At 74.0% G+C, this 90,286-nt stretch carries 76 protein-coding genes and 1 pseudogene; 38 read left to right on the forward strand and 39 right to left on the reverse strand.

All coding sequences use genetic code 11. The annotated features are described in order from the left end of the window. The coding region (locus VKZ81_RS27785) for a sodium:solute symporter family transporter (RefSeq protein ID WP_414709490.1) at nt 1-300 on the reverse strand (300 nt) is incomplete at its 3' end. Beyond that, nucleotides 300-614: a DUF485 domain-containing protein gene (locus VKZ81_RS27790; RefSeq protein WP_324244667.1), complete on the reverse strand. Its 315-nt coding sequence runs from the start codon at nt 612-614 to the stop codon at nt 300-302. The genes VKZ81_RS27790 and VKZ81_RS27785, both read right to left, overlap by 1 nt. A gap of 324 nt (nt 615-938) precedes the next feature. Between VKZ81_RS27790 and VKZ81_RS27795 the strand changes: the two genes are divergently transcribed. The 6 genes and pseudogenes from VKZ81_RS27795 (at nt 939) to VKZ81_RS27820 (ending at nt 8,195) form a co-directional block, all read left to right on the forward strand. Beyond that, nucleotides 939-1,706 (forward strand): GAF domain-containing protein, encoded by a 768-nt coding sequence (locus tag VKZ81_RS27795; RefSeq protein WP_324244668.1) that lies wholly within the window; start codon nt 939-941, stop codon nt 1,704-1,706. Nucleotides 1,707-1,725: 19 nt separating this feature from the next. After that, entirely contained in the window at nt 1,726-1,893 is a 168-nt protein-coding gene (locus VKZ81_RS27800) for a hypothetical protein (protein WP_324244669.1), read from the forward strand. 108 nt (nt 1,894-2,001) lie between these two features. Further along, a complete protein-coding gene (locus VKZ81_RS27805) occupies nt 2,002-2,679 on the forward strand; it encodes a response regulator transcription factor (protein WP_324244740.1) in 678 nt (225 codons plus the stop codon). A gap of 51 nt (nt 2,680-2,730) precedes the next feature. Beyond that, nucleotides 2,731-3,324 (forward strand): annotated as a pseudogene (locus VKZ81_RS27810) (DUF4153 domain-containing protein); the annotation flags it as partial. A 717-nt stretch (nt 3,325-4,041) separates the two neighbouring features. Beyond that, on the forward strand, nt 4,042-6,960 hold the full coding sequence (gene fdhF, locus VKZ81_RS27815; RefSeq protein WP_324244670.1) for a formate dehydrogenase subunit alpha: 2,919 nt from the start codon (nt 4,042-4,044) through the stop codon (nt 6,958-6,960). Further along, nucleotides 6,957-8,195, forward strand: coding sequence for a molybdenum cofactor synthesis domain-containing protein (locus VKZ81_RS27820; RefSeq protein WP_324244671.1), 1,239 nt, complete (start codon nt 6,957-6,959; stop codon nt 8,193-8,195). The genes fdhF and VKZ81_RS27820 overlap by 4 nt, the downstream gene beginning before the upstream one ends. A 42-nt stretch (nt 8,196-8,237) precedes the next feature. Here VKZ81_RS27820 and VKZ81_RS27825 read toward each other — a convergent pair whose 3' ends face one another. The 5 genes from VKZ81_RS27825 to VKZ81_RS27845 all read right to left on the reverse strand — a co-directional run bounded on the left by VKZ81_RS27825 (nt 8,238) and on the right by VKZ81_RS27845 (nt 15,893). Then, complete coding sequence (locus tag VKZ81_RS27825; protein WP_324244672.1) at nt 8,238-9,542, reverse strand: FAD-binding oxidoreductase; 1,305 nt, start codon at nt 9,540-9,542, stop codon at nt 8,238-8,240. Nucleotides 9,543-9,589: 47 nt separating this feature from the next. Beyond that, nucleotides 9,590-13,054 (reverse strand): ATP-binding protein, encoded by a 3,465-nt coding sequence (locus VKZ81_RS27830; RefSeq protein ID WP_324244673.1) that lies wholly within the window; start codon nt 13,052-13,054, stop codon nt 9,590-9,592. Continuing rightward, nucleotides 13,051-14,424, reverse strand: a complete 1,374-nt coding sequence (locus VKZ81_RS27835) for a sensor histidine kinase (protein ID WP_324244674.1) — start codon at nt 14,422-14,424, stop codon at nt 13,051-13,053. The genes VKZ81_RS27830 and VKZ81_RS27835 overlap by 4 nt, the downstream gene beginning before the upstream one ends. Before the next feature lie 114 nt (nt 14,425-14,538). Continuing rightward, entirely contained in the window at nt 14,539-15,204 is a 666-nt protein-coding gene (locus tag VKZ81_RS27840; protein ID WP_324244675.1) for a response regulator transcription factor, read from the reverse strand. Beyond that, entirely contained in the window at nt 15,195-15,893 is a 699-nt protein-coding gene (locus tag VKZ81_RS27845) for a sensor histidine kinase (protein ID WP_324244676.1), read from the reverse strand. Before VKZ81_RS27845 ends, VKZ81_RS27840 begins: the two co-directional genes overlap by 10 nt. Nucleotides 15,894-16,050: 157 nt before the next feature. On the opposite strand from VKZ81_RS27845, the gene VKZ81_RS27850 reads away from it, so the two are divergent. From VKZ81_RS27850 to VKZ81_RS27870, 5 genes are all read left to right on the forward strand, one after another. Continuing rightward, a complete protein-coding gene (locus VKZ81_RS27850; protein WP_324244677.1) occupies nt 16,051-18,570 on the forward strand; it encodes an Hsp70 family protein in 2,520 nt (839 codons plus the stop codon). A 136-nt stretch (nt 18,571-18,706) separates the two neighbouring features. Next, nucleotides 18,707-18,943 (forward strand): hypothetical protein, encoded by a 237-nt coding sequence (locus VKZ81_RS27855; RefSeq protein ID WP_324244678.1) that lies wholly within the window; start codon nt 18,707-18,709, stop codon nt 18,941-18,943. Then, on the forward strand, nt 18,940-19,116 hold the full coding sequence (locus tag VKZ81_RS27860) for a DUF7455 domain-containing protein (RefSeq protein WP_324244679.1): 177 nt from the start codon (nt 18,940-18,942) through the stop codon (nt 19,114-19,116). The genes VKZ81_RS27855 and VKZ81_RS27860 overlap by 4 nt, the downstream gene beginning before the upstream one ends. Before the next feature lie 220 nt (nt 19,117-19,336). Then, the gene (locus tag VKZ81_RS27865; RefSeq protein WP_324244680.1) at nt 19,337-19,480 is read left to right on the forward strand and encodes a hypothetical protein; all 144 of its coding nucleotides are present in this window, start codon (nt 19,337-19,339) and stop codon (nt 19,478-19,480) included. Between the two features lie 26 nt (nt 19,481-19,506). Further along, nucleotides 19,507-20,796 (forward strand): hypothetical protein, encoded by a 1,290-nt coding sequence (locus VKZ81_RS27870; protein WP_324244681.1) that lies wholly within the window; start codon nt 19,507-19,509, stop codon nt 20,794-20,796. Between the two features lie 16 nt (nt 20,797-20,812). On the opposite strand, the gene VKZ81_RS27875 is transcribed toward VKZ81_RS27870, so the two are convergent. Genes VKZ81_RS27875 through sbnA form a run of 6 tightly spaced genes read right to left on the reverse strand, consistent with a single transcriptional unit; the run spans nt 20,813 to nt 31,775 of the window. Next, complete coding sequence (locus tag VKZ81_RS27875) at nt 20,813-21,544, reverse strand: DUF1775 domain-containing protein (RefSeq protein ID WP_324244682.1); 732 nt, start codon at nt 21,542-21,544, stop codon at nt 20,813-20,815. After that, nucleotides 21,541-22,566, reverse strand: coding sequence for a 2,3-diaminopropionate biosynthesis protein SbnB (gene sbnB, locus VKZ81_RS27880; protein ID WP_324244683.1), 1,026 nt, complete (start codon nt 22,564-22,566; stop codon nt 21,541-21,543). Before sbnB ends, VKZ81_RS27875 begins: the two co-directional genes overlap by 4 nt. Beyond that, nucleotides 22,563-23,552: a TauD/TfdA family dioxygenase gene (locus VKZ81_RS27885; RefSeq protein WP_324244684.1), complete on the reverse strand. Its 990-nt coding sequence runs from the start codon at nt 23,550-23,552 to the stop codon at nt 22,563-22,565. The genes sbnB and VKZ81_RS27885 overlap by 4 nt, the downstream gene beginning before the upstream one ends. A gap of 53 nt (nt 23,553-23,605) precedes the next feature. After that, nucleotides 23,606-26,143 (reverse strand): non-ribosomal peptide synthetase, encoded by a 2,538-nt coding sequence (locus VKZ81_RS27890; protein WP_324244685.1) that lies wholly within the window; start codon nt 26,141-26,143, stop codon nt 23,606-23,608. Nucleotides 26,144-26,172: 29 nt separating this feature from the next. Beyond that, nucleotides 26,173-30,777, reverse strand: a complete 4,605-nt coding sequence (locus VKZ81_RS27895) for a Pls/PosA family non-ribosomal peptide synthetase (protein WP_324244686.1) — start codon at nt 30,775-30,777, stop codon at nt 26,173-26,175. Nucleotides 30,778-30,788: 11 nt separating this feature from the next. Continuing rightward, complete coding sequence (gene sbnA, locus VKZ81_RS27900; protein WP_324244687.1) at nt 30,789-31,775, reverse strand: 2,3-diaminopropionate biosynthesis protein SbnA; 987 nt, start codon at nt 31,773-31,775, stop codon at nt 30,789-30,791. Between the two features lie 201 nt (nt 31,776-31,976). Between sbnA and VKZ81_RS27905 the strand changes: the two genes are divergently transcribed. Beyond that, nucleotides 31,977-33,878: a molybdopterin biosynthesis protein gene (locus tag VKZ81_RS27905; protein WP_324244688.1), complete on the forward strand. Its 1,902-nt coding sequence runs from the start codon at nt 31,977-31,979 to the stop codon at nt 33,876-33,878. On the opposite strand, the gene VKZ81_RS27910 is transcribed toward VKZ81_RS27905, so the two are convergent. Both VKZ81_RS27910 and VKZ81_RS27915 read right to left on the reverse strand, forming a co-directional pair. Continuing rightward, nucleotides 33,842-35,071 (reverse strand): DUF418 domain-containing protein, encoded by a 1,230-nt coding sequence (locus tag VKZ81_RS27910; protein WP_324244689.1) that lies wholly within the window; start codon nt 35,069-35,071, stop codon nt 33,842-33,844. The two genes, VKZ81_RS27905 and VKZ81_RS27910, sit on opposite strands and share 37 nt — an antisense overlap. 71 nt (nt 35,072-35,142) lie before the next feature. Continuing rightward, nucleotides 35,143-36,066 carry a TIGR03854 family LLM class F420-dependent oxidoreductase gene (locus VKZ81_RS27915; protein ID WP_324244690.1) on the reverse strand — a complete coding sequence of 308 codons (924 nt, stop codon included), beginning with the start codon at nt 36,064-36,066 and terminating at the stop codon, nt 35,143-35,145. A gap of 78 nt (nt 36,067-36,144) precedes the next feature. Here VKZ81_RS27915 and VKZ81_RS27920 point away from each other — a divergent pair, with 78 nt between their 5' ends. The 3 genes from VKZ81_RS27920 to VKZ81_RS27930 are packed head-to-tail and all read left to right on the forward strand — an operon-like array spanning nt 36,145 to nt 38,290. Beyond that, entirely contained in the window at nt 36,145-36,864 is a 720-nt protein-coding gene (locus VKZ81_RS27920) for a 2-phosphosulfolactate phosphatase (RefSeq protein WP_324244691.1), read from the forward strand. Continuing rightward, a complete protein-coding gene (locus VKZ81_RS27925) occupies nt 36,864-37,634 on the forward strand; it encodes an MBL fold metallo-hydrolase (RefSeq protein WP_324244692.1) in 771 nt (256 codons plus the stop codon). The genes VKZ81_RS27920 and VKZ81_RS27925 overlap by 1 nt, the downstream gene beginning before the upstream one ends. Nucleotides 37,635-37,645: 11 nt before the next feature. Further along, nucleotides 37,646-38,290: a TenA family protein gene (locus tag VKZ81_RS27930; RefSeq protein WP_324244693.1), complete on the forward strand. Its 645-nt coding sequence runs from the start codon at nt 37,646-37,648 to the stop codon at nt 38,288-38,290. Nucleotides 38,291-38,294: 4 nt separating this feature from the next. Here VKZ81_RS27930 and VKZ81_RS27935 read toward each other — a convergent pair whose 3' ends face one another. Beyond that, on the reverse strand, nt 38,295-39,080 hold the full coding sequence (locus VKZ81_RS27935; protein ID WP_324244694.1) for a FadR/GntR family transcriptional regulator: 786 nt from the start codon (nt 39,078-39,080) through the stop codon (nt 38,295-38,297). 82 nt (nt 39,081-39,162) lie between these two features. On the opposite strand from VKZ81_RS27935, the gene VKZ81_RS27940 reads away from it, so the two are divergent. The 3 genes from VKZ81_RS27940 (at nt 39,163) to VKZ81_RS27950 (ending at nt 44,056) form a co-directional block, all read left to right on the forward strand. Beyond that, entirely contained in the window at nt 39,163-40,050 is an 888-nt protein-coding gene (locus VKZ81_RS27940) for a carbon-nitrogen hydrolase family protein (protein ID WP_324244695.1), read from the forward strand. 17 nt (nt 40,051-40,067) lie between these two features. Next, on the forward strand, nt 40,068-41,414 hold the full coding sequence (locus VKZ81_RS27945; protein WP_324244696.1) for an APC family permease: 1,347 nt from the start codon (nt 40,068-40,070) through the stop codon (nt 41,412-41,414). A 65-nt stretch (nt 41,415-41,479) separates the two neighbouring features. Beyond that, a complete protein-coding gene (locus VKZ81_RS27950; RefSeq protein WP_324244697.1) occupies nt 41,480-44,056 on the forward strand; it encodes a carboxylate--amine ligase/circularly permuted type 2 ATP-grasp protein in 2,577 nt (858 codons plus the stop codon). Between the two features lie 12 nt (nt 44,057-44,068). Here the strand turns inward: VKZ81_RS27950 and VKZ81_RS27955 are convergent, their stop codons facing one another. After that, nucleotides 44,069-44,866, reverse strand: coding sequence for an LLM class flavin-dependent oxidoreductase (locus VKZ81_RS27955; RefSeq protein WP_324244698.1), 798 nt, complete (start codon nt 44,864-44,866; stop codon nt 44,069-44,071). Nucleotides 44,867-44,971: 105 nt separating this feature from the next. On the opposite strand from VKZ81_RS27955, the gene VKZ81_RS27960 reads away from it, so the two are divergent. Beyond that, the gene (locus VKZ81_RS27960; RefSeq protein WP_324244699.1) at nt 44,972-46,753 is read left to right on the forward strand and encodes an N-acetylglutaminylglutamine amidotransferase; all 1,782 of its coding nucleotides are present in this window, start codon (nt 44,972-44,974) and stop codon (nt 46,751-46,753) included. Nucleotides 46,754-46,756: 3 nt separating this feature from the next. Further along, a complete protein-coding gene (locus VKZ81_RS27965) occupies nt 46,757-48,616 on the forward strand; it encodes a S9 family peptidase (RefSeq protein ID WP_324244700.1) in 1,860 nt (619 codons plus the stop codon). 9 nt (nt 48,617-48,625) lie between these two features. Here VKZ81_RS27965 and VKZ81_RS27970 read toward each other — a convergent pair whose 3' ends face one another. Beyond that, complete coding sequence (locus tag VKZ81_RS27970) at nt 48,626-50,170, reverse strand: serine/threonine-protein kinase (protein ID WP_324244701.1); 1,545 nt, start codon at nt 50,168-50,170, stop codon at nt 48,626-48,628. A gap of 86 nt (nt 50,171-50,256) precedes the next feature. Further along, the gene (locus VKZ81_RS27975; RefSeq protein ID WP_324244702.1) at nt 50,257-50,556 is read right to left on the reverse strand and encodes a hypothetical protein; all 300 of its coding nucleotides are present in this window, start codon (nt 50,554-50,556) and stop codon (nt 50,257-50,259) included. On the opposite strand from VKZ81_RS27975, the gene VKZ81_RS27980 reads away from it, so the two are divergent. The 4 genes from VKZ81_RS27980 to VKZ81_RS27995 all read left to right on the forward strand — a co-directional run bounded on the left by VKZ81_RS27980 (nt 50,549) and on the right by VKZ81_RS27995 (nt 52,809). Further along, nucleotides 50,549-50,710 (forward strand): hypothetical protein, encoded by a 162-nt coding sequence (locus tag VKZ81_RS27980; protein ID WP_324244703.1) that lies wholly within the window; start codon nt 50,549-50,551, stop codon nt 50,708-50,710. The genes VKZ81_RS27975 and VKZ81_RS27980 overlap by 8 nt on opposite strands. Nucleotides 50,711-50,901: 191 nt before the next feature. Then, nucleotides 50,902-51,336 (forward strand): CBS domain-containing protein, encoded by a 435-nt coding sequence (locus VKZ81_RS27985; protein ID WP_324244704.1) that lies wholly within the window; start codon nt 50,902-50,904, stop codon nt 51,334-51,336. A 454-nt stretch (nt 51,337-51,790) separates the two neighbouring features. Then, a complete protein-coding gene (locus VKZ81_RS27990; protein ID WP_324244705.1) occupies nt 51,791-52,234 on the forward strand; it encodes a hypothetical protein in 444 nt (147 codons plus the stop codon). A gap of 65 nt (nt 52,235-52,299) precedes the next feature. Continuing rightward, the gene (locus tag VKZ81_RS27995; RefSeq protein ID WP_324244706.1) at nt 52,300-52,809 is read left to right on the forward strand and encodes a hypothetical protein; all 510 of its coding nucleotides are present in this window, start codon (nt 52,300-52,302) and stop codon (nt 52,807-52,809) included. Nucleotides 52,810-52,933: 124 nt separating this feature from the next. Here VKZ81_RS27995 and pepN read toward each other — a convergent pair whose 3' ends face one another. After that, nucleotides 52,934-55,471, reverse strand: coding sequence for an aminopeptidase N (gene pepN, locus VKZ81_RS28000; protein WP_324244707.1), 2,538 nt, complete (start codon nt 55,469-55,471; stop codon nt 52,934-52,936). A gap of 161 nt (nt 55,472-55,632) precedes the next feature. On the opposite strand from pepN, the gene VKZ81_RS28005 reads away from it, so the two are divergent. Further along, a complete protein-coding gene (locus VKZ81_RS28005; protein WP_324244708.1) occupies nt 55,633-56,265 on the forward strand; it encodes a mycothiol-dependent nitroreductase Rv2466c family protein in 633 nt (210 codons plus the stop codon). 6 nt (nt 56,266-56,271) lie between these two features. Here the strand turns inward: VKZ81_RS28005 and lipB are convergent, their stop codons facing one another. The 9 genes from lipB to VKZ81_RS28050 all read right to left on the reverse strand — a co-directional run bounded on the left by lipB (nt 56,272) and on the right by VKZ81_RS28050 (nt 64,347). Further along, nucleotides 56,272-56,919, reverse strand: coding sequence for a lipoyl(octanoyl) transferase LipB (gene lipB, locus VKZ81_RS28010; protein WP_324244709.1), 648 nt, complete (start codon nt 56,917-56,919; stop codon nt 56,272-56,274). Next, nucleotides 56,920-57,177, reverse strand: a complete 258-nt coding sequence (locus tag VKZ81_RS28015; RefSeq protein WP_324244710.1) for a hypothetical protein — start codon at nt 57,175-57,177, stop codon at nt 56,920-56,922. Between the two features lie 294 nt (nt 57,178-57,471). After that, nucleotides 57,472-57,999 carry a DUF5130 family protein gene (locus tag VKZ81_RS28020; protein ID WP_414709492.1) on the reverse strand — a complete coding sequence of 176 codons (528 nt, stop codon included), beginning with the start codon at nt 57,997-57,999 and terminating at the stop codon, nt 57,472-57,474. Then, entirely contained in the window at nt 57,986-58,261 is a 276-nt protein-coding gene (ctaJ, locus tag VKZ81_RS28025) for an aa3-type cytochrome oxidase subunit CtaJ (RefSeq protein WP_324244711.1), read from the reverse strand. The genes VKZ81_RS28020 and ctaJ overlap by 14 nt, the downstream gene beginning before the upstream one ends. A 58-nt stretch (nt 58,262-58,319) precedes the next feature. Beyond that, a complete protein-coding gene (locus VKZ81_RS28030) occupies nt 58,320-59,576 on the reverse strand; it encodes a nucleotide sugar dehydrogenase (RefSeq protein WP_324244712.1) in 1,257 nt (418 codons plus the stop codon). Nucleotides 59,577-59,602: 26 nt separating this feature from the next. Next, nucleotides 59,603-60,547 carry an NAD-dependent epimerase/dehydratase family protein gene (locus VKZ81_RS28035; RefSeq protein ID WP_324244713.1) on the reverse strand — a complete coding sequence of 315 codons (945 nt, stop codon included), beginning with the start codon at nt 60,545-60,547 and terminating at the stop codon, nt 59,603-59,605. After that, nucleotides 60,544-61,911, reverse strand: coding sequence for a nucleotide sugar dehydrogenase (locus tag VKZ81_RS28040; RefSeq protein ID WP_324244714.1), 1,368 nt, complete (start codon nt 61,909-61,911; stop codon nt 60,544-60,546). Before VKZ81_RS28040 ends, VKZ81_RS28035 begins: the two co-directional genes overlap by 4 nt. Next, the gene (locus tag VKZ81_RS28045; protein WP_324244715.1) at nt 61,908-62,651 is read right to left on the reverse strand and encodes a nucleotidyltransferase family protein; all 744 of its coding nucleotides are present in this window, start codon (nt 62,649-62,651) and stop codon (nt 61,908-61,910) included. Before VKZ81_RS28045 ends, VKZ81_RS28040 begins: the two co-directional genes overlap by 4 nt. 556 nt (nt 62,652-63,207) lie before the next feature. Continuing rightward, the gene (locus tag VKZ81_RS28050) at nt 63,208-64,347 is read right to left on the reverse strand and encodes a DegT/DnrJ/EryC1/StrS family aminotransferase (RefSeq protein ID WP_324244716.1); all 1,140 of its coding nucleotides are present in this window, start codon (nt 64,345-64,347) and stop codon (nt 63,208-63,210) included. A 107-nt stretch (nt 64,348-64,454) separates the two neighbouring features. On the opposite strand from VKZ81_RS28050, the gene VKZ81_RS28055 reads away from it, so the two are divergent. Continuing rightward, on the forward strand, nt 64,455-65,216 hold the full coding sequence (locus VKZ81_RS28055) for a polysaccharide deacetylase family protein (RefSeq protein WP_324244717.1): 762 nt from the start codon (nt 64,455-64,457) through the stop codon (nt 65,214-65,216). Next, complete coding sequence (locus VKZ81_RS28060) at nt 65,213-66,259, forward strand: glycosyltransferase family 2 protein (protein ID WP_324244718.1); 1,047 nt, start codon at nt 65,213-65,215, stop codon at nt 66,257-66,259. Before VKZ81_RS28055 ends, VKZ81_RS28060 begins: the two co-directional genes overlap by 4 nt. Here the strand turns inward: VKZ81_RS28060 and VKZ81_RS28065 are convergent. Beyond that, nucleotides 66,216-67,589: a hypothetical protein gene (locus tag VKZ81_RS28065; RefSeq protein ID WP_324244719.1), complete on the reverse strand. Its 1,374-nt coding sequence runs from the start codon at nt 67,587-67,589 to the stop codon at nt 66,216-66,218. The two genes, VKZ81_RS28060 and VKZ81_RS28065, sit on opposite strands and share 44 nt — an antisense overlap. 119 nt (nt 67,590-67,708) lie before the next feature. On the opposite strand from VKZ81_RS28065, the gene VKZ81_RS28070 reads away from it, so the two are divergent. The 3 genes from VKZ81_RS28070 (at nt 67,709) to VKZ81_RS28080 (ending at nt 72,073) form a co-directional block, all read left to right on the forward strand. Next, complete coding sequence (locus tag VKZ81_RS28070) at nt 67,709-68,851, forward strand: glycosyltransferase family 4 protein (RefSeq protein ID WP_324244720.1); 1,143 nt, start codon at nt 67,709-67,711, stop codon at nt 68,849-68,851. Between the two features lie 146 nt (nt 68,852-68,997). Beyond that, nucleotides 68,998-70,578, forward strand: a complete 1,581-nt coding sequence (locus tag VKZ81_RS28075) for a tyrosine-protein kinase domain-containing protein (RefSeq protein WP_324244721.1) — start codon at nt 68,998-69,000, stop codon at nt 70,576-70,578. Then, nucleotides 70,568-72,073, forward strand: coding sequence for a PIG-L family deacetylase (locus tag VKZ81_RS28080; RefSeq protein ID WP_324244722.1), 1,506 nt, complete (start codon nt 70,568-70,570; stop codon nt 72,071-72,073). The genes VKZ81_RS28075 and VKZ81_RS28080 overlap by 11 nt, the downstream gene beginning before the upstream one ends. Here VKZ81_RS28080 and VKZ81_RS28085 read toward each other — a convergent pair. Beyond that, nucleotides 72,041-73,066, reverse strand: coding sequence for a GNAT family N-acetyltransferase (locus VKZ81_RS28085; protein WP_324244723.1), 1,026 nt, complete (start codon nt 73,064-73,066; stop codon nt 72,041-72,043). The genes VKZ81_RS28080 and VKZ81_RS28085 overlap by 33 nt on opposite strands. A gap of 140 nt (nt 73,067-73,206) precedes the next feature. Between VKZ81_RS28085 and VKZ81_RS28090 the strand changes: the two genes are divergently transcribed. From VKZ81_RS28090 to VKZ81_RS28100, 3 genes are all read left to right on the forward strand, one after another. Continuing rightward, nucleotides 73,207-74,478: a lipopolysaccharide biosynthesis protein gene (locus VKZ81_RS28090; RefSeq protein WP_324244724.1), complete on the forward strand. Its 1,272-nt coding sequence runs from the start codon at nt 73,207-73,209 to the stop codon at nt 74,476-74,478. Nucleotides 74,479-74,581: 103 nt separating this feature from the next. Then, nucleotides 74,582-75,712, forward strand: a complete 1,131-nt coding sequence (locus tag VKZ81_RS28095; RefSeq protein ID WP_324244725.1) for a right-handed parallel beta-helix repeat-containing protein — start codon at nt 74,582-74,584, stop codon at nt 75,710-75,712. A 7-nt stretch (nt 75,713-75,719) separates the two neighbouring features. Beyond that, nucleotides 75,720-77,138, forward strand: coding sequence for a polysaccharide deacetylase family protein (locus tag VKZ81_RS28100; RefSeq protein ID WP_324244726.1), 1,419 nt, complete (start codon nt 75,720-75,722; stop codon nt 77,136-77,138). Here the strand turns inward: VKZ81_RS28100 and VKZ81_RS28105 are convergent. The 8 genes from VKZ81_RS28105 to VKZ81_RS28140 form a co-directional block, all read right to left on the reverse strand. Further along, nucleotides 77,125-77,829, reverse strand: a complete 705-nt coding sequence (locus tag VKZ81_RS28105; RefSeq protein ID WP_324244727.1) for a WbqC family protein — start codon at nt 77,827-77,829, stop codon at nt 77,125-77,127. The genes VKZ81_RS28100 and VKZ81_RS28105 overlap by 14 nt on opposite strands. Beyond that, complete coding sequence (locus tag VKZ81_RS28110; protein WP_324244728.1) at nt 77,826-78,464, reverse strand: PIG-L deacetylase family protein; 639 nt, start codon at nt 78,462-78,464, stop codon at nt 77,826-77,828. Before VKZ81_RS28110 ends, VKZ81_RS28105 begins: the two co-directional genes overlap by 4 nt. A gap of 25 nt (nt 78,465-78,489) precedes the next feature. After that, nucleotides 78,490-79,326: a hypothetical protein gene (locus VKZ81_RS28115; protein ID WP_324244729.1), complete on the reverse strand. Its 837-nt coding sequence runs from the start codon at nt 79,324-79,326 to the stop codon at nt 78,490-78,492. Nucleotides 79,327-79,400: 74 nt separating this feature from the next. Beyond that, the gene (locus VKZ81_RS28120; RefSeq protein WP_324244730.1) at nt 79,401-80,696 is read right to left on the reverse strand and encodes a nucleotide sugar dehydrogenase; all 1,296 of its coding nucleotides are present in this window, start codon (nt 80,694-80,696) and stop codon (nt 79,401-79,403) included. After that, a complete protein-coding gene (locus tag VKZ81_RS28125) occupies nt 80,693-81,694 on the reverse strand; it encodes a Gfo/Idh/MocA family oxidoreductase (protein ID WP_324244731.1) in 1,002 nt (333 codons plus the stop codon). Before VKZ81_RS28125 ends, VKZ81_RS28120 begins: the two co-directional genes overlap by 4 nt. Further along, on the reverse strand, nt 81,691-82,806 hold the full coding sequence (locus VKZ81_RS28130) for a DegT/DnrJ/EryC1/StrS family aminotransferase (protein ID WP_324244732.1): 1,116 nt from the start codon (nt 82,804-82,806) through the stop codon (nt 81,691-81,693). The genes VKZ81_RS28125 and VKZ81_RS28130 overlap by 4 nt, the downstream gene beginning before the upstream one ends. Then, on the reverse strand, nt 82,790-83,401 hold the full coding sequence (locus tag VKZ81_RS28135; protein WP_324244733.1) for an acyltransferase: 612 nt from the start codon (nt 83,399-83,401) through the stop codon (nt 82,790-82,792). The genes VKZ81_RS28130 and VKZ81_RS28135 overlap by 17 nt, the downstream gene beginning before the upstream one ends. Then, nucleotides 83,398-84,801, reverse strand: coding sequence for a sugar transferase (locus VKZ81_RS28140; RefSeq protein WP_324244734.1), 1,404 nt, complete (start codon nt 84,799-84,801; stop codon nt 83,398-83,400). Before VKZ81_RS28140 ends, VKZ81_RS28135 begins: the two co-directional genes overlap by 4 nt. Before the next feature lie 436 nt (nt 84,802-85,237). On the opposite strand from VKZ81_RS28140, the gene VKZ81_RS28145 reads away from it, so the two are divergent. The 5 genes from VKZ81_RS28145 to VKZ81_RS28165 all read left to right on the forward strand — a co-directional run. Next, nucleotides 85,238-85,903 (forward strand): phosphatase PAP2 family protein, encoded by a 666-nt coding sequence (locus tag VKZ81_RS28145; protein WP_324244735.1) that lies wholly within the window; start codon nt 85,238-85,240, stop codon nt 85,901-85,903. Between the two features lie 405 nt (nt 85,904-86,308). Then, entirely contained in the window at nt 86,309-87,367 is a 1,059-nt protein-coding gene (locus VKZ81_RS28150) for a Gfo/Idh/MocA family protein (protein ID WP_324244736.1), read from the forward strand. Continuing rightward, nucleotides 87,364-88,467, forward strand: a complete 1,104-nt coding sequence (locus VKZ81_RS28155) for a DegT/DnrJ/EryC1/StrS family aminotransferase (protein WP_324244737.1) — start codon at nt 87,364-87,366, stop codon at nt 88,465-88,467. The genes VKZ81_RS28150 and VKZ81_RS28155 overlap by 4 nt, the downstream gene beginning before the upstream one ends. Then, entirely contained in the window at nt 88,454-89,929 is a 1,476-nt protein-coding gene (locus VKZ81_RS28160) for an exopolysaccharide biosynthesis polyprenyl glycosylphosphotransferase (protein ID WP_324244738.1), read from the forward strand. The genes VKZ81_RS28155 and VKZ81_RS28160 overlap by 14 nt, the downstream gene beginning before the upstream one ends. Next, a partial coding sequence (locus VKZ81_RS28165; protein WP_324244739.1) for a glycosyltransferase family 2 protein occupies nt 89,916-90,286 on the forward strand: 371 nt, incomplete at its 3' end. The genes VKZ81_RS28160 and VKZ81_RS28165, both read left to right, overlap by 14 nt.

The following is a 90,286-nucleotide window of genomic DNA, read 5'->3' on the forward strand; positions in this document are numbered from 1 at the left end:
CAGCTCCGCCACGAGCAGCAGCGCGACCAGCCACGCCACCAGGAACCCGATCGAGTACAGGAACCCGTCGTAGCCGTTCACCGCGATCGCACCGGCGATGCCGAGGAACGACGCCGCCGACAGGTAGTCACCCGCGATCGCGACCCCGTTCTGCGGCCCGGTGAACGACCGGCCCGCGGCGTAGTAGTCCGACGCGGTCCGGTTGCTGCGGCTCACCCGGAACACCACGACGAGCGTGACGAGCACGAACGCCGCGAAGACCGAGATGTTGAGGATCGGGCTGCCCAGCCTCTCGGACATCAGTGCCCCTCCAAGCGGGTTCGGATGGACTCCGCGACCGGGTCGAGCTTGGCGTCGGCGAACCGCACGTAGATCCCGGTGATCACGAACGTCGACGCGAACTGCAGCAGGCCGACGAGGATCCCGACGTTGATGTGGCCGAACACGGGGATCCCCATGACCTCCGGCGCGTAGGAGGCCATCAGCACGTAGCCCAGGTACCAGAGCATGAACGCCGCGCTCATCGGGAAGACGAACCGGCGCAGCCGGGACCGCAGCTCGGCGAACTCGGGGCTGGCCTGCACCCGTTCGTGGAGCGTCCGTTCGTCTCTCACCCGGCACCGTCCAAATCGGTTCTCGTCATGCCCTGCAGCCCGGTGCAACGACCGCGGGACGACCCGGTTCCGCGGCCGTCGGCCCGCATGATCGAATTCCGGGCACGGTGGGGAGCGCCGTTCCGATCCGGGCCGACCCGACCGGGTGAACGTAGAGCCACCACCGTGAGCCGCACCGCGCAGGATGCGCGGAACGGCCACTCGGAGTAAACGGGAATGCGGCACCTGCGCGTGATCTTCATTCTTTCGAGTGCATTTCGCCGCCCTGCCGAGGGACCCGGTGGTTCCCGGGTGTGACGGGGGTCGCCGCTACGCTCCGGCGCGATGGGGGGCACCAGGGAGGTCGTGCGCGCGGCGGCGCGACCGGTCGCGGTCACCGCGGCGACGGCCGCGTGGGTGCTCGGCGCCGTCGTCAACGACCTGTCCGGCTGGCCGTTCGCGCTCACGGCCGCGGCGGGCGCGGTGCTCACGGCGCTCGCCGTCGGCATCCCGCTGCGCGCCGAGCACGACGCGCAGGTGCGCGCCGTAGCGGCGGAGCAGGTCGCCGAGGAAGCGGCCGCGCGCATCCAGCTCGTGCTGAACGACGCCCTCGAGCCGCTGGCCTACCTCATCGGCCGCATCACCGACCGCAGGCGGCGGGTGATGGGCCGCGAGGCGATGGAGCTGCAGGGCCAGGCCAAGGCCGTGGTGCTCGCCGCTGCGGCCGAGGTGCTGGGCGCCGACCGGCTGCGCTCCTGCTTCTTCGAGTACGTCGACGACCGGCCCGCCCGGCTCGTCCCGGCCGGCTTCCAGGGGCGCGCCGAGCAGCCGCGCACCACGTTCGTGGAGGGCACCGAGCTCGGCGACTTCGCGCTGGGGATGCTCGCCCGCCGCGAGGACCTGTTCTGCGCCGACGTCCGCGCCAACCCCCTCCCCGGCTGGGAGCCCGGCGGGCACGCCTACCGCACCTTCATCGCGGTGCCGGTCGCCACCGAGGCCCGCCAGTTCGGCGTCCTCACCGTCGACGGGCTCGAGGTCGGCGACCTCACCGAGGACGACGTCGCCGCGGTCCGGGTGCTCGGCCGCCTGCTGGCGGTCGCCCTCGGCTCCTGAGCGCGGTTATCCTCGCGGCGTGGCGGATCCCAGGAACGGCGACGACGTGCAGCGCGCCCGGTTGGCCCGCCTGCTGAGCGACCCCGTCGGCTACTTCGCCGACGCCCGCCGCCACGCCCACGAGCAGGCGAAGCGGCTGCTCGAGGCCCGCCTGCACGAGCACCAGCCCTCCCCCGGCCGTCCGTGACCGCGCGCCCGCGCGGGCGCCGGTCGATCTCCACACTTCCTCCACATCACCGTCCTCTCCCCTCCACGACCGCTGCCTAGATTCGGCGCCGTGAACGGGGGGCGACGGGTGCTGGTGGTGGACGACGAGCCGACGATCGCGGCGTCGATCGCGGCGTCGATCGCGGCGCGGCTGCGGTCCGAGGGGTACGCGGTCGACGTCGCGCACGACGGACCGTCGGCGATGACCCGTTTCGAGGAGGGCGAGCCCGACCTCGTCGTGCTCGACATCATGTTGCCCGGCTTCGACGGGCTCGAGGTGTGCCGCCGCATCCAGGCGCGTCGCCCGATCCCGGTGCTCATGCTGACCGCCCGCGACACCGAGACCGACCTGCTCGTGGGCCTCGCCGTCGGCGCCGACGACTACCTGACCAAGCCGTTCTCGATCCGCGAGCTGGCCGCCCGGGTGGGGGTGCTGTTCCGGCGGGTCGACCGCGCCGCGGAGCAGCAGGCGCAGGACCGGATCGTGCTCGGCGACCTCGAGATCGATCAGGCCGAACGGCGGGTGCTGCGCGCGGGCGAGCCGGCCCACCTCACGCCCACCGAGTTCGACCTGCTCGTGCACCTGGCGCGGCGGCCCCGCGCGGTGCACCCGCGCGAGTCGCTGCTCGCGAACGTGTGGGGCTGGGCCGACGCCACGGGGACGCGCACCGTCGACAGCCACGTGAAGGCGCTGCGGCGCAAGCTGGGCGCCGACCTCATCCGCACCGTGCACGGCGTGGGCTACGCGCTCGAGGTGCCCCGGTGAACCGGCTGGCGGCGCTCGCCGACCTGCTGCCCCGCCCGCTCGACCCGCGGCGGGTTCTGGCAGCTGCTCGCGGTCACCCTCATGGCGCTGGGCATCGTGCTGCTCGCCTCCCGCCACGCGCCCACCCCGACCCCGGCCGACCGCGCGTGGAAGCGCGGTCTGCTCGCCGCGCTCGCCTGCCTCACGCTGGTGATCGTCGCGTCGGCGCTGCGCCGGATGTGGCTCTACCAGGAGGCCTACGGCTTCACCACGCTGCGGCTGGTCGTGCTGACCTGCGAGCTGTGGCTCGGCGCCTGCTTCGTGCTGGTGCTGGTGGCGGTGCTGCGCCTGCGGGCGCGGTCGCTGGTCAGGGAGATGGCGGCCGTCGGGGTCGCGGCCCTGCTCGCGCTCGCGGCCCTCGACCCCGACGACTTCGTCGCGAGGTCGAACGTCGAGCGGTTCGCGGCGACCGGCCGGATCGACACCGGATACCTGAGCGGTCTGTCGGCCGACGCGGCGCCCGCCCTCGCCCGGCTGCCCGAACCGCAGCGCTGCGCGGCGCTGTCGTCCATCGCCCGGAGGCTGGCCGCCCCGGAGGACGGCTGGCGCAGCTGGAACGCCGCGCGGGCCACCGCGCGCGAGGTGCTCGCCGACGTGCGCTGCTGAGCTCCTGCGGCGGCGGGCGGCCTGCGCGCTGCCGGTCCACGGGGCCGCGCAGGACGCCGGCGTGCTCGAGCCGGTCGCCCGCGCGTTCACCGCGCGCGGCGCCGCGGCGCCTGGTACGACCGCCACGGCACCGGCGCCACGCCCCGCGGGGACTGGCCTTTCGGCGGGGTCCGTCGCCGCGCCGACGACGCCGCGGGGATCGTCCGGGCGCTCGGCGGCCCGGTGCGGCTCATCCGCGTCGGCTCCGGCGGCGTGGTCGCCGTCGAGCCGACCGCGGCCCACCCCGAGCCCGACGTCGCTCGGCGTCGCCGCCTGGGAGCCGCCGGTCGACACCGCGCTGGAGGACGGCGCCGAGCTGCACGCCCGGATCCCCGCGCCGGTCGAGGCGCACCTCAGCGGCCGACCCGGCGGCCGGCGGGCACGTTCGCGGTGCTGCCGGACCGGATACCCGGCGGCCGGGCGGACCTGGTGCTCACCCGACGCCGCAGCCTGGATGCGCAACGCGGAAGCCGCGGTGCGCGACGACGGGCCGGTCATCACGCGGCACGCGTTCCCGCCCGGCTCGCTGCCCGGGCGCGGCCGACCACGAGGCCAACCTCTCGACGCCGGAGGCGCACGCCGCGCCCGACTGGAACCGATCAACGCTGCGGGGTGAACCGCGGGAGCTGTGGCACTAGGCTCGCTGTATACCGTGTTCACTGCTGAATGGGGAGCTCGATGACCGCCGTCCAGGAACCGACCACAGCGGTTCGCACGGTCAGCGTCACGATCGACGGCCGGGAGGTCACGGTCCCGGAGGGGACCACGATCTACGACGCTGCGAAGCAGATCGGCGTCGACATCCCGGTGCTGTGCCACAACGAGCGGTTCGATCCGGTCGGCGTGTGCCGGATGTGCGTGGTCGACACCGGCGGGCGGGCGTACGCCGCGGCCTGCGTGCGCCCCTGCGAGGACGGGATGCAGGTGCAGACCTCCACCCCCGAGGTGGAGCGCTCGCGCGCCGTGCTGACCGAGATGCTGATGTCGGACCAGCCCGCGCCGGAGCAGGACCGCAAGCACACCACCACCCGCGACAACGAGCTGTTCGAGCTCGCCGAACGCTACGGCGTCGGGCAGGACGCGCTGCCGCGCGGCTCGGGACGGGGCACCGACCTGTCCAACCCGGTGATCGCGGTCGACCACGACGCCTGCATCCTCTGCGACCGCTGCGTGCGGGCCTGCGACGACGTGCAGGGCAACGACGTGATCGGCCGGTCCGGGAAGGGCTACTCCACGCGGATCGCGTTCGACCTCAACGACCCGATGGGCTCCAGCACGTGCGTGACGTGCGGGGAGTGCGTGCAGGCCTGCCCCACCGGGGCGCTGACCAACAAGCCGATCCGCGGCATCCCGATCCGGCCCCGGCAGGAGCTGGAGCAGGTCGAGTCGGTGTGCCCGTACTGCGGCGTCGGGTGCGCGCTCACCTACCACGTCGACCGCGAGCGCAACGCGATCGCGTTCGCCGAGGGCCGCGACCAGCCGGGCTCCCAGAGCAGGCTGTGCGTGAAGGGCCGCTACGGCTGGGACTACGCGGCCTCGCCGCAGCGGCTCACGGTGCCGCTGATCCGCAAGGAGACCTCCTACCCGAAGGGCCCGCTGTCGGCCGACGTCCGCGGCGACCGCAACGGGCACGACGACCGGGGCCGCGGCACCCTCGCCGCGGGCGACCGCAGCGGCGGCGGCCGGAACGTCGACGGCAGGCCGGGCAAGGACCGGCCCCGCAAGCCGGGCGGGCTCGTCAACTACGACGAGGTCCTGCCGCACTTCCGGGAGGCCACCTGGGAGGAGGCGCTCGACCTCGTCGCGCGGCGGCTCAAGGAGATCCACGCCGAGGGCGGGCCGGGCGCGATCGCCGGGTTCGGGTCGGCGAAGTGCTCCAACGAGGAGGCCTACCTCTTCCAGAAGCTGATCCGCACCGGGTTCCGCACCAACAACGTCGACCACTGCACGCGGCTGTGCCACGCCTCCAGCGTGGCGGCGCTGTTCGAGGGCATCGGGTCGGGCGCGGTGTCCACCACCTACGGCGACGTGATGAACGCCGACGTCGCGATCATCACCGGCTCGAACCCGACGGCCAACCACCCGGTGGCGTCGTCGTTCTTCAAGCAGGCCCGCCGCCGCGGCACCAAGCTCATCTACGTGGACCCGCGCGCGTCCACGGTCGCCCAGCACGCCGACGTGCACGTCCAGCTCAAGCCGGGCACCGACGTCGCGTTCTACAACGCGGTGATGCACGAGGTGATCCGCAACGGGCACATCGACCGCGAGTTCATCGCCAACCGCACCACCAACTACGACGCGCTCGCGCGGACCGTCGCGGACTACCCGCCGGAGCGGGCCGCGCAGATCACCGGCGTCGACGCCGACACGATCCGCGAGGTCGCGCGGCTGTGGGGCGAGGCGAAGGCCGGCGTCATCTACTGGGGCATGGGGATCTCCCAGCACACCACCGGCACCGACAACGCCCGCTGCCTGATCGCCATGTGCGCGATCACCGGCAACGTCGGGCGGCCGGGCACCGGGCTGCACCCGCTGCGCGGGCAGAACAACGTGCAGGGCGCCTCCGACGCCGGGCTGATCCCGATGTTCTACCCCGACTACCAGGGCGTGGACCGCGAGGACACCCGGCAGCGGTTCGAGCAGGCGTGGGGGGTGCCGCTCGACCCGAAGCGGGGCCTCACCGTCACCGAGATCATCAAGTCGGCGCTGGAGCCGGGCGGCGTGCGCGCCATGTACATGCTGGGCGAGAACCCGTTCCTGTCCGACCCCAACATCAACAAGGTGCGCAAGGCGCTCTCGGCGCTGGACTTCCTCGTGGTGCAGGACATCTTCCTCACCGAGACCGCCGAGTTCGCCGACGTGATCCTGCCCGCCACCTCCTACCTGGAGAAGGACGGCACCTACACCAACACCGACCGGCGGGTGCAGCGCGGGCGCAAGGTCCTCGACCCGCCCGGGCAGGCCCGCCCGGACTGGGAGATCGTCCAGGACATCGCGCGGCGGATCGGGCTCGACTGGGACTACCGGGGCCCGAGCGAGGTGTTCGACGAGATGGTCGCGCTCATGCCGTCCTACGCGAACCTGAACTGGGACAACCTCGGCTCGTCGGGCAAGCTCTACCCGAACCCGGACCCGGAGCACTCCGACGGCACCGTCGTCATGTTCGACGAGCGGTTCAACACCGACGACGGGCTCGCCCACCTCGTGCCGGCCGAGTGGCTGCCGCCCAAGGAGCTGCCCGACGCCGAGTACCCGCTGGTGCTCAACACCGGCCGGCTGCTCGAACACTGGCACACCGGGTCGATGACGCGGCGCTCGTACGCGCTCGACACGATCGCACCGGTCGCCGAGGTGTACATGCACCCCAAGGACGCCGCCGACCGCGGGCTCGCCCACGGGCAGCGGGTGCGGGTGCGGTCCCGCCGCGGCACGATCGAGCTGCAGCTGCGCATCAGCCACCGCGAGCAGTTGGGCAACGTGTTCATCCCGTTCCACTTCCGGGAGGCGGCGGCCAACCTGCTGACCATCGACGAGATCGACCCGTACGGCAAGATCCCCGAGTTCAAGTTCTGCGCGGTCCAGGTCGAGGCGGTATGACCGGAGGCCCCCGGCTCGCCGGGCGGGAGTTCTTCGCGACGCGGACGGTCGGCGAGGCGCTGGCCGGCTTCCGGCCCGCCCGGCGCACCGCGGTGGAGGAGGTGCCGCTCGCCGAGGCGCTGCACCGGGTGCCCGGCGCCGCGGTGCCGGCGCCGGGGCCGCTGCCCGGCTTCGCCCGCTCCACCGTGGACGGCTACGCGGTGCGCGCCGCCGACACGTACGGCGCGTCCGAGGGCCTGCCCTCCTACCTGGATCTGCTGGGTGCGGTGCGGATGGGCGCGGCGCCCGAGGTGGCGGTGCGGCCCGGCGGGGCGGTCGCCATGCCCACGGGCGGCGTGCTGCCCGAGGGCGCCGACGCGGTGGTGATGGTCGAGCACACGGCCGAGACCATGCCCGGCACGATCGAGGTCACCCGGCCGGTCGCGCCGGGCAGCGGCGTCGTGCGCGCCGACGAGGACGTCGCCGTGGGCGCGCCGCTGGTGCCGGGCGGGCGGCCGCTGCGGGCCCCCGACCTGGGGATGCTCGCCGCGGGTGGCGTCACCAGGGTGGCGGTGCACGCCCGGCCGCGGGTGGTGGTGCTGTCCACCGGCGACGAGGTGGTGCCGCCGGAGACCGCCGCGCTCGGCCCGGGCCAGGTGCGCGACGCCACCGCCTCCGCGCTGGCCGGGCTGGTCCGCGACGCCGGGGGCGAGCCGGTGCTCGCCGGGATCGTCTCCGACGAGCCGGGCGCCCTCGAGGCCCGCCTGCGCGAGGTGCTGCCGGACGCCGACCTCGTCGTCGTGTCCGCGGGCTCCTCGGTCGGCGCCCGTGACGAGACGGCCGGCGCCGTGGCCGCGCTCGGCGACATCTGGTGCCACGGGCTTGCGATCAAACCCGGCAAGCCGACCCTGCTCGCCGAGTGCGCGGGCGTGCCCCTGATCGGGCTCCCCGGCAACCCGCTCTCGGCGCTGGTGGTGTTCCGCCTGGTCGGGGTGCCGCTGGTGTGGCGGCTCGCCGGGTGCGAGGCGCCGCCGCCGGAGCCGTCGACGCGGGCCCGCCTCGCCCGCGACCTGCCGTCCGCAGCGGGCCGGCTGGACGTGGTGCAGGTCGCGGTGCGCGACGGGCGGGCTGAGCCGATCTTCGGCCCCTCGGCGCTGCTGTCGGTGCTCACCCGCGCCGACGGCTGCATCGTGGTGCCGGAGCCGGCGACCGGCCTGGACGCGGGCACCGAGGTCGAGGTCACCCTCTACCGCTGAGGCCCCCTCCCCCGTTTCCGACGAACGGCCCGTTCGTCGGGATCAGGCCTGGTGGAACAGGCCCTTCGGGTCGAGTTCGGCTTCCAGCTCGGCGCGGCCGGGCGTCTCGATGGGCCAGTCCCGCGCGGCGCGGGAGCCGAAGCGGAAGTTGGGGGTGCGGCCCGCGGTCCACGGCGCCGCCGCCTCCATGAGCTCCCGGTGCAGCCGGCCGGGGAGGTCGGTGCCGTCGACCAGCGACAGCACCTGCAGCAGGTAGGGCGCGTCGCGGTGCGGCACGGCGTCGGGGACGGCGGGCTCGCGCGACAGCGCGCCGCCGAGGTGGCGCAGCCCCAGCACGCACATGACCGGCGCACCGGGCCCGGCGATGTCGAGCGCGGCGTCGAGCACCGCCGGGTCGAGCTCGCGCAGCAGCGCGTTCGTGCCGGTGTAGGGGTGCGGCCGGTCCGGCTCGCTGAAGATCGACGCCGCCTCGGTGTAGGGCAGCTCGCCCAGCTCCCCGGTCGTCGGCACGGCCGCGCGCAGCGGGGCCACCAGTCGTTCCCCCTCGTCCGCCGGGCCGGTCCAGGCGATCCGGACCTGCGCGAGGTACCGGCCGCGCAAGTGCTCGGGCAGCACCGGCAGGTCCGGGTAGCGCAGCGCCCCGATCGACGAGGTGAGCCCGTCGGGGAGGTCGGCCGTCCACTCCCGGTACGCGGCGAGCAGGGCGGGCACGTGCTCCTCGGCGACCGTCAGCGCCCCGCCGTAGAAGCGCCCGCCGGGGGCGAGCTCGATCTCCATGGCGGTCACGACGCCGAGGCCGTGCCCGGCGCCGCGCAGCACGCGGAACAGCTCCGGGTCGGAGTCGGCGGTGACGTGGCGCAGCCCGCCGTCTGCGGTGACGAGGTCGACGCTTTCGACCCGGTCGCTCGCCCAGCCGAGCTCCCTGGCCAGCACGCCGATGCCGCCGCCGAGCGTGTAGCCGACGACGCCGGCCTCGGGCGACGACCCGCTGGGCGGCACCAGCCCGTGCTCGGCCGCCGCCGCCACGACCCGCGCCCACCGGGTGCCCGCCTGCACCCTGGCCACGCGCCTGGCCGGGTCGATCCGGACGCCGTCCATCCGCCGGGTGGTGATCAGCACGCCGCCGGTGAGCGGCGCCGCGCGGCCGTGCCCGCTGGTCTCGACCGCGACCGGCAGCCCGTGGTCGGCGGCGTGGCGCACCGCGGCCACCACGTCGTCGGCGCTCGTCGCCGCGACGACGAGGTCCGGCCGGTGCGGGTGGTCGGTCTGGTAACCGGCGAGCTGCGCGTCGAACCCGTCGTCCCCGGGCCGCAGGACCGGCCCCTTCACGTTCTCGATCGCATCCATGCCCGCGACGCTACGGGCCGTTCCGGACAGGATCGGTCCGGAACCGATCAGGCGCGCTCCGACCCGCCGACCACCAGCCACTCGCAGCTCTCGACGAGCACGTCGACCGCCTTCCGCAGCTCCGGTCGCATCAGCGGGTTCGCCGCCCGGCGCCGCCAGTGGGCCAGCCGCTCGGCCGCCGCCTCTCGGATCTCCTCCCGCGACGCACCCGGCGGGAGCCCGAGCCGCGTCGCCGGCTCCGCTCCCGAGCAGCCGAGCAGCCGCAGGACGGCGGGGCGCTCCCCGTCCGGGAGGTCCACCTCGTCCGCCAGCACGGCGTCCACCACGTCGAGCTCGGCCAGCTCGTGGGTGCCGGACCGGATCCGGTCCAGCCGGTAGCGCAGGGCGTCGCCGCCCGCCGGTGGCGGCTCGTGCCCCACCAGGTCCTCGAGGGCCAGCAGGACGGCGCGGGCCGTGAGCGCCTCCGCCCGCCGCGACAGCCGCTCCGCCACGAGGTCGCGCACCCGGGGCACGCCGCTGCGCTCCACGAGCGCGGCAGCGAGCACCTCCCGGGTCGGCGCCCGCCCGGACCTGATCGCCGTGACGGCGTGCTCCACCACCGGGCGCTCGAACGGGAGGAGGCGCGCGTCCGGCGCCACCCGGGCCGGTGCGGTCGAGCCGCGGCCCGCGCCGAGGGCGCGGCCGGCGCCCGCGAGCGCGACGGGAGGGCCGGGCGGCTCCAGGGCTGCGGCGAACCCACCGTCGAGGCCGCCGTTCTCGGCGGCGTCCCGCAGCGCCTCGAACTGCGCGTCGGACATCCGCGCCCCGGCCAGGGCGAGCGCGGGCGCCGCGGGCACGACGACGTGGCACAGCCGCCGCACGTCCGGGTCGGCGGCGCACCCCGCCGCGAGCCGCTGGGCGTGCTCGTCGGCCGCCGCGTCCACGAGCAACACCCCGATCGCGTGGGCGGGGCGGCGCCACGGGGAGCCGAAGGGCCGCTCGGGCAGGTGCACGTGACCGGTGGGGTCGCGCCGCATCGGCACGACGAACGCGTCGGCGTCCAGCGCCGTCTCGTCCAGCGCCGTCTCGTCCAGCGCAGTCTCGACCAGCGCCGTCTCGACCAGCGCCGTCTCGTTCGGGGCCGTCTCGTCCGGGGGACCGTTCGGGCCGGCCGCCGCGAGCGCCGACACCAGCGCCGCCGCCCCGTCGCCCGGCACCCCGATCCGCGGCGGCGCGTCGAGGCGCTCGCCCAGCGCACGCACGGCGTCGGCGCGCGCGGTGCCGCGGTAGTGCTCCAGCGCCTCCTGGACGGCGTCGCGCACCTGGTCGGCGAGGGGGCGGAGCACCTCCGCCGCGTCGTCGCGGGCGGGCGGCCGGGCGGCGGTCGCCGGGGCGGCGGGCTCCGCTCCGGCCGGCTGCGGGAGGGGGACGGAGCCCTCCACCGTGGTGCCCTGCCCGGGTGCGGAGCGGACGTCGATCCGGCCCCCGACCGTGGTGATCCGCGTGGTGACGTTGCGCAGGCCCCGGCCCGGCGAGCCGGCCGTGCTGCCGGCGTCCCAGCCCGGGCCGTCGTCCTCCACGGCGAAGTGCAGTCGGCCGCCCGCGACCCGCACGCGTACCGCGATCGAGGCCCCCTGCGCGTGCTTGCGCGCGTTGTTCACGGCCTCGAGGCAGCAGAAGTACACCGCCGACTCGACGTCCTGCGGGAGCCCGATGTGCCCGTCCATCCCGCTCGCGTCGACCCGTACCGGCGGCTCGCCGGACGCCAGCTCCTTCTCCAGCGCGGGCACGAGCCCCCGCTCGGCCAGAAGCGGCGACGACACGCCCATCGCGGTCTCCGCGAGCACCGACTCGGCCACGTCGATCTGGCCGCTGACCTGCTCGAGCCGCTCCCGCGCCTGGTCGTACCGGCCCGTGGCCACCTGGTGTTCCACCAGGCCGAGCACGAGCCGCAGCGACACGAAGTGGTGCTGCGCGCCGTCGTGCAGGTCGCGCTCGATGCGGCGCCGCTCCCGGTCCATCTCGGCGACGACGGCGCGCCGCGACGCGGCGATCTCGTTCGCGTGCGCGAGCGCGGCCCGGAGTTGCCGTTCCAGCTCGATGCCGTAGCGGCTGGCCTGCAGCACGGCTCCGAGGCTGTCGGCGACGTCCTCCAACAGGTGCCGGCGCTGCTGCTGGAGGCCGGCCACCGCGCCGTAGTCCACCGCGAGCGTGCCGATCGCCTCCGACCCGTGGCGCACGACCACCTGCACGAGCTCGCCCGTGTCGCGCTCGCCGCCCGCGGTCCAGGTGTAGCTGCGGTCGCGCAGACCGGGCCGGGTGACCGTCAGCCGGCAGGTGGTGGCGCCGAGCCCGCGCCCGACGACCTCGGCCACGCGTGCCAGGTCCGGCGCGTCGGTCGCGGTGACGCGGGAGAACGCCGTGATCCCGGCGAGCACGCTGTACGGCGTGGGCCGGGAGCCGAAGAGGAGCTGGTCGGTCCAGCGCTCGGCCGACACGTAGGCGGGGCGCAGCGTCACGGCGGCGAGGGCGGTCGCGAGCACCGCGGGCAGCAGCCCGGCCTCCTCGCCCGCGAGGGTCGCCGTGCTGGTGCGCACGAGGCAGTAGCCGCCACCGACCAGCACCGCCGTGAGCCCCGCCGCGAGCCCGCGGCTGAACAGCCGCTCCGCGTTCCACAGGCCGCCGCGGCGGGTCGCGACGAACACCGCGCCCGCGATCGAGATCCCCGCCAGCCGGGCGAACCAGAACAGCAGCGCGGTCGGCTCGCCGCTCGTCTGATCGGTCGGGTCCACGAGCAGCAGCAGGCTGCTCCACCCCGTCGCCAGCATCAGCAGGGTGATCGCCGCGAGGGCGATCGCGATGGCGGACGCGACCGCGACCACGCTGAACAGCAGCCGCGCCTGGGTGCGGGCGGTCGCCGTCGGCGCCTGCCTGATCTGGCTCGGCAGGACCAGCACGCCGACGACCGGCCCGAGGTAGCCGAAGAACAGCACGCAGGTCACGATCGGCGCGAGCAACGCGCTGGCGAACCCGGCCAGCAGCAGCACGCCCGCGCCGGCGAGCACGACCGGGATGCGGTCCGCCCGGGCCGTGCGGGGCGTCCGCGCGGGCGGGAAGCCCAGCAGGGCGAGGACGAAGGCCGCGATCGCGATCCCCGGCAGCAGCACGGAGTGGAGCGGGCCGACCGGCACGCCCGTGACCGCGTCGACGACCATGACGACGGCCATCGCCTGCACGTTGAACGCCCCCGCCGCCGCGACCATCGCGAGCAGCAGCAGCCGGGTGCACCAGCTCCGGTCCCGCCCGGCGATCAGCGCGCCCGCGGCGACGAGCGAGAGCAGGCTGAGGCCGTAGTCGAGGGCGCCCTGCACGCCGAGCCAGCCGACCGCCGAGTCGTGGACCGCCATCCACCCGACGGCGCCGACGACGAGCGCCACCAGCGACAGCGCGGCGCACGTGAGCAGCAGCACCCAGTAGGCGGTGGTGGCGAGGACGCCGCTTCGGCCCCTCGCGCCGCCGGCGGCGGTCGTCACGGGACCCTCAGCTCCGCGCCGACGCTGCTGTCGACGATCGGCTCGAGCCGGTCGGGCAGCCGGACGCGCAGCTCGACGGACCCCCCGACCGACCCGGGCGCGGACCCCCCGGTGATCGCGAGGTCGCCGCCGAGCGCCGCGAGCCGCTCGGCCTCGTCGGCGAGGGCGGCGCGCAGGTCGTCCGGGCTCATCGCCGCGGCCGGGTCCTCGACCCGCACCTCGACCCGGCCGTCGGCCCGTTCGAGGTCGACGAGCAGCTCATCATCGCCCGGTGCGCCCGCGAGCGCGCCCAGCCCCGAGGCGACGACGTAGTACACGCCGGACTCGATCTCGTAGTCGAGGCGGCCGCCGAGGTCGCCGGTCAGCCGGACCGGCCGGGGCAGGTCGGTCGCGACCTCGTCGAGGGCGGCGGCGGGCCCCTGGTCGCGCAGCACCGCGGGGAACACGCCCCGGGCGATCAGCCGGAACCGGTCGAGGAGCTCGTCGAGGGCGACCCGCGCCTGCGTCAGCGCCCGCTGCGCCGCCTCGGCATCGACCTCGGTCGGGTCGACCGGGGCGGCGTCCCCGGGCCGGTGGCCGAGCTCCGCGCCCGCGGCCGCGACGTCGGCGCGCAGGGCCGCCAGCCGGACGCTCGTCGCGTTGCCCAGCTCCGCGACGAGGCGTCTGCGCTCCACCTCGCGGGCGCGGGAGAGGCGTTGCCGCGACGCGTGCAGCTCGCGGGCGAGGTCGTCGGCGCGGCGCACCCGCTCCGCGAGCTCGGCGTTGAGCGCCACGCCGCGCAGCAGCAGCGCGGCGCCGTTGGCCACGTCGCGGACGAGCTCCTGGTCGCCGGGCGTGATGGGGGCGCCGGGCTTGCTGATCGTGAGCGCCGCGCGCAGGACCGTGCCGTCCAGCACGGGGACGGCGTGGTCGACGTCCGGCCGGGCGAGCAGCACCGCCAGGTTCTCCACGGTGTCGGTCCGGCCGCCGGGTGCCGGTGCCGGGTGCTCGGCCGCCGCGACCAGCTTGTCGCCGACCACGAGCCACACGACCGCCTTGGTGGCGCCGGTCCCGTCGGCGATCACCTGCGCGAGCCCGGGCAACGCCTCCTCGAGCGCCCCCTCCCGGACGCGCGCCGCGGCCGCCGCGAGCGACGAGTACGGCGTGACCTCGCGGTGGTGGGTGATCCGCTCCACGACGCGGTCGATCCGGGGCTGAACGGCGCCGAGCCCGATCGCGGCCAGCACCACGGCCACGAACGGGATCAGGATCTCGAGCGGACCGTGGCCGAGCAACCGACCCGACCAGTCGACCATCACGACGAGCACGACTGCGACGCCGCAGGCGACCAGCGATGCCCGCAGCGACCGCGCCACGATCGTCCGTTTCATCGTGTGTCCGATCCGCGCCCGGTCGGGATCCGGTTGCGCCACGCTATTCGAGGTGGCGGCACCGGCCAATCGGGCGGACGGGCGAGGGACGCTCGCGCCTGCCATCTGCGCGGATCAGTCGCCGTCGCGCTGCGACCGCAGGTAGGTGAGCACCGCGAGCACCCTCCGGTGGTGCTCCGTGGCGTCGGCGTGCAGGTTCAGCTTCCCGAAGATGCTGGCGATGTGCTTCTCGACCGCCTTCGGCGTGACGAACAGCTGCGCCGCGATGCCGTTGTTCGACCGACCCTCGGCCATGAGGCGCAGCACGTCCAGCTCGCGTTCCGAGAGCGTGGAGATGACGCCCTTGCGCTCCCCGCGCGGCCGCTCCACCAGGCGCCGGGCGAGCACCGGCTCGATGACGATCTCCCCGCCGCTGATCCGCGTGAGCGTGTCGGAGAGGACCTCGACGCTGCCGATCTTCTCCTTGAGGCGGTACCCGACGGCCTCCGTCCCGATCTGGAGGATGCGCATCAGGTAGTGCGACTCGGCGTAGTGGGACAGGAAGAGCAGCCCCATCCCGGGGTGCGCGGCGCGCAGGCGTTCCGCGGTCACGAGGCCGCCGTCCGGCTCGGGCGGCATGCGGATGTCGAGGATCGCGATGTCCGCCGGTTGCTTCACCAGCAGCTCGACGAGGGAGTCGCCGTCGGCGGTGCAGCCGACGACCTCGTGCCCGGCCGCCTCGAGGAGCATGACCAGGCCCTCGCGGAACAGGGCTCCGTCCTCTGCAAGCGCTACTCGCATGGGATCCTCATCGTGATCGTCGCGGCGTTCGGCCCGCTCACCACGTCGATCGCGCCGTCCAGGCGCCGGACGGCGCCCAGCATCGCGTCGGCGTGCCGCGCCTCGGCGCCGATCACGTCCACGGCGAGGACGTGGTCCTCTCGCCGCACGACGACGTCGAGGCGCGCCGAGCCCGCCGGCACGGCTTGCAGGAAGCCGACCACGGCGAAGTAGGCGGCCCCCTCGGCGGCGGGTCCGAAACGGTCTTCTCCGGCATCCACCCGCACCGGCAGGTCCATCGCGTCGGCCGCCTCGCGCAGGGCGGGCCCGAGGCCGGCCTCGTCGAGCAGCGGGGGGTAGATCTTGGACGACACGTCGCGCAGCTCCTGGAGCACGGCGTGCAGCTCGTCCTGGAAGTCGTCGATGTAGGTCTGCAGGTCGCATCCGGCCTCGGCGGCCCGCTGGCGCAACAGCCCGAGCTGCAGGGTGAGCGCGGAGATCCGCAGCGCCGCGCCGTCGTGCAGCTGCCGTTCGAGGCTGCGCCGCAGCCGCCACTGCTCGCGCTCGGCGCGCAGCCGGGCGTCCTCCGACGGAGGGGAGAGCCGGGTGGCGGGTTCGGCGGTGACCGGGGTGGACGGTCCGGGGGCTGCGCCCTGCTCGGAGGCGCTGCGGGGAGCGTCGCCGGCGCGCTGCGCTGGCTCGAGCATCATGCCGTCATCGTGCGGGCACGGCACGTATCAGGGAATGGGGTCCGCCCCACCTCGGGTAGGGCTGGCCCCCTTGTTCGCCCGGGATCCGGCCAGAACGGTAATGGGGGACCCCGCGCGGGCGACGGGGCGGCAACGAGACCGTTCCCTGGGAGGAGACGTGGGCTACCACCTCGGCGTGGACCTCGGGACGACGTTCGTCGCGGCCGCGCTCGCCACCGACACCGGAGTCGAGATGGTCACGCTCGGCGACCGGTCGGTCGTCACGCCTGCCGTCGTCTACCTCCGCGAGGACGGCGCGCTCGTCTGCGGCGACGCGGCCGCCCGCCGGGCCGTGAGCAACCCGGACCGGATCGGGCGGGAGTTCAAGCGCCGCCTCGGGGACCCGACACCGGTGATGCTCGGCGGTACCCCGTACGCGGTCCCGGTGCTGCTCGGCACGCTGCTGCACGAGGTCCTCACCCGGGTCACCGAGACCGAGGGCGCCAAGCCGGACAGCGTGGTGCTCACCCACCCGGCCAACTGGGGGCCGTTCCGGCGCGAGCTGTTCGACGAGGTCCCGCACATCGCGGGGCTCACCGCCACCCGGATGGTCACCGAGCCCGAGGCCGCGGCGGCGCACTACGCCGCCTCGCGGCAGCTGTCCGACGGCGAGATCATCGCCGTGTACGACCTGGGCGGCGGCACGTTCGACGCCACCGTGCTGCGCAAGGAGCCCGGCGGCATCGAGATCCTCGGCGTCCCCGAGGGGATCGAGCGGCTCGGCGGCGTCGACTTCGACGAGTCGATCCTCTCCCACGTCAACTACGTGGCCGGGGGCGCGCTCTCCGAGCTGGACATGAGCGACCCGCAGACCGCCGTCGCGCTCGCCCGGCTCAACCAGGACTGCGTGCTGGCCAAGGAAGCGCTCTCGATCGACACCGAGACGACGATCCCGGTGTTCCTGCCCAACCGCCACTTCGACGTCCGGCTGACGCGCAGCGAGTTCGAGGACATGATCCGGGCCCCGATCGAGTCGACGATCGGCACCCTCGTCCGCACGCTGCGCTCGGCCCAGGTCGACCCGAGCCAGCTGTCCGCCGTGCTGCTCGTCGGCGGCTCCTCGCGGATCCCCCTCGTCTCGCGGATGATCTCCGAGGAGCTGGGCCGCCCGACGGTGGTCGACGCCCACCCCAAGTACGCGGTCGCGCTCGGCGCCGCCACCCTCGCGCGGGCCGGCGCGGGCACCCCGCTCGGCGAAGGGACCGGTGGGGTGCAGGCCGCCGTGGTCGGCGAGCTCCCGAAGCCCACCCCGCCCGCCCCGGCGGCGGGCGCACCCCCGGTCGCGCCGCTCGCCGACGCCGGCGGGCCCGCACCCGCGCCGCCCGTGCCGACCCCCGTCGTCCCGTCCCCGGTGACCCCGACCCGGGGGACGCCGTCTCCGGTGACGCCGACGCCCGGGGCGCAGCAAGGCCCTCCTCCAGCGGCCCCGGGGTTCGCCCCGCAGCGGCCGGCCACCCGGGGGATGCCGCAGGGGCCATCCGACTCCGGGCCGCCCACCGGCCCGCCCGCACCTCCCGTCCTCGGCGGCGGCCGCGGCGGCCGCAACCGCGTCCTGCTGGTCGTGGCCGCGGTGGTCGCCCTGCTCGCCGTGGTCGGCGGGGTCGGCTACGTGGCCTTCGACCAGCTCCGGTCGGGCGGTCAGGAGCCCGCGGCGCAGGTGGTGCCCCCGCCAGCCGAGGCCGAGCCGCCGGCCGAGGCGGCGCCGACCGCGGTCGTCCCGTCGGCGAGCGTGCCGGTGCCGTCCCTCGGCCAGACGGTGGACGTCGGGCCCACCTCGGGCTTCGTGGTCGTCTCGCCGAACGGGCGGCAGGCCTACGTCGCGAACCGGACCGCAGGCGTCGTCACGGTCGTCGACACCGCGGTCAACCGGGTCACAGCCACGATCCCGGTGGAGGCCGGTCCCCCGCAGTTCCTGGCCTTCTCCCCCGACGGCCGGACGATCTACGTGAGCATCTGGAACGAGGAGCGCACGATCGCCGCCGTCGGCGTGCTCGACACCACCAGCAACTCGATAATCGCCACGATCCCCGTCCGCACCCGGCCGTACCTCGCCGCGGTCACCCGCGACGGGACGTCGCTGTACGTGCCCAACCACGACTCGGGCACCGTCTCCGTCATCGACACCGCGACCAACACCGTGACGACCGAGATCAAGGTGCCGCCCAACCCGCACTGGATCGAGTTCTCCCAGGACGGCACGCGCGCCTACATCGCCAACCACGAGTCGAACCTGGTATCGGTGCTCGACACGTCGAACAACACCGTGGTCGCCGAGGTACCCGTGGACACCAGCCCGCACAGCGTGGCGGTGCACCCGACGCGGCCGCTCGTGGCGAACGTCAACTACGACTCCAGCACCGTCACGATGATCGACACGGGCACCGAGCAGGTCATCGCCCGGATCCCGGTGGGGCGCAACCCCCAGGACGTCACCTGGGCGCCGGACGGCCGGTTCGCCTACACCGCCAACGTCGAGGACGACTCGGTCTCGGTGATCAGCGTCGACACGATGACGGTGACGGCGACCATCCCGACCGGCCGTTCGCCCACGTCGGTCGCCGTGACCCCGGACGGCACCACCGGCTACGTCTCCAACCTCCAGGACGGCACGCTCACGCTGCTGAACCTCGCCGGCTGACGAGGGGGTGAACCCCACCCGGAAATCGGGGGGTGCGCACCCTGCCCTGGTGGGGTCGGCGTCATGTACCGGCGAATCCGCCGGGAGCATCCTTCTTCCTGTCACCGCAAGGACGCGGACCGGAAGGAGAACGACGATGAGCACCACCGCCGCACCCCTCAGCAATCGCGATCGTGCTGTTCTCCGAGCCGTCGCCGCCGGCCGGTGCCGGATTTCCCCGATCGGCGACGAGCTGGTCGTCGACGGAATGCACTTCGCCGACCCGTTCGCCGGTCACCGCCTCGCCGCGGCCGGGCTGATCGCCGCGACGACGGACACCGGGCACGCGCTCCTCACCGCCTCCGGGCGCGAGCTGATCGGGGCCGCGTCATGACCGCCGCAACCGCCCGCCCCGCGCTCACCCGGCACGACCGGTGCGACCGCTGCAACGCCGCTGCGCAGGTCAGGGCGCTGCTGCCGAGCGGAGGCGAGCTCCTGTTCTGCGGCCACCACGCCCGCGCGCACGCCCCGCGGCTGCGCGAGATCGGCGCGGACCTGAGCCGGTGAACCACCCTCCTCGCGAGCCCGGTCGTCTCCCGCGCGACCGGGCTCGCCGCATGTCCGACGCTTCTCCGACCGGGGGTCCTCCCCACCGCGATGCGGGTGACGACTCCCCGCGACGTGGGGCCTGCTCGCTGTTTTCCGGGTTCGCCGACCGTCATTCTTGACGTGGGTCGCAGAAGTGGGGAGAACACCCCGCCGACCCGATTCCAGAAAGGTGGACGGAATGTCGGACGAGTACTGCGAGGAAGAGCACGAGGACGTCGGCTGGGAGGAGCACGACGCCGCCGAGGACGACGCGGACCTCGAGGAGGTCGACTACTCGGAGGAGGATGAGGACGACGACTGCGAGGACTACGAGTACGCCTGACCTCGCCCCGACCCGGAATCGAAGCGATGAACGCGCAGCCCGCACCGGACCCGGCCGACCGGACACCTCCAGGGGCCGTCGGCGCAGCGCACACCGGGGGCCGGCCGGAACGCTCCGGCCGGCCCCCGGCACCTCCGCACCCCGCACCGGTCGCCGTGCAGGTGGCGGGCGGCACCCAGCAGGACCGGACCGCGCTCGCGACGGCGCTCGCCCGTGCCGGGTCCGGGCGGCTGGTGTTCACCCGTGACCACCCCGGCGGCCCGCTGGGCGCAGCCGTGGACGCCGTCGTGCTCGTCGCCTCCGCCGCGCAGGCGATCGGGCCCGCCGAGCTCGTCCTGACGCACACCCTGCGCCACCGTTCCCCCCACGTCCTGCTCGCCCTCACCGGCGTCGACCGGCACCCGGCGTGGCGGGAGGTCCTCGAGGCCGACCTGCAGCGGCTGCGGGCGGCCGGCACCGACGTCACCCCCTTCCCCGTCTCGGTCGACGTGCACGAGCACGCCGTCGCGACGGGCGATCGCGCGCTCGCCACCGCCTCCGGCATCCCCGCCCTCGCCCGGTACCTCGACGACATCGCCGGGCAGGCGGCCTCACCCGCCGCCCCGCGCCCGGCCACCGGCCGCACACCCCGTGCGAGCGGCGGCGCCGAGCGCTGGCGGCAGGTGCTCGGCGACGGCATGTCCGCCGCGGCCTCCGACGTGGACTTCGACCTGCGCAGCCGCGTGCGCGCCGCGGTCGCCGACGCGGAGGGGGTCGTGGACGACAGCGACCCCGGGCGGGACTGGAACCACCTCGAACGCTGGCTGCGCGCCCGCCTCGGCTACGAAGGCGAACGGGCGTTCGCGCTGCTGGCCGAGCGCACCGCCGAGGTCACGGCGGCCCTGGAACGGGAGCTCGGCCGCGAGCCGCTGCCCCGGCCGGCCCCACCCGAGCCCCCCGACCTCTTCGCCCACCTCCCGGAGCGCGACGCGCCCAGGGGCGTGCGCCGCCCGCTCGCGGCCCGCACCCGCAGCCTCGTGATGTCCACCTACGGCGGCCTGATGATGGCGCTGCTCCTCCCGCGCCTGGCCGGGGTGAGCCTCCCGGCGTGGGTGGTCGTGGCCGGTGCGCTCGCCACCGCGCTCCTGCTCGGCGGCGCGACCCTGAGCGGCGAGCGGAGGCGGCAGCTCGAGACCAGCCGCACCCGGGCGAAGGCGCGGGTGCGGGGCTGCGCCGACGGTTTCCTGCTGGCGGCGACCAAGCACGCGAAGGACACGCTGCGCCGCTCGCAGCAGCACCTGCGCACCGAGTGCGCCGGGAGGGCGGACCCGCGCTGAACCTGGGCCGCCCCTCCTACCCGCGGTCCAGGTGCCGGCGCTGGCGGCGGGCCAACGCCCGCAGGAGCACCACCAGGGCCGCCGCGGCGGCCAGCGCCGCGCCCGCGGTCGCGGCCACCCCGGAGGGCGAGGCCACGGTGGCGGGGGCGGCGACGGGCGCCCCGTGGTCGCCGTGGTGGTCGCCGTGCGCCTGTGCCGCGGCGGGCCGGGGCACGCCGAGGGCCAGCTTCAGCGCGTCGTGCGCGGGCTTCGGCCCGCCCTCGGCCCAGCTGTCGGTCCACTCGACCCGGTTCCCGGCCGCGTCGGTGCACGCCGCCCGGAAGCGGACCGGGCCCGCCCCCTCCGGCAGCAGGTCGGCGTGCACGGTGAAGTCCACCGCCCCGGCGGCCCGCGGCTGCGAGGCCGTCCACGCCACGGTCGAGACGATCTCGGTCACGGGGCCGTCCGCGCTCGGGGCGGGCGCCGGGAGCGCGGTCGTGGTGAGGTCCACCGCCCACCCCGGCGGCGCCTGCGCGGTGACGCCGACCAGCGGCCGCCCGGTGGGCAGCCGCAGCTCCAGGCCGGTGACGGGCACCGCGCCGTCGGTCAGGCGGAAGGTGAGCGTCACGTCGCGGGCGCCGGGCTCGACGCGATCGGGTTCGACGACGAGCCCGGGGCCGTCCGGCGCGCTCCCCGCTCCCAGCACCCAGGGCACGAACGCCAGCAGGAGCACGACGACGGCCCCGCCCGCCGGTGCCCTGGTCGTCATCCGTGGCGGCTCAGGTCGTGGAAGAAGCCCTCGACGGCCTGCAGGTCCCCGGACCGGACGACCTCGTCGTAGACGTACTTGCCCACCGCGAGGTCGAGCACGCCGAGGCCGAACGGGGAGAACACCACCGGTCGGTCCGCCGGCACGCTCACGCGGCCGGTCATGACGTCGTCGAGCGTGCCGGCCAGGAAGTCCCTGCTGCCGGTCAGCTGCTCGACGAGGTGCGGCGAGGTGTCCGCCTTGAGGCAGTGGTCGACGTCGTCGACGACGTTGGTCGACGCGAGCAGGATCTCCGGCGCGAGGTCGCGCAGCGACACGTGCAGCACCACCGGGTTGTGCGCGAACCACGACACGTCGTGGACGTGCGGGGTGCTCGCCACCGTCGCGAAGACCACCAGGTCGGACGACCGGATCAGGCCCTCGGCGCTGTCGTGCACCGCGATGCGCCCCGCCTCGCCGGAGCGCTCCAGGTAGCCGCGGAAGCCCGCGGCGCTCGCGGGCGAGAGGTCGTGCACGCCGACCTCGTCGAACGTCCACCCGGTGCGCGCCAGGTAGGTGTGGATGTAGCGGGCGATCAGGCCCGTCCCGACGAACCCGACGCGGGTGGGGCGCGGCCGGCCCTGGCTGAGCCGGTCCGCGCCCAGCGCCGCGGACGCCGCCGTGCGGGTGGCGTTGATGATCGAGCACTCCACGCAGGCGAACGGGTAGCCGGTGTCGTGGTCGTTGAGGATCAGCACGGCCGAGGCTCGCGGGATGCCGGCCTGCACGTTCTCCGGGAAGCTGGAGACCCACTTGATCCCGTCGACCCGGATCGGCCCGCCGATGGACGCGGGAAGCGCGATGATCCGGGCGGTCGGGCGGTCCGGGAACCGCAGGAAGTACGACGGCGGGTTCACCGAGTCGCCCGCGCCGTGCAGCCGGTAGGTGGCCTCGACCAGCTCCACGACCTGCTTCTCCCGTCCCTGCAGCGCCCGCTGCACCTGGGCGCCCGAGATCACGGCGAACGGCGGCGCCCCGGTCATCGGGCCACCCCCGGAACCGGCATGCGCAGCGGGGCGCTCATGCCGACGAGGACCTCGCGGTCCCCCTCGTACGGCTCGCGGCTGTGCGCCATCCGCACGTTGTCGACGAGCATCAGGTCGCCCGCCTGCCACGGCTCGCGCAGCGTGTTGGCGTCGTAGACCTCGTTGAGCAGCTCGACGATGTCGGCGCCCACCGGCTCGCCGCCGCCGAAGCACGTGGTGAACGGCAGGTTCTCCGCCCCGTAGGCGTCCACGAGGTACTCGTGCACGTCGGGGTCCATCGTCCACTCGTTGAGGAAGGCGATCTGGTTGAACCAGCAGGCCTGCCTGGTGACGGGGTGCCCGACGAGCGCGTGGCGGCGCTGGCGGGTGCGCAGGCCGCCGTCGGGCCGCCACTCGAACTCGATCGAGTTCGCCCGGCAGTAGGCCTCGACCGCGCCGCGGTCGTCGGTGCCGAACGCGTCGGCGTAGGACGCGCCGATCTCGTCGTTGTAGTTGCGCACGAGCGTCCAACCCTCGCGCGCGAACCGCTGCACCAGCTCCTGGGGCAGCCGGCTCATCACGACCGTCGAGTCGGCCACCCCGGTCACGCCGCCCGACGCGGGCGGGGTGAGGCAGGCGAAGAGCATCAGCGACGGCACCTCGAGGGTGTAGCTCAGCTCGTTGTGCATGCACATCGGCTGGTTCGCGGGCCACTTCGTCGAGGAGTAGACGCCCTCGACGTAGCTCGTGCGGGGCGCGAACGCCTCCCGCTCGGCCATCAGCCCGGTGCCCAGGCCCTGGAACACGGCCGCAACCTCCTCGGCGGTGCGCAGGCCGAGGCCGCGGACGAGGACGGCGCCGTGCTGCGTCACGGCCGCCCGCAGCGCGTCCCGCTGCTGGGCCACCCAGCTGGGGGCGTCGGTGGTGAGCCGGACGTGCAGGACGGGCGTCCGGCCGGGACGCAGCTCGACGTCGAGCGGCGGCGCCATGTGCGACGACGACATCGTTGTCTCCTCTTCGTCGGTTTCTTCTCGCGTGGTGACTCGGATCGGATCAATCAGGCGTATCGGCAGGTCGCCGCGAGGTTCGCGGTGGCGTCCGCCGGCTCGGGGGCCGGCGCGTTCCGGCCGTCGACCAGCTCGGCGAGGTCGGCCAGCACCGGGTGCGCGATCACGTCCTTGAGCGACACGACGCGGTTCAGGGCGACCGCGAGCTTCACCGCGGTGAGCGAGGAGCCGCCGAGGTCGAAGAAGTGGTCCCGCCTGCCGATCCGGTCGGCGTCGAGGCCGAGCATCCGCGCCCAGACCGACGCGAGCCGGACCTCGGTCGGGGTGGCGGGCGGTTCGTGGCCGTCCTCGTCGCCGGTGGCCGCGAGCTCGGCCGCCAGCGCCGTGAGCGCCTTCGTGTCGATCTTGCCGTTGGGCGTGAGCGGCAGGCTCTCCCGCCAGTGGAACGCGACCGGGACCATGTAGTGCGGCAGCGACGCCCCGAGCCGGTCGCGCAGGACGTCGACGTCGAGGGGCTTCTCCCCGGTGTAGAAGGCGACCAGGTGCTCGCCGCGGTCGGGCCGCTGGGCCACCACGACCGCGCCGTCGCGGACGCCGGGCACGCGCAGCAGGGTGTTGTCGATCTCGCCGATCTCGATGCGGAAGCCGGAGATCTTCACCTGGCTGTCGCGGCGGCCGAGGAACTCGAGCTTGCCGTCCGGCCGCCAGCGGCCGTAGTCGCCGCCCTGGTAGAGGCGCTGGCCGGGGCGGTGCGGGTCGGCCAGGTACGTCGCCCGGGTGCGCTCGGGGTCGTTGACGTACCCGCGGCCCACGCAGACGCCGGAGAAGGCGATCAGCCCGGGGGCGCCGAGCGGCACCGGTTGGAGGTGGTCGTCGACGACGTAGACGTGGACGTTCTGCACCGCGGGGCCGAGCGGCATCCGGCCGGACTCCGGGGCCGCGTGCATGACCTCGTGGTTGGTGTCGTCGGAGGTCTCGGTCAGCCCGTAGGCGTTGACCAGCGTGGTGCCGGAGCGGACCGCGAAGTAGCGCTGGGCGAGCTCGGTCTTGAGCGCCTCCCCGGTGGCGGAGACGCAGCGCAGGTCGGGCAGCTCGTGCGGGTGCTGCTCGAGGTAGGAGAGCACGACCTCGAGGTAGGAGGGCACCACCTGCGCGACCGCGACCCGCTCGCGCTCGATCGTCTCGACGAACCGCGCGACGTCGAGGATCACGTCCTGCTCGACGATCACGGTCCGCCCGCCGACCAGCAGCGCGGACACCAGCTGCCAGAGCGAGATGTCGAAGCACTGCGGCGCGATCTGGGCGACGACCTCGCCCTCGCGGATGCCGAGGTCGCTGATCTTGGCCTGGATGTGGTTGAGCATCCCCGCGTGCTCGCACATCGCGCCCTTCGGCTCACCCGTGGAGCCGGAGGTGAAGTAGATGTAGGCGAGCTGGCCGGGCGTCACCGCCACCCCGAGGTCGTTCTCGGGGTGGTCCTCGGCGTACGCCGCGTCGACCAACACCTTCTCCACCCCCGGGAGGGTGTCGAGCGCCTCGTCCAGCGTGGTGGTGCTGCCCGGCTCGGTCAGCACCAGCGTGCAGCCCGCGCGGGACAGGGTCCTCCCGATGCGGTCGGCCGGGAAGTGGGGTTCGACGGGCAGGTACGCGCCGCCCGCCTTGAAGATCGCGAGGACCGCGGCCATCCAGTCGAGGTTCCGCTCGGTCACCACCGCGACCACGCCCTCGGGGCGCAGCCCGCGCGTGAGCAGCGCCCGACCCAGCCGGTTGGCCCGCGCGTTGAGCTCCCGGTACGTCCAGCGCCGGTCGCCCTGCACGGCGGCGACGGCGTCGGGGTGGCGGCGCACGCGCTCCTCGAACAGCTCGTGCACGCGCCGATCCGGCAGCTCCCGGCGCGGCCCCGCGAGGCCCTCGAGCTGGAAGTTCAGCTCGTCGGGGGCGAGCAGGCTCACCCGCGCGTGCTCGGCGTCCGGGTCGGCGACCATCGACTCGAGCGCGGCGAGGTGGTAGCCGGCGATGCGCTCGGCGCTCGCGGCGTCGAGCGCGTCGGTGCGGTACACCACCCGCAGGGCGCCGGCGCCGTTGGTGAGCCCCACCCGCAGCACGACGTCGTCGGCGAGGTCGGGCGCGGCGTCGACGGTGTCGATCGGGTCGAACTCGGTCTCGAACCTGACACCGGCGACGGCCAGCTCGCGCTTCAGCGCATCGACGGCGAACGCGCGGTGCCGCACCACGTCCATCTCGACGGGGGCGACCGCCCGCAGCAGCGCCCGCCACGTGGCCGGCGCGGTGGTGAGCGGGCAGGGCAGCGCCCGACCGCCCGGCCCGGCCGCGTAGCCGGTGACGACGTCCTGCTCGCCGGACAGCGCCGACAGCACCTTCGCGTGCGCCGCGAGCACCAGCGAGGGCACGGGCAGGTCCATGGTGGCCGCGAGCCGGCGCATGACCGCGACGAGGCGGGCGGGCAGCGGGGCGACGTGCTCCGCGGTGCCGGCGACGGGCGCCAGCGTCCACCGCGGGATCGCGGTCGCGCCGCCCGCGGTGAGGACGCCCCGCCAGAACTCCCGGCCGGTGATCTGCGTGTTCATCGATTCGTTCCTCTTCTCGCCGGGGTCGTTCATCCGCGGATGAGAACCGCGGACCGGTCGTCGTCGAGGCTGACCCGGCGCACCTGCAGGTCAGCGGATTGCTCGCGCATCTTCTTGGCGGGATTGCCGCCCCAACGGGCGCCTGCGGGGATCTCCTCGCCCTTCATGAGGAAGGAGTCGGCGGCCAGCACCGCACCGTCGCCGATCGTGACGCCGTAGAGGACGAAAGCGCCGATCCCGAGGGTGCAGTCCGAACCGATCTCCGACTGATCCGACTTGAACCCGCCGTCCTCCTGCGAGTGGCATTGGATGACGCTGCCCGCATTGAGCGTGCACCGGTCACCGATGGTCACGAACGACCGCTCCGAGATGTAGCAGCCGTCGTCGAAGACGCGCCGGCCGATCCGCACGCCGAGCAGCCGCCACATCACGCCCTTGAGCGGCGTGCCGTTGAACGCGTTGAAGTAGGCGTCGGCACGCACCTTCCAGAAGCGTTCGTGCCGCCAGAACGCGCGGTCGTAGAGCGAGCAGCCCTCGGGCCGCAGGGCCTGCAGCGGCCGGAGCAGCCGGTCGACGGCCACCCAGTACACGACCGTGAACAGGAACGTCAAGACGCCGGCGGCCGCGATCACCAGCCCGCCCCACAACAGCCAGACGTCGAGGGCGGCCATGAAGAGCAGGGTGACCACGACGGAGTAGATCCAGCGCACCACGAGCGCCAGCACGATGGTGATGGTGTTGTGCACGTTCTTGGCCCGCAGACCCCGGCGCACGTCGTCCGCACCGTTCACGAGGAGTTGCCGGTCGCGTTCCACCGACCGCGGGATCTCGAAGGCGGGCGAACCGAGCAGACCCACGCCCTCCCGCTCGCTCCCGTCGAGCGGAACCAGGACCTTCGTCGCCAGGAGGCAGTTGTCACCGGTCTTGCCCTTCGCGGGATAAGCGACCTTGTTCCCGATGAAGTTGTGCGCGCCGATCGACACCCGAGACTGCCGGAAGGACGTGTTCGAGTACTCCGAATTGATGATCGACAATCCGTCGGCGGCCATCGTCGCGCGGCCGACCGTGCTCAGGAACGGATTGTCGTGCTTGACTTCCTCACCGAAGTTCGCACCGGTCTGCTGCCGGTCGGGGAAGCGGTAGCCGATCCAGCGCAAGTAGTGGAGGATGTACGAGCTGTCGCCGAAGAGGCGCGTGAAGAACGTCAGGTTGGTCATGCGCCCGATCGCGCGATGAACCCAGTAGTGGAATCCGTAGAGCGGGTAGACCTCGTCCGGCTCGAGGAACACGTTGAGCAGGCGGGGGAGGGTTCCGACGAGCACGAGACCGAGCACCAGGCCGCCGAGCAGCAGCACGGTGGAGATGAGCAGCGCATCGACGTAGAACGTCGCGCTCGTCATGGCCACGTGCCCCGGTTCGAGCAGCGCGGCGAGCTGCGGGAGCTCGGTGAGCAGGAAGATCAGCACACTGAACGCCAACGGTGTGCCGATCAGGAGCAGGTTGACGAGCTGCACCGCGACGAAGGCGGTCCGTCGCACGATGCCGACCCTGCGCGGATCGGGTGGGGTGGTGTGCGCTTCCGTCCGCTGTGCGGGTGAGCCGTGCCAGCGCTCCCCGTCGGGAACGGCCTGCCCGGCGTGCAGCGAGGAGGAGTGGGCCAGTTCGGCGTGGTCACCGAGCGACGTCCAGATGTCGAGCACCGCCCCTTCCGCGACGACGGCACCCTTGCCGATGCTGACCGCACCCGTCTGGATGGCGCCGTCGTGAGCGCGATAACCGGTGAAGTGGGTGTCCTTGCGGATCACCGCCCCGTCGCCGATCCGCAACATGTCGGTGCAGACCGGAACGCTCGCCGAGAGGATCACCGCGCCGCGCCCGATCTTCGCGCCCAATGCCCGCAGGTAGACCACGTAGAGCGGCGAGCCCGCGAACAGCGCCATCGGGTTGAGTTGGACGATCGTCCTGACCAGCCAGAAGCGGAAGTACGCCATGCTCCAGACGGGGAACTCCTGGGGCTTCCACCGCCCGATGAGCACCCACTTGAGCAGGATCGGAAGAGAGCACATCCCGACGAACACCGCGCTGCCGAGGGCGACCGACCGCAGGTAGACGGTGAGCATGTCCGGGCTGTGGAGGATCCACTCGTAGCCCTCGAACACCGCGAGCATGAGCAGAGCCGGGTAGACGAGGAGGAACAGCAGCTGGAGGAGGCCGCAGAGCACGTAGTGCTGCTTGCGGGTCGGCGCCTTCCGGTGCCGGGCGGCGCGGACGCTGCGGACCGCCCGGACGGCGCGCATGATCTGCGTCCCGAGCACCGGCGGCTCCGTCGAGCCGGCCGCCTCGGCGCCACCGGTCACCGGTGCGCCGAACGCCGCGGCGAGCTGCGCGATCGTCGGGTGGGCGTAGACGTCCTTCATCGCGACCGCGGGCAGGTCGTCGCACTTGCGCAGCCGGGCGCAGAACCGCGCCATCAGCATCGAGTCGGCACCCAGGTCGTCGAAGAAGTGCGCATCGACGGCGACCTCCGTCCCGACGACCTCGGCCAGCACCGCGGCCAGCTCGGCGGCGAGCCCCGAGTCGACGGAACCGGACGCCGGCGCGAAGGCGCGGGCGAGGGCGGAGATGCTGGGGTGCGCGTAGACGTCCTTCATCGCCACCGCGGGCAGGTCGTCGCGCTTGCGCAGCCGGGCGCAGAACCGCGCCATCACCATCGAGTCGGCACCCAGGTCGTCGAAGAAGTGCGCCTCGACGGGCACGTCGGCGCCGACGACCTCGGCCAGCTCGGCCGCGAGCTCGCGCGCCAGGCCCGACGCCGGCGCGGGCGGGGCCGGCTGCTCCACCGGCACCGCGGGGGCGGCGGACGGGGCCGGGCGGAGGGCCTCCTGCGGCACCGGCGGGTCGAAGGCCTGGGGCACGGGCAGCTCGACCGCCTCGGGCACGGGCAGCTCGACGGCCTGCGGCACGGGGAGCTCGACCGCCTCCGGCACGGGCAGCGCGACCGCCTGCGGAACCGGCAGCTCAACCGCCTCCGGCACCGGCAAGTCCACCGGCTGCGGCACCGGCGGCACGACCGCCTCCGGAACCGGCAGCTCAACCGCCTCCGGAACCGGCAGCTCAACGGGCTCGGGCACGGGAAGCGCGACCGGCGTCGGCGCTTCGACGTCCGGCGGAACCGACGGCGCCGCCGCCCGCGGGACCGGGCTCGGTCGCGGCCGCCGCTCCACGGGCTCGACCTCGTCGAGCGCACGGGCGTCGGTCACGTCCCGCCCGTCGAGCCGGCCGTGGTACTCGATCTCGCCGTCCGGGTTGACCCGCCCCAGGTCGCCGGTGCGGAAGATCCGGCCGGACGGGTTCGCCGGGATGCCGAGGAAGTCGGGGATGAACCTCTTCTCGGTGAGGTCGTCGCGGTTGAGGTAGCCGCAGGCGAGCCCGATGCCGGCGATGCCGATCTCGCCGACCTCCCCGCGCGGCAGCGCGTGGAACGGGTCGGCCGCGTCGAGCACGACCGTGCTGTAGGTGGGGAGGGGGATCCCGATGGTCGCGGGCTTGTCCGGGTGCAGCTCGCTCCACGCGGCCGACACCGTCGCCCCGTCCGGGCGGTAGACGGCCAGCAGGCGGCGGCCGGGCTCGTGCCAGCGCCGCACGAGGTCCTGCGGGAGGGCCGGGCCGGCCACGAGCAGCAGCCGCAGGTCGGGCAGGTCCGCCTCGAGCGCGGCCAGCGTGGCGGGGTCGGCGGCCAGCGCCGTGACGCGCCGCGTGCCCAGGAAGGCGTGCAGGTCGCGCCCGCGCAGGTCCACCCCGGCCGGCCGGGGCACGAGGGTCGCGCCGACGGCCCACGGCACCCAGATCTCCTCGACCGCGGAGCCGTGCGCGATCGGCGCGCCCTGGTAGACGCGGTCCCCCGGCCGGACGCCGTACACCTCGGCGGCGACCTTGACGAAGTTGCAGGCGCTGCGGTGGTCGACGGCGATGCCGACGGGCTCGCCGTCGGGGCCCTCGCGGTAGGTGATGGAGGCCAGCGAGCTGTCGCGCAGGCCGCGCTCGGCGTCCGTGAGCCGGTACGGGCGCTGCTCCTCGATCAGCGGCATCGCGAGGTCGAGGCGCACGACCTCGGCCGGCAGCCCGGCCCGCGCCACGCGGTCGGCGGCCTCGGCCGACGACAGGACCGTGCGGACCCGCGCGTCGCGGACGATGGCGGCCGTGCGGTGCGCCGGGGAGCCCGGATCCACCGGGACGTAGGCGGCGCCGATCTTCAGGACGGCGAGGACCGCCGCGTACGCCTCCACCGGGCGGTCGAGCGCCAGGCCGATGCGGTCGCCCGCGTTCGCGCCGCGCAGGCGCAGGAAGCGGGCCAGCTGGTTGGCCCGGGCGTCGAGCTGGTCGTAGGTGAGCGACTGGTCGGCGGAGTCGACCGCGAGCCGGCCCGCGCGACCGTAGGTGCGGACCCAGTCGCAGCGCTCCTCGAAGAGGCGGTCGAGCCGCTCGTCCTTGCGGACCCGCCAGCCCTGGGCCTCGTACCGGTCGACCAGCACGAGCTCGGACATCGGGATGGAGCGGCGGATGTCGTCGCGCTCGGCTATCGGGACGGGCCGTTGCACGTCTCGCGCCGGCGGATCGGGCAGCAACGTGCTCATCGCTTTGCCCCTCAGGCGGCGCGGGCGTCGGTGGAGAGCGGGTCGGCGCCGAGCACGTCGTCGCCGTAGAGGTCCCGCACCCAGTTGCTCTGGTAGATCGTGTCGAGGTAGCGCTCGCCGAGGTCGGGCGAGATGGCCACCGCGGTGAGGTCGCGGGCGTCGTTGCGCGCCAGCCAGGAGGCGGCGCCGCTCACGACCGTGCCGGTCGAGCCGCCGAACAGGAACCCGCGCCGGGCGAGCAGGTGGCAGGTGCGGATCGCGTCGGCCTCCGCCACGTGGACGACCTCGTCCACGTAGTCCTCGTCCAGCAGCGGGGGCCGCACGTTCATCCCGAGGCCCGGGAGCATCCGGCGGGCCGCGGGAGTGCCGAAACTGACCGAACCCACCGGGTCGATGGCGACGATCCGCACCGACGGGTGGTTGTCCTTGAAGTAGCGCGCGCAGCCCATCAGCGTTCCGGTCGTACCGGCCCCGACGAAGAGCACGTCGAGATCCGGGAACTGCCGCGCGATGGCCGGGCCGGTCGTGCGGTGGTGCGCCTTCCACGCGTTCTGGTTCGTGTACTGGTTGAGCCACACGAATCGCTTGTCGGACGCGCAGAGGTCGCGGACGTGGTTCAGGCGAGCGCCGAGGTACCCGTGCTCCGGGTCGGGCTCGGTGATGACGACGACCTCGGCGCCCAGCGCCTCCATCAGCAGCCGGGTCGCGAGGTTGCAGCGGGAGTCGGTGACGCACCGGAACCCGTAGCCCTTGCCGGCCGCGATGATGCTGAGCGCCACGCCGAGGTTCCCGGACGACGACTCGACCAGCACGGAACCCGGGCGGAGGACGCCGCTGCGCTCCGCCGCGGTGACCATCTCGTTCGCCGCCTTCAACTTCACGGAACCGGCGAAGTTGAAGCCCTCGCACTTCAGGTAGAGCGCGCGGCCGAGGATCGGTCGCAGGTCGACGTAGAGGTCGTCCTGGTTGAACTCCTGGGGAAGGGAGATGATCGGCATGATGGCCCCCTCGTTCGGAATGCCGACCCGCTTGGTCCGGGCCGGTCCGTCATCGGGCACAAGAGTGCTTCTCCGGGCGCCCCGGAACGATGGGGGCAACACGTCGCCGCGTGCCGGGGACCCCCGTATCCCCGTGGGGTTGTCCCCACCACCGGGAGCGGGGGTGGGCCCGCCACGACCCGGGGCGCGTACCGTTTCCCCGTGGTGGCCGACTCGCCGTTCGTGTCCGACGTCCCCGCCCGCCAGGCCCTCGACGCGTGGCGCGAGGCGTGCGCGGCGGCCGGGTGCCCCGCGCGGGTGGACGCGGTGCGGGTGCCCGTGGGCGAGGCCGTCGGGCGGGTGACCGCCGAGCCGGTGTGGGCCCGCCGCTCCTCCCCCGCCTACGACAGCGCCGGGATGGACGGGATCGCGGTGCGTGCCGCCGACACCGTCGGGGCCGCCGAGACCACGCCCGTGCTGCTCACCGACTTCGTCGTGGTCGACACCGGCGACCCGATGCCCGACGGCTACGACGCCGTGGTCATGCGCGAGCACGTGCACCGCGTCGGGGACGCCGCCGAGCTGCGCGCCGCGGTGCCGCCGTACGCGCACGTCCGCTCGATCGGCGAGGACGTGGCGGCCTCCGAGCTGCTGCTGCCCGCGGGGCACCGGCTGCGGCCCGTCGACGTCGCGGCGGCCGCCGCGGCGGGCGCGGTGGAGCTGGTGGTCCGGCGCCCGCCGCGCGTGGTGGTCGTCCCGACCGGCGACGAGATCCGCCCCGTCGGCACCGAGCCCGCGCCGGGCGAGATCGTCGACACCAACTCGCTGATGCTCGCCGCGCAGGCCCGCGAGCTGGGCTGCACCGCGCGCGTCACCGAGATCGTCCCGGACGATCCGGCGCTGATCACCGAGGCGATGCGCAAGGCCGCAGCCGACGCGGACCTGGTGGTGCTCGTCGCGGGCTCCAGCGCGGGCCGCGACGACTACACGGCCCGGGTCGTGGCGGGCGCGGGCACGCTCGCCGTGCACGGGGTCGCGGTGCGGCCCGGGCACCCGGTCGTGCTCGGCGCGGTGGACGCCACCCCGGTGCTCGGCGCGCCCGGGTACCCGGTGTCGGCCGCGCTGACCTTCGAGATCTTCGCCGCGCCGCTGCTGGCCGAGCTCGAGGGCGCCGCGCCGCCGGAGCGACCGGTCACGACCGCCCGGCTGGCCCGCAAGCTCGCCTCCACCGTCGGGATGGACGACTGGGTGCGGGTGCGGCTCGGGCGGGTCGGCGGGGAGATCGTCGCGACCCCGCTGCCGCGCGGAGCGGGCGTGCTCACCTCCCTCGTGCGCGCCGACGGGCTGCTGGTGGTGCCGGCCGGGCTGGAGGGCCACCACGCGGGCGAACGGGTGCAGGTGCAGCTGCTGCGCGGCCTCGGCGAGATCGGCCGCACGATCGTCGCGATCGGGTCGCACGACCTCGTGCTCGACGTCGCCGCGTCCGCGCTGCGGGGCGACGACCCAGGGCTCACCCTCGCGAGCTCGAACGTCGGCTCGCTCGGCGGGCTCGTCGCGCTGCGCGACGGGCTGTGCCACGTCGCGGGCTCGCACCTGCTCGACCCGGCCACCGGCGAGTACACGCTGCCGTACGTGGACCGGGTGCTCGGCGGCGTCGACGTCGCCGTGGTCCGGCTCGTGCACCGCGAGCAGGGCCTGATCGTGGCGCCCGGCAACCCGCTCGGCCTCACCGGCATCGAGGACCTCAGGCGCGTCCGCTACGTCAACCGGCAGCGCGGCGCGGGCACCCGGGTGCTGCTCGACCACGAGCTCGCCCGCCGCGGTATCGACCCCACCGAGGTCGACGGCTACACCCGCGAGGAGCACACCCACCTCGCCGTCGCAGCGGCCGTCGCGGCCGGCCGCGCGGATGCCGGGCTGGGCATCCTCGCCGCGGCCCGCGCGTTCGGGCTGGACTTCGTGCCGGTCGCCCGCGAGCCCTACGACCTGGTCCTGCGCGCCGAGACCGTCGACGACCCGCTGCTCGCGCCGCTGTGGGACCTGCTGGACCGCGAGTCGTTCCGGGCGGAGGTGACCGCGCTGGGCGGCTACGACTGCGCGGAGATGGGCCGCCGCATCCGCTGACCCCTTCCGACGAGCGGCGCGTTCGTCGGAACCCATCCGACCAGCGCGCCGTTCGTCGGAACGCGGCCGTAGGTCAGGCGGCGCAGCAGGACCTCCGCGGGGCCGCGCATGCCCCGCCTGCGCATCAGCTCGGCCAGGCCCACCGTCGCCAGCCACGTGCCGGCCGCCAGCGCGGCCGTCGCCGCCACACCGAGGTCGTCGCCCAGGTCGAGCGTGTACGGGGCGAAGGCGAGCGTCCACACCACGGACTGGCACAGGTAGCAGGTCAGCGAGCGCTGCCCCACCGCCGCGACGGCGCGCGTCACCGCGCCCCGCCGCTGTCCGAGCCGCGCCGCCAGCAGGGCGAGCGCCGCGGCGTAGCCGGGGCCGCCGAGGTAGCCGGTGGCGTCGTGCAGGGTGTCGAGCAGGCCGATGTCGGGGCCCAGGGGGAGCACGCCGGCCACGGTGAGGCCGAGCGGCAGCCCGCCGGCGACCGCGGCCCCGATCCCGACGACCGCCACCACGGCGAGCAGCCCCCGGTGTCGCTCCGGCTCCTCCAGCAGCCGCCTGCGCGCGGCCAGGACGCCGAGCAGGAACGGCGCGAGCAGCCCGACGGTGAGCAGCGGCACGAGCATCGGCCACACCGTGGCCCGCACCAGGACCGCCGTGACCGGGTCCGGCGGCAACAGGTACTGGTCCGGGGCGTCCTCCAGCGTCGGATCGGCCTCCCCCGGGAACGCGATCAGGGCGAGGACGAGCCCGGCGAGCGTGAGCGGCACCCACGCCCGCCAGCGCACCGCCCCCGCGAACAGCACCGAGAGCAGCCCGTAGGCGGCGACGATGTCGCCCACGTAGAGCAGCACGCAGTGCAGGAAGCCGATCGGCACCATCCACAGGCCGCGCCGCCGCAGCAGCCTCCCGACCTGCCGCCACGGCGCCCCCGCCGCCAGGTGCCTGCGGGCGAGCTGCGCCACCCCGTACCCGAACAGCAGGCTGAACAGCGGGAACGCCCGCCCGTCCACGAGCGTGGCGACGACCCCCGCCACCGCGGCGTCGAGCGTCGGGACGTCCAGCGGGAAGCCGGCGAGGTAGCGCTCGCCGCGCACGAAGTAGTGGGTGTTGGCGACCGCGATGAACAGCAGCATCACGCCGCGGGCGAGGTCGGGCGCGAGCGCGCGCTCGGCCAGGGGCGTCGGGCGCAGGCGGTGATCCACGCGGTCGAGCCAACCCGGGGCGGTCGGCCGCTGTCACCAGCCGGTGGTCTATCCCTGCCCGACCTCGGTATTCATTCGTCGCTGAGCTCGTCCTCCACCGGTCGGAGCTCGTCTGCGAACCGGTCGAGGAAACCGGCCCACGCGGTCACCGGGGTGGCCGGGCGCACCACGAACTTCGTGATGCCCTCGTCGACGAACCGGCGCACCAGCTCGCGCGCCTCCGCCCAGCCGTGCGGCACCGCGACGGCGGGGTCGAGGTCCGGCCTGCGGCGGGCGGCGCGTTCCCGGGCCGCGGCGACCTCGGCCTCGGACGCGTCGGGGAGCGCGACCGCGATGTTGGTCCCGTAGTGGTCGTCCTCGATCTCGCGGCCCGCCTCGGCGGCCGCCCGCTCGATCGCGGCCCGCGCGGCCCCCGCCTCCCGCGGGGTGACGAAGCTGCCCAGCCAGCCGTCGGCGAGCCGGCCGACCCGCCGCAGCGCGGCCGGGACGCGCCCGCCCAGCCAGATGTCCGGGGGCCGGGGCGGCAGCGGCGCCACCGACGCGTCGTCGAGGTGGAAGAACCGGCCGTGGTGGGTGACGCTCTGCTCCGACAGCAGCCGGCGCACCACCGTGAGCGCCTCGTCGAACAGGGCCGCGCGGTCGCCGTCCGGGGCCGGGAAGAGCTGCCGCTCCGCCGCGAGCGCGGACCGCACGCCGAACGCGGGCAGGATGCGCCGCGGGGCGAGGGCGGTGAGCGACGCGAGCTGGGCGGCGACCAGGGCCGGGTTGCGGCCCGGCAGCACGACCACGCCGGTGCCGGCCTTGAGCTGCCGGGTGCGCGACACCGCGAAGCCCATCCCGACCAGCGGGTCGATCCCCGGGGCGGAGGCCTGGTCGGCCAGCCACAGCGAGTCGATCCGCCGCGCCTCCAGCTCGTCGACGAGCTCGACCAGCTCGGGGCCGGGTCCCGGCCCGCCGGCGAGTGGAACCGACCCGATGCCGATGCGGACCTTCACGCCGATCACGCTACTGGGGCCGGGCGGCTACCGTCAGTGCCTTCGCCGAAGATCGTCCGGCGCAGTACCGTGCCCGGCGTGGCCGTCCGAGCAGAACACCGCCAGCTCGACCACCGGGTCCGCCTCGAATGGGGCCGCGAGGGCGCCGCGCTGCTCACAGCCGAGTGCGCCGTCGTGATCGTCGTCGACGTGCTGTCGTTCTCCACCGCCGTCGACGTCGCCGCGGGCCGCGGGGCGGCGGTGCTGCCGCTGCGCGCGTCCGACTCGCGCCGGCCCGTCCCGCCGGGCGTCGTCCGCGCCGGACCGCGGCGCAGCACCGGGCCGTCGCTCTCGCCCGCGTCCCTCACCGGGCTGCCCGCGGGCACCCGGCTCGCGCTGCCCTCACCCAACGGCGCGACGCTCTGCGCCGCCGTCGCCGCCACCGGCGCGGTGCTGCTCGCGGGCTGCCTGCGCAACGCCTCCGCCGTGGCGGCCGCGGCCGAGGCCGTCGGAGGCCCGATCGGGATCGTCCCGGCGGGCGAGCGGTGGCCGGACGACACCATGCGCGTCGCCGCGGAGGACGCGCTCGGCGCAGGCGCCATCGCCGCCGCGCTGCCGGACCGCTCCCCCGAGGCCGAGCTGGCGGTCGCGCAGTTCACCGCCGCGCGCGACCGGGGCCTTCCCGCCGTGCTCGCCGCCACGAGCTCGGGCCGTGAGCTGCGCGCCGACGGCTTCGCCGCCGACGTGGAGCTCGCCGCCGACCTCGACGTGAGCGCCGCGGTCCCCCGCCTGCACGACGGCTTCCTGCGGGCCGGTTGATGGACGGGCGCTGGGTCGAGGTCGGCGACGGCGTGCTCGCCCGCAGGCACGCCGAGCTCGACCTCACGACCGGTCTGGTGCTCGGGGCCGAGCGCGCGCTCGTCGTCGACACCCGCGGGGACGCCCGCCAGGGCGCCGAGCTCGCCGCGGCGGTCCGCGAGATCACGCGGCTGCCGCTGGTCGTCGCGATCACCCACGCACACTTCGACCACTGCTTCGGCACCGCCGCCTTCGCCCCCGCCCCCGTGCACGCCCTGCCCCGCTGCCGGGAGGTCCTCGCCGCCACCGCGCCCGAGCAGCGGGCGCGCTGGAGCGCGTACTACCGCGACCGCGGCGACGCGGCCACCGCCGACGCGCTCGCCGCGACCGAACCGCCGCTTCCCGACGCCGACGCCCCCGCGGCGCTCGACCTCGGCGGACGCGCGGTCGAGCTGCGCCACCTCGGCCGCGGCCACACCGACCACGACCTGGTGGTCACGGTGCCGGACGCGGGCGTCGCGTTCGCGGGCGACCTCGTCGAGCAGGGCGCCCCGCCGGATTTCGAGGACGCGGTGGTCGCCGAGTGGCCCGCCACCCTCGACGCGCTGCTCGCCCTGGGCCCGCGCACGGTCGTGCCCGGCCACGGCGACCCGGTCGACCCCGCCTTCGTCGCGGCGCAGCGCGCCGAGCTGGCCGAGGTGGCGGCGCTGCACGCCGCGGTCGCCTCCGGGTCGCTGCCGGTCGAGGAAGCCGCCCGCCGCTCCCCCTACCCCGGCGTCCGGTGGCAGTAGGTTCTGTCACCGTGACGTTCTCAGCGCAGTTGCGGGAGCAGACCGCCCCCACGTGGGACGCCGCCGTCGGGCACCGGTTCGTCGACGAGATCTGGCGCGGCGCGGTCGACACCGAGGTGCTCACGACCTACCTCGTGCAGGACCACCAGTTCGTCGACGCGTTCCTCGCGCTGATGGGCGCGGCCGTCGCCACGGCCGATCGCGCCGACGCGCGCGTCGTGCACGCCCGCCAGCTCGGGATCGTCGCCGGGCCGGAGAACGACTTCTTCGCCCGCGCCTTCGACACCCTCGACGTCCCGCTCGCCGACCGCACCGAACCCCCGCTGCTGCCGCCCACGCGGGAGTTCATCGAGCTGATGGACACCGCGCGCCGCAGCGCGGACTACGCGTCGTGCCTCGGGGTGCTGCTGGTCGCCGAGTGGCTGTACCTGGAGTGGGCCACGCGCCCGGACCACGAGCCGCCGGACGAGCCGATCCAGGCGGAGTGGATCGCCCTGCACAGCGGGCGGGCCTTCACCGCGTGGGTGGATTTCCTGCGCGCCGAGTTCGACCGCGTGTGCGCCGACCTCGCCCAGGCGCACCGGGACCGGGTGCGGGAGCTGTTCGTCCGCGCCGTCGACCTGGAGCTCGCGTTCTTCGACGCCGCCTACGGCTGAGCCGCTACTCGCCCCGCCGGTCCATCAGGCCGACGAACATCGTCTCGTGCAGGACCTCGACGTGGCGGCGGGCCACGTCGGCCGCGGCGATCGGGTCGCGCCCGGCCACGGCCTCGACCAGCGCGCGGTGCTCGGCGTTCGACTCGCGGAGGTACTCGAGCGGGTAGGGCAGGTAGTACCGGTAGAGCTCCCGCAGCGTCGCCCCGTACCCCTCGACGGCGGAGGCGAGGCCGCTCGCCGCGGCGAGGGTCAGGTGGAACTGCTCGTCGAGCCGGTGGAAGTCGGCCCACGAGCCGACCCGGTCCATGCCCTCGACGAGCTCGCGCATCCGCTCGACCTCGGCCGGGCCCGCGCGCGTCGCGGCCAGGTGGGCGGCGCCGCACTCGAGCAGGACCCGCCGGTCGATCAGCTCGTGCACCTCGCCCGCCGCGTCCCGGTACGCCGCGACCTCGGCGACCGACCCGCGCCGCGGGTTCGGGGCGACGAGGGTGCCCCCGGTCCGGCCCCGCCGCCGCTCGAGGACGCCGTCCTTGCAGAGGGAGACGAGCGCCCTGCGCACGGTCATCTCGCCGACGTCGAGGGCCGCGGCGATGTCGCCGGTCGGCGGCAGCCGCTCCCCGGGCGCGAGCAGCCCCAGCTCCACGGCGAGGGCGATGCGCACCCGCACCGTGTCGAACGCGGTGAGCCGCCGGATGCCGGCCAGGGCCGGGGCCGCGAGGCTCGCGGGCAGGCCGGCGTTCGCCTGCGGCCGGGCGGTGGCCTCGTCGTCGGCGGCGTCGGCGGACGGCATGCCAGCACGGTAGCCCGATCCGGAAAACAGGTCAGTCTGAGCACTATTGCTTAAGTGTTCACTTTGCACTAAATTTCGCCCCGTGCCTCGTCCCCTGCCCGTCCAGCTGGTGCAGGCGGCACCGCAGCAGGCGGCCGCCCCGATCGACGGGTTCGCCGCCGCCGTCGAGGCGCACGTCGCCGCCGCCCCGCAGACCCGGCTGATCGCCTACCCGGAGCTGCACCTGTGCGGCACCCGCGGGCGGCCCGCCGAGCGGCTCGAACAGCTGCAGGCGGCGGCCGAGCCGCTGCACGGCCCGCGCGGCAAGCAGCTGGCCGAGCTCGCGGGGGACCTCGGCGTCTGGCTGCTGCCCGGCAGCGTGTGCGAACGCGGCGAGAACGGCGAGCTGTACAACACCGCGCTCGCCTTCTCGCCGGACGGGCGCCTCGCGGCCTGGTACCGCAAGGTCTTCCCGTGGCGCCCGTACGAGCCCTACCGGCCGGGCGACCGGTTCGTCGTGTTCGACGTCCCGGATGCGGGCCGGCTCGGGTTCTCCATCTGCTACGACGCCTGGTTCCCCGAGGTGGCGCGGCACCTGGCCTGGATGGGCGCCGAGGTGATCGTGAACCCGGTGCTGACCACCACCTCGGACCGCGCCCAGGAGCTCGTGCTCGCCCGGGCCAACGCGATCGTCAACCAGGTCTACGTCCTCTCCGTCAACGCCGCGGCGCCCGCCGGCGTCGGCAAGAGCCTGGTCGTCGACCCGGAGGGGCTCGTCCGGGTCGAGGCGAGCGGCGCGGAGGAGACCGTGCTCACCGACGTGCTCGACCTCGACGCGGTCACCCGGGTGCGCACCTACGGCACGGCGGGCCTCAACCGGATGTGGTCGCAGTTCACCGACGCCGACGACCCGCTCGACCTCCCGCTCTACGACGGCCGCATCGACCCGGCGCGGTGGCGCCCCGACGGCCCCGACGCGACACCGGCCTGACCCCCAGGAGAGCAGCCATGGCGACGCAGCCACCAGCCCTGACCCGAACGCTCACGCTCGGCCCGGTCGTGTTGTTCGGCCTGGCCTACATGACCCCGCTGATCGTCCTCGGGATCTTCGGCATCGTGGCCGAGGCGACCGCGGGCGCGGCCCCGTCGGCCTACCTGCTGGCCCTGGTCGCGATGCTGTTCACCGCCTACAGCTACGGCCGGATGGCGCGGACGTACCCGGTCGCCGGCTCGGCGTACACCTACGTGCGGCAGGCGATCGGCTCCCGCATCGGGTTCCTCGTCGGGTGGGCCGTCCTGCTCGACTACTTCTTCCTGCCGATGGTGATCTGGCTGATCGGCGGCGCCTACCTCTCCGCGCAGTTCCCCGGCGTCCCGTTCGCCGTGTGGATCATCGGCTTCATCGCGCTCACGACCCTGCTCAACGTGTTGGGCATCCGCGTCGCGAAGACGGCGAACAACCTGCTCATGACGTTCCAGCTCCTGGTGCTCGCCTTCTTCGTCCTGCTCTCGCTCGCCCACGTCGCAGGCGCGTCCGGGGCGGGCGGGCTCGTGTCGGCGACGCCGTTCGTGAACGACGCCACGACGTGGGCCGGGGTCGCCGCGGGCGCGGCCATCGCGGCCTACTCGTTCCTGGGCTTCGACGCGGTCACCACCCTGACCGAGGAGACCACCGACCCGCGCCGGACGATCCCCCGCGCCATCCTGCTGATCGCGCTGATCGGCGGCGGGATCTTCGTCCTCGTCGCCTACACCACGCAGCTGGTGCACCCGGGCGCGGTGTTCGCCGACTCCTCGTCGGCGGCGTTCGACATCGCGACGCTCATCGGCGGCAACCTCTTCGGCGCGGTGTTCCTGGCCGGGCTCGTGGTGGCGCAGTTCGCCTCGGGGCTTTCGGCCCAGGCCAGCGTCGCGCGGCTGCTGTTCGCCATGGGCCGGGACTCGGTGCTGCCGAAGAAGCTCTTCGCCTACGTCCACCCGCGGTTCCACACGCCCGCCTTCGGCATCGCCGCATCCGGGGTCGTCGGGCTCGGGGCGCTCGCCATGAGCGTGAGCACCTCGACCTCGTTCATCAACTTCGGCGCGTTCACCGCCTTCACGTTCGTCAACCTGAGCGTCATCGCCCGCTACCTGCGCAGCCGGGGCGAGCGGCCGCCGGTGCTGGGCCACGTCGTGGTGCCCGCGATCGGCGCCGCCATCGACATCTGGCTCCTGACGAGCCTCGACGGCACCGCCATCACCCTGGGGATGGTCTGGCTGGGCCTCGGCGTCGCCTACCTCGCCGTGCTGACGCGCGGGTTCCGCGTCCCGCCCCCGGAGATGCAGTTCGCCGAGGAGGAGCCGGCTTCGGCGTAGCACCACCCGGACGGTGTGACGTTCGAGCGACACGCGCGTCACATCGGTGTGGCAGCGTCACACCCATGAGTGACGTGCCGCTGCTCGGCGTCGAGGAGGAGTTCCACGTCGTCGGGCTCGAGTCCCGCCGGGCCGAACCGGAGGTCGACGCGCTGCTCGCCCAGCTCGACGGCTCGGAGTTCGCGCCCGAGCTGCAGCGCTCGCTCGTCGAGACGAACACGCCGGTGTGCGGCACGCTCGACGAGCTGCGCGGGCACATCACGCGGCTGCGCGCCCGCCTCGAGGCCGTCGCCGAACCGCTCGGGCTCGGCGTCGTCGCCGCGGGCACGGTGCCGCTCGCCGAGCTGCACGGCGACGCCATCTCGGCCGGGGCGCGCTACGAGAAGATGCAGCACGAGTACCAGATGCTCGTGCGCGAGCAGCACATCTGCGGCGCGCAGGTGCACGTGGACGTGCCCGACCGCGACCTCGCGGTGCAGGTCGTGCGCCGGATCGCGCCGTACCTGCCGGTGCTGCTGGCGATCTCGGCGAGCTCGCCGTACTGGAACGGCCGCGACACCGGCTACGCGAGCTTCCGGTCCGTGGTGTGGTCGCGCTGGCCCACCGCGGGCCCGCCCGCCCACGTCGAGACGGCGGCCGACTACGACGCGCTGGTGGCCGACCTCATCGCGTCCGGCACGATCAGCGACCCCGGGATGGTCTACTTCGACATCCGGCCGAGCGCCCACCTGCCCACCGTCGAGCTGCGGGTGTGCGACGCCTGCCCGGACGTCGACGACGTCGTGCTCATCGCCGGGCTGTTCCGTGCGCTGGTCGGCAAGGCCCGCGCCGAGGCGGCCGAGGGCGCGCCGCTGCCCGAGGTGCGCCACGAGCTGCTGCGTGCGGCGTCGTGGCGGGCGGCGCGCTCCGGCCTGGAGGGCGACCTCGTCGACCTCGTCGGGCCCTCCCTCGTCGCGCCCCCGATCCTGATCGGCCAGCTCGTCGACCAGCTGCGCCCGCAGCTGGAGGAGCTGGGCGACTGGGAGCAGGTGCTCGAGCTGTCGCAGGCGGCGCTGTCGCGCGGCAGCGCCGCGGCCCGCCAGCGCCGCGCGTACGGCCGCCGGGGCGAGCTCACCGACGTCGTGGACGTGCTGCTCGCCGCCACCCAGGGCCGCGCGCTGCGCACCGAACCGCCCGCCACCGTGCCGAGCACGCCCGCGCTGCTCGTCGGCTACCACGAGCCCGCAGGCGCCAGTTCGTCCTACGACGAGGCGGTGAGCGCGGGCGGCACCGTGCTGCCGCACTACGGGTGGATGTTCCGCACCCTCGACCGGCTCGGGCCGCGCGGCATGCGCGCCGCGGAGTCCGCGGTACGCACCGAGCAGCAGGCCCGGGGCGTCACGTTCCGGGTCGGCGACGGCGACGCCGACCGGCTCTTCCCGCTCGACCTCGTCCCCCGGATCATCACCTCGGAGGACTGGGAGCACCTCACGACCGGGCTCGCGCAGCGGGTCCGCGCACTGGAGGCCTTCGTCCGCGACGTGTACGGGTCGCGCTCGATCGTCGCCGACGGCGTGGTGCCCGCCCGCGTGGTGGAGGACGCGCCCGGCTGGAGCCGCCTGGGAAAGCTCGTGCCGTCCGGCGCGGTGCGCATCGCGGTCGCGGGCATCGACCTCGTGCGCGACCGCGCCGACCACTGGCTGGTGCTGGAGGACAACCTGCGGGTGCCCTCCGGCATCGGCTACGCGCTGATCAGCAGGCGGCTGATCCGCAGCGCCATGCCCGACCTCGAACCCCCTGCGGGCGTCGTGGGGCTGGAAGGGGTCCCCGGCATGCTGCGCTCGGCCCTGCTCTCGGCCACCGAGCCGGACGCGCCGGGCCACGACGAGGTCGCGCTGCTGTCGGCGGGGCCGTCCGACTCGGCGTACTTCGAGCACCGCCTCCTCGCCGACCGGATGGACGTGCCGCTGGTGACCCCGCGGGACCTGCAGGTCACCGAGGACGGTGTCTACCTCGTCAGCACCGGCGCCCGGCGCAGGCTCGCCGCGCTGTACCGCCGGCTCGACGAGAAGGAGCTGCTCACCGCCACCGGCGCCGACCTGCGCCCGATCGGGCGGGCGATCGCGGGCGCGGTCGCCCGGGGCACCGTCGCCGTGCTCAACGCGCTGGGCAACGGCGTCGCCGACGACAAGCTGGTCTACGCCTACGTGCCCGAGATGATCCGGTACTACCTGGGCGAGGACCCGGTGCTCGACAACGTCCCCACCTACCCGTGCGTCGACCCGGACCGGCGGGAGGAGGTGCTCGACCGCCTCGGAGAACTCGTGCTCAAACCGGTCGACGGCTACGGCGGCAGCGGCATCGTGATCGGCCCGCACGCCGACCGGGCCGAGCTCGCCGCGGTGGCCGACGCGGTGCGCCGCAACCCGGCGGCGTGGGTGGCGCAGGACCTCGTGCACCTGTCCACCCACCCCACGTTCGCGGGCGACCGGCTGGAGCCGCGCGCGGTGGACCTGCGCGCCTTCGTGTTCCAGTCCCGCGTGGGCGAGCGCACGGGGGTCGACGTGGCCCCGGCCGCGCTGAGCCGCGTCGCCCCGGCCGGGAGCATGATCGTCAACTCGTCGCGGGGCGGCGGCGCGAAGGACACGTGGGTGCTGCGCTGACGCCGGGGGCGGTCACTCCCGCTTCGCGCAGGACGCGATGAGAGGCAACGGGTCGGGCGCCTGCCCCGTGGGATGGAAGACCACCGTGTCCGCCCCGATCCCGGCCAGCGTGGTGATCGCCGAGTCGATGCGGGCCTCCAGGTCGTCGGCCCCCGGGTCGACCTCGACGAACACGACCGTGTCGAACGGCTCGGCCGCCCGCCCCGCGGCCGCGCGCCCGGCGGCGGCGTTGGCCACGCCCTCGCGGATCTGGTCGAGGCTCAGCGCGGAGTCGAGGATGACGCCGTCGGCGAGCTCACCGGCCAGCGCGACCGTCTTCGGGCCGCGCCCGCCGACGAGCAGCGGCGGCGGGGGCTCGGGCGGCCAGTCGAGGGCCACCTCGCGCAGCCGCACGTAACGGCCCTCGATGTCGACGGTGCGGCCGTGCAGCAGGTCGCGCACCGCGGCGGTGTACTCGCGCAGCAGCGTCAGGGGCGAGGCGGCCCGCGCCCCGACCTGCTCCATCCACTCGAGCACGCCGTGGCCGAGCCCGGGGAGGAACCGGCCCGGGAACATGCGGGCGACGGTGGCGATCTCCATCGCGGCGAGCGCGGGGTTGCGCAGCGGCACCGGCAGCAGCCCGACGGCGACGTGCAGCCGCTCCGTGGCGGCCAGCGCGGCCGTCGCGGAGGTGAGGCCGCCCTCGCAGAAGCAGTCCTCCCACAGCCACAGCTGGGCGACTCCCGCCGCCTCCGCCGCCAGCGCCACGTCGCGCAGCGCTTCGGGCGGGGACTGCGGGCGGAAGGTCACGCCGATCGTCGGATCCGTCATGGGCTGATCACACCACGGGCACCCGACACGAACCCGAAACACGCCACCGCTTGCGCGCACCGCCTGCGGCGTCGTCCACTCGACGGCGAGGAGCGGAGGACGGGCATGTGCGGTATCGCCGGCGAGATCCGGTTCGACGGCTCCGAGCCGGACGTCGCGGCGGTCGCACGGATCACCGGACAGATGCACCGGCGCGGGCCCGACGGGTCGGGGGTGCACGCCTCGGGCGCCGTCGCGCTCGGGCACCGGCGGCTGAAGATCCTCGACCTGTCCGAACGCGGCGCGCAGCCGATGGTCGACCCCGAGCTGGGGCTCGCCGCCGTGTTCAACGGGCTGATCTACAACTACCGCGAGCTGCGCGCCGAGCTCGAGGCCGCGGGGTACCGGTTCTTCTCCACCTCCGACACCGAGGTGCTGCTCAAGGCGTTCCACCGCTGGGGCCCGTCGTGCGTGGAGCGGTTCCTGGGGATGTTCGCCTTCGGGGTCGTCGAGCGCGACACCGGCGTGCTGACGCTCGCCCGCGACCGGCTGGGCATCAAACCGCTCTACGTCACCGAGTCGCCCGGGCGGCTGCGGTTCGCCTCGTCGCTGCCCGCGCTGCTCGCGGGCGGCGGGGTCGACACGGCGATCGACCCGGTCGCCCTGCACCACTACATGACGTTCCACTCGGTCGTCCCGGCGCCGCGCACGATCCTCGCCGGCGTGCGGAAGGTCCCGCCCGCCACGATCCGCACCGTCTCCCCGGACAGCACGACCCGCGACCGCGGGTACTGGCGGCCCGAGCACGTCCGCCGCCCCGACCACGCCGGCATGGGCGCCCGCGACTGGAGCGACGCCGTGCTGGAGGCGCTGCGGGTCGCGGTGCGGCGGCGGATGGTCGCCGACGTCCCGGTGGGCGTGCTGCTGTCCGGCGGGCTGGACTCCTCGCTGGTGGTGGCGCTGCTGGCCCAGGAGGGCCAGACCGGGCTCGCCACGTTCAGCGTCGGCTTCCCCGCCACGGCGGGCGAGTCGGGCGACGAGTTCGCCTACTCCGACCTCATCGCCCGCGAGTTCGCCACCGACCACCACAAGATCCTCATCGACCCGGCCCGGATGCTGCCCGCCGTCGACGCCGCGATCGGGGCGATGGCCGAGCCGATGGTGAGCCACGACTGCGTCGCGTTCCACCTGCTCGCCGAGGACGTGTCGAAGTCGGTCACCGTCGTGCAGTCCGGCCAGGGCGCCGACGAGGTGCTCGCCGGCTACGACTGGTACCCGCCGCTCGCCGGCGTGCCGCGCGAGCGCGGGCCCGAGGCGTACGCCGCGGTGTTCACCGACCGCCCGCACGCCGAGCTGGCCGAGATCCTCGAACCGGAGTGGCTGCTCGACCACGACCCCAGCCGGGCGTTCATCGCCGAGCACTTCGCCGCGCCCGGCGCCGACGAGACGCTCGACGCCGCCCTGCGGCTGGACTCGACCGTCATGCTGGTGGACGACCCGGTGAAACGGGTCGACAACATGACCATGGCGTGGGGGCTCGAGGCGCGGGTGCCGTTCCTCGACCACGAGCTGGTGGAGCTGGTGGCGGCGTGCCCGCCGGAGCTCAAGCTGGCCCACGGCGGCAAGGGTGTGCTGAAGGACGCGGCGCGCGGGGTCGTCCCGGATGCCGTCATCGACCGGCCCAAGGGGTATTTTCCGGTTCCGGCGATCCGGCACCTGGAAGGGCCGTTCCTGGACCGGGTGCGCGACGCCGTCACGGACCCGGTGGCGAAGGCTCGGGGGATCGTCCGCCGGGACTGGATCGACGCCATGCTGGCCGATCCGAACACGAAGAGAACGAACCTGGGCTCCAACGCGTTGTGGCAGGTGGCGCTGTTGGAGATGTGGCTGCAGGAGAGGGGGCTGTAGGGGATGGAGCACGTGGGGTTCACCGAGCGACGGCTGGCGCGCCTCGGCGGGGGCACCGACGCGCCCGGGCTGTACCCGACGCGCTACTCCGATCCCGCCCCGTCCCCCGACGGCACCCTGCTGGCCTGGATCTCCGACCGCGACGGCAGGCCGCACGCCTGGGTCGCGCCGCTGCCCGCCGCGGGCAAGGAGGTGGTCGAGCCCGACCGCCCGCTGCCGACCGACGGCGACGTCGAGGCCATGTGCTGGTCCCCCGACGGCCTCTGGATCGCCTGCCAGGTCGCCCCGAACGGGGGTGAGCGCACCCGCGTGCAGGTGGTCTCCCCCGACGGGAGCGAGGTGCGCGACCTCGCGCCCGGCGCGGCGGCCGCCACCCTCGGGGTGTGGTCCCCCACGGGCCGCCAGCTCGGCATCACGATCTACGCCGAGGGCTCCGGCGACGGGCAGGCCTGCCTGGTCGACCTGCGCGACGGTACGTCCACCGTGCTCGCCTCCGGCCCGGCCGCCCGCGTCTGCGCGGTGAGCGGCGACGGCAGGCGGGCGGTCGTGCGGCTCGGCCCGCGCGGGGCCCGCCGCCTCGAGCTCGTGGACCTGCGCACCGGGCGGCGCACCGAGCTCCTGCCCGGCGGCGCCAACGTGGCCGACGCGCGCTTCGGCGTCACCGGCCGCCAGCTGTACGTGCACACCGACGCGGGACGCGAGCGGCCCGCGCTGCTCGCCGTCACACTGCGCGGCACCAGCGGCGTGTCCACCGTCTACCCGATCGCCGAGCGCCCCGACGACGACCTCGACCTGGTCGCGCTCGACCCGGCGGGCGTGCGCGCCGCGCTGTCCTGGAACGTCGACGGGCGCAGCGAGGTGGAGCTGCTCGACCTGCGCTCCGGCCTGCTCGAACCGATGGTCCCGGTGCCCGGCGACGTCGTCACCGGCCTCGCGTTCACCCTCGACGGCGCCGCCCTGATCGTCGCGAACGAGGGCCCGACCGTGTCGCCGCGGCTGTCGCGGATCGGCCTCGACGTGCACGGGGTCGCCACCCCGCTGCTGCGCCCGGCCAAGCAGTTCGGGGTGTCGTTCGTCGAGCCCACGCTGCACGAGTTCCGCGCCGAGGACGGGCTGCGCCTCTCCGGCTGGCTGTTCCGCCCGAGCGGCGCGCTGGGCCCGCTGCCCACGTTGATCTGGCTGCACGGCGGCCCCGAGTCGCAGGAGCGGCCCACGTTCCAGCCGCTGTTCCAGGCGCTGGTCGCCGAGGGCGTCGCCGTGTTCGCCCCGAACGTGCGCGGCTCGGCCGGCTACGGGCGCACGTTCTCCACCGCCGACGACGGCGAGCGGCGCTTCGCCGCCATCGCCGACGTGCGCGCGGCCGTCGACTTCCTCGTCTCCGCCGGCCTCGCCGACCCGGGCCGCATCGGGGTCTCCGGCCGCTCCTACGGCGGCTACCTCACCCTCGCGGCGCTCGCCTGGTACCCGGACCTGTTCGCCGTCGGCGTCGACGTGTGCGGCATCGCCGACTTCTCCACGTTCTACGCGCGCACCGAACCGTGGATCGCGTCGGCGGCCACCACCAAGTACGGCGACCCGCACGCCGACGCCGCGCTGCTGCGCGAGCTGTCGCCGCTGCACCGCGCCGACCGCATCACCGCCCCGCTGCTCGTCGTCCACGGCGCCCACGACACGAACGTCCCCGTCGACGAGGCTCAGCAGGTGGTGGACGCCCTGCGCGAGCGTGGCGCGAGCCCCGGCTTCCTGCTGTTCGAGGACGAGGGCCACGAGGTGCGCGGCCGGGACAACCGGGTGGTGTTCGTCCGCGAGGTCGTGCGCTGGGTCACCGGGCACCTGCTGGGGCTGTCCGAGCAGACCGCGTGACCGTCGGACTCACAGCCGGCTGAACGACTCCATGATCGTCCGGCCGTCCGGCCCGGTGCCCATCACGAACCGGTACGGCTCGCTCGACGTGCTGCCGTCGCGGCGGGTGAACACGACGGTGCCCTCCACGGTGTTGTCGCCGGTCCGGCGCACGTTCCGCACGGTCACGTCCGCGATCTCGCTCCAGAAGCGGTCGTACCCGGCCTCCCCGCCCGAGCGGCTGCGCGCCTCGGCGCCGAGCAGCTGCCACGCGGCGTCGGTGTTGTCGGGCAGCAGCGCGTAGTAGTCCTGCACGAACGCCACCGGGTCCGACGACGGGACCGACGACCCCGTCGACCCGGTGGTCGGCGCCGTGGTCGGCGCCGTGGTCGGTGCGGTCGTGGGCGCGGCCGCGGTGGACGTGGGCCGGGGCGGCGCGGTCGTCGTGGTCGCCGCGGGCGCGCCGGTGGCCGCGGGCGGCTCGGTGGGCTGGGCGGCCGCGGCGTCCCCCGGCCCGTTGCTGCTGGTCAGGGCGGCCGTGACCCCGCCCGCGCCCAACGCCAGCACGGCGAGCAGCGCGAGCAGCAGCGCCGTCCGGCGGTTCCGTCGGCGGGGCTGCTCGGGGCGCGGCACGTCCGCCAGCGTGGGCGGACCCGCCTTGGCCGGCGGTGGCGCGGCGGGGGTGGTCTTCTTCTCCCCCGTCCCGGCGAGCGGGGCGAGCCCGGCGTCCCCGCCCGCCGCGACGGCGGCGAACGCGTCACGGGCCTGGGCCGCGGACGGCCGGTCCTCGGGCGCGCGGCTCAACAGCCGCATGATCACGTCGACGACCGGGCCCTCCTGCTTCGGCGGCCGCACCTCCTCGGTGGCGACCTTGTGCAGCAGGGCGTAGGCGTTGTCGTCCAGCCCGAACGGTGGGATGCCCTCGACGGCGGCGTAGAGGGTGGCGCCGAGCGCGAACACGTCGGACGCCGCCGTGGGCGTGAGCCCGCGCGCCACCTCCGGGGCCAGGTACGCCGGCGTGCCCGCGATCAGGCCGGTGCGGGTGAGCTGCACGTCGTCGACGGCCCGGGACACGCCGAAGTCGGTGAGCTTGACCCGCCCGTCGTCGGCGATCAGCACGTTGCCCGGCTTCACGTCCCGGTGGGTGACCCCCGCCACGTGCGCGGCGGCCAGGGCGTCGGCGACCTGCCGCCCGATCGCGCCGACCTCCTCCTGCGGCAGCGAGCCCTTCTCCGCCAGGATCGCCGCGAGCGACCGCGACGGCAGGTACTCCATCACGAGCCACGGCCGGTCGTCGTGCACCACGACGTCGAACATGCTGATGACGTGCGGGTGCTGCATCCGCGCGCCGATCCGACCCTCGCGCAGGAGACGCTGCCGCGACTCCTCGAGCGCGTCGTTGCCCGCCGCTGTGGGTGGCGCGGCGGCGGCGAGCAGCTCCTTCACCGCGACGGTGCGGTTGAGCAGCTCGTCGGTCGCTCGCCACACCGCACCCATGGCTCCTGCGCCGATGCGCTCGTCGAGCCGGTAGCGTCCGCCGATGCGGACGGGGGTGTCGTCGGATGCGGGGCTCATCGCCCGCAAGGGTATCCAGGAGCGCTGAGGGCACGCTCATGGCAGTACCGCTCCCCGTTCGAGGGAGCGAGGCTGCTCCGAACGTGTCACCGATGCCGCCGATCAAGCACCCACAGCAGCGCCGCTGCGCCGGACGTGGCCGCCGCACAGAGGAACGCCGGACCCCGATGGTCGCCCCCGCCTGCCGGAGGGCGTTCCGCAGTCCGCGTGGTCCCGGCGGTGCCCGCAGGGGCGGCCGCGACGACGACGGTGACGAGCGCGGGCAGCGTGAGCGACACCCCCGCCCCGATCAGCAGCAGCCCGGTGGCGAGCACCGCGTACGGCGCGGTCGGGACCGCCGCGAGCAGCGCCGGGCCGGCGACGAGCAGCCCGAGCCCGGTGAGCACGGGCCCCCTGGGCGCGGACGGGGAGCCGGCCGACGCCACCCTCGTGCCGCTACCGCTGCGCGACCCGCCCCCGCCGCTCGCCCTGCGCGCCGTCCGGCGGTCCGCCGACGAGGACCGCGAACTGCGCGACGCGCTCTACGCACTCGCCTCCTGAACGGCCCGATCGCCCCCGATCACCGACCGTTCGACGCACGAGATCAGGCATCGGGGACGGACCGCACGTCATTCCGGTGACGACTCGCGGCTGACGGGAGCGACGCGCGTCACACAGGAGCACGATGGAGGTATCGCGCGGCACGGGCGAGTGCTTCGCGGACTCATCGCAGGCGCAGCGAAGGGGAGAAGATGAAGATCGCCGACATCCTCGCCACCAAGGGATCCACCGTCCACTCCGTGCTGCCCTGGCTGACCGTGGCGGAGGTCGTCGAACGCCTCGGCAGGCTCGAGATCGGCGCCGTGCTGGTCTGCGACGAGAACGGCGCGATGAAGGGCATCGTGTCCGAGCGGGACATCGTCCGCGCCCTGCGCCGCCACGGCGGCGCGCTGCTGTCGATGCCCGTCAGCGAGGTGATGACGAGCCACGTCCAGACCGCCGAGCCCGAGGAGACCGTCGCCCACGCGATGGCCCGGATGACCGCGGGCCGCTACCGGCACCTGCCCGTCCTCGACGACGGTCGCCTGGTCGGGATGGTCAGCATCGGCGACCTGGTCAAGCACCGGGTGCGCGAGATGGAGCTGGAGACCGGCGTCCTGCGCGACGCGCTCATCGCGCGCTACTGATCGCCACCCAGCAACCCCTCGGGGTGACCGGCGCCCACCCGACCGTGCCCCGGCAGCCGACCACGACCAGGTGGCCGGGGACCGCGGTCGCACGACGGAGACCGAGGAAAGCCCAGGTCAGCACGGCCGGGGCGGTGGTTCGCATTCCGGTACTGATGCGTGAGCCCGGCGAGGGGTTGCTTCGCAGTGGTGATCTGCACGGTTTTCCACCTCACCGATGCGGTGACGTGACGTCGTGGTTCGCCTACTCACCGTGACACCAGTCCGGCGTGTCGTTCACGCTGCGTATTACTTCGCGTGATCAACTGACCACGGTGAGCGCTGACCGGCCCACCGAAAGCGGCCGTGCCGCTCCCTGATCAAGGGAGCCGCGTGGGCGACTGATAGCTTTCCGTCACCGGTTGATCACATACCGCTACTCAGCCGGGCAGGTTGGTCACTCGAAGGAGAACCCGTGCATCGCAAGCCGAAGACCCCCGCCGTCACCGCCCGTCGCGCCATCGCCGTCGGTGCACTCGCGCTGCCCCTGACCGTCGCCGGGGCCGGGCTCGCACACGCCGGCGATCACCACAAGGGAGACCGCGGCTGCGACGACCACCTCGCGGTCCAGGACGGTGGCCTGGCCGACCTCGGCATCGACGTCGGCCCGCAGCTCAACCTCGGCGGAATCCTCAGCGACGGCCCGGTCGTCCAGCAGAACTCGCGCGTCGACGCGTCGAACGACGGCATCCAGCAGTTCGGCTGCGGCGACTTCGACGCGTTCCAGGCCGATGACCTCGTGGCCGCGACGCTCGGGGCCGACCCCCAGCTCAACATCGGCGGAATCCTGTCCGGTGGCCCGGTGCAGCAGGGCAACGTCGATCTCGACCGCTCCAACTCGGGGATCATCCAGGGCTGACGCCCCGGGCGGCGGCCCGGGCGCGGGCCGCCGCCCATCCACCGCGACCAGAAGGACCACACACCGTGTCATGCGCACGAGCCCTCGCGCGGGCGGCAGCGGTGGCCGGGCTCGCGGCCCTGCCCCTCGCGAGCGGCGCAGCCTGTGCGGCCGCGGCCGAGGAGACCCCGCAGGCAGCGCCCACGACCACCGACCACGAGGAGGTCGGCCCGCCCCAGCGGTTCACCGACCCACCGACCGACACCTTCCGGGCCGACGACCTCGTCGCAGCCGCACTCGCACCGACCGCGGCGAGCGCCGACGACACCACCGACGACCCCCGCGGCACGGGCCGCGACGACGCCACGATCACCGAGGAGCGGACCGCCGACCTCCGCACCCGACCAGCGGGCCCGCTGTCGCTGCTGGTCGCGGGGCTGGTCGGCCCGACCGGGTTGCTCGGCGGCGAAGGCCTGGTCGCCGAGCTGCTCGACGGGCCGCTCGTCGTCATCGAGGCGGAGGTCAGCCCCCAGGTCAACGTCGGCGGCGTGCTGTCGGGCGGCCCGGTCGCCCAGGCGTCGACCTCGGCGGGTTGACCCACCCCACCCGGGACGGGTGGGAGGCCTTCCCTCCTTTCCGACGAGCGGCGCGTTCGTCAGAAACCTCTGCGACAACCTCTGCGACCAACGCGCCGCTCGTCGGAACGGGCTGAGCCGCCCCCTACGACCGGTCGAACTCCCGCGCCCCCAGCGCCCGGACGATCCCCGCCCGTCCCTCCGAGACGAGCCGCCGCAGCGCCGGCGGGTGGGACTCGTCGGCCAGCCACGCGTCGGCGGCCTCGACCGTCGACTTGTCCACCGCCCACGACGGGAACAGGCCCACGACCACCTGCTGGGCGCGCTCGCTCGTGCGCCGCGACCACACCTCCGCCACCTCGGCGAAGTAGCGCTCCACGTAGCCGCCGAGGAGCCCTCGCTGCGCCGGGTGGGAGAAGCCGCTGATGATGGCCTCCTGCACGGCGTTGGGGATCTCGTCGTCGCGCACGGCGCGGGTCCAGGCCCGCTCCTTGGCCTCCGCCGTGGGGATCAGCGCGCGAGCGCGCTCGGCCTGCCGCCGGCCGGTGGAGGTGGGGTCGCGCTCCAGCTCGGCCTCGATCTCGGGCTCCCGGGCCAGCCCGTGCGCGACGAGCGCGTGCAGGAGCCGCCAGCGCAGGTCGGTGTCCACCGTCAGGCCGTCGGGGACGTCCACGCCGTCCAGCCAGCCGCGCATGCGCTCCAGCACGGGGGTGGAGAGCACGCTGCCGGTGAGCGCGTTGACGACCGCCAGCTGGGCGTCGGAGCCCGGGGGCGCGGTGTCCAGGCGGGACAGCAGGGCGTCGACGAGCAGCGTCCAGCCGCGCTCCGCGGCCCACTGCTCGTCGGCGTAGGAGGCGAGCGCGGTCTGCGCCTGCATGAGCAGCCGCTGCACCACGCCCACCTCGGTCTCGGCCCCGAACCCGCCCGCGACGAGCGCGACGAAGTCGCGGGCCTTCAGCTCGGCCTCGCGGGTCATCTCCCACGCGGCCGACCAGCACAGCGTGCGGGGCAGCGGCTCGGCGATGTCGCCGATGCGGTCGACGAGGGTGGCGAGCGAACCCGGGTCGAGGCGCAGCGCGCAGTAGGTGAGGTCGTCGTCGTTGACCAGCACGAGCTTCCCGCCCGGCACCCCGACGAGCTCGGGGACCTCGGTGCGCTCGCCGGAGACGTCGACCTCGACGCGGTGGGTGCGCACCAGCTTGCCGTCGCGGTCGTCGTACACGCCGACCGCGAGCCGGTGGGTGCGCAGCTCGCCCGCGCCGGGTCGCGCGCCGCCCTGCACGACCTCGAACCGGGTGAACCGGCCCTCGTCGTCCAGCTCGAACGACGGGCGCAGCAGGTTGAGGCCCGTGGTCTTCAGCCACTGGGCTCCCCAGTCGGACAGGTCGCGGCCCGAGGACTCCTCGAGCGCCGCGATCAGGTCGTCGAACGTGGCGTTGCCCCACGCGTGGCGCTGGAAGTAGGCGCGCAGCCCCGCGAGGAACGGCTCGAGCCCGACGTAGGCGACGAGCTGCTTGAGCACGGACGCGCCCTTGGCGTAGGTGATGCCGTCGAAGTTCACCTCGACGGCCTGCACGTCCGGGATGTCCGCGGCGACGGGGTGGGTGGAGGGCAGCTGGTCCTGCCGGTACGCCCACGACTTCTCCACGTTCGCGAACGTGGTCCACGCGTTGCGGTACTCGGTGGCCTCGGCCTGGCAGAGCACCGACGCCCAGGTGGCGAACGACTCGTTCAGCCACAGGTCGTCCCACCAGCGCATGGTCACGAGGTCGCCGAACCACATGTGCGCCATCTCGTGCAGCACGGTCTCGGCGCGGCGCTCGTAGAGGAACCGGGTGACGCGGGAGCGGAAGACGTAGTCCTCCAGGAACGTCACCGCGCCCGCGTTCTCCATGGCGCCCGCGTTGAACTCGGGCACGAAGAGCTGGTCGTACTTGCCGAACGGGTACCGCACGCCGAAGTGGCGGTGGTAGAAGTCGAAGCCCTGCTTGGTCACGGTGAACAGCCGCTCGGCGTCCATGTGCTCGGCGAGCGAGGCCCGGCAGTAGATGCCCAGCGGGATGCCGTCGTGCTCGTCGCGCCACTCGGCGTACGGGCCGGCGATCAGCGCCACCAGGTAGGTGGACATGACCTCGGTGGTGGCGAACCGGTGCACCCCGCCCTCGACGCTCTCCGCGACCGCATTCGAGATGACCTTCCAGCCCTCGGGGGCGGTGACCGTGAGGGTGTAGCGGGCCTTGAGGTCGGGCTGGTCGAAGCAGGCGAACATGCGCTTCGCGTCGGCCGTCTCGAACTGCGAGTAGAGGTAGACGGCCCCGTCGACCGGGTCGACGAACCGGTGCAGGCCCTCGCCGGTGTTCATGTACCGGCCGGTGCCCACCACGCGCACCTCGTTCTCGGCGGCGAGCCCGGGCAGCGCGATCCCGTCCTCCTCGCGGTAGCCGGACACGTCGAGCGGCACGCCGTTCAGCGTGGCCTCCGCCACCCCCGCGCCCACGAAGTCGATCCAGCTGTCGGCGCCGGGCTCGGTGCAGCGGAAGCGGACGGTCGTGGTGGTGGCGAACGTCGTGTCGCCGGGCTTTCCGGCGCCGTCGGTCAGGTCGAGCTCGACGGCGTAGTCGACGACCTCCAGCAGCGCAGCCCGGCGCTCGGCGTCGGTGCGGGTCAGGTTGGGAGGGGCCATTCGGACTCGGCACTCCTGGATCGGTGGGTGAGCTCGGACTGGCTGCCGATCCAACCACGTGCGTCCGCCGCGCGCCGTCGAGATCGGGCACGTCACGGAATGCCGGGTGCCCCGCCGCGGTTGGTGCTGAGGAGAGCGATCACCCGATCCGAGGAGCTGCCGTGACGAGTGCCGCACAGGCCGGTGCAGAGGGCAAGACCCGCGTCGACTTCTGGTTCGACCCGTTGTGCCCGTGGGCGTGGATCACCTCGCGCTGGATGCTCGAGGTCCGCGAGGTCCGCGACATCGAGCTCAACTGGCACGTCATGAGCCTCGCCGTGCTCAACGAGGGCCGCGACCTGCCCGAGCAGTACCGCGAGCTCATGGACCGCGCGTGGGGCCCGGTCCGGGTCGCGATCGCCGCCGCCCGCACCGAGGGCGAGAAGATCCTCGAGCCGCTCTACACCGCCCTCGGCACCCGCATCCACAACCAGGGCAACAAGGACTTCGACGTCGTGATCAAGGAGGCGCTCGCCGAGCTCGGCCTGCCCGCCTCCCTCGCCGAGGCCGCCGACAGCACCGAGTACGACGAGGAGCTGCGGGCGAGCCACCACCGCGGCATGGACCCGGTGGGGCTCGACGTCGGCACCCCCACCATCCACGTCGACGGGGTCGCGTTCTTCGGCCCCGTGCTCTCGCGCATCCCCCGCGGCGAGGAGGCGGGGCGCGTCTTCGACGGCGCCCGGCTGCTGGCCTCCTACCCGCACTTCTTCGAGCTGAAGCGCACCCGCACCGAGGACCCGGCGTTCGACTAGCGGACCTCAGCTCGCGCCGAGAGCCGCGGCGAGGGCGTCGCGCACCTCGTGCTCCTTCGGCGGCTCCTCGCCGCGCTCCTCCGCGAGCACGCGCAGGGACGTGATCGGGTCGGTCAGGCCGCACGAGACGAACTGGTCGAACACCGTCATGTCCGGGTCGACGTTCAGGGCGAAGCCGTGGCTGCTGACCCCGCCCCGGATCCGCAAGCCGATCGACGCGACCTTGCGGTGGTCCGGGGTCCACACGCCGACGAGGCTGGGGCCGCCGGGCGGGGTCTGCCTGCGGATCGCGGGGAAGCCGAGCGCGTCGAGGGCGGCGATGATGCCCTGCTCCATCCACCGGACGACGTCGGCGGGGCCGCGCTCGCGCACGTTGGCCACGAGGTAGCCGACGATCTGGCCCGGGCCGTGGTAGGTGGCCTGCCCGCCGCGGTCGACCCCGACCGTCCGCAGCCCGGACGCGGCCGGCGGGAGGTCGTCGGGTGAGGTGCGCGGCCCGTACGTGACGATCGGCGGGTGGGAGAGCAGGAACAGCCGGTCGCCCGCGGTGCCCGCCTGGCACTCCGCGACCCAGCCGCGCATCGCGTCGATCGCGGCGTCGTAGCCGACCTCACCCAGGTCGACCCGGGTGAGGTCGGGGAAGACCTCCCCCACTCAGCCGCGGAGCCCGAGGCCGCGCAGGAGCCGGCGCCAGCCGCTGTTGGCGGGCCGGTACTCGCGGCAGGCGTTGCGGCCGCACGCGCCGCAGTCGGAGCCGGGTCGGTAGTGCTCGTGGGCCTCCGGCCCGTGGCCGCACGTGCACGGGTTCGCCACCGTGCGCTGCGCGGGCGGCTGGGGCGGGTCGGCAGGGACCGGACGGGGCCCGCGCCGCTGCTCGGGGAGGATGCTCTCCAGGTCCGGGATGACCGGCATTCCCGTGGGTGGCGTCAGGACGGACGAGCCTGCGGTGCCCGGCCGGCGGCGACGCTGCCCGTTGCCGGCTGAATGTCCCGCGTCACCCATGTAGGTCCCTGCCCTTCGTCTGTCCGTGGCCCGAAGGGGGCCGTGGACGCACAGTATGCGACTCGGGCGACGGGGTCGACCATCCCCAACTTGGAGGCAAGCCCGGAGGTTGCGGTCGATCTGTCACCGGTCGCGTCCTGCGCCCGGGTGGGGTACCCGGCGACGAACGGTCGGGAAACCGGTGCTTCGCGCTCGACGAGCGGCTCAGTGCGTGCGCCGACGACCGCCCGCCTGGTCGGCGAGCATGCGCAGGCCGCTCAAGAGCCCGCCGAACAGGTCGCTCTCCTTGAACGAGGCGACCATGCTCATGACGGCGAGCTTGGCGCCGCGGTCGGGCAGCCGGGTGCGGGCCTCGGCGCCGCTCAGCACCTCGACGAACCGCTGCCCGGGGCTGACCGCCACGAGCACGGCCTCGTCGGAGCCCTCGAGCTGGTCGTGCAGCTCCGCCACGCGCGCGGACGGGTCGGGCCCCAGGTCGCCGATGTAGATGCTGAAGCGCAGGCCGGTCTCCCGGCTGGCGAGCGTGAGGGCCTCGTCGAGGCGGGCCATCTGGACCGGCGTGAACGGCTGGTCGGCCCGGGACGGCTCGCGGAACTCCTCGGCGCGGGAGATCCGGCCCGACGCGGTGACGACGGCACCCACCGGCAGGTCCTCGCTGCCGGGGTGGGCGACGGCGGTCCCGGTGCCACCGTGGTCGGTGGTGCTCCCCGGGTGCGACTCACCAGCTGCCACGTGCGCCTCCTCGCTCGGCGTGGGCACGCGCTCCCGCGCGGACGGGGCCGCGCTCGGCGTCGGATCCGTCGGTGTGGCCGGGCGGCGGCAGGTGCGCACCCTCCGGGTTGGCCGTCCACCACACCGGCTCGTGCGGCCACGGCTGCCCCACCCGGTAGCGGGGCCTGCGCGCCATCCGCGGTGCGATCACCAGCAACGCGATGCCCACGTACAACGCCACCGCGGGCACCGCGAAGTAGAGGATCGTCTCCCACACGCTCACGTGCGGAAACGATAGACGACCCCCCTTCGGCGGCCGCACCGGGCGGGCCGGCGCCGCCTCACAGCCGGTCGACCGCTCCGGATCCGAGCCGGTTGCGGGTGTCGAGCACCCGGTCGGCCCACCGCTCGAGCAGCGCCCAGTCGAGCGCGTCGTGGTCGGTGAGCACCACGACCACGTCGGCGCGCTCGACGTTCTCGGCCGTGAGCGGGACGAGCCGGACGAACGACGGCACGTGGTGCGGGTCGATCAGCGGGTCCACGGCGGTGAGCACCGCCCCGCGGTCGGCGAGCCGGCGCGCGACCTCGAGCGCGGGCGACTCGCGGGCGTCGCCCGAGTTGCGCTTGTAGGCGAGGCCGACGAGCAGGATCGAGCTGCCGTTGACCGACCGCTGCCTGCGGTTGAGGTGGTCGGCCACCCGCGAGACCACGTAGTCGGGCATGTGCTCGTTGATGTCGTTGGCGATGTCGATGAAGCGGAAGTTGCTCCCCACGGCGCGCCGCACCTGCCACTGCAGGTAGGAGGGGTCGATCGGCAGGCAGTGGCCGCCCACGCCCGGGCCGGGGGTGAACTTCATGAACCCGAACGGCTTGGTCGCCGCGGCGTCGAGGACCGACCAGACGTCGATCCCGAGGCCGTGGCAGTACATCGCGAGCTCGTTGACGAGCGCGATGTTGACGTGCCGGAACGTGTTCTCCAGCAGCTTGGCGAGCTCCGCCTCCCGGATCGCGCGGACCCGCACGACCTTCTCGACCAGCTCCTCGTAGAACCGGGCGACGGCCTCCAGCGACCGCTCGTCCACCCCGGACACGATCTTGGGCGTGTTCTGCAGCGTCCACGTGGGGTTGCCGGGGTCGATGCGCTCGGGGCTGTAGCCGACGCGGAAGTCCCGCCCGGCACGCAACCCGCTCCCCGCCTCCAGCAGCGGGACGAACAGGTCCTCGGTGGTGCCGGGGTAGGTGGTCGACTCCAGCACCACGCAGCAGCCCGGCCGCAGGCACCGACCGAGGTCGACCGCGGCCGCCTCGACGTGGCTGAGGTCCGGCACCCGGTCCCGCAGCGGGGTCGGCACCGACACGACCGCGACGTCGAACCCGGCGAGGTCCGCCGCGTCGGCGGTGGGGTGGTACCGGCCCGTGGCGAGCATCGCCTCGAGCTGCGCGTCGGTGACGTCGTCGATGAACGACTCGCCGCGCTGGAGCAGCTCCACGCGGCGCTTGTCGGTGTCGTAGCCGACCACGTCGTGGCCGACCTCGACCGCCCGCACCGCGAGCGGCAGCCCGACGTAGCCCTGCCCGATCACGACGGTTCGCGTCACGACCCCGCCCTCCGACCTGCTCCGACCTACATCGAGTCGCGGTACCAGGCGAACGTGCGGCGCACGCCCTCCTCCAGCGGCACCCGCGGCTCGAAGCCGGTGAGCGCGCGCAGCTTCGTGAGGTCCGGCGCCCGCCGCGCGACCGCGCCGGGCGGCGCCGGGAGCACCTGCAGCTCCGGCGCGAAGTCGGCCTCCCTGAGCACGAGCTTGGCGAGGTCGGCGATGATCGTCTCGGTGTCGGTGCCGATGTGGACGATCTCGCCGAAGGCCGCGTCGGTGCCCATCAGGCGGACGACGGCCTCGGTCGCGTCGTCGACGTAGCAGAACGCGCGCGCCTGGTCGGCGCCCCACACGCGGAACGGGTTCTCCCGGCGGATCGCCCGCGCGGACATCTCCCCGATGACGTGGTCGGTGCCCCCGCGCGGCCCGTAGACGTTGTGGAAGCGGCCGATCACGAACGGGAAGCCCTTCTCCCGCGCCGTGTGCACGACCGCGGCCTCGCCCCACATCTTGCTGATCGCGTAGGTCGACCGGGGTGCGGTGACGTCCTCGACCATCAGCGGGGCGGTCTCCGGTGTCGGGACGCCCACCACGCCGGCGTTGACGCCGCCCGCGTAGGTCTCGCTCGTCGAGGCGAAGAACAGCAGCGCGTCCGGCTCGATCCAGTCGAGCAGGTTCATCACGGCGACGGTGTTCACCCGCAGCACCCGCGCCGGGTCGTTCACCACGTTCCGCACGCCGAGGACGGCCACGAGCATGTAGACCTCGTCCCAGCCGTGCGGGAGCTCCTCGTAGGCCTCCCGGCGGGTGAGGTCGGCGTGGACGACCGGGACGTCGAGCCGGGCGAGCTCGACGTCGCGCCTGCCGCGGGAGAAGTCGTCGACGATCGTCACCGACCGCCCGGTCTCGAGCAGCCGGCGCGTGAGGTGGAGCCCGATGAAGCCGGCCCCGCCCAGGACGAGCGCCCTCATGCGACCACCCCGCTCGGTGGCACCCGCGCCGGGTCCGGGCGCTCGAAGCCGAGGGCGGCGTAGCGCACCCCGCACGCGGCCACCCGGTCGGCGTCGAGGACCCGCCACGAGTCGAACACGAACCGGGCCCGCGAGCCGGCGAGCGCGGCGGAGACGTCGATCGCCCGGTAGTCCGGGTGGTCGGTGACGATCAGGACGCCGTCGGCGGCCCGGAACCCCTCGGCGAGGTCGACGGGCTCGCCGCCGTGGGCGCGGATGACCTCGGCCCGCACCCGCGGGTCGTGGCCGAGCACCCTGATCCCGGCCGCGGTGAACACCGGCATCATGGCCGCGATCGGGGTACCGCGCATGTCGTCGGTGGGCGGCCAGCCCTTGTAGGCCCAGCCGAGGACGGCCAGCGTGCCGCCGCCCCCGCCCGGCATCAGGCGCACCACCCGCCGCGCGACGTGCCCGGGCAGGCTCTCGTTCAGCGCCCGGGCCGACTTGATCAGCTGCGGGGTGTAGCCGTACCGCTGCGCCCCGGCGAGCATGAGGTACGGATCCTTGGACAGGCATCCCCCGCCCACGTACCCGGGGCGGGCGAGGTCCGGGCGCGGGTAGTCGAGGTTCGTCGCCCTGATGACCTCGAGCGGGTCCAGCCCGAGCCGCTCGGTGAGCATCGCGATCTCGTTGCCGAACGAGTAGATGACGTCCGTGTGGCAGTTGTTCGCGAGCTTGACCAGCTCGGCCGTCTCGAGGCTCGACACCGGCACCAGCTGCCGCACCAGGCCGCGGAAGAGGTCCAGGCCGAGCTCGAGGCTCTCCTGGTCGATCCCGCCGATGACCTGCGGCAGCTCGACGAGCTCGCGGAGGGCCTGGCCCTGGATCGTGCGCTCGGGGGCCATGACGAGCCGCGCCGCGCCCCACGCCCGCTCGAGCGGCGGGAGGACGAACCGGCGGCTCGCCCCCACCGGGACGGTGCTGCGGACCACGACGAGCGTGCCGGGACGGCACCGCGCGGCGACGTGCTCGGCCGCCGCGACGAGGTTGTCGAGGTACGGCTCGTGCGTCGCCGGGTCGACGGGGGTGGACACGCAGATGACGACCGCGTCGACCCCGCCGTCGGGCAGCTGCGGACCCACGAAGATCCGCTGCCCGACGAGCTCGGCGAACGCCTCGCCGACACCGGGTTCGTAGATGTGCGGCTCCCCCCGCGACAGGCTGTCCACGACGTCGGGCTGCACGTCGACGCCGTGCACCTCGTAGCGGCCGGTGCGGGCCATGGCGGCGGCCAGCGTGAGGCCGACGTAGCCCATCCCGACGATCCCGACCTTCCAGCCGCGCGGCGCGGACGGCCGCCGGCCGTTCCCCGCGTCGCCGGTCACGAAGCGAACCCCACCCGCGAGACGGGCCGCACCGGCGGCAGCAGGATCGACCGGAACTCCTCGAAGGAGCGGTTCGCCTCGTCGTAGTCCTCGGGACGGCCGATGTCGAGCCAGTAGCCGTCGAACTCGTACGCGCGCGGTTTCTGGCCGCGGGCCAGCAGGTCCAGGACGAGGTCGTCGAAGCCGAACGGGACGTTGCGCGGGTAGCCCGCGAGCGTCTTCCGCGACATCGCGTAGACGCCCATGCTGACGCGGTAGTGCAGCGTGGGCTTCTCCTGGAACCGCACGATCTGGCTGCCGTCGGTCTCCAGGGTGCCGAAATCGATCTTCACGTTGCGCTGGTACGTGGCCACGGTGAGCGGCGCGCGCGAATCGATGTGGTGCTGCAGCAGCTCGGCGTAGTTGAGGTCGGTGAGCACGTCCCCGTTCATCACGATGAAGTGCTCCGGGAGCCGGTCCAGGAAGTTCAGGATCGGCCCGATGGTGTAGAGCGGCCGGTCCTCCTCGGAGTAGTCGACCTCGAGGCCCCACCGCGACCCGTCACCCACGAACGCGCGGATCAGCGAGCCGAGGTGCCCGATCGCCAGCGTGATGCGGGTGAATCCCTGAACGCGCAACTGCTGCAGGATGATGTCGAGAACTGCGTACTTCTCGCCGATCGGCACCAGCGGCTTTGGAAAGGCGGTGGTGTAAGGCCTGAGCCGGACCCCCCGGCCGCCGGCAAGAATCGCAACATGCATGGTGCTTCTTCCCCTCACGTGCACCTCGTTGGGCAGCGTTCGTGGTAACGACCCGTGCCCGTGCGGATACCCACGGGCACTTGCGCGATCACGACCCCGCTCGTCAGCGGCTGTCGTGCCCCCCGACTCTCGACGGCCCCCCGGCGCGCGATGGACGAGTTCGGTGAAGGTGCAAGAGCGAAGCCATCGTTCCCCCGTTCTGCTGGCTGTCCCTCTTCTTGAACGCCATATCGTGCACCCTCCGCACCCTGTTTCCGAAACGCGGGGCCGTTCACCCGTTCGCCGGGCCGGTCGAGGGATGTCCGCCGGGCGTGCGAACGCAGGCCGACCACGTGCCGAAACGCGGCCGAAAATGACCTTGTAATCCGGATCACAGCACCGAATGCCGACGCTTTGGACCACACGGTCGGCCGAGCCCGGTCCGCCCCGCCGTCGCCCCGATGGGCTCGTTCGGGAGGGGTGGGGCCATTCGGGTGGCAACGGACGAGGTACGCCGAATGCAGCAGGGAGCTGGGCGGGTTCGCGGAATGAGCGGGCGAGGATCCTCAGTGAAATCTCAGCGGGCCGCTCGGATCGCCTCGCGCAGCGCCGACACGACCCTCTCGACGTCCCCGGGCTCCAACGCCGGGTGCAGGGGCAGCGTCAACTGGCGCGCGCTGAACCGCTCCGTGTTCGGCAGGGAAACGGCTCCGTGGGCGCGGCGGTAGTACTCGAACTGGTGGATGGCCGGGAAGTGCACGCTGGTTTGCACGCCCGCCGCGCGCATCTCGGCCATCACCCGCGGACGGTCGCAGCCGTCCGGCAGCAGCACCGGCATGATGTGGGCCGCCGTCCGGTGCCCCGGCGCGAACGGCACGACGACCTCGGGGACCTCCCGGCCCAGCTCGGCGCGGTAGCGGTCCGCGAGCTCGCGGCGCGTCCGGTTCCAGCCCGGCAGCCGTTCGACCTGCACGAGCCCGAGCGCCCCGCGCAGCTCGTCCATCCGGAAGTTGTGGCCGCAGGCGACCACGTCGTAGCCGACCGCGCGGCCCCGGGTGCGGTCGAGCGTGTTGGCCGTCATGCCGTGGGAGCGCAGCAGCCGCGCGCGCTGCCGCCGCTCCGGGTCACCGATCACGACCATCCCGCCCTCGGCGGTGGTCATGTTCTTGTTCGTGAAGAAGCTGAAGGCCGCCGCGTCGCTCGTGGCGCCCGGGCCCGCGAGGCCCGCGGCGTGCGCGGCGTCCTCGAACAGCAGCAGCCCGTGCTCGCCGGCGAGCGCGCGCCACGCGGCGACGTCCATCTCGTAGCCGCCGTAGTGCATGATCATGATCGCCCGGGTGCGCCCGGTGATGCGCCGCCGGGCGTCCTCGATCGACATGTGCGGCCGGTCGGGGCCCTCGACGTCGACGAACACCGGCGTGGCGCCCGCGTGGACGACGACGGACGCGGTCGCCACGAAGCTCATCGACGGGACCAGGACCTCCGCGCCCGGCCCGACGTCGAACGCCGCGAGGCAGAGCTGCAGCGCCGCGGTGCCGGAGCTCACGGCCACCGCCTCGTCGACCCCGTGCAGCTCGGCGAAGGCCTGCTCGAACCTGCGCACGCGGTCGCCCATCGTGAGCCACCGGTCGTCGATGACCTCGGCCAGCGCGCGCTTCTCGGCCTCCCCCAGCACCGGGGCCGCGAGCTCGATGACCTGTGGTTCCGCCTTCGTCACGTTCCCACCCCCACCTGAGGCCTCCACCGTGCCACGAAGTGGTGTCGGGAAGCGCGGTCGTGCGCTTTACTTCCGGGCTGGAGCGAGCGCAGGCCCGAGGAGGGGACATGGCGCCACGCAGCAGCACGGTCCTGATGCTCCACGACGTGCTTCCCGACGACCGCCCGCTCGACCAGAGCGGCTTCACCGGCCCGGGACCCGATCGCTACAAGATCCGGCGGCGGCTGTTCGAGGCGATGGCCGAGCGGGCCCGCGCGACGGGTACGGTCCTCACGTTCGACGACGGCGGCCGCAGCGCCCTCGACGTGGTGGCACCGGTGCTCGCCGAGCACGGCCTGCGCGGCGAGTTCTTCATCGCCACGGCCCGGCTGGGCACGCCCGGGTTCCTCGACCGCGCCGGCGTGGCCGAGCTCGCCGCGGCGGGGCACGTCGTCGGCTCCCACTCCCACACCCACCCCGAGCTGATGACGCGGCTGTCGGAGGAGGAGATCCTCGACGAGTGGCGCACGAGCGTCGAGGTGCTCGAGGACGTCACCGGCAAGCCGGTCGACCACGCCTCCGTCCCGAACGGCTTCACGAACCGGGCCGTGCTGGCGGCGGCGTACCGGGCCGGGATCCGCACGCTGTACACGTCGACGCCCACCCGGCGCAGGCGCACCTACGCGACCATGGACGTCGTCGGGCGGTTCGCGGTGCTGGCGGTGGACGCGCCGGGTGCCTGCGTCGCACTCGCCTCCGGCGCCCCTGCGCCGCGGCTCAAGCAGCAGGCCAGGTGGAACGCGCTGGCGGTGTCGAAGCGGCTGCTCGGCCCGCGGTACCCGGCCGTGCGGTCGAAGGTCCTCGGGATGATCGGTGGGAGATCCGCGTGACGGCCCGGCTGGACACCCCGGTCGGCTCGATCACCGCCCCGCCGGGCACGCCGACGGTCTCGCTCGTGATCCCCGTCCGCGACGAGGAGCGGTTCGTCGAGGCCTGCCTGGAGTCCGTGCTCGCGCAGGACTACCCCGCCGACCGGCTCGAGATCGTCCTCGTCGACGGCCGGTCGACCGACCGGACGCGGGAGCTCGCGGCCGCGGTGCTCGCCGACCGCATCGCCGAGGGCAGGGCGCAGATCGTGGACAACCCGCTCGGCATCGCCCCCACCGCGATGAACCTCGGCATCGAGGCCTCGACCGGGGAGGTGGTCGTGCGCGCCGACGGCCACACCGCGCTCCCGCCCGACTACGTGAGCCGATCGGTCCGGGTGCTGCAGGAGACCGGCGCCCAGTGCGTCGGGGGCGCGATCCGCACGCTCGGCACGGGGCCGGTCGGGCGGGCCATCGCCGCGGCGCAGAGCTCGCGCTTCGGGGTCGGTGGCGTCGCGTTCCGCACGGGCCGGCCCACCGCGGGTCCGGTCGACACCGTGCCGTTCGGGGCGTGGCCGCGCGAGGTCTTCTCCCGGATCGGCGGGTTCGACCCGGAGCTCGTGCGCAACCAGGACGACGAGCTGAACTTCCGGCTCCTGCAGGCAGGCGGGACAGTCTGGTACGACCCGGGGATCCGCACCGACTACTTCGCGACGCCCTCGCTGCGCCGCTTCTGGCGTCAGTACCACCAGTACGGCGAGTACAAGATCAGGGTGGCGCAGAAGCGCGGCGGGTTCGCCTCCCCCCGCCACGTCGTGCCCGCGGCGTTCGTCGTGGCGACCGCGGCGTCGCTGCTCGTCGCCGTCGCCCGCCGCGACCCGCGCTGGGCGCTCGCCGTGCTCGGGCCCTACGCCGTGGCCAACGGCGCGGCCAGCGTCGCGGTGGCCCGGCGGACGGGGGCCGATCCCACGCGCGTCGCCGCCGCGTTCGCGGTGCTGCACACGAGCTACGGCACCGGCTTCCTCAAGGGGCTGTGGCGCTGGCGGCGGCGCGACCGGCGCCGGTAGCGCCCCCGTCGCCGCGGCCCGGCGGCCAGCCCCTGGGCGCGAGCGCGCAGAGGACGATCAGCGCGAAGAACCCGTGCGTGAGGATCGCGGTCAGGATCGCCGACTCGGCGAGCGCGATCGCGGGCACCACGAACACCATGCACGCGAACGGCGCGGACAGGCCGCGAGCGGCGTCGTCGACCGCCCACAGCAGCAGGACGAGCACGACCGTGGCGGCGAGCATCCCGGCGTAGCCGAAGTTCGCGTACCCGTCGGCGAGCCAGTTGCCGTTGGCGTGGGTCTCCGGGTCGCCGAAGAACAGCCTCCCGACGAGGTCCGGCGGCTCCTCCAGGTAGGGGTGTTCGACGAACGGCGACAGCACGGAGTGGGCGAGCTGGGCCTTCGGGGCGTCGTCGAACACCTGCACGTACCCGGCCGTGGTCAGCCCCGGCAGCACCAGCGTGCGCCGGATGAACAGCGAGGTCAGGTCGTTGGACGCGAGCAGCCGGTCGAGAGCCAGCACGAGGATCGACGCGACCGAGGCGGCCAGCAGCACGACGGTGCCGATCCGACGGCGCGCGCGCAGGAACGCGTACGCCCCGACCAGGGCGATCGGCGCGAGGGCCGCGGTCTTGTTGCCCTGCTCGGCGTACAGGTACAGCTCGCCGAGGACGCCCGCGCCGATCCACCACCAGCCGCGGGTGAGCAGGCCGCGCACGATCAGGAGCGGGTTGACGATCTTGTCGAGCAGCGGCACGACGTAGCCGAGGGCGGGTAGCGCCGACTCCTCCTCCCGGAACTCGCCGCGCACGTCGTAGACGTCGTTGAACGACGGCAGGTCGAAGTTCACCCCGATGGCGAGCAGCACGTAGCCGTTCAGCACGACGAAGAGCACCGCGACGAGCCGCCACCACGTCCGCGACCGCAGCGGCGCGAGCGGGACGACACCGCGCAGCAGCCCGCGGGTCCCGAGCACCACCACCGCGAGGAAGCACCCGCCGACCCACAGGGCGAGCTCCAACGCCGCCGGTTTGCTCAGGGCGGGCGCGTACTGCGGCACGACGAGGCTCGGCAGCACCGCGATGAGGAAGAGCGCCCACACGATCACGTGCGACGGTCGCGAAACCCGCCGCGGGAGCAGCAGGGCGATCGCGACGACGAGGGCGATCGCCACCGCGTAGCCGAACGGGTCCGGGCTGCGGTAGCCGAACTGCAGATAGGTGAAGTACGGCGCGATGTCGTTGACGTAGGCGTGGTGGAGGACCGCCACGTAGGCGAGGACGGCCGCGACCACGACCGGTGCCCGCGCCAGCACCGGTCGCCTGGCCGGAGCCACGGCCGTCGGCGGCACGGCGTCGACAGTAGCCAACGGCCGCGGAATCCCGCACGATGTCGTGCGCAAGGGCCCGTCGGCCGCCGCCGACGGCGCGCAGCCACCGGGACACCCGGGTCGTGGGGGAGCAACCTCAGGTGAACGACATCGCAGTCGCCCGGCCGAGGATCCGACACCTGACCTCGGTGCACCGCGTCGAGGACACGCGGATCCTGCACCGCGAGTGCGCGAGCCTGGTCCGCGCGGGCCACGACGTCGCGCTGATCGCCGGCCGGCCGCCGCAGGAGCCGGTGGCCGGGGTGCGGGTGGTCGGGGTGGGGCTGCCCCGCAACCGCATCGACCGGGCCTTCCGCGTGGCGTGGCGGGTGTTCCGAGCCGCCCGGCGCGAGCGCGCCGACATCTGCCACTTCCACGACCCCGAGCTGATCTGGGTCGGGCTGCTGCTCAAGGTCCTGGGCTGCCGCGTGGTCTACGACGTCCACGAGGACGTCCCGCTGCAGATCATGAACAAGTGGTGGATCCCGCGATACGTCCGGCGGTTCCTCTCCCTCGGCGCGGCCGTGGCCGAGTGGATCGCGGGGCGGGTCCTCGACGCGATCGTCGCCGCGACCCCGACGATCGCCGAGAAGTTCCCGGCGGCGAAGACGGTGGTGGTCCAGAACTTCCCGGAATCGGAGATCGCGCGGCGGCCGGACCCGGTGCCGGTGGAGGAGCGCCGGTACGCGTTCGCCTACGTGGGCGGCCTCAAGGCCGTGCAGGGGGCGCGGGAGATCCCGGAGGTCGCGGCGGCGCTGCCCGAGGGCAGCCGGGCGGTGGTCGCGGGTTGGTTCGACGACGAGGCCGTGGAGCGGGACGCGCGGGCGAGCGAGGGCTGGCCGCGGGTGGACTTCCTCGGCGGTGTCTCGCACGAGCGCGCGATCGCGGCGATCCGCGACTCGGTGTGCGGGCTCGTCATCGACCACCCCATCAGCAACTACCTCGACTCGTACTCGACGAAGATGTTCGAGTACATGGCGTGCGCCGTGCCGGTGGTCTGCTCGAACTTCCCGCTGTGGGCCCGGCTCGTCGGAGACGCCGACTGCGGGATCGCGGTCGACCCGCTGGATCCCCGGGCCGCGGCCGCCGCCATCGAGAAACTGCTGCGGGATCCGGACGAAGCGCGCCGGCTGGGCGCCAACGGCCGACGCGCGATCCTCGAGCGCTACAACTGGGAGAACGAGTTCGCGAAGCTCGACGCGCTCTACCCGCGGCTGGGGCAACCGCACGTGCGCAAGACCTGAGAAATCCCTGAGAACGCGGGCGACTCCACGTGCACGGAGCGTCCCGGGCGAGTAACGGTAGGGCCTCGGGGGCGACGACCCTATGGGGAGTCGTGAGCTTTGCCAGCAGATCCCGGGCACCGCCGCCCGGGAAACGGGGGTGGCGTGTGACACCGCGGGAGTGGCTGGACGTCCTCGGCGCTCGATGGCGGTCCGTGCTGGCCGGGCTCCTGCTGGGCCTCCTCGTCGGCGTCGTGGTGAGCCTGCTCCTGCCCCCGACGTACCGGGCCTCGACCACGATCTTCGTGTCCGCCCGTTCCCCCGGCGGGGACGTGGCCGCGGCGGCGGAGGGCGGTGAGCTGTCCGCCCAGCGGATGGCCACCTACCTCGAAGTGCTGCGCAGCCACCGGCTCGCCACCCAGGTCGCGGAGCGCCACGGCGGCGGCCTCACCCCGGACGAGGTCCTGGACAAGATCGACGCGAGCACCACGCCGGACACCCTGCTGCTGACCGCGACCGTGGCGGACAGCTCGCCGCAGCGGGCCGCCGACCTGGCCAACCTGCTCGCCGAACAGTTCAACACCACCGTCGCCGCCTTGGAACAGCCCGACCCGCAGGCCCCACCGGTGGTCACCGCCCGGACCTTCGAGCCCGCGGTCGTCCCCACCTCGCCGAGCGGACCGCGGCCGCTGCTGGTCATCGGCATCTGCCTGGGCCTCGGGCTCCTCGCCGGGATCGCCCTCGCGCTCGCGCGCCACGCGCTCGACCGCTCGATCACGTCCCGCGACCAGGCGCGCCGGTCCGTCGACGCCCCGGTGCTGGGGCTCATCACCGACGACCGCGACGTCCAGGCGCACCGGCTCGTCTTCCGCGACCGCCCCCGGGGCCGGGTGGCCGAGGAGTTCCGGCGGCTGCGCGCCAACCTGCAGGCCGTCGCCGGGCCGGACGCCCACCGGACCGTCCTCGTCACGGGCACCGGGCCCGAGGAGGGCACGACCACCACGGCGTGCAACCTCGCCCTCGCGCTCGCCGACGCGGGCGAGCGGGTGTTGGTGGTCGAGGCCGACTTCCGCCGCCCCCGCGCCGCGGACCTGTTCGGGGTCGACCGCACGGTCGGGTTGGCGAACGTGCTCGCCGGGCGGCTGGGCTGGCCCACCGCCGTGCACCGCTGGCAGGACACCCTCGACGTCCTGCCGAGCGGCCCGCCGCCGCCGAACCCCAGCGAGCTGCTCGCCCAGCCGGTCATGGACCGGCTCCTCGCCGACGTCCGCGCCCGGTACGACGTCGTGATCATCGACTCCCCACCCGTCGGGGCCGTCTCGGACGCCTCCGTGCTGGCACCGCGCGTGGACGGGGTCGTGCTGGTGCTGCGCTCGGGGAAGACCACGACCGCGGCGGCCGAGGACGCGGCGACCGCCCTCGAGACGGTGTCCGCGCGGCTGCTCGGCACCGTGCTGACGATGACCCGCGGCCGCGCCGGCGTCGCCGACGACGACTACCTCGCCACCGGTGCGGGCACCGGGTACGCCGTCGGGCCGTGGTCGGTGGCCCCCTCCACGACGCCACCCGCCACCCCGGCACCGACCGCCCCGCCACGGGCGCAGCCACCACCCGCTCCCGAGCCCTCGCCACCCCCGCCGGTGCGGGAGGAGCACCCGACTGAGGCCGTGCTCGCCACCGGCGCGCGGCGCCCCTCGCCGCGGCCGCGGCCGCGCCCGGAGGGAGGTGACGGTTCCGGTGCCCGCTGAGCCGGTGCGGGTGGTGTTCATCGGGGGCCTCGACGACGGCCGCCGCGCCGTGCAGGTCCTGCTCGGGCACCCGCGGGTCGACCTGGTCGCCGCGTTCGTCCTCGCCGACTCCGAGGCGCCGCGGGTCTCCGGCTTCCGCACGTTCGACGACCTGGTGGCGCCCGAGCGACTGCGCAAGATCCGGCGCATCGGGGACCACGCCGACGAGATCCACGGGCTCGCGCCGGACGTGATCTTCGTCGTCGGCTTCTCGCAGGTGATCCCGCCGACGATCCTCGGCGTCCCACCACGCGGGGTCATCGGGTTCCACTCGGCGGTGCTGCCGGGCCGCCGCGGCTGCTCGCCGCTAATCTGGGCCATCGTCGACGGGCTCACCGAGACCGGCGTCTCGATGTTCTACATGGACGAGGGGATCGACACCGGCGACGTCATCGGCGTCGAGCGGTTCCCGATCGCCCCGGACGACGACGCCGCGGACGTGCTGCGCAAGGCCGACGACGCCACCATCCACCTGCTCGAGCGGCACCTCGACGGAGTTCTCGACGGCACGGCCCCGCGCGCGCCACAGCCCGCGGGCTCGGGCACCTACACCCGCAAGCGCACCCCCGCCGACGGCGAGATCGACTGGTCGAAGCCCGCGCACGAGGTCGTCAACCTGATCCGGGCGCTCGCCCCGCCCTACCCGGTCGCGCACACCTACGCGGGCGACGGCGTGCCGGTGCTGATCGAGAAGGCGCGCGCCGCCCCCGAGCTGCGGCTGCCCCCGCCGCGCTACCTGCAGAACGACCCGATGCGCCAGCGCGTGCTCTGCGTCGTCGCCCACCCCGACGACGAGACGCTCGGCGTGGGCGGCACCCTCGCCCTGCACGCCGAGGCCGGCAGCGAGGTCACCGTCGTGATCATGTCGGAGGGCGAGGAGGAGAAGCTCGACCACACCCCCCGCTGCGACACCCGCCGCGAGTGCGCCCTGGCCGCGGCGAGGGAGCTCGGCGTCCGGACGGTGGAGTTCCACGACTTCCCCGATCAGCGGCTGGACTCGGTGCCGTTCATCGAGCTGATCAAGGTGGTCGAGGCGGCCATCGAGACCCACCGCCCGACCGTCCTCTACACCCACCACGGCGGCGACGCGAACACCGACCACCAGGTGGTCTTCAAGGCCGTCTACGCGGCGAGCAGGCCGATGACGCCGCTCGGGTCGACGGTGAGCCGCCTGCTCACGTTCGAGACGCCGTCGTCGACCGACCAGGCGCCGCAGGTCGGGGACTACGTCTTCAACCCCACGACGTACGTCGACGTGGAGGCCGTGTGGGATCGCAAGGTCAAGGCGCTCCAGTGCTACCCCACCGAGATGATCGGCGGGCGGCACCCCCGCAGCTTCGAGTACGTCGAGGCGCTGGCGCGGGTGCGCGGCGGGCACTCCGGCTACCTGCTCGCCGAGGCGTTCGTGCCGGTGCGGGAACGGCTAGCGCGCCCCGTCGCCGCCCGGCGCGGCTGAGCCCTCGCGGCCGAGCCTGCCGCGGGCGCCGGCCGCGGCCCGCACGAGGCGGGTGACGCCGGTACGGGCGGCGAGCAGCGGCTGGACGTGCGGGCGCGTCCGCGAGACGAAGAAGTACGGCACCTGGCGGGCGCCGAACGCGCGGTTGAACCGCTCGATCGGCTCGATCATCGACCCGAGGAAGTCGAACCGCCGCGGCGTCCCGGCGTCCCTGCGGATCGCCTCCCACATGACGAGGCTGTTGGCGCCGCTCGAGCGCAGCTGCGGGTCGGCGCCCCCGAACAGCAGGTAGGTCGTCGACGCGTCGTGCACGAAGAACCAGGCCGCGTGGACGCGGTCCTCGGCGTCGACCGCGGCGAGGATCGTGCGGGCCCCGCGCTGCGCGCACGCGCGGTCGAGCCGGTGCGCCAGCGTGTCGTCGAAGGAGACGTCCAGCCCCTGCCGGGCGAAGACCTTCCGGTTGATCTCCAGGACGGTGTCGACGCCCATGTCGGTGCGCACCGCCATCTGCTTGCCCGCGCGGCGGACGTGGTTGCGGATGTTCGAGCGCAGCCCCGTCCACAGCCGGTCGGGGTCGCTCACGTCGTCGAGGCGGTAGGTGTAGCGCACGGTGGCCTCGAACCCGGCCCAGTGGAACGGCAGCCAGTTGGTGACGGCGGGCGCGAAGGCCCCGCGGTAGGCGTCGAACCGCGGCAGCTTCGCGATCAGCTCGGCCATCACCTCGTGCTCGGTCGCGAGCCGGGTCTCGTACTTGCCGTCCCCGGGGTCGACCCACGGGCCGACGAACCGGGTGAGCGGGGGCTGGGTGAGCACGGTGACGCCCAGCCGGCGGCGGCGGACCCAGGCGAGCCGGGCGACGATCCGGCCCTGCCGTTCGACGAGCGTCTCCCCCCACTGCCCGGGTGCCACCGCCTCCAGCCACCAGCGCTGCTCGAACGGGGTGTGCGCCCAGGGGATGTCGTCGGTGGCGCGCACCTCGGTGTCCGTCGCCATGAACCACCCCCGCGACCGTGCAGCGCACCTCCCCCAACCGCCGAAGCGGCGGGGCTCGTCGCCCCATCGTGGCACGATGCGGGCGGGATCCGTCGGCGCCGCGGCGTCGCCCACCCGGCCGGCCGAGGGAGGTGGGAGCGATGCGCCTGAGCGGTCCCCTGCGCGGGGTCGCGAGCATCGTGGGCGGCAGCGTCGTGGGGCAGGCCGTCGTGATCCTCACCTACCCGTTGATCACCCGGCTCTACGACCCGGCCGACTTCGGGCTGTTCAGCGTGTTCGCCTCCGTCGTGAGCATGGTCGCCGTCGCGAGCACCGCATCGCTGGAGGCGGCGGTCCCGCTCCCCCGCGAGGACCGGGACGCCGCGGCCGTGGCGTGGGCGGCGCTCGCGTTCGTCGCCGCGACCGGCCTCGCGACCGCACTGGTCGGCGTGGTGGCGGCGGAGCCGCTGGCGGCGCTGCTCGGCGCGCCCCGGCTCGCCGGGTACTGGTGGCTGGTCGTGCTCACCGTGCTCGCGTTCGGCACGTACCTCGTCCTGTCGGAGTGGATGGTCCGCGACCGCAGCTACGGCGCGCTGGGCCGCCGCAACCTCCTGCAGGGGCTCGGGCAGGTGGGCACCCAGCTCGGGCTCGGGGCGGCGGGCGTGCGGCCCGTCGGGCTCCTGCTCGGCCTCGGCGTCGGCCGGGTCGCCGCGCTCGGCGGCCTGCTGTCGCGGAGAGGGCTGCTGCGCCAGCCGCGGCCGAGCGCGGCGGCGGTCGGGGCCGCGGTCAGCCGCTACCGCCGGTTCCCGCTCATCGCCATGCCGTCCGCCCTCGTCAACTCGGCGGGGCTCGAGGTGCCGCTGCTGCTGGTCGCCGCGCTGTACGGCGACGTGCGGGCCGGGTTCCTCGGCCTCACCGTGCGGGTGGTGTCCGGGCCGTTCAGCGTGATCGGCCAGGCCGTCAACCAGGTCTTCGCAGGCGAGTCGAGCGCGGTGGTCCGCAACCCGAACGGCACCCTCGGCCGGATCGTCCGGACCTCGGTGCGCAGGCTCGTGCTCGTGGGGGCTGTCCCGGCCGCCGTCCTGCTCGCGGCGGGGCCCGCGCTCTTCGGCGTCGTGTTCGGGCAGGAGTGGACCGAGGCCGGCGAGTACGCGCGCCTGCTGGCGCTCGCCTACCTCGGCCAGCTCGCCGTCGTACCGGTCTCCGCGACGCTCTTCCTGCTCGAGCGCCAGCACGAGGAGCTGGCCTGGGTGGTGCTGCGGCTGCTGCTCACCGCGGGCGGCCCTCTGCTGTGCGGCATCGCCGGCGCCCCCGTGACCGCGGCGATCGCGGCGCTGTCGGCCGGGCACGTGCTGTCCTACGTGGCGCTGTACGTGCTGTGCGTGCGCGCGGCCGACGACGCGGACCGGCGGTACCGCGCGCGCCGTTCTTGATCTCACCGCGAACGAACGCCGCGCCGATAGCATGGTCATGCACGCAGGCGTGCGCCGGGATCCCCGAGCGCTGCAGGTAGCCATCCCGGCAGGACGGAGTCGGATGAGGTACCGGCACATCGTCACCGCGACCCTGGTCATGGCGGCCCTGGGCATGTCGGTCGTGGTCGCCTGCACCCAGGACGCGTCGGCACCCTCGCAGCGCCGGTCCCCGAACAGCGTCTTCCCGGCGCCCGTCCCGACGCCCACCCTCGACGCCGCCGCGCTCGTCGTCGCGCCCGACGGCGACGACTCCGCCGGCGGCACGGCCGCCGCGCCGCTGCGCACGATCGACGCGGCCGCCGAGCGCGCCCAGCCCGGCGACACGATCCTCGTCCGCGCCGGCACCTACGAAGGCGACGTCCACACCGCGGCCAGCGGCACCGAGACCGCGCGCATCACGTACGTCGCGGAGTCGCCCGAGACCCGCATCGTCGGCACCGGGAGGGACGACGGGGCGTGGGAGAACGTCGGCGAGTACGTCGACATCATCGGGTTCGACATCTCCGGGCCCAACGAGGACGGGCTCTACAACCAGGGGTCGAACGTCCGGCTGATCCGGAACCGGGTGCACGGCATCGCGGGCAACTGCATCTACGTGCAGAACCCCGACTACTCCGTCACCGAGGTGGACGTGCTCAGCAACGTCACCTTCGACTGCGGCGAGGACAAGCTCGACCACGGCATCTACGTCACGCACCGGGGCGGCCGCGTGGCCAACAACATCTCCTACGGCAACGCCGGGTACGGCATCCAGTGCTGGCACGCCTGCAACTCGATCGCGATCGTGAACAACCTCGTGTTCTCCAACCCGGAGGGCGGGATCGTCATCGGCGCCGACGACGACGATTTCGAGACCGGCAACTCGCTCGTCGCCAACAACATCGTGGTCGCCAACGGCCGGTCGGGGATCCGGGAGACCGGGGAGTCGGGCGACAACAACCGGTTCCTGAACAACCTGCTGTGGAACAACGAGCGCGACGCCATCGCGCTCAACGGCGGCGACGAGCAGGGCACGATCGTCGCCGACCCGCAGTTCGTCGACTTCAGGCCGGACGGATCGGGCGACTACCGGCTCGCGCCCACCAGCCCGGCCGTGGACAGCGGCGACCCGGAGGTGGCGCTCCAGTTCGCCTTCGACCGATCGCCGCGGCCGCTGTCCTCCGGCCTCGACGTCGGGCCGTACGAGCAGTAGGCGGCGCATGACCCTCGTCGTCCGCGCCCCGGACACCTACGCCGAGGAGCGGCGCTACGTCCTCGGCGTGGTCCTCGGCGACTGGCTGGGCCTCGACTGGCGGCTCGAGCGGCACGCCGGGCCGGGCCTGCGGCTCGGCCTCGCCGACGACCCCGACGGCCCGGCCGTGACGATGCCCGATGTCCTGTTCTCCACCCCGACCGAGGCCTGGCTGACCGGGGCCGCGCTCCCGGCGCGGCCGCTCCCGCGGCGGCCGGTGGGCCCGGCCGGGGCCGGCGTGCTGGACGCCGAGGAGCGGCTGCCCGTCCTCTACGGCGGGCCCGGGTCGGGCGACCTCGCGCGACCGCGCGACGACGGCCTGCACCTCGACGTCGACGTGTTCGGCGGCGCCTTCGCGATGATCACCCGGTACGAGGAGGTGGTCCGGGCGGACGCGCGCGACGCCTACGACCGCTTCCCCCTGGCCTCGGCGCTCGCGCACGCCGAGGGGTTCCTCGAGACGCCGATCGTCGACGCCTACGTCGCGCTGCTCGCCGCGGCGCTCGGCCGGCTGTGGCCGCGGCTGCGGCTGCGCCCCCACCGGTACCGGGTGTGGCTGACCCACGATGTGGACGACCCGCTCTCGACGATCGGGCGCGGGCCCCGCCTGCTCGCCCGCCAGCTCGCGGGCGACCTGGTGCGGCGCCGCGACGCGGGGCTCGCCCTGCGCAGGCTGCGGGCGGTCGTCGACGCCCGCCGCGGGCGCCACGACACCGACCCGAACAACACCTTCGACTTCCTCATGGACGTGAGCGAGCGGCACGCGCTGCGCAGCTCCTTCTACTTCCTCGCCCGCGGCGACGCCGACCCCGCCGCCCCGCGGTTCCAGCTGTTCGACCACCCCTGGGTCCGCGAGCTCATGGGGCGGGTCCACCGGCGCGGGCACGAGATCGGGTTGCACGGCGGCTTCGGCACCTACCGCGACCCGGCGGCGCTGGCGGAGGAGTTCGACCGGCTGCGCGCGGTGGCCGAGGGCCAGGGCGTCCTCCAGGACGAGTGGGGCGGGCGGCAGCACTACCTGCAGTGGCGGTGCCCGGCCACGTGGCGGCACTGGAGCGCGGCGGGCCTGCGGTACGACTGCTCGGTCGCCTTCAGCGAGGCCGTCGGGTTCCGGACCGGCACGAGCCGCGCGTTCCGGGTGTACGACCTGACCGCCCGCAGGCCCCTGAACCTCGTCGAGAAGCCGTTCCAGGTCATGGACGTCTCGCTCTTCGGCCACATGGGCCTGGGCCCCGACGACGCCACCCGGGCGGCGCTGCGCATCGCCCGGGAGTGCAGGCGGTTCGGCGGCACCCTCGGCATCCTCTGGCACAACGACGAGGTGCTGCGCACCGCCCGGGAGAAGCGGTGGTACGAGTCGTTGATCGCGGCCGTCACGACCCCGTAGCCGCCCGGGCCGCGCCGTCGCCCCACCACGGCCGGAAACCGACGTTGGCGAGGTAGTCCAGGCAGCTCAGCCCGGGCTCGAAGGCGCCGAACTGCTGCGGGTACTCGAACGGCTCGAACCGGTGGAACCGCAGCTCCACCCCCTCCGCCGGGAACATCTCCGGCTCGAGGTAATCGCGCCCGGTGGGGCCCGAGAGGTAGACGTCGCCGCCGACCGCCTTCGTCAGGTTCAGCATCAGCCGCGACGAGCTGCCCGCCGCGTCGAGGTCCGACGCCACGACCAACCGCGTGGTGATGTCGAGCCGCTCGACGACGCCGCGGATCAGCGCCGTGGTGAAGTCGCTGAGCCTGCTCAGCTTCTCGTCGGCGTAGAGGGGCTCCACCAGCTCCAGCACCTCGTCGCGGTGCGGGGCCTTGGCGAGCAGGGTCTGCAGCGTGCGCGGGTGCGCGCTGCGCCAGTCGCGGCTCTCGTCGATCTCGACATCCCGGGTGAGCTGGTGGTAGCGGCCCTTCGTGATGACGGGCACCGTCAGCCACTGCGGCCCGGCCGGCCCCTTGACCCGGGTCCGGTTCTGGTAGCCGCGCTTGATGAACTGGACCGAGTCGAGCAGGACCATGACGTCGGAGTGCACCATCTTGTCGAAGAACCCCAGCCACGGCGCGAAGTTCGGCTGGTGCACCGAGACGATCACAAGCGGATCCTGATCATCTCGAAGGCCTCCGCGAACTCGGTCTTGACCTGCACCCCCCGCACCCGCGCCATCGACTCGATGAAGTCGTAGCGGAAGTACGGCCGCTCCAGCTCGAGCTGGCTCTCGTACTTGGTCAGCGCGGCCCACTTGCGGCGGATGTGCTGCTCGGTCAGCACCACGAACGCCTGGGTCGGGAACGTGATGTGGTTCCACGGCAGCTCGTAGCCCATGACCGTGAGGTGCCGGAACACCCGCACGCACTCGTCGTGCACGACGGCGTGGTCCTGGTGCAGGTCGGCGCCCGACGGCGCGAGGACGACCTCGGGCTCGAGCTCCCGGTGCAGCCGCACCATCTGCTCGAGCACCTCCTGGCGGTGGTAGCCGAGCTCGCGGACCGGGTAGTCGAAGACGAACCGGTTGTCCCGCGGCACGCCGATCTCGTCGAGCGAGCGATCGCACTCGTCCTTCAGGCGGCCGGCCGGGGAGCCCGGCGGGAGGGACTTCTCGGCGGTCGAGAACGCCGCCGTGAACACCTCCGCGCCCTCGTCGATCCAGCGGGCCATCGTGCCCCCGCAGCCCAGCTCCGCGTCGTCGGTGTGCGGGGACAGGACGAGCACCCTCTTCGGTGCGATCACGGCGTGATTCCCCCCTTCGTCCTCATCAGCCGACCGTGAACTCCGCGACCATGCCCAGCGCAGCGTGCGGCGCGCCCGTGCCGTCCGCCGTCGGGGACGTCCCCTGCAGCACGGGGCACGCGACCCCGTACCGGCCGGGGATGAGCGTCATGAACTCGGTGTCGGCGGCGCCCGGGCTGACGCTGATCTCCCCGACCGAGGTGAGCACGACCTCCCGCTGGTCGTCCGGCAGCAGGGCGAGCTCGCCGAAGGGCTGCGGGACGCCCTCGTTGATCCGGTACACGTCCAGCTCGTGCGTCTCCGCGCCCTGGTTGGACACGGTGAACGCGACGGTCCCCGCCGGGAGCCGCGCCGGGATGCCGTCGAACCGGTACTCGACCGCGGTGACCCGGACCTGTTCGAAGCCGCAGTCGGTGATCATGTACGCCCGCAGCCTGCTCACCGCCGTGTCGTACTCGGGCGTGCCGAGCGGTGCCTCGTCGTTCGTGGCCACGGCGTAGCGCGCCTGCCGGGCGATCGTGGCGATGTCCTGCTGCAGGGCGGGCGGTACCGACTGCTCCACGGCCGTGAGCGGCGGCTCCAGCCGCGCCTGGTACTCCTCGAACGCGGCCGCCACGTCCTCCGGCGACGGCGGTGGCGGCCCGTCGGGGACGTCGGGTCCGTCGTTCACCACCCCCGCCAGGTCGACCGCCCCGGTGCAGAAGTCGACCTTGTCGGCCGGCAACCCCCGCTCGGTGGGCGCGGGCGGCGCCGGGCTCGGCTCGGCACCGCCGCACGCCGATGCGGCCAGGGCCAGAAGCAGCGCCACCGCGGTGGCGGCGCCCCGGTGGGGCGCGGGGGACGTCTCGGTTGTCGCGACCATCGCGACCCCCTGAATCGATCGACGGTGAATCGGCCAGTATCGGCCTCCGCCCGCCGGCCTGCACCGGGCGCGGTTCATCGGTGACCGCGGCCGAGGGTCACCACCGCGACCCCCGGCCAGCGCGCGGGGTCGAGGACCGCGCGCCCGTCGAGGACCACCTTCACGCCGGGCAGGTCGCCGGGCGAGAGCTGCTGGTACGCGGCGTGGTCGGCCTGCACCACCGCGGCGTCGACGGCCGTGCCGCGGCGGTACGGCTCGAACCCGAGCCCGGTGATCTCCTCCGCGGTGAGCAGGGGGTCCTCGACCAGCGGCCGGGCGCCGCGCCTGCGCAGCGCCTCGACCGTGGCGAAGACACCCGAGAACGCCGTCTCCTTCACCCCGCCCCGGTAGCAGGCGCCGAGCACCACGACGGCCGCGCCGGCCAGGTCGCCGTACCGCTCGGCCAGGAGGTCCACGCACCGCTCCGGCATGGCCGCGTTCGCCTCGCGGGCCGCGCGCACGACCGTCGCCGACGGGTCCCCGCCCAGGTAGAACCACGGGTACACCGGGATGCAGTGGCCGCCGACCGCGATGCCGGGGCGGTGCAGGTGGCTGAACGGCTGGGAGTTGCACGCCTCGGCGATCCGGTGGAAGTCGACGCCGATGCGCTGCGCGTACAGCGCGAACTGGTTGGCCAGCGCGATGTTCACGTCGCGGTAGGTGGTCTCGGCGAGCTTGGCGAGCTCGGCGGCCTCGGCCGACCCGAGGTCCCACACCCCGTTCGGACGCGGGAGGTCGTCGCGGTCGTCGAAGTCGAGGGCGCTCGCGTAGAACACGGCGGCCCGGCGGCCGCTCTCCTCGTCGATCCCGCCGACGAGCTTGGGGTAGCGGGCGAGGTCGCAGAACACGCGGCCGGACGAGACGCGCTCCGGGCTGAACGCCAGGGAGAAGTCCGCGCCCGGGCGCAGGCCGCTCGCCGCGCCGAGGCCGGGGGCGATGCGGTTGCGCGTGGTCCCGACCGGGAGCGTGGTCTCGTACGTCACGAGCGTGCCCGGCCGCAGGCCGCGGCCGACCTCCCGGGTCGCCGCGTCGATCGCGGAGAACGCAGGGTGCCGGTCGGCGTCGACGTACAGCGGGACGACGACCACCACGACGTCGCTGCCCGCGACCGCGGCGGCGGTGTCGGTGGTCGCGGTGAGGAAGCCGTCCGCGACGACCTTCGCCAGACGTTCGTCGAGGTCGGCCTCGTTGGGGAAGGGCGGGCGCGCCTCCTCCACGGCCCGGACCACCGCCTCGTCGACGTCCGCGCCGACCGTGTGGTGGCCCCGGCCGGCGATCTGGACGGCGAGCGGGAGCCCGATCTTGCCGAGGCCGACGACCGTGACCTTCACAGAACGACCTCGACGGTGCGGCCTTCCCGGGCCGACTCGCGCATCAGCTCGGCCACCCGCACGGTGACGAGCCCCTCCTCCAGGGACACGACCTCCGCGTCCTCGCCGCGGACGGCGGCCACGAAGTTCGACAGCTCGGTGTGGAGCGGTTCCGGCTTGGGGATGGCGTAGCGGATCATGTCGCCCTCGGTGACGCCGCGGAACGACGCCACCCGGTCCCACTGCACCGGCTCGGACCCGTTCCGGAAGAACGTCAGGTCGGCCGTGACCGTGTCCGCCATGAAGCACCCGCGCTCGCCGGTCACGGTGGTCACGCGTTCCTTGAGCGGCGAGAGCCAGTTGACCAGGTGCGTCACCACCACGCCGTTGTCCAGCTCGGCGACGGTGCTCACCAGGTCCTCGTGCTCGCGCCCGCTGCGGTGGGCGGTGCGCGCCGCGATCGACCGGTACGACGACCGCGTCACCCAGGCGGTGAGGTCGATGTCGTGGCTCGCCAGGTCCATGATCACCCCGGAGTCGGCGATCCGCGCCGGGAACGGGCCCTGGCGGCGGGTGAAGACCTGGTAGACCTCGCCCAGCTCGCCGCGGTCGAGGCGGAGGCGCATCTGCTGCAGCGCCGGGTTGAACCGCTCGATGTGCCCGACGCAGCCGAGCACGCCCGCCCGCTGGAACGCCTCGACGATGGTCTGCGCCGACTTCGAGCTGTGCGCCACCGGCTTCTCGATCAGCGTGGCGACGCCCGCCTCGGCCAGCTCGAGCGCGACCTCCTCGTGCGTCCCGGTCGGGGACGACACCACGCACAGGTCGATCCGGCGCCGGATGAGCTCGCAGACCGACTCCAGCAGTTCGACGCCGACCGCGGTCGCGCGCTGCCGTGCCTGCGGGCCCGTGTCGACCGCCGCGACGAACTCGACGTCGGGCATGGAGCTGAGCACCCGGACGTGGTGGCGGCCCATGTGACCGAGGCCCACAACTCCGGCGCGCAACGTGGCGTTCACGGCGTCACCGCCCTTTCCACCGCGTCGACGACGCGGTCGAGCTGCGCCCCCGACAGGTTGGGGTGGACCGGCAGGGACAACACCTGCCGGGCCGCTGCTGCCGTGTGGGGGAGGTCGAGGTCGAGGTCGTAGGCGGGGAGCCGGTGGATCGGGGTCGGGTAGTAGACGCCGGCGGGCACCCCGAACTCGGCCAGCCGGGCCACGACCTCGTCGCGGTGCGGCGCGCGGACCGTGTACTGGTGCCACACCGGCTCCGCCCCCGGTGCGACGGAGGGCAGCCCGAGGCCCGCGGCCGCCGCCACGCCGCGCAGGGCACCTGTGAGGGCGGCGGCGTTGCGCCTGCGGACCTCCGTCCAGCCCGGGAGGCGGCGCAGCTGCACCCGTCCGATCGCGGCCTGCAGGTCGGTCATGCGCGCGTTGTAGCCGACCACCTCGTTGGCGTAGCGCTTCTCCATGCCCTGGTTGCGCAGCAACCGCACCCGCCGCGCCGTGGCCTCGTCCGCGCAGACCACCATGCCGCCCTCGCCGGTGGTCATGTTCTTGGTCGGGTAGAAGCTGAACGCCGCGACCTCCCCGAACGTGCCGACCGGGCGGCCCGACAACCGAGCCAGGTGCGCCTGCGCCGCGTCCTCAACGATCGCGAGCCCGTGCGCGTCGGCGATCTCGGACAGCGCCGCCATCGCGGCCGGGTGCCCGTAGAGGTGCACCGGGATGATCGCCGATGTGCGTCGGGTGATCGCCGCCCGCACCGCATCCGGGTCGAGCGTGAAATGGCGAGGCTCGATGTCGACGAACACCGGCCGCGCCCCCGCCAGGACGACCGCGTTCGCAGTGGCCGCGAAGCTGAACGACGGCACCACGACCTCGTCGCCCGGCCCGATCCCCACCGCGAGCAGCCCCAACAGCAGCGCGCTCGTGCCCGAGCTCACCGCCACGCACGGCCGCCCGACCACGTGCTCGGCGAACTCCGCCTCGAACGCGGCCACCTCCGGGCCCTGCGCCAGCATCCCCGACGTGAGGACCCGCTCGATCGCCGCCCGCTCGGCGGGCCCGAGCTGCAGGCCGCTCGCCGAGATCGGCTCGATCCCGATCGTCTCAGGTGGGGAGGTCATTCAAGACACCGTCCGTCTCCTGGTAGAGCTCTCCGGTACGGGGGCAGCGCCACCGGCCGCCGTCCTCCCGCTGCAACGGCACGCCGGCGCGCCCGACCCAGCCGATCCGGCGGGCGGGCACCCCGACCACCAGCGCGTGGTCGGCGACGTCCGACACGACGACGGCGCCCGCGCCGACCATCGCCCACCGCCCGACGACGACCGGCGCGACGCAGACCGAGCGGGCCCCCAGCGACGCCCCCTCGCGGACCGTCACACCGACGGGCGTCCAGTCGGCACCGGTCTTGAGCCGGCCCTCGCCGTCCACCGAGCGCGGGTGGGTGTCGTTGGTCAGCACCGCCGCGGGCCCGACGAACACGCCGTCCTCGAGCGTCGCCGGCGCGTACACCAGCGCGTAGTTCTGGATCTTGACGTTGTCGCCGATCGTGACCCCGGGGCCGATGCAGGCCCCGCGCCCGACCACGCACGAGCGGCCGAGGACCGCCCCCTCCTGGACCTGGGCGAGGTGCCAGATCCGGGTGCCTTCGCCGATCCGCGCGGAGCCGGCGACGTCGGCCGTGGCGGCCACGTGGCGGGTGTCCAGCTCCGCGGTCACGTCAGCAGCCCCTTCGCGGTGCGCGCGAGGATCCGGAAGTCGTCGCGCAACGACCAGTTCTCGACGTAGCCGAGCTCGATCGCGAGCTTCTCCGGCAGCAGCTCGTTCAGGTAGAAGGCCTCGATGTCGTCGGGGTCGACCCGCTCGATGTAGGCCTCCTCGTCGCCGAACCTGAGGAACGCGAGGCTGACCAGCCCCGGCCGCACCGAGAGCACCTTGCGCTGCTCGGCCGTGTAGAAGGCGGCGTAGCGCGGGTCCTCCGGGCGCGGCCCGACGAGGCTCATCTCGCCCTTGAGCACGTTGACCAGCTGCGGCAGCTCGTTCAGCTTCGTCGAGCGCAGCCAGCGGCCGAACGGCGTGATGCGCGGGTCGCCCGCCCGCGTGAGGCGCGGGCCGCCGTCGCCGGGGGCCATCGTCGTGAACTTGAACATCGTGAATATCTCGCCGCCGAGCCCGACCCGCTTGGCCCGGTAGATGACCTCGCCGCTGGTCGCCAGCAGCACCGCGGGGACGACGACGAAGAACGGCAGGAAGACCACCAGCGCGACCAGCGACAGCGCGACGTCCACGAACCGCTTGGCCCGGCTCTCGAGCGCCGCAGGCGGGCGGCTCACCGGTGCGCGGCCGCCGTTCGGGGCCGAGCCAGCCTGCGTCGGGATCAGCAGCGTGGGCGGCACCGGCCGCAGCAGCTCGGCGAGCGGCGCGACGACGCGCACCTCGAGCCCGGCCGCGGCGGCGGCCCGCGACAGCTCGCCGATCGCGGCACCGTCGGTGCTCCGGCCCGTGATCGCGAGGAGGTCGGCGCCGGTGCGGGCGGCCACGTCGGCGAGGTCCGCGCTCGTGCCGTGCACGCCGACACCGGAGACCCGCAGCCCGCGTCGCTGCGGGTCGTCGTCGAGGAACGCGACCGGCAGGTAACGGGCGTCGGGGTCGGTGAGCATCGACCACGACAGCTGCTGGCCCTCGACCCCTGCGCCGTAGATGATCACCCGCTGCGCGGCGCTGTGGTCGGGCCGCGCCTTGCGGGCGCGGTGCTGCCCGACCGCGACACGGGAGCCGACCGCGATCAACAGCATGATCGGCGTGCCGATGATCGCCACCGAGCGCGGGATCCACTCCGCCACCGACACGACGTTGGCCACGAACACGACGAAGCCGGTGAGCGCGATCGACGCCGCCGTGTCGACGATGTTGTCGACGCTGCCGATGCAGTGGCGGCCGCGGTAGACCTGCAGCGCCACCCCGATGAGGATCTGCGTGACCACCGCGACGGCGATCAGCAGCGCGATCCCCGACGCGTCGTCGGCGTCGAGGTCGAACTCGTAGCGCAGCCCCAGCGCCAGGGTCAGCGCGATCGCCCACCCGACGGCGTCCCAGCCGACGAGCAGCACCCGGCGCACGCGCCAGGCGGGCGAGCGGCGCCTGCGGCCGGTTCCTGCGGGATGACCCCCGGCTTCCGTCCGATCCCGGGCAGGGCGTGCCGCGACTCCCCTCGTCCCCCGATGCGGTTGAGCCGACTCCCCCATGAGCCCTCACAAAGTCGCCCTCGGTCCCCCAACTCGTTAGCGATTCCACTCGAGGGTGTGTTACAGAGCTCACATCATGCAGTGAGGAACTACGGCGCGCATCGGTTGACGATCGATCTTCTTCAGCGTTCTCACAGGATCGAACGCGAGTTCGTGTATTCGCGACGAATGGAGTAGAGCGGACGTAGCGCTCATCCCCCGTCCGCCGGAAAATCACTGGTCCCGATCGCCGTCCACGGACCGCCACCCGCGCCCCGCGCGCATCCGTCGGCCGCCACGCACCACCGCGACGAGCGGTAGCTTCGACGGGGTGACGGCGACCGCTCCGCACCCGGACCGCGTGATCCTGCCGCCCGCCCTGCGCACGCCCGCCGCAGCCGTCTCGGTGGGGGCGCTGCTGGTCTTCGGCGTCCTCGCCGGGAGGTACGCCGACGACTCGACCGCGGGCCGGCTGGACCGCAAGGCCCGGGCGATCGTCGGCTCCACCGACGGCGGGCCGTCGATCGCCGACGTCGTGATCTCGTTGGGCAACGCGGAGTCGGTCGTCGCGTTCGCGGTGGCGCTCTGCGCCGTCGCGCTCGCGCTCGGCCGGCGCAGGCTGGCCCTGCTGGCGATCGCGGGTCCGGGGCTCACCGGCGTCGCGACCTCGACGCTCAAGCCGATCATCGGCCGGACGATCGAGGGTCAGTTCGCCTACCCGAGCGGCCACACCGGGGGAGCCACCTCCCTCGGGCTGGTCGCCGCGCTGCTGCTGGTCGCCGTGCTGCGCCCGCCCGCGGGCGCGAGCGCCGCCGTCATCGCGGCGGGGGCGGTGCTGTGCGGCGGCACGATGGCGCTCGCGCTCGTCGCCGACGGGGACCACTACGCCACCGACACGGTCGGCGGGTTCTGCGTGGCGGTCGCGGTCGTGTTCAGCTGCGTGGGCGTGATCGAGCGGTGGCGGACGGACGACGCACCGGCCCGCGCGGCACCGTGAGCCGCCCGCCCGACGACGATCGACGGAACCCGTTCCCGCGTTCCGTCCACAGAGGACCCGTCTCCGCCTCTGCCGGCGAACGGCGCAGAACGGCGTGCGCCGCACGCAGCTCAGGCTGACCTCGGTCAGGGTAACCCGATCGCAGCAACCTTGTGGCCCGATGGGGTTTGGAGGTTGTCACCCAAATGCCGAGCTGAGAAAACCCTGTAACACCCCCGTTTACTCTCCTGGTAGCCAGAGAAGGCGGCGGGTACCACTTCGCAAGATCTCGCCGGCGCGATTCGCGACGATCAGGGGCACGGCGTCCGAACCGTCCGGGGATCCGCAGTTGCGGGGCCGCTGCGTTGGCGGTGCCGCATCTGCACCGCCGTATTTGGGGGAAGCATCGCAAGGTCTGGGGGACCGGTGGCGAAGCAGGACAAAGTACGGATAGCCGTCGTCGGTTACGGCTACTGGGGGAGCAAGCACGTCCGCGTGCTCAGCACGATGCCCGACGTGGACGTCGTGGTCGTCGACGCGCACGGCGGACGGCTCGAGGAGGCGGTCGCCCACTACCCGTCGATCGCGGGGACGGCCACGTCCCTCGCCGACGCACTCGACACCGTCGACGCCGTGCTGGTGGCCACGCCGCCCGCGGGGCACGCCGAGATCGCGCTGCAGGCGATCAACGCGGGCAGGCACGTGCTGGTCGAGAAGCCGATGGCCACCTCGGTGGCCGACGCCGAGGCCATGGTGCTCGCCGCCTCGGTGCACGGCGTGCAGCTGATGGTCGGGCACACGTTCGAGTACAACGCCGCGGTGCGCCGGCTGCGCGACATCATCCGCTCCGGCACGCTCGGCCGCGTCCTCTACATCGACTCGGCCCGCCTCAGCCTCGGCCGCTACCAGAGCGACGTGAACGTCATCTGGGACCTGGCGCCGCACGACATCTCGATCGCCTCGTTCCTGCTCGACGAGCTGCCCGTCGCGGCGTCGGTCTGGGGCGACCGCAACGTCACCCCGTGGCGGGAGGACGTGGCGTACCTGCGCCTGGACTTCCCGGAGACGCGGGCGTTCGTGCACGTCAGCTGGCTCAACCCGAACAAGGTCCGCCGCACCACCGTCGTCGGCGAGCGCAAGATGGCCGTCTACGACGACATGTCGGACAACGAGCGGATCCGCATCTACGACATCGGGGTCGACCCGGCGAGCATCGACGACCCGCACAGCGCCCACGAGCGGCCCGTGAGCTACCGCACCGGCGACATCGTCTCGCCGTTCGTGCCGTTCCACGAGCCGCTGATGGCCCAGGACCGGGCCTTCGTCGACTCGATCCGCACCGGCGTCCCGTCCGACACCCCGGGCGAGCGCGGCCTCGACATCGTCCGTGTGCTCGCCGCCACCGACGCCGCCCTGGTCACCGGGCGCACGGCCCCGGTGCTCAAGCCCACCCAGGTCACGCCCGGCGTGCGAGCGGTCTCGTGACGCAGACGGTTCCCTTCCTGGACCTGGCCGCCGTGCACCTCGACCTCCGCGACGACCTCGACGTCGCGTGGAAGGAGGTGCTCGCCCACGGGCGGTTCATCGGCGGGCCGGAGGTCGCGTCGTTCGAAGCGGAGTTCGCCGCCCACTGCGAGGTGGCGCACTGCGTGGGCGTGGGCAACGGCACCGACGCGCTCGAGCTCATCCTCGCCGGGCTGGGGATCGGGCCGGGCGACGAGGTGATCGTGCCGGCGAACACGTTCGTCGCCACCGTGGAGGCGGTGTGCGCCGCGGGCGCCCGGCCGAGGTTCGTCGACGTCCGCCCGGACACGCTGCTGGTCGACCCGGCGGCCGTGGAGGCCGCCATCACCCCGCGCACGGCGGCCGTCGTCGCGGTGCACCTGTACGGGCAGATGGCCGACGTCGACGCGCTCTCCCGGCTCGCGTCCCGGCACGGGATCGCGCTCGTCGAGGACGCCGCGCAGGCCCACGGGGCCCGCTACCTCGGCAGGCGGCCCGGCGGCTGGGGCGCGGCGGCCGGCTTCAGCTTCTACCCGGGCAAGAACCTCGGCGCGCTCGGCGACGGCGGCGCCGTGGTCTCCGACGACCCGGCGCTGGTCGGCCGGATCCGCAGGCTCGCCGACCACGGCCGCTCCCCCGACGACCGGTACGTCCACGAGGTCTCCGGCCGCAACAGCCGGCTCGACACGATCCAGGCCGCGGCGCTGCGGGTCAAGCTCGCCCACCTGGACCGGATGAACGCGGCCCGGGTCGCGCTGGTCGAGCGGTACCGGCAGAACCTCCCGTCGTGGTGCGTGCCGGTCGCCAGGGACCCCGCGGCCGAGCCGGTCTACCACCTGGCCGTGGTCCAGGTCCCCGACCGGCCGACCGTCACCTCGGCGCTCGACGCCAACGGCATCGGGTGGGGGCTGCACTACCCGGTGCCCTGCCACCGCCAGCCCCCGTTCGCGCGGTACGCCGACGGGCCGCTGCCGGTGGTGGAGGAGGCGGCCGAGCGGATCCTGTCGCTCCCGCTGTCGCCCGGGATGGCCCCGGAACAGGTCGACCTGGTCTGCGAGGTCCTCCACGATGTCCCGATCTGAGCGGTCCCGATCCGAGCGGCGGTCCCCGCGCGGCCGCCGCGTGCCGTCGCTGCGGTCGCCCCGCGTGCTCATGTACCACTACTTCGGCGACGCCCCCGGCGCCGACCCGGAGCACCTGTTCGTCACCGAGAAGGCCTTCGCGGCGCAGCTCGAGCACCTGCGTCGCCGCGGGTGGAAGGCGCTCACGCTCGACGAGTACCTGGCGGCGCTGGACGGGGCGCCCACGCCGCGGCGCTCGTACCTGCTCACCATCGACGACGGGCACGAGTCGGCGGTGCGGGTCGCCGCGCCGGTGCTGCAGGCGGCCGGGGTGCCGTCGGTGCTGTTCGTCTGCCCGGACCGCATGGGCGGCACGATCGACTGGAACGAGGCGTACGCCGCCGAGCGGCTCGCACCCGCCGAGGAGCTGAAGGGCCTTCCCGACCTCGGCATGGAACTGGGCGTCCACAGCGCCGACCACACCCGCATGGCGGGGATGGACGCCGCCGCGCTGCACCGGCACGTCACCGAGGCGCGCCAGCGGCTCGAGGCCACCACCGGGGTGCGGGCGCGCGCGTTCGCCTACCCGTACGGCACGCACGACCGCGCCGCCCGGGCCGCGGTGGCCGCCGAGGGCTACGACGTGGCCTTCGCGGTGGCCCGCGAGCACGGCCGCTTCGCCGTCGACCGCGTGTTCGTCCGCAGCGACGACTCGATGCTGCGCTTCGCCTTCAAGCTGTCCACCGCGTACCGGCTGATCTCCCGGGTCGGCGGGCGGGCGTGGCGGCTGCGGCACGCCGTGCGCGGGCTCGGCGCCCGGCTGCGCGGCTCGGTGTCCGGGCGCGCCGCCGCGGTCGTGCGCCGGGTCGTCGACGTGGTGGTGGCGGGCGCGGCGCTGGCGGTGCTCGCGATCCCGATGGGGATCATCGCCGCCGCCATCCGGCTCGAGGACGGCGGACCCGCCCTGTTCCGCCAGCAGCGCGTCGGGCTGCGCCGCCGCCGGTTCGAGATGCTGAAGTTCCGCACGATGGCCCCGGGCGGCGACGACAGCGCGCTGCGTGAGCTCATCGCCCGCGAGCTGCGCGGCGAGGACACCGTCGTCGACGGCAGCTCGAAGCTGCACGGCGACCCCCGCGTCACCCGCGTCGGCCGGTTCCTGCGCCGCACGAGCCTCGACGAGCTGCCGCAGTTCTACAACGTCCTTCAAGGACGCATGTCCATCGTCGGCCCTCGCCCGCATGCCGTGGCGCACAACGAGTATTACAAGGACATGGTCGAGTCCTACATGCAGCGCCACCGCGTCAAGCCTGGCATCACCGGCTGGGCGCAGGTCAATGGCTACCGCGGCGTCACCGACACACTCGAAAAAATGGCCAAGCGGGTGGAGCACGACCTCTGGTACATCAACAACTGGTCGCTGGGCCTGGACCTGAAAATCATCGCCATGACGGTCTACAAGGGTTTCGTGAATGGCCAGCCCTGATTCGGCGCCTGTGAAGACACGTAAAACGGCCGTCATTGTCCCCACCTATAACGGCGGGGCGGTATGGTGCGACGCCGCCCGGGCGTTGGCCGCGGCGGTCCAGGCCAGTGAAGGGCGCGTCGACGTGCTAGTGGTGGATTCAAGCTCCAGCGACGACACGGTGCAGACCGCCCGGGATTGCGGATTTGCCGTGCACGAGATTCCCAGCGCCACCTTCGACCATGGCGGCACGCGCAACCAGGCCGCGCGCATGCTGGGCAGCGCGGCCGATATTGCTATCTTTCTGACGCAAGATGCCATCTTGACCGAACCGGGCGCCCTCGACCCGCTGATCGAGGCGTTCGATAACGCAGACGT

Origin of the sequence: Pseudonocardia sp. (assembly GCF_035305885.1) — a bacterium.
Lineage (GTDB): Bacteria > Actinomycetota > Actinomycetes > Mycobacteriales > Pseudonocardiaceae > Pseudonocardia.

Bases quoted from the DNA above. Each gene is read 5' to 3' on its own strand.
- VKZ81_RS27795 (WP_324244668.1), top strand. From the start codon at position 939: ATGGGGGGCACCAGGGAGGTCGTGCGCGCGGCGGCGCGACCGGTCGCG.
- fdhF (WP_324244670.1), top strand. From the start codon at position 4,042: ATGACCGCCGTCCAGGAACCGACCACAGCGGTTCGCACGGTCAGCGTC.
- VKZ81_RS27820 (WP_324244671.1), top strand. From the start codon at position 6,957: ATGACCGGAGGCCCCCGGCTCGCCGGGCGGGAGTTCTTCGCGACGCGG.
- VKZ81_RS27825 (WP_324244672.1), bottom strand. From the start codon at position 9,542: ATGGATGCGATCGAGAACGTGAAGGGGCCGGTCCTGCGGCCCGGGGAC.
- VKZ81_RS27835 (WP_324244674.1), bottom strand. From the start codon at position 14,424: ATGAAACGGACGATCGTGGCGCGGTCGCTGCGGGCATCGCTGGTCGCC.
- VKZ81_RS27840 (WP_324244675.1), bottom strand. From the start codon at position 15,204: ATGCGAGTAGCGCTTGCAGAGGACGGAGCCCTGTTCCGCGAGGGCCTG.
- VKZ81_RS27845 (WP_324244676.1), bottom strand. From the start codon at position 15,893: ATGATGCTCGAGCCAGCGCAGCGCGCCGGCGACGCTCCCCGCAGCGCC.
- VKZ81_RS27855 (WP_324244678.1), top strand. From the start codon at position 18,707: ATGAGCACCACCGCCGCACCCCTCAGCAATCGCGATCGTGCTGTTCTC.
- VKZ81_RS27860 (WP_324244679.1), top strand. From the start codon at position 18,940: ATGACCGCCGCAACCGCCCGCCCCGCGCTCACCCGGCACGACCGGTGC.
- VKZ81_RS27865 (WP_324244680.1), top strand. From the start codon at position 19,337: ATGTCGGACGAGTACTGCGAGGAAGAGCACGAGGACGTCGGCTGGGAG.
- VKZ81_RS27870 (WP_324244681.1), top strand. From the start codon at position 19,507: ATGAACGCGCAGCCCGCACCGGACCCGGCCGACCGGACACCTCCAGGG.
- VKZ81_RS27875 (WP_324244682.1), bottom strand. From the start codon at position 21,544: ATGACGACCAGGGCACCGGCGGGCGGGGCCGTCGTCGTGCTCCTGCTG.
- sbnB (WP_324244683.1), bottom strand. From the start codon at position 22,566: ATGACCGGGGCGCCGCCGTTCGCCGTGATCTCGGGCGCCCAGGTGCAG.
- VKZ81_RS27885 (WP_324244684.1), bottom strand. From the start codon at position 23,552: ATGTCGTCGTCGCACATGGCGCCGCCGCTCGACGTCGAGCTGCGTCCC.
- VKZ81_RS27890 (WP_324244685.1), bottom strand. From the start codon at position 26,143: ATGAACACGCAGATCACCGGCCGGGAGTTCTGGCGGGGCGTCCTCACC.
- VKZ81_RS27895 (WP_324244686.1), bottom strand. From the start codon at position 30,777: ATGAGCACGTTGCTGCCCGATCCGCCGGCGCGAGACGTGCAACGGCCC.
- sbnA (WP_324244687.1), bottom strand. From the start codon at position 31,775: ATGCCGATCATCTCCCTTCCCCAGGAGTTCAACCAGGACGACCTCTAC.
- VKZ81_RS27925 (WP_324244692.1), top strand. From the start codon at position 36,864: ATGGACGGGCGCTGGGTCGAGGTCGGCGACGGCGTGCTCGCCCGCAGG.
- VKZ81_RS27935 (WP_324244694.1), bottom strand. From the start codon at position 39,080: ATGCCGTCCGCCGACGCCGCCGACGACGAGGCCACCGCCCGGCCGCAG.
- VKZ81_RS27945 (WP_324244696.1), top strand. From the start codon at position 40,068: ATGGCGACGCAGCCACCAGCCCTGACCCGAACGCTCACGCTCGGCCCG.
- VKZ81_RS27950 (WP_324244697.1), top strand. From the start codon at position 41,480: ATGAGTGACGTGCCGCTGCTCGGCGTCGAGGAGGAGTTCCACGTCGTC.
- VKZ81_RS27955 (WP_324244698.1), bottom strand. From the start codon at position 44,866: ATGACGGATCCGACGATCGGCGTGACCTTCCGCCCGCAGTCCCCGCCC.
- VKZ81_RS27960 (WP_324244699.1), top strand. From the start codon at position 44,972: ATGTGCGGTATCGCCGGCGAGATCCGGTTCGACGGCTCCGAGCCGGAC.
- VKZ81_RS27965 (WP_324244700.1), top strand. From the start codon at position 46,757: ATGGAGCACGTGGGGTTCACCGAGCGACGGCTGGCGCGCCTCGGCGGG.
- VKZ81_RS27970 (WP_324244701.1), bottom strand. From the start codon at position 50,170: ATGAGCCCCGCATCCGACGACACCCCCGTCCGCATCGGCGGACGCTAC.
- VKZ81_RS27985 (WP_324244704.1), top strand. From the start codon at position 50,902: ATGAAGATCGCCGACATCCTCGCCACCAAGGGATCCACCGTCCACTCC.
- pepN (WP_324244707.1), bottom strand. From the start codon at position 55,471: ATGGCCCCTCCCAACCTGACCCGCACCGACGCCGAGCGCCGGGCTGCG.
- VKZ81_RS28015 (WP_324244710.1), bottom strand. From the start codon at position 57,177: ATGCCGGTCATCCCGGACCTGGAGAGCATCCTCCCCGAGCAGCGGCGC.
- VKZ81_RS28035 (WP_324244713.1), bottom strand. From the start codon at position 60,547: ATGAGGGCGCTCGTCCTGGGCGGGGCCGGCTTCATCGGGCTCCACCTC.
- VKZ81_RS28045 (WP_324244715.1), bottom strand. From the start codon at position 62,651: ATGCATGTTGCGATTCTTGCCGGCGGCCGGGGGGTCCGGCTCAGGCCT.
- VKZ81_RS28055 (WP_324244717.1), top strand. From the start codon at position 64,455: ATGGCGCCACGCAGCAGCACGGTCCTGATGCTCCACGACGTGCTTCCC.
- VKZ81_RS28085 (WP_324244723.1), bottom strand. From the start codon at position 73,066: ATGGCGACGGACACCGAGGTGCGCGCCACCGACGACATCCCCTGGGCG.
- VKZ81_RS28090 (WP_324244724.1), top strand. From the start codon at position 73,207: ATGCGCCTGAGCGGTCCCCTGCGCGGGGTCGCGAGCATCGTGGGCGGC.
- VKZ81_RS28095 (WP_324244725.1), top strand. From the start codon at position 74,582: ATGAGGTACCGGCACATCGTCACCGCGACCCTGGTCATGGCGGCCCTG.
- VKZ81_RS28100 (WP_324244726.1), top strand. From the start codon at position 75,720: ATGACCCTCGTCGTCCGCGCCCCGGACACCTACGCCGAGGAGCGGCGC.
- VKZ81_RS28115 (WP_324244729.1), bottom strand. From the start codon at position 79,326: ATGGTCGCGACAACCGAGACGTCCCCCGCGCCCCACCGGGGCGCCGCC.
- VKZ81_RS28130 (WP_324244732.1), bottom strand. From the start codon at position 82,806: ATGACCTCCCCACCTGAGACGATCGGGATCGAGCCGATCTCGGCGAGC.
- VKZ81_RS28160 (WP_324244738.1), top strand. From the start codon at position 88,454: ATGTCCCGATCTGAGCGGTCCCGATCCGAGCGGCGGTCCCCGCGCGGC.